This is a genomic window from Methylicorpusculum oleiharenae, assembly GCF_009828925.2.
Classification (GTDB): domain Bacteria; phylum Pseudomonadota; class Gammaproteobacteria; order Methylococcales; family Methylomonadaceae; genus Methylicorpusculum; species Methylicorpusculum oleiharenae.
This window is the reverse complement of record NZ_WUTY02000001.1, coordinates 805,922-921,264: the sequence shown is the minus strand read 5'-3', so window position 1 is coordinate 921,264 and position 115,343 is coordinate 805,922. Positions and strand designations below refer to the sequence as shown.

106 protein-coding genes (2 of these 106 running past the window's edge) are annotated in these 115,343 nt (G+C 46.4%); 58 read left to right on the top strand and 48 right to left on the bottom strand.

Features of this window, described 5'->3' with window-relative positions:
* The 3 genes in view from GO003_RS04345 to mnmG are tightly spaced (each overlapping or abutting the next) and all read right to left on the bottom strand, a layout consistent with a single transcriptional unit that may run on beyond the window.
* A protein-coding gene (locus GO003_RS04345) for a ParA family protein (protein WP_159659133.1) crosses the window boundary here: on the bottom strand, nucleotides 1–300 show its 5' portion. It extends 468 nt beyond the left edge of the window; 300 of the gene's 768 nt are visible here — the first part of the coding sequence; the start codon lies at nucleotides 298–300; its stop codon lies beyond the left edge, outside the window.
* Complete coding sequence (rsmG, locus tag GO003_RS04340; protein WP_159659134.1) at nucleotides 300–935, bottom strand: 16S rRNA (guanine(527)-N(7))-methyltransferase RsmG; 636 nt, start codon at nucleotides 933–935, stop codon at nucleotides 300–302. The genes GO003_RS04345 and rsmG overlap by 1 nt, the downstream gene beginning before the upstream one ends.
* Nucleotides 935–2,803 (bottom strand): tRNA uridine-5-carboxymethylaminomethyl(34) synthesis enzyme MnmG, encoded by a 1,869-nt coding sequence (mnmG, locus tag GO003_RS04335; RefSeq protein ID WP_159659135.1) that lies wholly within the window; start codon nucleotides 2,801–2,803, stop codon nucleotides 935–937. The genes rsmG and mnmG overlap by 1 nt, the downstream gene beginning before the upstream one ends.
* 86 nt (nucleotides 2,804–2,889) lie before the next feature.
* Here mnmG and GO003_RS04330 point away from each other — a divergent pair, with 86 nt between their 5' ends.
* Nucleotides 2,890–3,093, top strand: coding sequence for a DUF7230 family protein (locus GO003_RS04330; protein WP_159659136.1), 204 nt, complete (start codon nucleotides 2,890–2,892; stop codon nucleotides 3,091–3,093).
* Nucleotides 3,094–3,103: 10 nt separating this feature from the next.
* Here the strand turns inward: GO003_RS04330 and GO003_RS04325 are convergent, their stop codons facing one another.
* Nucleotides 3,104–3,442, bottom strand: coding sequence for a TraR/DksA family transcriptional regulator (locus GO003_RS04325; protein WP_159659137.1), 339 nt, complete (start codon nucleotides 3,440–3,442; stop codon nucleotides 3,104–3,106).
* A gap of 497 nt (nucleotides 3,443–3,939) precedes the next feature.
* On the opposite strand from GO003_RS04325, the gene GO003_RS04320 reads away from it, so the two are divergent.
* Genes GO003_RS04320 through GO003_RS04300 form a run of 5 tightly spaced genes read left to right on the top strand, consistent with a single transcriptional unit; the run spans nucleotide 3,940 to nucleotide 9,187 of the window.
* Nucleotides 3,940–4,845, top strand: a complete 906-nt coding sequence (locus GO003_RS04320; protein WP_159659138.1) for an AAA family ATPase — start codon at nucleotides 3,940–3,942, stop codon at nucleotides 4,843–4,845.
* Entirely contained in the window at nucleotides 4,842–5,783 is a 942-nt protein-coding gene (locus GO003_RS04315; protein WP_159659139.1) for a DUF58 domain-containing protein, read from the top strand. Before GO003_RS04320 ends, GO003_RS04315 begins: the two co-directional genes overlap by 4 nt.
* A 12-nt stretch (nucleotides 5,784–5,795) precedes the next feature.
* Nucleotides 5,796–7,790, top strand: a complete 1,995-nt coding sequence (locus tag GO003_RS04310) for a transglutaminase TgpA family protein (RefSeq protein ID WP_159659140.1) — start codon at nucleotides 5,796–5,798, stop codon at nucleotides 7,788–7,790.
* Nucleotides 7,791–7,835: 45 nt separating this feature from the next.
* Nucleotides 7,836–8,321 (top strand): NfeD family protein, encoded by a 486-nt coding sequence (locus tag GO003_RS04305; RefSeq protein WP_159659141.1) that lies wholly within the window; start codon nucleotides 7,836–7,838, stop codon nucleotides 8,319–8,321.
* 14 nt (nucleotides 8,322–8,335) lie between these two features.
* Nucleotides 8,336–9,187: an SPFH domain-containing protein gene (locus tag GO003_RS04300; protein ID WP_159659142.1), complete on the top strand. Its 852-nt coding sequence runs from the start codon at nucleotides 8,336–8,338 to the stop codon at nucleotides 9,185–9,187.
* 175 nt (nucleotides 9,188–9,362) lie between these two features.
* On the opposite strand, the gene GO003_RS04295 is transcribed toward GO003_RS04300, so the two are convergent.
* The 6 genes from GO003_RS04295 to GO003_RS04270 all read right to left on the bottom strand — a co-directional run bounded on the left by GO003_RS04295 (nucleotide 9,363) and on the right by GO003_RS04270 (nucleotide 13,857).
* Complete coding sequence (locus GO003_RS04295; protein ID WP_159659143.1) at nucleotides 9,363–9,980, bottom strand: protein-methionine-sulfoxide reductase heme-binding subunit MsrQ; 618 nt, start codon at nucleotides 9,978–9,980, stop codon at nucleotides 9,363–9,365.
* A gap of 2 nt (nucleotides 9,981–9,982) precedes the next feature.
* Entirely contained in the window at nucleotides 9,983–10,933 is a 951-nt protein-coding gene (gene msrP, locus GO003_RS04290; protein ID WP_159659144.1) for a protein-methionine-sulfoxide reductase catalytic subunit MsrP, read from the bottom strand.
* Between the two features lie 223 nt (nucleotides 10,934–11,156).
* Complete coding sequence (locus tag GO003_RS04285; RefSeq protein WP_159659145.1) at nucleotides 11,157–11,987, bottom strand: sterol desaturase family protein; 831 nt, start codon at nucleotides 11,985–11,987, stop codon at nucleotides 11,157–11,159.
* Nucleotides 11,988–12,033: 46 nt separating this feature from the next.
* Entirely contained in the window at nucleotides 12,034–12,489 is a 456-nt protein-coding gene (locus GO003_RS04280) for a PAS domain-containing protein (protein ID WP_159659146.1), read from the bottom strand.
* 36 nt (nucleotides 12,490–12,525) lie between these two features.
* Entirely contained in the window at nucleotides 12,526–13,008 is a 483-nt protein-coding gene (locus GO003_RS04275; RefSeq protein WP_159659147.1) for an SRPBCC family protein, read from the bottom strand.
* A gap of 411 nt (nucleotides 13,009–13,419) precedes the next feature.
* Nucleotides 13,420–13,857 (bottom strand): hypothetical protein, encoded by a 438-nt coding sequence (locus GO003_RS04270; RefSeq protein ID WP_159659148.1) that lies wholly within the window; start codon nucleotides 13,855–13,857, stop codon nucleotides 13,420–13,422.
* A 186-nt stretch (nucleotides 13,858–14,043) separates the two neighbouring features.
* Here GO003_RS04270 and GO003_RS04265 point away from each other — a divergent pair, with 186 nt between their 5' ends.
* A complete protein-coding gene (locus tag GO003_RS04265; RefSeq protein ID WP_231088813.1) occupies nucleotides 14,044–14,532 on the top strand; it encodes a hypothetical protein in 489 nt (162 codons plus the stop codon).
* 99 nt (nucleotides 14,533–14,631) lie between these two features.
* Here GO003_RS04265 and GO003_RS04260 read toward each other — a convergent pair whose 3' ends face one another.
* Entirely contained in the window at nucleotides 14,632–15,048 is a 417-nt protein-coding gene (locus GO003_RS04260) for a GlcG/HbpS family heme-binding protein (RefSeq protein ID WP_159659150.1), read from the bottom strand.
* 83 nt (nucleotides 15,049–15,131) lie between these two features.
* A complete protein-coding gene (locus GO003_RS04255) occupies nucleotides 15,132–15,734 on the bottom strand; it encodes an arylesterase (RefSeq protein ID WP_159659151.1) in 603 nt (200 codons plus the stop codon).
* Between the two features lies 1 nt (nucleotide 15,735).
* Here GO003_RS04255 and GO003_RS04250 point away from each other — a divergent pair, with 1 nt between their 5' ends.
* The 9 genes from GO003_RS04250 to GO003_RS04210 all read left to right on the top strand — a co-directional run bounded on the left by GO003_RS04250 (nucleotide 15,736) and on the right by GO003_RS04210 (nucleotide 25,256).
* Nucleotides 15,736–16,425 (top strand): ABC transporter ATP-binding protein, encoded by a 690-nt coding sequence (locus tag GO003_RS04250; protein ID WP_206444811.1) that lies wholly within the window; start codon nucleotides 15,736–15,738, stop codon nucleotides 16,423–16,425.
* Nucleotides 16,422–18,905, top strand: a complete 2,484-nt coding sequence (locus GO003_RS04245) for an ABC transporter permease (RefSeq protein WP_159659153.1) — start codon at nucleotides 16,422–16,424, stop codon at nucleotides 18,903–18,905. Before GO003_RS04250 ends, GO003_RS04245 begins: the two co-directional genes overlap by 4 nt.
* 144 nt (nucleotides 18,906–19,049) lie before the next feature.
* Complete coding sequence (locus GO003_RS04240) at nucleotides 19,050–19,445, top strand: glycine zipper family protein (RefSeq protein ID WP_159659154.1); 396 nt, start codon at nucleotides 19,050–19,052, stop codon at nucleotides 19,443–19,445.
* Nucleotides 19,446–19,673: 228 nt separating this feature from the next.
* Entirely contained in the window at nucleotides 19,674–20,213 is a 540-nt protein-coding gene (locus tag GO003_RS04235; RefSeq protein WP_159659155.1) for a PAS domain-containing protein, read from the top strand.
* 1 nt (nucleotide 20,214) lies between these two features.
* Nucleotides 20,215–21,702 carry a methyl-accepting chemotaxis protein gene (locus GO003_RS04230; protein WP_231088812.1) on the top strand — a complete coding sequence of 496 codons (1,488 nt, stop codon included), beginning with the start codon at nucleotides 20,215–20,217 and terminating at the stop codon, nucleotides 21,700–21,702.
* Between the two features lie 370 nt (nucleotides 21,703–22,072).
* Nucleotides 22,073–23,509: an ATP-binding protein gene (locus tag GO003_RS04225; protein ID WP_159659156.1), complete on the top strand. Its 1,437-nt coding sequence runs from the start codon at nucleotides 22,073–22,075 to the stop codon at nucleotides 23,507–23,509.
* Nucleotides 23,506–24,186: a response regulator gene (locus tag GO003_RS04220; RefSeq protein WP_159659157.1), complete on the top strand. Its 681-nt coding sequence runs from the start codon at nucleotides 23,506–23,508 to the stop codon at nucleotides 24,184–24,186. Before GO003_RS04225 ends, GO003_RS04220 begins: the two co-directional genes overlap by 4 nt.
* 119 nt (nucleotides 24,187–24,305) lie before the next feature.
* Nucleotides 24,306–24,650: a hypothetical protein gene (locus GO003_RS04215; protein ID WP_231088811.1), complete on the top strand. Its 345-nt coding sequence runs from the start codon at nucleotides 24,306–24,308 to the stop codon at nucleotides 24,648–24,650.
* Between the two features lie 123 nt (nucleotides 24,651–24,773).
* A complete protein-coding gene (locus GO003_RS04210; protein WP_159659158.1) occupies nucleotides 24,774–25,256 on the top strand; it encodes a DUF6515 family protein in 483 nt (160 codons plus the stop codon).
* Nucleotides 25,257–25,292: 36 nt separating this feature from the next.
* Here GO003_RS04210 and GO003_RS04205 read toward each other — a convergent pair whose 3' ends face one another.
* The 4 genes from GO003_RS04205 to speE all read right to left on the bottom strand — a co-directional run bounded on the left by GO003_RS04205 (nucleotide 25,293) and on the right by speE (nucleotide 28,653).
* Nucleotides 25,293–26,804: a YifB family Mg chelatase-like AAA ATPase gene (locus GO003_RS04205; RefSeq protein WP_159659159.1), complete on the bottom strand. Its 1,512-nt coding sequence runs from the start codon at nucleotides 26,802–26,804 to the stop codon at nucleotides 25,293–25,295.
* 96 nt (nucleotides 26,805–26,900) lie between these two features.
* Nucleotides 26,901–27,158: a ubiquinone biosynthesis accessory factor UbiK gene (ubiK, locus tag GO003_RS04200; protein ID WP_159659160.1), complete on the bottom strand. Its 258-nt coding sequence runs from the start codon at nucleotides 27,156–27,158 to the stop codon at nucleotides 26,901–26,903.
* Nucleotides 27,159–27,204: 46 nt separating this feature from the next.
* Nucleotides 27,205–27,777 (bottom strand): MarR family winged helix-turn-helix transcriptional regulator, encoded by a 573-nt coding sequence (locus GO003_RS04195; protein ID WP_159659161.1) that lies wholly within the window; start codon nucleotides 27,775–27,777, stop codon nucleotides 27,205–27,207.
* Nucleotides 27,778–27,807: 30 nt separating this feature from the next.
* Nucleotides 27,808–28,653 carry a polyamine aminopropyltransferase gene (gene speE / locus GO003_RS04190; RefSeq protein WP_159659162.1) on the bottom strand — a complete coding sequence of 282 codons (846 nt, stop codon included), beginning with the start codon at nucleotides 28,651–28,653 and terminating at the stop codon, nucleotides 27,808–27,810.
* 164 nt (nucleotides 28,654–28,817) lie between these two features.
* On the opposite strand from speE, the gene speA reads away from it, so the two are divergent.
* The 7 genes from speA (at nucleotide 28,818) to gor (ending at nucleotide 38,764) form a co-directional block, all read left to right on the top strand.
* Nucleotides 28,818–30,653 (top strand): biosynthetic arginine decarboxylase, encoded by a 1,836-nt coding sequence (gene speA / locus GO003_RS04185; RefSeq protein ID WP_159659163.1) that lies wholly within the window; start codon nucleotides 28,818–28,820, stop codon nucleotides 30,651–30,653.
* A 1-nt stretch (nucleotide 30,654) separates the two neighbouring features.
* Entirely contained in the window at nucleotides 30,655–31,515 is an 861-nt protein-coding gene (locus GO003_RS04180) for an NAD(P)-dependent oxidoreductase (RefSeq protein WP_159659164.1), read from the top strand.
* Between the two features lie 287 nt (nucleotides 31,516–31,802).
* Nucleotides 31,803–33,374: a methyl-accepting chemotaxis protein gene (locus tag GO003_RS04175; protein ID WP_159659165.1), complete on the top strand. Its 1,572-nt coding sequence runs from the start codon at nucleotides 31,803–31,805 to the stop codon at nucleotides 33,372–33,374.
* A 230-nt stretch (nucleotides 33,375–33,604) separates the two neighbouring features.
* Nucleotides 33,605–35,992, top strand: a complete 2,388-nt coding sequence (locus tag GO003_RS04170; protein ID WP_159659166.1) for a Lon protease family protein — start codon at nucleotides 33,605–33,607, stop codon at nucleotides 35,990–35,992.
* A 363-nt stretch (nucleotides 35,993–36,355) separates the two neighbouring features.
* Complete coding sequence (locus GO003_RS04165; RefSeq protein WP_159659167.1) at nucleotides 36,356–36,643, top strand: encapsulin-associated ferritin-like protein; 288 nt, start codon at nucleotides 36,356–36,358, stop codon at nucleotides 36,641–36,643.
* Nucleotides 36,644–36,672: 29 nt separating this feature from the next.
* Nucleotides 36,673–37,197 (top strand): peroxiredoxin, encoded by a 525-nt coding sequence (locus tag GO003_RS04160; protein WP_159659168.1) that lies wholly within the window; start codon nucleotides 36,673–36,675, stop codon nucleotides 37,195–37,197.
* A gap of 214 nt (nucleotides 37,198–37,411) precedes the next feature.
* Nucleotides 37,412–38,764: a glutathione-disulfide reductase gene (gene gor / locus GO003_RS04155; RefSeq protein ID WP_159659169.1), complete on the top strand. Its 1,353-nt coding sequence runs from the start codon at nucleotides 37,412–37,414 to the stop codon at nucleotides 38,762–38,764.
* Nucleotides 38,765–38,992: 228 nt separating this feature from the next.
* Here gor and GO003_RS04150 read toward each other — a convergent pair whose 3' ends face one another.
* Both GO003_RS04150 and GO003_RS04145 read right to left on the bottom strand, forming a co-directional pair.
* Complete coding sequence (locus GO003_RS04150) at nucleotides 38,993–39,757, bottom strand: complement resistance protein TraT (RefSeq protein WP_159659170.1); 765 nt, start codon at nucleotides 39,755–39,757, stop codon at nucleotides 38,993–38,995.
* 93 nt (nucleotides 39,758–39,850) lie between these two features.
* Entirely contained in the window at nucleotides 39,851–40,180 is a 330-nt protein-coding gene (locus tag GO003_RS04145) for a hypothetical protein (RefSeq protein ID WP_206444812.1), read from the bottom strand.
* 440 nt (nucleotides 40,181–40,620) lie between these two features.
* Here GO003_RS04145 and GO003_RS04140 point away from each other — a divergent pair, with 440 nt between their 5' ends.
* Both GO003_RS04140 and GO003_RS04135 read left to right on the top strand, forming a co-directional pair.
* Entirely contained in the window at nucleotides 40,621–41,097 is a 477-nt protein-coding gene (locus GO003_RS04140; protein ID WP_159659171.1) for a septal ring lytic transglycosylase RlpA family protein, read from the top strand.
* 539 nt (nucleotides 41,098–41,636) lie between these two features.
* The gene (locus tag GO003_RS04135) at nucleotides 41,637–42,017 is read left to right on the top strand and encodes a hypothetical protein (protein WP_159659172.1); all 381 of its coding nucleotides are present in this window, start codon (nucleotides 41,637–41,639) and stop codon (nucleotides 42,015–42,017) included.
* An 18-nt stretch (nucleotides 42,018–42,035) separates the two neighbouring features.
* Here GO003_RS04135 and ppnN read toward each other — a convergent pair whose 3' ends face one another.
* Nucleotides 42,036–43,406 carry a nucleotide 5'-monophosphate nucleosidase PpnN gene (gene ppnN, locus GO003_RS04130; RefSeq protein ID WP_159659173.1) on the bottom strand — a complete coding sequence of 457 codons (1,371 nt, stop codon included), beginning with the start codon at nucleotides 43,404–43,406 and terminating at the stop codon, nucleotides 42,036–42,038.
* 335 nt (nucleotides 43,407–43,741) lie between these two features.
* Between ppnN and GO003_RS04125 the strand changes: the two genes are divergently transcribed.
* Genes GO003_RS04125 through GO003_RS04115 form a run of 3 tightly spaced genes read left to right on the top strand, consistent with a single transcriptional unit; the run spans nucleotide 43,742 to nucleotide 51,426 of the window.
* A complete protein-coding gene (locus GO003_RS04125; protein WP_159659174.1) occupies nucleotides 43,742–45,754 on the top strand; it encodes a TonB-dependent receptor plug domain-containing protein in 2,013 nt (670 codons plus the stop codon).
* A 41-nt stretch (nucleotides 45,755–45,795) separates the two neighbouring features.
* On the top strand, nucleotides 45,796–46,398 hold the full coding sequence (locus tag GO003_RS04120) for a YfiR family protein (RefSeq protein WP_159659175.1): 603 nt from the start codon (nucleotides 45,796–45,798) through the stop codon (nucleotides 46,396–46,398).
* A gap of 12 nt (nucleotides 46,399–46,410) precedes the next feature.
* Nucleotides 46,411–51,426, top strand: a complete 5,016-nt coding sequence (locus GO003_RS04115; RefSeq protein ID WP_159659176.1) for an EAL domain-containing protein — start codon at nucleotides 46,411–46,413, stop codon at nucleotides 51,424–51,426.
* Between the two features lie 50 nt (nucleotides 51,427–51,476).
* Here GO003_RS04115 and GO003_RS04110 read toward each other — a convergent pair whose 3' ends face one another.
* The 4 genes from GO003_RS04110 to hemW all read right to left on the bottom strand — a co-directional run bounded on the left by GO003_RS04110 (nucleotide 51,477) and on the right by hemW (nucleotide 56,518).
* Nucleotides 51,477–52,268 carry a DUF3014 domain-containing protein gene (locus GO003_RS04110; RefSeq protein WP_159659177.1) on the bottom strand — a complete coding sequence of 264 codons (792 nt, stop codon included), beginning with the start codon at nucleotides 52,266–52,268 and terminating at the stop codon, nucleotides 51,477–51,479.
* A 338-nt stretch (nucleotides 52,269–52,606) separates the two neighbouring features.
* On the bottom strand, nucleotides 52,607–54,553 hold the full coding sequence (locus tag GO003_RS04105; protein WP_159659178.1) for a dynamin family protein: 1,947 nt from the start codon (nucleotides 54,551–54,553) through the stop codon (nucleotides 52,607–52,609).
* A gap of 107 nt (nucleotides 54,554–54,660) precedes the next feature.
* Nucleotides 54,661–55,320, bottom strand: a complete 660-nt coding sequence (gene pyrE, locus GO003_RS04100; RefSeq protein WP_159659179.1) for an orotate phosphoribosyltransferase — start codon at nucleotides 55,318–55,320, stop codon at nucleotides 54,661–54,663.
* 67 nt (nucleotides 55,321–55,387) lie between these two features.
* Entirely contained in the window at nucleotides 55,388–56,518 is a 1,131-nt protein-coding gene (gene hemW / locus GO003_RS04095; RefSeq protein WP_159659180.1) for a radical SAM family heme chaperone HemW, read from the bottom strand.
* Nucleotides 56,519–56,646: 128 nt separating this feature from the next.
* Here hemW and zigA point away from each other — a divergent pair, with 128 nt between their 5' ends.
* From zigA to folE2, 6 genes are all read left to right on the top strand, one after another.
* Nucleotides 56,647–57,873 carry a zinc metallochaperone GTPase ZigA gene (zigA, locus tag GO003_RS04090; protein WP_159659181.1) on the top strand — a complete coding sequence of 409 codons (1,227 nt, stop codon included), beginning with the start codon at nucleotides 56,647–56,649 and terminating at the stop codon, nucleotides 57,871–57,873.
* 28 nt (nucleotides 57,874–57,901) lie between these two features.
* On the top strand, nucleotides 57,902–58,570 hold the full coding sequence (locus GO003_RS04085) for a DUF1826 domain-containing protein (protein WP_159659182.1): 669 nt from the start codon (nucleotides 57,902–57,904) through the stop codon (nucleotides 58,568–58,570).
* A 104-nt stretch (nucleotides 58,571–58,674) separates the two neighbouring features.
* Complete coding sequence (locus GO003_RS04080) at nucleotides 58,675–59,661, top strand: CobW family GTP-binding protein (RefSeq protein WP_159659183.1); 987 nt, start codon at nucleotides 58,675–58,677, stop codon at nucleotides 59,659–59,661.
* 30 nt (nucleotides 59,662–59,691) lie between these two features.
* Nucleotides 59,692–61,362, top strand: a complete 1,671-nt coding sequence (locus tag GO003_RS04075) for a formylmethanofuran dehydrogenase subunit A (protein WP_159659184.1) — start codon at nucleotides 59,692–59,694, stop codon at nucleotides 61,360–61,362.
* Nucleotides 61,359–62,330 carry a CobW family GTP-binding protein gene (locus GO003_RS04070; protein WP_159659185.1) on the top strand — a complete coding sequence of 324 codons (972 nt, stop codon included), beginning with the start codon at nucleotides 61,359–61,361 and terminating at the stop codon, nucleotides 62,328–62,330. Before GO003_RS04075 ends, GO003_RS04070 begins: the two co-directional genes overlap by 4 nt.
* A 23-nt stretch (nucleotides 62,331–62,353) precedes the next feature.
* A complete protein-coding gene (folE2, locus tag GO003_RS04065) occupies nucleotides 62,354–63,160 on the top strand; it encodes a GTP cyclohydrolase FolE2 (RefSeq protein ID WP_159659186.1) in 807 nt (268 codons plus the stop codon).
* 71 nt (nucleotides 63,161–63,231) lie between these two features.
* On the opposite strand, the gene rfbD is transcribed toward folE2, so the two are convergent.
* From rfbD to GO003_RS04010, 11 genes are all read right to left on the bottom strand, one after another.
* Entirely contained in the window at nucleotides 63,232–64,107 is an 876-nt protein-coding gene (rfbD, locus tag GO003_RS04060) for a dTDP-4-dehydrorhamnose reductase (protein WP_159659187.1), read from the bottom strand.
* Nucleotides 64,100–64,672 carry a dTDP-4-dehydrorhamnose 3,5-epimerase gene (gene rfbC, locus GO003_RS04055; protein ID WP_159659188.1) on the bottom strand — a complete coding sequence of 191 codons (573 nt, stop codon included), beginning with the start codon at nucleotides 64,670–64,672 and terminating at the stop codon, nucleotides 64,100–64,102. The genes rfbD and rfbC overlap by 8 nt, the downstream gene beginning before the upstream one ends.
* Nucleotides 64,669–65,559 carry a glucose-1-phosphate thymidylyltransferase RfbA gene (gene rfbA, locus GO003_RS04050; RefSeq protein ID WP_159659189.1) on the bottom strand — a complete coding sequence of 297 codons (891 nt, stop codon included), beginning with the start codon at nucleotides 65,557–65,559 and terminating at the stop codon, nucleotides 64,669–64,671. Before rfbA ends, rfbC begins: the two co-directional genes overlap by 4 nt.
* A 192-nt stretch (nucleotides 65,560–65,751) precedes the next feature.
* Complete coding sequence (locus GO003_RS04045) at nucleotides 65,752–66,066, bottom strand: (2Fe-2S) ferredoxin domain-containing protein (protein WP_159659190.1); 315 nt, start codon at nucleotides 66,064–66,066, stop codon at nucleotides 65,752–65,754.
* A 24-nt stretch (nucleotides 66,067–66,090) separates the two neighbouring features.
* On the bottom strand, nucleotides 66,091–66,693 hold the full coding sequence (locus GO003_RS04040; RefSeq protein ID WP_159659191.1) for an SPOR domain-containing protein: 603 nt from the start codon (nucleotides 66,691–66,693) through the stop codon (nucleotides 66,091–66,093).
* Nucleotides 66,693–68,453: an arginine--tRNA ligase gene (gene argS, locus GO003_RS04035; protein WP_159659192.1), complete on the bottom strand. Its 1,761-nt coding sequence runs from the start codon at nucleotides 68,451–68,453 to the stop codon at nucleotides 66,693–66,695. Before argS ends, GO003_RS04040 begins: the two co-directional genes overlap by 1 nt.
* A 142-nt stretch (nucleotides 68,454–68,595) precedes the next feature.
* A complete protein-coding gene (locus tag GO003_RS04030) occupies nucleotides 68,596–70,821 on the bottom strand; it encodes a primosomal protein N' (protein ID WP_159659193.1) in 2,226 nt (741 codons plus the stop codon).
* Between the two features lie 657 nt (nucleotides 70,822–71,478).
* A complete protein-coding gene (locus GO003_RS04025) occupies nucleotides 71,479–72,285 on the bottom strand; it encodes a class I SAM-dependent methyltransferase (protein WP_159659194.1) in 807 nt (268 codons plus the stop codon).
* Between the two features lie 11 nt (nucleotides 72,286–72,296).
* Nucleotides 72,297–72,806 (bottom strand): disulfide bond formation protein B, encoded by a 510-nt coding sequence (locus GO003_RS04020; RefSeq protein ID WP_159659195.1) that lies wholly within the window; start codon nucleotides 72,804–72,806, stop codon nucleotides 72,297–72,299.
* 229 nt (nucleotides 72,807–73,035) lie between these two features.
* Entirely contained in the window at nucleotides 73,036–73,761 is a 726-nt protein-coding gene (locus tag GO003_RS04015) for an SDR family oxidoreductase (RefSeq protein ID WP_159659196.1), read from the bottom strand.
* The gene (locus tag GO003_RS04010; protein WP_159659197.1) at nucleotides 73,749–74,741 is read right to left on the bottom strand and encodes an SPL family radical SAM protein; all 993 of its coding nucleotides are present in this window, start codon (nucleotides 74,739–74,741) and stop codon (nucleotides 73,749–73,751) included. The genes GO003_RS04015 and GO003_RS04010 overlap by 13 nt, the downstream gene beginning before the upstream one ends.
* A gap of 90 nt (nucleotides 74,742–74,831) precedes the next feature.
* Here GO003_RS04010 and proC point away from each other — a divergent pair, with 90 nt between their 5' ends.
* From proC to GO003_RS03995, 3 genes are all read left to right on the top strand, one after another.
* Nucleotides 74,832–75,656 (top strand): pyrroline-5-carboxylate reductase, encoded by an 825-nt coding sequence (proC, locus tag GO003_RS04005; protein WP_159659198.1) that lies wholly within the window; start codon nucleotides 74,832–74,834, stop codon nucleotides 75,654–75,656.
* Nucleotides 75,656–76,231: a YggT family protein gene (locus tag GO003_RS04000; RefSeq protein WP_159659199.1), complete on the top strand. Its 576-nt coding sequence runs from the start codon at nucleotides 75,656–75,658 to the stop codon at nucleotides 76,229–76,231. The genes proC and GO003_RS04000 overlap by 1 nt, the downstream gene beginning before the upstream one ends.
* A gap of 336 nt (nucleotides 76,232–76,567) precedes the next feature.
* Complete coding sequence (locus GO003_RS03995) at nucleotides 76,568–77,539, top strand: DUF4124 domain-containing protein (protein WP_159659200.1); 972 nt, start codon at nucleotides 76,568–76,570, stop codon at nucleotides 77,537–77,539.
* Here GO003_RS03995 and argB read toward each other — a convergent pair.
* From argB to coaBC, 4 genes are read right to left on the bottom strand one after another with little or no spacing between them, the layout of a single operon-like run.
* Complete coding sequence (argB, locus tag GO003_RS03990) at nucleotides 77,516–78,412, bottom strand: acetylglutamate kinase (RefSeq protein ID WP_159659201.1); 897 nt, start codon at nucleotides 78,410–78,412, stop codon at nucleotides 77,516–77,518. The two genes, GO003_RS03995 and argB, sit on opposite strands and share 24 nt — an antisense overlap.
* A 19-nt stretch (nucleotides 78,413–78,431) precedes the next feature.
* The gene (locus tag GO003_RS03985; protein ID WP_159659202.1) at nucleotides 78,432–80,939 is read right to left on the bottom strand and encodes a phosphomannomutase/phosphoglucomutase; all 2,508 of its coding nucleotides are present in this window, start codon (nucleotides 80,937–80,939) and stop codon (nucleotides 78,432–78,434) included.
* A gap of 18 nt (nucleotides 80,940–80,957) precedes the next feature.
* Nucleotides 80,958–81,413, bottom strand: a complete 456-nt coding sequence (dut, locus tag GO003_RS03980) for a dUTP diphosphatase (RefSeq protein ID WP_159659203.1) — start codon at nucleotides 81,411–81,413, stop codon at nucleotides 80,958–80,960.
* The gene (coaBC, locus tag GO003_RS03975) at nucleotides 81,394–82,602 is read right to left on the bottom strand and encodes a bifunctional phosphopantothenoylcysteine decarboxylase/phosphopantothenate--cysteine ligase CoaBC (protein WP_407942110.1); all 1,209 of its coding nucleotides are present in this window, start codon (nucleotides 82,600–82,602) and stop codon (nucleotides 81,394–81,396) included. The genes dut and coaBC overlap by 20 nt, the downstream gene beginning before the upstream one ends.
* A gap of 271 nt (nucleotides 82,603–82,873) precedes the next feature.
* Between coaBC and radC the strand changes: the two genes are divergently transcribed.
* The gene (gene radC, locus GO003_RS03970) at nucleotides 82,874–83,548 is read left to right on the top strand and encodes a RadC family protein (RefSeq protein ID WP_159659204.1); all 675 of its coding nucleotides are present in this window, start codon (nucleotides 82,874–82,876) and stop codon (nucleotides 83,546–83,548) included.
* A gap of 21 nt (nucleotides 83,549–83,569) precedes the next feature.
* Here radC and GO003_RS03965 read toward each other — a convergent pair whose 3' ends face one another.
* Nucleotides 83,570–84,463 carry a phosphoribosylaminoimidazolesuccinocarboxamide synthase gene (locus tag GO003_RS03965; protein ID WP_159659205.1) on the bottom strand — a complete coding sequence of 298 codons (894 nt, stop codon included), beginning with the start codon at nucleotides 84,461–84,463 and terminating at the stop codon, nucleotides 83,570–83,572.
* 69 nt (nucleotides 84,464–84,532) lie between these two features.
* Between GO003_RS03965 and djlA the strand changes: the two genes are divergently transcribed.
* Entirely contained in the window at nucleotides 84,533–85,345 is an 813-nt protein-coding gene (djlA, locus tag GO003_RS03960) for a co-chaperone DjlA (protein WP_159659206.1), read from the top strand.
* Nucleotides 85,346–85,627: 282 nt separating this feature from the next.
* On the opposite strand, the gene GO003_RS03955 is transcribed toward djlA, so the two are convergent.
* Complete coding sequence (locus GO003_RS03955; protein ID WP_159659207.1) at nucleotides 85,628–86,752, bottom strand: PilT/PilU family type 4a pilus ATPase; 1,125 nt, start codon at nucleotides 86,750–86,752, stop codon at nucleotides 85,628–85,630.
* Between the two features lie 10 nt (nucleotides 86,753–86,762).
* The gene (locus tag GO003_RS03950) at nucleotides 86,763–87,800 is read right to left on the bottom strand and encodes a type IV pilus twitching motility protein PilT (RefSeq protein ID WP_159659208.1); all 1,038 of its coding nucleotides are present in this window, start codon (nucleotides 87,798–87,800) and stop codon (nucleotides 86,763–86,765) included.
* A gap of 118 nt (nucleotides 87,801–87,918) precedes the next feature.
* Between GO003_RS03950 and GO003_RS03945 the strand changes: the two genes are divergently transcribed.
* The gene (locus GO003_RS03945; protein ID WP_159659209.1) at nucleotides 87,919–88,596 is read left to right on the top strand and encodes a YggS family pyridoxal phosphate-dependent enzyme; all 678 of its coding nucleotides are present in this window, start codon (nucleotides 87,919–87,921) and stop codon (nucleotides 88,594–88,596) included.
* 32 nt (nucleotides 88,597–88,628) lie between these two features.
* Here the strand turns inward: GO003_RS03945 and GO003_RS03940 are convergent, their stop codons facing one another.
* Nucleotides 88,629–88,898 (bottom strand): hypothetical protein, encoded by a 270-nt coding sequence (locus GO003_RS03940; RefSeq protein ID WP_159659210.1) that lies wholly within the window; start codon nucleotides 88,896–88,898, stop codon nucleotides 88,629–88,631.
* Nucleotides 88,899–89,022: 124 nt separating this feature from the next.
* On the opposite strand from GO003_RS03940, the gene GO003_RS03935 reads away from it, so the two are divergent.
* From GO003_RS03935 to GO003_RS03920, 4 genes are all read left to right on the top strand, one after another.
* Nucleotides 89,023–89,619, top strand: coding sequence for a TetR/AcrR family transcriptional regulator (locus GO003_RS03935; protein WP_159659211.1), 597 nt, complete (start codon nucleotides 89,023–89,025; stop codon nucleotides 89,617–89,619).
* Nucleotides 89,620–89,670: 51 nt separating this feature from the next.
* The gene (locus GO003_RS03930; protein ID WP_159659212.1) at nucleotides 89,671–89,943 is read left to right on the top strand and encodes a DUF4242 domain-containing protein; all 273 of its coding nucleotides are present in this window, start codon (nucleotides 89,671–89,673) and stop codon (nucleotides 89,941–89,943) included.
* Nucleotides 89,944–90,051: 108 nt separating this feature from the next.
* Complete coding sequence (gene mtoX / locus GO003_RS03925; RefSeq protein ID WP_231088810.1) at nucleotides 90,052–91,440, top strand: methanethiol oxidase; 1,389 nt, start codon at nucleotides 90,052–90,054, stop codon at nucleotides 91,438–91,440.
* A 177-nt stretch (nucleotides 91,441–91,617) separates the two neighbouring features.
* Nucleotides 91,618–93,501: a cytochrome c peroxidase gene (locus GO003_RS03920; protein WP_159659213.1), complete on the top strand. Its 1,884-nt coding sequence runs from the start codon at nucleotides 91,618–91,620 to the stop codon at nucleotides 93,499–93,501.
* Nucleotides 93,502–93,514: 13 nt separating this feature from the next.
* Here the strand turns inward: GO003_RS03920 and GO003_RS03915 are convergent, their stop codons facing one another.
* Both GO003_RS03915 and GO003_RS03910 read right to left on the bottom strand, forming a co-directional pair.
* On the bottom strand, nucleotides 93,515–94,132 hold the full coding sequence (locus tag GO003_RS03915; protein WP_159659214.1) for a hypothetical protein: 618 nt from the start codon (nucleotides 94,130–94,132) through the stop codon (nucleotides 93,515–93,517).
* Between the two features lie 716 nt (nucleotides 94,133–94,848).
* A complete protein-coding gene (locus GO003_RS03910) occupies nucleotides 94,849–95,085 on the bottom strand; it encodes a hypothetical protein (RefSeq protein WP_159659215.1) in 237 nt (78 codons plus the stop codon).
* Nucleotides 95,086–95,462: 377 nt separating this feature from the next.
* Here GO003_RS03910 and GO003_RS03905 point away from each other — a divergent pair, with 377 nt between their 5' ends.
* From GO003_RS03905 to GO003_RS03890, 4 genes are all read left to right on the top strand, one after another.
* A complete protein-coding gene (locus GO003_RS03905; RefSeq protein ID WP_159659216.1) occupies nucleotides 95,463–95,738 on the top strand; it encodes a late competence development ComFB family protein in 276 nt (91 codons plus the stop codon).
* A gap of 334 nt (nucleotides 95,739–96,072) precedes the next feature.
* Nucleotides 96,073–99,477: a PAS domain S-box protein gene (locus tag GO003_RS03900; protein ID WP_159659217.1), complete on the top strand. Its 3,405-nt coding sequence runs from the start codon at nucleotides 96,073–96,075 to the stop codon at nucleotides 99,475–99,477.
* A 258-nt stretch (nucleotides 99,478–99,735) separates the two neighbouring features.
* Complete coding sequence (locus tag GO003_RS03895; RefSeq protein WP_231088809.1) at nucleotides 99,736–99,939, top strand: sensor histidine kinase; 204 nt, start codon at nucleotides 99,736–99,738, stop codon at nucleotides 99,937–99,939.
* Nucleotides 99,940–100,068: 129 nt separating this feature from the next.
* A complete protein-coding gene (locus GO003_RS03890; RefSeq protein WP_159659219.1) occupies nucleotides 100,069–100,752 on the top strand; it encodes a DUF1294 domain-containing protein in 684 nt (227 codons plus the stop codon).
* A 44-nt stretch (nucleotides 100,753–100,796) separates the two neighbouring features.
* Here the strand turns inward: GO003_RS03890 and GO003_RS03885 are convergent, their stop codons facing one another.
* A complete protein-coding gene (locus GO003_RS03885; protein WP_159659220.1) occupies nucleotides 100,797–102,263 on the bottom strand; it encodes a porin in 1,467 nt (488 codons plus the stop codon).
* A gap of 209 nt (nucleotides 102,264–102,472) precedes the next feature.
* On the opposite strand from GO003_RS03885, the gene GO003_RS03880 reads away from it, so the two are divergent.
* A complete protein-coding gene (locus GO003_RS03880; RefSeq protein ID WP_159659221.1) occupies nucleotides 102,473–103,132 on the top strand; it encodes a thiopurine S-methyltransferase in 660 nt (219 codons plus the stop codon).
* A 57-nt stretch (nucleotides 103,133–103,189) separates the two neighbouring features.
* On the opposite strand, the gene GO003_RS03875 is transcribed toward GO003_RS03880, so the two are convergent.
* Both GO003_RS03875 and mgtE read right to left on the bottom strand, forming a co-directional pair.
* The gene (locus tag GO003_RS03875; RefSeq protein ID WP_159659222.1) at nucleotides 103,190–104,239 is read right to left on the bottom strand and encodes a threonine aldolase family protein; all 1,050 of its coding nucleotides are present in this window, start codon (nucleotides 104,237–104,239) and stop codon (nucleotides 103,190–103,192) included.
* Between the two features lie 22 nt (nucleotides 104,240–104,261).
* Nucleotides 104,262–105,602, bottom strand: coding sequence for a magnesium transporter (mgtE, locus tag GO003_RS03870; RefSeq protein WP_159659223.1), 1,341 nt, complete (start codon nucleotides 105,600–105,602; stop codon nucleotides 104,262–104,264).
* 131 nt (nucleotides 105,603–105,733) lie between these two features.
* On the opposite strand from mgtE, the gene GO003_RS03865 reads away from it, so the two are divergent.
* A complete protein-coding gene (locus GO003_RS03865) occupies nucleotides 105,734–106,105 on the top strand; it encodes a hypothetical protein (protein ID WP_159659224.1) in 372 nt (123 codons plus the stop codon).
* A gap of 202 nt (nucleotides 106,106–106,307) precedes the next feature.
* On the opposite strand, the gene GO003_RS03860 is transcribed toward GO003_RS03865, so the two are convergent.
* A complete protein-coding gene (locus GO003_RS03860; RefSeq protein WP_159659225.1) occupies nucleotides 106,308–107,231 on the bottom strand; it encodes a MerR family transcriptional regulator in 924 nt (307 codons plus the stop codon).
* 140 nt (nucleotides 107,232–107,371) lie between these two features.
* Here GO003_RS03860 and GO003_RS03855 point away from each other — a divergent pair, with 140 nt between their 5' ends.
* From GO003_RS03855 to GO003_RS03825, 8 genes are all read left to right on the top strand, one after another.
* Complete coding sequence (locus GO003_RS03855; protein ID WP_159659226.1) at nucleotides 107,372–108,829, top strand: sigma-70 family RNA polymerase sigma factor; 1,458 nt, start codon at nucleotides 107,372–107,374, stop codon at nucleotides 108,827–108,829.
* 126 nt (nucleotides 108,830–108,955) lie between these two features.
* The gene (gene hflK, locus GO003_RS03850; protein WP_159659227.1) at nucleotides 108,956–110,122 is read left to right on the top strand and encodes an FtsH protease activity modulator HflK; all 1,167 of its coding nucleotides are present in this window, start codon (nucleotides 108,956–108,958) and stop codon (nucleotides 110,120–110,122) included.
* Entirely contained in the window at nucleotides 110,119–110,979 is an 861-nt protein-coding gene (hflC, locus tag GO003_RS03845; protein ID WP_159659228.1) for a protease modulator HflC, read from the top strand. The genes hflK and hflC overlap by 4 nt, the downstream gene beginning before the upstream one ends.
* 31 nt (nucleotides 110,980–111,010) lie before the next feature.
* Nucleotides 111,011–112,906, top strand: a complete 1,896-nt coding sequence (ftsH, locus tag GO003_RS03840; protein ID WP_159659229.1) for an ATP-dependent zinc metalloprotease FtsH — start codon at nucleotides 111,011–111,013, stop codon at nucleotides 112,904–112,906.
* Nucleotides 112,907–113,342: 436 nt separating this feature from the next.
* Nucleotides 113,343–113,780 carry a hypothetical protein gene (locus GO003_RS03835; protein ID WP_159659230.1) on the top strand — a complete coding sequence of 146 codons (438 nt, stop codon included), beginning with the start codon at nucleotides 113,343–113,345 and terminating at the stop codon, nucleotides 113,778–113,780.
* A gap of 213 nt (nucleotides 113,781–113,993) precedes the next feature.
* On the top strand, nucleotides 113,994–114,128 hold the full coding sequence (locus GO003_RS26115) for a hypothetical protein (protein WP_269144330.1): 135 nt from the start codon (nucleotides 113,994–113,996) through the stop codon (nucleotides 114,126–114,128).
* Between the two features lie 84 nt (nucleotides 114,129–114,212).
* The gene (locus tag GO003_RS03830) at nucleotides 114,213–115,109 is read left to right on the top strand and encodes a TIGR01777 family oxidoreductase (protein WP_159659231.1); all 897 of its coding nucleotides are present in this window, start codon (nucleotides 114,213–114,215) and stop codon (nucleotides 115,107–115,109) included.
* 154 nt (nucleotides 115,110–115,263) lie between these two features.
* Nucleotides 115,264–115,343 carry the beginning of a type I restriction-modification system subunit M gene (locus GO003_RS03825; RefSeq protein ID WP_159659232.1) on the top strand. The gene runs 2,320 nt beyond the window's last position, so only the first 80 of its 2,400 coding nucleotides appear in the window; it begins with the start codon at nucleotides 115,264–115,266; the stop codon falls past the right edge of the window.

Sequence of the window (115,343 nt, the reverse complement as noted above, 5' to 3'; positions counted from 1 at the left end):
ACTCATTAACTGAACTTCGGCAGCCGTCAGATCGGAATTGCCTGGGATGATTGAAAAACCGCATTGCTTTTGTTCAATGATGGTTTCGCTTGCGGGTATTTTGTCCAATAACAAATTGCAGCTGGAATATGCCACATGTTCTTTATCGACACCGCAGCCCATAGCGGCATTGCCTTGCGGATCTATATCAACCAGCAGGACTTTTCGTTGTGCCATGGCCAGCGCGGCAGCCAAATTGACGCTGGTGGTTGTTTTTCCGACCCCGCCTTTTTGATTAGTGATAGCAATTATTTTTCCCACTAGAGGACCTCTGCAAGTGTGGCCGTTTCAATTTGAACCAGGCACCGTTCGGCCGCAAGCCCCGGTACTACCAGCGGTATTACCTTTGTCTTGGCTTTGACGGCGGCCAGTTCCTGTTCAGGATGCTGGCCTTTCATGGCCAACAAGACCCCATCATCAGCCAATAAATGAGCAGTCAATGAAATCATTTCGGATAAGTGTGTAAACGCGCGTGTAATGACGCAATCAAACCTTTCTTCAGGCTGATAGTCTTCGACCCGGCTATGGTGGATAGAAACATTTTTTAGCTTAAGCTCCAGTATCGCCTGTTGCACGAAACGGGTTTTCTTGGCGTTGCTATCCAATAACGTAAAATGGTATTCAGGCAAACAAATGGCCAAGGGCAGTCCCGGTAACCCTGCCCCTGTCCCGCAATCTATGATGCGAGTGCCTTTGACGTAAGGAAGAATGGACAGGCTATCGAGCAGATGCACGGTGACCATTTCATCCTTGTTTCTGATGGAGGTCAGATTATAGGCCTTATTCCATTTTTCTATCAGTCGAATAAATGCTAACAACAGATCAATTTGCTGTTCGCTGATTGACAAACCCAGTTGATCCAGGCCTGAAACAAGGTTTTTTCGACAAGACTCCATCAGGCGCTTTTCTTTTTAAGATGGACTAACAATAACGAGATCGCTGCCGGGGTGATGCCGGGAATGCGAGAAGCCTGGCCTAGCGTTTCCGGTTGCTGCCGGATCAGTTTTTCGCTCACTTCGTTGGACAGTCCGGAGACGTCTTTGTAATCCAGGCTTTTGGGTAGCTGTAAATGATCGTAACGCCGAGCCCGGTTGATTTCTGTTTGTTGCCTGTCTATATACCCGGCATATTTGGCTTTAATGGCAACCTGTTCCGAGACTTGCTCGTCAATGTCACCCAGATTCAGGAAGCTCAGTAATTGCTGAATTTCAACTTCAGGCCGCCGCAGTAAGTCCATCAGATTGGCTTCGCGCAGTAACGGCTTATTCCAGAAAGCTTCCGCTTGCCGACCTGCTTCCGTGTCCGGTCTAATCCATTTTTTGGACAATTCAACCTGCAGCGTGTCAATAGCTTGCCGTTTGGTTTCGAATGCAATCCAGCGTTCATCATCTACCAAACCTAATTCGCGGCCTTTATCCGTCAGCCTGAGGTCAGCATTGTCTTCTCTCAGTAACAGGCGGTATTCGGCGCGGCTGGTAAACATTCGGTAGGGCTCTTGCGTGCCGCGCGTAATCAGATCATCGATCATTACGCCCATGTAAGCTTCATCGCGTCCGGGGCACCAGGCTTCCAGATCTTTGGTTAAGCGTGCCGCGTTCAAGCCTGCGATCAAGCCTTGAGCCGCCGCCTCTTCGTAGCCGGTGGTGCCATTGATTTGGCCGGCAAAAAACAAACCATCCAGATGTTTGGTTTCGAGTGAGCTTTTCAGGTCTCTTGGATCAAAAAAGTCATATTCAATGGCATAACCCGGACGAATGATTTCGGCATTTTCGAAACCGATCATGGAGCGAACCAGCGCATATTGAACATCAAAAGGCAGGCTTGTCGATATGCCATTCGGATAGACTTCGTTGGTATTAAGCCCTTCCGGTTCGACGAAAATCTGATGCGAATCACGATCGGCAAAACGGACGACCTTGTCTTCTATGGAAGGACAATAACGGGGACCTATGCCTTCGATAATGCCGCTGTACATGGGCGAACGATCCAGGCCCGAGCGGATGATGTCGTGTGTCTGGTTATTTGTCCGGGTGATGTAGCAGGGAATTTGAGCGGGGTGTTGATCGCGTCTGCCCAGGAAAGAAAACACCGGGACTGGATCGTCGCCGTGTTGCTTTTCGAGTTTGCTGTAATCAATGGTTAGTCCGTCGATGCGCGGAGGCGTGCCTGTTTTCAGGCGATCAACACGAAACGGCAGTTCCCGTAGGCGTTCTGAGAGCGCAATGGATGCAGCATCACCGGCACGGCCGCCAGCATAGTTTTGCAAGCCGATATGAATTTTTCCGCCTAAAAACGTACCGGCTGTCAACACGACGGCACCGGCATGAAAACTGAGCCCCATTTGGGTGATAACGCCGACCACGCGGTTGTTTTCGACAATCAGATCAGCAACGGTTTGCTGAAACAACGCCAGATTAGGTTGATTTTCCAGTGCTTTCCGTATCGCAAGTCGGTAAAGGTTTCGGTCTGCCTGCGCTCGCGTGGCTCTGACAGCAGGGCCCTTGCTGGCATTGAGGATACGGAATTGAATGCCCGACTCATCAATGGCGCGGGCCATAATGCCGCCTAACGCATCGATTTCCTTGACCAAATGCCCCTTACCTATACCGCCTATGGCTGGATTACAACTCATTTGTCCCAAAGTTTCGAGATTTTGAGTCAGCAATAACGTTTGGGCGCCGGTACGCGCAGCAGCCAGAGCGGCTTCTGTTCCGGCATGTCCGCCACCTACCACAATTACATCGAATTTTTTATTGAATTTCACAAGCGTCTTACGGTCAGATAAAATGTTATTTTAATTTGTAACGACTGGTTATCCAAGAAATCCTTTATCTATCAGGAGTATCCCCGATGAAAAAATGCAAGAAAATCCCGCCAACCGGCAATGAGGTGGTTTTGAACTTAGTCGCCAAACATGCGCGAACTTTTAATAAAGCCCATGTTTTTCAGGATAAAACCAAATACAGCCGCAAAGCCAAATATAAAAATCAGGAGCCTTTACCCATAGCTAACAATGTTATCGGTAAAGGCTTCTTGCATTGGGTGCAATCATAATTACACAGGATTATTCTTCGGATTTTTCAGCACAACGAACGCATAAACGGGCAAATGGCACTATTTCCAGGCGCTCTTTAGCGATGTGTTCTCCACACGCCTCGCAATTTTCATAATGTCCCTGTTCAAGCTTTGCTATTGCGCGATTGACCTGATCAGTTTCAGTGCGGGTTGAATTGCCCAGATAATCTAAAACTTCATCGTTTTCAACGGGTATCGCTTGTTCTTCTGAATCTTTGGCTAACGGTTCCTGGGTATGTTTAACGTCATCGGTAATTCTTGCCAAACGATCATCAAGTTCTTCCAGCATATCGATTAATGTTGAACGAATATCGTCGGATTCTGTCACTGGGCACCTTTTAACTCTTGTTATTTCCTGATTAGCAAGATGTTTTCAGCTAAATTCATAAGCCCGTCATGCCCGTCTTGAAACGGGCATCCAGTGCCATGGAGGGTAAGCTTCGAGCTATCCCTGTAGTCTGGATTTCGGCAATCCCCCGGCATTCCCTGACCGGGGCAGGCTCTGCCGAAATGACGCAGCCGACTACGAATGGAGAGTTAAAGCTGAAACATTTTTATAATCAGGTGTCTTTTAAATCCATCTTTCTGGCAGCCCCTATAACGGCTGCCGATTTAAGTTCCTGACCAAAGAGGATACCACAGGCTTAACGAGTAAGTGAGTTTCGATTTTAAAATTAATCCGGCAGAAAAAAGACAAACAGGGCCCAGGAATAAGCGGTTTTTCTTCATCCTGCTATAGTCAATAATTAAAATTAAATCCTATCTGAGCGGTGGCGCTGTGACCTGTTTTGCAGCATAGAATCGTTATCGTGGACCCGTGAATTTATGCATACACTCATTAATCAATTACTATCCCGTGCCGATCAGATCATCCTCGGCAAGTCTCTTCAGGTTCGTTTGGCTGTTTGCTGTCTGTTCTGCAAAGGGCATTTACTGATTGAAGATATTCCGGGAGTAGGCAAAACCACTTTGGCTCATACGCTGGCAATTTTGATGGGTATGAATTATCAACGCATACAATTTACCAGTGATTTGCTGCCTTCCGATATTATTGGCGCGTCTATTTTTGACGTTGATAATCACACGTTCAAGTTTCATCCGGGCCCCATTTTTAACCAGATGGTGCTGGCCGATGAAATCAATCGCTCAACGCCCAAATCGCAAAGTGCACTGTTAGAGGCGATGGAAGAGCAGCAAGTGACCGTCGAAGGCAAAACTTACCCGCTGCCCACGCCTTTTTTTGTTATTGCAACGCAAAATCCTTCTCATCAATTAGGCACATTTCCATTGCCTGAATCTCAACTGGACCGTTTTTTGATGAGGATAGAACTGGGTTATCCGGATCATCAGGCCGAACGTGAATTACTGAAGGGGCGTTCCCGGCGAAGTCTGATTGAAAAGCTGACCGCGCATATGTCGGCTGAACAGCTTTCCGTCATTCAGCAAAAGGTCATTGAAGTGCATGTGTCCGACGCTTTGCTGGATTATCTGCAAGGCATCATCGCATACACGCGCATCAGCTCGGATTATGCTGCCGGTCTCTCGCCCAGAGCCGGAATTGCCTTGCTTCATGCCGCCAAAGCCTGGGCGTATATGGCCAACCGTGATGCCGTTCTGCCTGAAGATGTACAAGCTGTATTGCCGTCTGTGGCGGGACATAGACTTAAAGCTGGCAGTCACGATTCACAGGCTATCGTTGCGCCCATTCTTGAAAATGTCCCCGTGTTTTGAATACGCTCAGTTTAAAAGACCGTTTTCGTTTCAGCCGGTTCTTTCGTGGCGAGAAATCGGTTGATGGGCCGATTGAGCTCAATCAACGGCGAATCTTTATTTTGCCGTCAGCTCCCGGATTCGGTTTTGTCATTATTATTTTGCTGTTGTTGTTGATCTCATTTGTTTACAACAATAACTTGGTCTATTTGCTGACCTTTTTACTGGCCAGCATTTTTTTTGTCACCATATTACATAGCTATCAATCACTGTCCGGGCTAGTATTGCAACAAGGACAGAGCGCACCGGTATTTGCAGGAGAAGACGCCGCCTTTGACGTGCTGATTTACAATCAAACTGCAACGGCCAGAACGCAGGTGCAATTGTCGCTGGAAAGTACCCTAAGCCTTGATATGGCGCCCTTCAGCAACAGTCAGGTAAGACTTCAATCCCGGACATCGCAGCGTGGATGGCATTATGCGAACACAATTACCTGTTTCAGTTATTACCCGCTGGGCTTATTCAGAGCCTGGTCACCGCTAAGATTTAATTTCAAAACGCTGGTTTATCCCAAGCCCTGGCAATATCCACTGCCTTTACCTCAAACACTGAGCGGAGCAGCCATTTCAGGTATCACCAAACGTGGTGTTGATGACTTTGCAGGTGTTCAGACCTATTACCCGGGCGCCTCGATTAAAAGTATTCACTGGAAGGCGTTTGCCAAACAACAAGGTTTATTGGTCAAGCAATACAGCGGCACACAAGGTTCTGAGTTATGGCTGGATTACGAAGCAACGTCAGGATCAGTGGAAGAAAGACTCAGTCAACTTTGCCGGTGGGTTCTGGATGCCGAACAGCAGGGATTGATTTATGGTTTGACCGTCCCTGGAATTCACCTACCGCCCGATCACGGCAAAACCCATCAGTTAAATTGTCTGGAAGCGCTTGCGCTCTTTTAAAATAAGCCGACTATGGATGTTCTAGCCAACCGTACCCTCTTTGTCTTCTTGCTGACTGCCATCGGTTTGATTGCTTTGCCGCACAGCAACCATCTCCCCGGCCCTTTGGTGATTTTTTTCTTTATCATGCTGTTCTGGCGGTTTATAGGGATTTGGTATCAACGCTGGCTACCTGGGAAAATTTTACTGTATGCGCTTACTTTTACCGGTCTTGCCCTGCTTTATCAGCAACATTTAGGTTGGTTGGGGCGAGACCCCGGCACGAGTCTTTTCATGACGGCGCTGTCGTTAAAACTGATGGAAGTCAAACGCCAGCGCGATATCTATTTAATCGCTTATCTCGCCTTCATTGTTGCCGCTTCGCAGTTTCTTTATGAACAAAGCATCTTCATGGCGGTTTACATCGTTTTTGTCTGCAGTGTGTTGTTGGCTGCAATGGTCATGATCAACAGTCGTCAAGCCGATATTAAGACGTCACTCAAAAAGGCGATGACGATTTTGATGCAGGCCTTGCCGTTGACATTGATCATCTTTGTCTTTTTCCCACGGGTAGAAGCTCCCCGGTGGCTGTTGTTTGAAGACCCGAACAGAGCGATGACTGGTTTGAAAGACAGCATGGAACCAGGCTCTATCAGTGACCTGGGGCTTTCTGATGAACTGGCATTCCGGGTCAAATTTACAGGCAATATTCCGCCGGTTGCCTCGCTTTACTGGCGGGGGCCGGTCTTTTCTTATACGGACGGCAAACGCTGGACGCAAGGACGTCATCAGGGCTCGGGTATGACGCCATCAGTTCCTGAATTTAAAGGCGATGTCTACCGTTACACGCTGTTAATGGAACCGCAAGACAAGCCCTGGATTTATGCTTTGGACATGCCCACGGGGTTTTCGGACGAGCTTTTTCAAAATGCTGATTATCAAATGTTGACGCGCAAAGCGCCAGATAAACGCAGTGAATATCAGCTGACATCCTCGCTTTACTATAATACGGGATTATTGCAGGAAGATGAGTGGGTAAGAAATACCCAGATTCCGGGTGCTGCATCACCCAAAATCAGACGCTTGATTGCAGATTTACAATCCGGCACGCAGTTAACGGAACAGTTTGTCGGCAACATAATGCGGCATTTTAGAGAAGAGCGATTCAGCTACACATTGAGACCGCCGTTGATGGAGAATAATCCGGTAGAGACCTTCCTTTTCGAAACACGCACCGGTTTTTGCAGCCATTATGCGGCCGCCTTTGTCTACTTGATGCGTGCGGCTAATGTTCCTGCTCGCGTGGTGACCGGTTATCAAGGCGGCACGTTAAATGAAGTTGGAGGATTTTTGGAAATCAGGCAGGCCGATGCGCATGCCTGGGCTGAAGTCTGGATTAAAAGCCGAGGTTGGGTGAGGTATGACCCGACCGCAGCCGTTGCCCCGGAGAGAATCGATCAAACCAGTTATTTTCAGCAACAGTTTGGGGATGAACTGGCTCATTTGGTACCGCGCCGCAATTTGCAAGGATCTTTCGAGTGGTTAAAAACAACGCGCGAGCTTTGGCGTAGTCTCGATTATTCTTGGCAGCGCTGGGTCATCAACTACCATTCGGCTAATCAATTGAAGTTTTTGGCTTCTTTGGGCATTTCCGGTCTGAACAAAATGATGTACTGGCTGATCGCCGGGATAGTGGTTTTTACGGCGGTATTGAGTGGGTATTTGTTCTTGCAAAGGCAAAAGCCCAAGGATAAAGCGCTGCAACTATACGCTCAATTCTGTAAAAAAATGGCAGCAACAGGTTTGGTTATTAGAGCCGGTGAGGGACCTCAGGATTTTGCCGGACGGATCAAGTCAGTTTCTCCGGAACTTGCCGGGCCTGTGGATAGGATTACCGGTTTGTTTATCCGGCATCGCTACGGAAAAAAACCCTCCGCTAGGGATATTAGCTTGTTGAGATCGGCTATTTCCGAATTACGGATTAAAAAGGGCTGCAGTGCAAAGGCGAAAAGCCAGTCTCATTTTTAGTCTATAATTCAAGCCGTTACCTAACCTCATCATAAAGGCATACAAATGTTTGAATGGTTAAATGCTCACATCGCTTACTGGCATTGGATTGTGCTGGGATTCGTTCTTGCTTGCGGTGAAATTCTGTTACCCAGCTTTATTCTGCTGTGGTTCGGGCTCAGTGCGGTCGTAGTGGGCGCACTCTTGTTTTTCGTGCCCATGCCGTTATCGGGTCAGTTGCTGCTGTGGGTCATCCTGGCTTTGATCAATGTTTGGGTCTGGTTTAAATGGATATCGCCTAGTTTTAAAACAAAATCATTGTCGGGCATGGCCAAAGAATCAATGATTGGTCAGACCGGCCTGGTTATCGAGTGTAACGGCGCTCATGCGGGCCGCGGAACCTTACGGTTTACTATCCCTATTCTTGGGAATGACGAGTGGCAATTCATTTGCGAAGACGCTGTGGAGCCAGGTAGCCGGGTGGTTGTTCGCGATATTTCAGGTAATACGCTGATTGTCAGCGCATCCAAATCCAATTCAAACACTGTTTAATTGAGGAGCATCAAATGGAAGGTTTATATATTGCTGCAGCATTTGTCGGCTTGGTCGTTATCACTGTTTTCAAGGGTGTCCGTGTCGTTCCCCAGGGATACAAGCACATTGTTCAGCGGCTGGGAAAATACTACTGCACATTGACGCCGGGATTGAATTTTATTGTGCCTTATATCGATTCAGTAACGCACAGGATAACGACCAAAGATATCGTGATGGATATTCCAGCTCAGGAAGTTATCACACAGGATAATGCGGTCATTGTGGCTAACGCGATTGCCTATATCAATATCGTTTCGCCGGAAAAAGCGGTCTACGGTGTTGAAGATTATGAATTGGCCATACAAAAGCTGATACAGACTGCACTGCGGGCTATTATCGGAGAAATGGCTCTGGATTCCGCGCTTTCTTCCCGGGACATGATCAAGGAGAAGTTGAAAGCCGGAATTTCAGATGACATTTCCGACTGGGGTATTACGCTGAAAACCGTAGAAATTCAGGACATCAATCCTTCAAAAACCATGCAGGCTTCTATGGAAGAACAAAGTGCCGCAGAAAGGCAGCGCCGGGCTGCTGTAACACGAGCTGAAGGCGCGAAACAGGCCGCCATTCTGGAAGCAGAAGGCCGTCTTGAAGCGTCGCTGCGAGATGCAAAAGCCAAGGTGGTATTGGCCGAAGCCAGTGCCCGATCAATTGAAAGCGTTACTGCTGCCGTTAAAGACAACGAATTGCCGGTTACCTTTTTATTGGGTGAAAAATACATTGAAGCGATGCGCCAGCTGTCTGAATCGGATAATGCGAAGACCATCGTGCTGCCTGCCGATTTGTTGCAAGCAGTCAAAGGCATGATGGATAAAGTCAAATAATGGCCCTTTCAAAAATGGGTTTACCTCAAAGGTCAAATGCCCTTTGAGGTAAATACGATCTTCTGCTTAAAATATTGAAGCGACTTTGACGCTGTTGTTGGTGGGGTTTTGCAAACGGACACAGAACTGGTTTTGAACATAAACAGCAACTGTTGAGTCTGGCGCTCAACAGAAGTTATCTTCGGCCCTTAGGCAGCATCAAGCGGTTAATGACCCGGTTTTTAAATGACAGGAGCAGACGAAAGCCAAGCAACAAGATGATGATCGACAAATAGAACAGCGGTTCAGCGAGATTGCCTTTGAGTTGCCAGAAATAATGCATAATCGCTGCACCGGCAGCAAAATAGATAAATCGGTGAAGTTTTTTCCAGTCTTTCCCCATCAGTTTGACGACCCATTTTGGCGTGGTGACCGCTAGCGCCAGGATGATCAAATAGGCGGCAATACCAAACCAGATGTAGGAGCTTTCGAGAATGTCGGTAGCAATAATAGGCCACACCAGGTAATGATCCAGGACTAAATAGGCCAGCAAATGCAGTGTTGCGTAAATAAATGTAAACAAGCCAAACATCCGCCGGTATTCGGACATGCCTCGCCAGTTCGTCATGGTTTGTAAAGGTGTTATCGCCAGAACAATACACAGAAAACGCAGAGACCAATCTCCAAGCCGGATGTGCACTGCCTGAACGGCATTGCCCCCCAGATTATCCAGAATGATATCCAGCAGTAGCCAGAGTAAAGGTATCCAGCAGGCAATCAAGATACCCGGCTTCAATTGGTTGAATTTTATCATTTTCAGAAAAAATGCTGCAAATTCATGTCTTTATAAAGTCCCGCGACTTGCTCGCCGTAACCGTTAAACAATTCGGTTTCACGGCGCGGGGTAAAAAAGCCGCTTCCTAATAGCCGCTCGCTGTTTTGACTCCAGCGAGGGTGTGGAACGTTTGGATTGACATTGGCATAAAACCCGTATTCCCCGGGTGCAAATCGATTCCAGCTTGTAGTGGGCGCTTTTTTTGACAATTCGATTTTGACAATGGCTTTTATACTTTTAAAACCATATTTCCAGGGCACCACCAAACGTAAGGGCGCACCATTTTGTTTGGGCATCGTATCGCCGTACATGCCGACCGCCAGCAGCGTGAGCGGATGCATTGCTTCATCGATGCGCAAACCTTCAGAATAAGGCCATTCCAGCAGGGTGTCTTTCTTTTGTCTGGGCATGATTTCCGGTTGGTAAACCGACGTAAATTTCACAAATTTGGCGGTCGATAAAGGCTGGGCCTTTCTCAATAAATCTCCCAGCGCAAAGCCAACCCAGGGAATGACCATTGACCAGGCTTCCACACAGCGAAACCGGTATATATGCTCCTGTAATGTCTGCTGTCTAAGAATATCTTCCAGATAATAGGTGCCCGACTTTTCCACTTCACCGCTTATTTCTACCGACCAAGGATCGGTAGGCAATTGTTGCGCTAACTTAGTTGAATCATGCTTGTTATAAGAAAACTCATAATAATTGGTGTAGTTTTCTATGATTTCTGAGGGCGTTGTGATCAGTTTCGCCGATAAATTGCTTTCCGGTACGTTGGCCCAGCGGGGTTTGTTGCCCGCCACAACCGGACCGATACCTGACCCCATGGCCGTTAACGCGACCAAGGCTTTAATTATTTTGCGTCTTTCCTTAAATACATGCGGATCGGTAATTTCGGAGGCAGGAATTGTTTTTTTAGTTTTTATTATCATGAATGTGTACCTGGAATTCGGCACTAGCAATTAACCCAATAAGAACAGAAGTAATCCATTGCAAATCGTTCGCGCTGAGCAAAGTCAAAGGATGCGCTGCCTGCTGCAGATTGATCAGTCTTTCTGAATACAAAGCTGCCGTTAGTCCTTGAAAGGATCTCAGGAATAAAGGATGTTCAGAAGAATCTACTTCTCTCTTTTGTGGATTAAGCCTGTCCGTTAATTATTTTTTTCCTTTAGGAATCCAGCCCAGCAATTTTAAAATTTTTCTTTCCGTTATGAAGGCCAGTGAAAACAGCTGGATGAAATTTTCAGCTTCGATGATATCCAGGCCTATATTGGCTGGAACCATTTCTTTTCGGGTTCCAAAAATTCTATCCCAAATTGAAAAAACGATGCCGTAGTTACTGTCGTGTTCAGACCTGAGTGTCGAATGATGCGTTCTGTGTAACGAAGGGGTGATAATGACTTGCGAGAGTTTTTCTTCATTCGGTACTGCAATATTGGCGTGATGAAAGAAGATAAAAAACATTTCAAAAATTTCAATGGATAATATCAGGAAGGCGTCCACACCAAACAGGATGACAAACAAACATTTGTAGCCAATTTCGAGTAATAAATCGAAAACGTGAAAGCGGAATCCGGTGGAAACATTAAAGCTTTTATCGGAATGATGAATTTTATGAAAGCGCCATAAAAATTCGTTTTTATGACTTAACCAATGCCACAGATAAATGGCCAAATCATAAAAGGCAAACGCCAGCAGCCATTTCAAAGGGCCTTTATCCAGATCGCTCAAAAGGCCATGCGATGCAAATTGCTGGGCGACAATAAATAATGAGGATGCTTTCAATACCGTCAATATGAGATTATTGACCAGAAAGGCTGTTGTATTGGTAACGAAAGATTCTTTATTTACCTTCATCGGGAAGTGGCGGAAGGGCTTGCGTTTCTCAACAATTAATAACACAAGAAAAGCGAGCATTGCGAGACCAAACAAAGTTTGATTAATTAGCATACCGGAATCAGCCGCGGCACTTGTACCATCATTCATGAACTAACACCTTCTCAATATCTCGTTGAGGTCATTGCTGGGCACCTTACTTACCCGGCATTGCGTTTATCAAATCATTCAGTTCTTTAATCTCATTAGTGGCATTGACTTGCTCGGTTATATCGTATTGCACCCCCAGGTAATAGATAACCCGGTTTTTTTTATCAAATAGCGGTGTGATCTTTAATCGGTTATGAAACAACGTTCCGTCTTTTTTATAATTTCTCAATGTTACTTCAATTGCTTCATGCTTATTCATCGCTTCGGCAATTTGAAAACGTGCCTCTTGATCCCTATCTTTACCTTGTAGAAAACGGCAGTTATGACCAATGATATCTTCTTGTGTGTAGCCTGTTAAACGCTCAAAAGCTTTGTTCGCATACACAATGGGAGCGTCTTCTAAATCCGGATCTGCCAATGTGACGCCGTTAACACACTCATCTAATATGGCAGAAAGTACTTGTGGAATTAATCCATTATCTTTTTCAACAATGAAGGGCATAACTAAAACTCCGGTCTTATAATTATTTTTTTAAAATCAATGGGATTGGTTTATCAGTAGATTTTTTATATTTTCAACGGTGTTTTCAGCTCCATCTTCAATGGCGATGCGTATCAATTTTTGAAATGGCCGCATAAAAAACTCCAGCTCCAACAATTCAAAACGAAAATTTAAGCGGGTATGCTTATTTTCGGTATTGTTTGTCAATAGATAATTATGTTTGTAAGGAGCATTTAATCCTTTGAAAATAAGTTTGAAGACAGGCGTAAAATCTAAAATCTCGAATATGGATTCGACTCTTTCACCGTTCTCATCCCGCACCTGTTTGGCTCTTGCACCTTTAAAAACCTGTTTACCATCCAAGGGTTCAAAGTCAACCAATTCAACCGCCCATTTCGGATAATTGTCAAAAAAATGCTCACCAATGAACTCGAAAACCTCATCTATCGGTTTATCAATTTCTATGCTTGCCTCGCCAACAATAGGCTTAGTGGTATCAAAAGGTAATTTGGTTTGCATCTCGCTTCCTAGGATTTTGAATAACTGACTTTAATAATTAAGGGTAATTGTGTTTTGAATAGTTCAGCTTTCTAAAGCTTCATCGAAACCTTGGCCTAGATGTTTTTATTGGCTCGTATGATAATTTTTTTTAATTTGTGGCCGGGAGTGTTTGAGATCCACTTGCTTTTTAAGGAATATATCCGCTTCAAGGTTAATCAATGAATCTCAAAATGTACCAACGTGTGTAAGAATCGAACCATCGCCGGTTTATCGTTTTAACGATTAATAACATTCAAAATGCTACTTTCCATTTTGAAGCTTTTCAGTATTAATTTTCCAAGTCAAACGCTTTCTTGGGTTGATGATTATCTCATTTCAACGCGGATATAGCCCGAACAAACAGTCGGGCTATCTTCAGTTTTATGTCAACTATTCAACCTTGTTATCATGGCCTCGCTGACAAAACAAAATTGCATCTCGCCAATCTTGGCCTTTACTTGTGGCACCATTGAAACAATCAACTGTCTTCTTGGCATCATCGGTTCCTGAGCATAAATTGATGACGTTTTTCCATTCCCACTCACCGGCCTTGCTTCCCTTTCCCCACTTGACTTGACCGGAATTAACTGCAAGAAAGCATTCACCGGGCTGGGTGGGTTTGGAAGTGCCTTTGCAGAGTTGTTTCACATTTTCCGGCTCCCAATTCATGTTTTTGTCTTCATTCCACGGAATTTTTCCCTGAATTTCATTAAAACACTGAGTTTCATGCTCAGTATCACCGGCCATCGCAACAGGACTGATAAAAAAAGATGTCAAACCCGCAATTAAAATGCCCGCTAAGAAACGAGACGAAATATATCTTTTCATGGATAACCTCTAGTTGAAAATAAATTGTTACTTTTGCGGAAACATATTGTATCTCGAAAACTAACAATTCAAAATTTATTGAGTTTATTTAAAGTGGTGATGTTTGTGATTCAAGCAATGAGTTATCCTGCTGTTCTGTAGGACTGGTCAAAAGCTTCCGCTTGAAAAAATATCTGATTTTTTTCGGTGAAAACAGGTAAAACATTGCTGAATGGCTGTATTTCAATGGTAAAGGGGCAAACGCTGATTTCTGTTAAATCACCAAATTATTTTTTTGGTGGAATCACCATAGCCTTTGCAAAAAAACTTGATACTATCGATAATTCGTTCTTTATCAGAAAGGAGGGTATAAAACTTGAATCCACAATTGATTGCAGCCGCCAATCTTGGCATTTTGACGGTTATTTTTTTTATTACCGGGATGATCAAGCCGCAATGGCCCATGTTTTTTTTGGAGAAACCGACGCGGTTCCTGGTTTCTTCTATTACATTGATTATGGTTATGGTAGTGGGTACGCTGTTCGGCGAAGGAATGCGGCTCACAAAAATAGAGCAGGCTGCAAAGTTACCTGCGCCGGTATCTTCAACAGACGCAGTTCCTACACCGACAGATCTACCATCGGCAAACGAGAAAGTTCCCGCATCACAGCCATTACCTGCAAAGTAAGCGTGTGACTAAGGAGTTTGAATTTATTGAGTTTGGCGATTAATCACCGACGGCAGATCATTTGCTGTCGGTGATTGCTGTCAATTTGGGTTAATTCGAATTGACTATCAAAATCCGGCCGCTTTAACGCCGGCAATTGCGCAACGTTCGTCCTCGTCAGATACATCTCCGCTAATGCCTACTGCTCCGATGATTCTGTTATCATGATCACGAATGAGTATTCCGCCAGGAACCGGCATTACCTTACCATCGGCAATATTGACAAGTGCAGTCATAAAGTTGGGGCGCTGCTCTGCAACATCGGCAAGACTTCGGGATGACATGCCCATGCTGACTGAACCCCATGCCTTTGCTGTGGCTACTTGCTGCCGGATCATTGTTGATCCATCTTCCCGCTGCATTGCTTTCAAATGTCCGGCATCATCCAGAACGACGACTGTGAGCGGAGCTAAATTTAGTGTTCTGGCTGTTGCGAGCGCTATGTTAATAATGGTATTGGCTTTTTCCAATGTCAGGCTGGTCATGGAAGCTCTCTCGATGTAGTTTCAAAATCGTTTTGCGGTTACAAAAGGCATGAAAGTTAAAAATTAAAAGGCAAGGCGGGTTTTTATTTTAACAAGGGTCTTAGATAACCCCATATTTTCTCGGCGATGATCGGTTGGGCGGCGGTATTCGGGTGAAGTCTGTCAGACTGCATTAAGGCCTTGTCTAAAGCCACATCTTCAAGAATGAAAGGCACAAAGCTAAGGTTAAACTCTTTAGCCAAAGCGGGATAAATGTTGTAAAACATATCGATATAGCGTTTCCCGTAATTCGGAGGCAGTCGCATGCCCAATAAGAGAACCTGAGCCCCCGCTTTTTGACTGCGAAGCACAATTTCAGTTAGATTAGCCTTCATTTGCTGCGGTGTTAGCCCTCTTAAACCATCGTTAGCGCCTAATTCCAGCAAAAGCCATTGGGGTTTATGACGAGCCAGAGCGCTGTCAATTCTAGCCAGTCCTCCGGCGCTGGTGTCACCGCTGATACTTTCGTTAAATACCCGGTGCGGGAACTTTTCCGCCTCGAGTTTTTTCTCAATCAGGTTAACCCAGTTTTTACCGGCTTCAATTCCGTACCCAGCGCTAATACTATCGCCCAAAACGACGATGACTTCGGCTGAAGCAGTCGCTGAAACGATGGACAACCATACGGCAAACAAATATTTGGACATTATGCTGACTCAAACTAAACAAACATTAAGCGATATTATTTACACCAAAAATCTTGGCAAAACAGTAACAACAGGCGACGGTGAGTTGCATATCTTGTCATCTGTCGATTTACAAATCAAACCGGGAGAGAGTTTGGCGATTATTGGTGAATCAGGATCAGGTAAATCAACCTTGCTGGGCTTACTTGCCGGACTGGACACACCGACGCAGGGAAACGTGGTTGTCGACGGTCATGACCTGACGGCAATGAATGAAGACGGAAGAGCGGCGGTCCGTAATGAGCTGATAGGCTTTGTTTTTCAATCGTTTCAATTACTTCCCGGCCTGACTGCCGTCGAAAATGTCATGCTGCCCCTGGAACTGAGGGGAATTAAAAATTCCCAAGCGCAAGCTGAACATCTGCTTGAGCGGGTAGGACTTAAACATCGGTTTTCACATACGCCTAGGCAATTATCCGGCGGCGAGCAACAACGCGTGGCTTTGGCCAGGGCTTTCGTCACAGGCCCTGCTATTTTATTGGCGGATGAGCCTACCGGGAACCTGGATCGAAAGACGGGAGAACAAATCATCGATTTATTATTCGAAATGAACCGTGAGAATGCGACGACCTTGATTTTGGTGACACATGATCGGGGACTGGCCAAGCGTTGTCAACGCACAATCAGGTTGGAATCAGGGTGTATGGTATGAGCCGATTCAGCCTGGCGCTTCGATTATTGTTCAGAGATGGGCGTTCCGGTGAGTTAACGATACTCGTTGCGGCATTGGTGATCGCTGTAACGTGTTCAACCGCAATCACCTTGTTTGCTGATCGTTTGCAGAAAACCATGGTCTTGCAGTCAGCCGATTTTTTAGCTGCCGATCTGGTCATCGCAACACCTACGCCTATTGATGAAAATTGGCGGAACCAGGCTGGCTTACTTGGGTTAAATACATCCAGTACCGTCGAATTTTCCAGCGTACTGATCGAAAATGACGAAATGCTGTTAGCAGGGGTCAAAGCAGTCAGTTCCGCTTATCCGTTACGCGGTTTTTTGAGAAATACCCAAGGTGATTTGACCCAGGAGGAAACGGTCACCAAAGGTCCCGAGCCGGGTCAGGTATGGGTGGAAAAGCGCATCCTGGCCGCACTTAAAATAAATGTGGGTGATCCGTTGACGGTAGGCGAAAAACAATTGACAGTTACCCGCATCATTACTCATGAGCCGGATAAAAGAGGTGATTTCTACAGTTTGTCACCCCGTGTCATGATGGCCGAGGACGATTTAGCGGCCACGCAAGTGATTCAGCCCGGTAGTCACATTCATTATTTCTTCCAATTCAGCGGTGATGTTCAGGCCATTAATCAATTCAAGACGACCATCAAGCCTCAACTCAACCCCTCTCAAAGGATAATGGATATTCATGAGGACAGACCTGAATTGGGCGATGCGCTGAGAAGGGCTGAGCGCTATCTGGGATTGTCGAGCATTGTTGTTGTTTTAATTGCCGGAGTGGCGATTGCCATTTCAACGCGCAGGTACAGTGAACGCCATTTTGATACCACTGCGTTACTTCGCTGTTTAGGTTGTAAACAAAATGAAGTGTTGTACTTATACGGTGTTCAGTTTTTAATTTTAGGATTATTGGCCAGTTCGATTGGATGTCTTCTGGGGTTTATCGCTCAGTACGGTCTGTTTTACCTGCTGAAAGGTTTGATACCTGATGAAATTGCTGCTCCCGGATACTTTTCGGTTTTTTTGGGTTTAAGTACCGGAATGGCGATTCTGTTGGGGTTTGCATTTCCGCCATTGCTGCGTCTGAAGCAAGTGTCACCTTTGCGAGTGTTGAGACGAGATCTTGCGCCGTTACCGAACAGTGCCTGGCTGATTTATGGCATGGCATTGCTGCTGGTGGCCGTTTTGATTTGGCGATATACCGAAGATTTCAGAATGACATCAACGATTCTGGGCGCAGGTGTCGTTTTAACGCTGTTACTCAGTTTATTGATTCATGCGTTGTTGATGATTTGCCAGAAACAATTGCCCAAACTCAGCGGGGTTTGGAGATTCGGCGTGCAAGGTCTGGTGCGCAACCGGCAAACCAGCGTCAGTCAAATTCTGGCATTCAGTATTACGCTGATGGCGATGGTGTTAAGTTTTTCGGTTAGAAACGACTTGTTAAGCGATTGGCAAAAACAATTGCCCGAAAACGCGCCGAATCATTTTGTACTGAACATCTTTCCTGATCAGGAGGCAAGCTTCAAGCAGGAATTGGCCGATCAAAAAATTTCCGGCAGCCAGTTTTTTCCGGTGGTGCGCGGCCGTTTGGTAGCGATCAACGAAATGCCGGTTCAGAAAATTGTCAGTAAAGAGTCTCAAGGGGAGCGGGCCATTCATAGAGATTTGAGTTTAACCTGGTCTGCCAACCTGCCGGAGGAAAATAAAATTACCGAAGGGCAATGGTGGACGGATAACCGGACCGGGCTTGTGTCTGTTGAACGAAAACTGGCTGAAAGCCTGGATGTGAAGCTAGGTGATAAATTGACATTTACAGTTGGCAGCGAACAGTTTAAAGCAACAATCGCCAGTATCCGTGATTTGCGCTGGGATTCGATGAGACCCAATTTCTACATGGTTTTTTCGCCCGGTACATTGGACTCGTTTTCAAGCACCTTTATTACCAGTTTTTACATTCCGCAGACTCAGAAAAATTGGCTCAATACCCTGGCCAAAACATACCCCAGCATCACGATACTGGAAGTGGATGCGATACTTAAACAGTTCAATATGCTGCTGGCGCAATTGACTCAGGCAATCAATTATTTGTTGTATTTTGCGTTAATGGCGGGATTTACCGTACTTTTTGCCGCTGTATACACCAGCATTGATCTTAGAGTTCATGAAAGCGCCATCATGCGGACTCTGGGTGCGCATCGTTCGTTTTTACGCAAAACACACATGTTTGAGTTTTCCTTGCTGGGGCTGAGTTCGGGGCTTTTGGCTGCGATGCTTTCAGAAACGCTACTTTACCTGCTGTATACCTTTGTTTTGAATTTGGATTACCAGCCCAATTTCTATTTATGGCTAATACTGCCTGTTATCAGTGGCTTATTCATTGGTCTTACCGGTTACTGGAGTTTAAAAGATGTCGTTAACAAAGCGCCTCTAGCCGTTTTAAGTGAGCTTTAAGTAGGATTCTATACCTTCAACGAGTGTTTTTAGCGGAATCGGGTGCCCCCGTATGCTATCTATAAATTAATTGATAAAGGTTATTCACTGACTATTCAGGTCTTTGAATGTACTTTGATAAAGTCTAAAAATGAGGTAACAACCATGAAAACTTCCAACACAATAATCGCCCTTACCACTGGTTTATTGCTTTCGGCCTGTGCAACCCAGACGGGATGGACACCGACAGTCGACACCTACAACAATCCCAACTCATTCCGCCTTAGCCAGGATATGGCCGAATGTGATCAGCTCGCTCGTCAGGCTTCAGGAGGAACAGGCATGGAGACAGCCAAAGGCACAGGCGTAGGCGCATTGCTGGGCGGCGCAACCGGCGCAGCGATTGGTGCAATTGCCGGAAGCCCAGGCACAGGTGCCGCGATTGGCGCGACTGCCGGAGCTATGGGCGGTGGATCGAAGATGGGCATAGAATCAGAAGATCGGTTCAAACGTGCGTATAAAAATTGTCTGAGAAACCGTGGACATAACGTCATCGATTGATTCACTTGTCGTAATGCTGCTGGAAACACAGGCGTTTCCAGCGGCTTTCAGTTCGTATCCAATTTCTCCGCAAATCAAATCCTGTTCACTCATTGAGTGAAGTTATCATCGTCCATACTTAACCCTGACTTCCAGGACTGGGCGCTACTTTAAAATCCCCTTTTTTTAACTACCTGATTAAAGAATTTCGCCTAGACTTAATCCAGAAATTTAAAGGTAGGTTGTGATATGAAAGTAAAAATAGTGCCCAATAACCATGAAAAAAAACTAGGCGATCAGGATTTTATTGTTTCCAAAACTGATTTAACAGGCCGTATAACGTATGCGAACCGGATTTTTATGGAAATTGCCGGTTACCCTGAATCCAGTTTATTAGGTGTTCAACACAATATTATTCGTCACCCTGAAATGCCCAGAGGTGTATTCAGATTTATGTGGAATACCCTAAAAGCGGGCGAGGAGTTTTTTGGGTTTGCCAAAAATTTGTGCGCCGATGGCGGTTATTATTGGGTCTTTGCCAATATCACTCCGGATTATGACCGGGACGGAAAGTTGCAAGGTTATTATTCGGTAAGACGTAAACCACCGCAATCGGCTCTTGACGTTATCATACCTATTTATAAAGAAATGCTGGCAATCGAAAATCGTTCTTCAATAAAAGAAGCTCCGGATGCTTCTTTGGAATATTTATTCGATGTAGTAAAGCAAGTCGGAGCAAAAAATTACAATAGCCTTGTGTTAGGTTTATACAAACCCAAAGGAGTTTAAGGTGAGTGCAAATTCAGACCATTCCAGCGCAAATATCCCTTACCTTAAAACAATTGTATTTTATTTGACCGTCAGCGTTTCTTTGTTGGCTCTGGCAAACATGGCCTTCACTATCTATGCCTACGAATTTTCATGGATCAATTTATTGATCAATTTAGCCTTGATCACCATTGCACTCATTGCCCGAAATTCAGCTAACAAGTATTTCAGAGTCATAATTGCAATACAAAATGTGCTGTTAAAAACGAATGAAGGCGAACTTTATCATCGCATAACCGGTACCAAAGGTATGGGGGAACTGGGCAAGATTGCCTGGGAATTAAATGAAACGCTGGATATCATGGAATCCTATTTTAAGGAAATTACGACGTGTTTCGATCAAGTCTCCAAAGGCAATCATGACCGTTATACCTTGGCTGATGGTTTTCCCGGCTTGATTAAAACGTCAGCTAAATCAGTCAATATTGCTTTAAAACTGATGGCGAAAAACGAAATTATGATTAAAAAGAACCGCCTCTCAGCTGGATTACATGGTCTTAATACATCCAATTTGTTGAATAACCTGAAATCCAATCAACAAGATTTAATCAGCATCAGCGATCAAATGCAGAAAGTGGAAGATATTGCCGCTAACACAGGCAATAACGCTGAAAACAGCCTTTCTTCCGTTGACACGATCAGTAAATCGCTGAGCAATATCAATCACAATATTCATTCGGTGACTGACGTAATCAGTGCGTTGATCGATGACAGTAAAAAAGTGACCGAGTCGCTGTCCATGATTACCGGTATTGCTGACCAAACCAATTTGCTTGCCTTAAATGCTTCCATAGAAGCGGCCAGGGCGGGTGAGCATGGCCGCGGCTTTGCCGTAGTAGCAGAAGAAGTAAAAAATCTGTCGGAACATACCAAGAATGCAGCTCTTGAAGTGACTAAAACGCTGGACTCATTCAATAAACGTGTAAGACAAATGCGTGACGAAGCGGAAACCTCAGCTGAGATATCTCAAAACATCATGGATCATGTCAACGAATTCAGAGGTCAATTTGCTGAATTATCGCAATCAGCAAAAAACTCTGTTGATTACATTGCTTACGCCAAAGACAAAAGCTTTGCATTGTTGACTAAAGTGGATCATATCGTTTACAAGCAAAACGGCTATATTGCCATTGAAAATCAGGTAAATTGTTCACAAGCAGATGCGATCAATGTGTCGCATAAAAATTGTAGACTCGGCAAATGGTATTTCGAAGGATTGGGTTACGAAAAATTCAGAACAACCAATGCTTATGCAAAAATTAATCTTCCTCATTCGGATGTTCATAAATACACACAACAAGCCTATAGTGGATCGAGAGAAGATTGGCAGGTTAATCAATCCTTACTCGATAATATTATTGCTTCCATGCGGCGTTCGGAGGAAGCCAGCGCCGATGTCATGGCTTTAATAGATGAGATGGTCGAAGAAAAACACAGCAGAGGGTATTAGAGAGACGCCAAAACAATTCAGGGATGGGATTACCTTTAAATAGAGGATGTAAGCAAAACCCTCCTTATAGCCGTCAGTCTTCAGCAATTCCCAGTTTGATGATAAAAAAGGGTAGGCGTAAGCTTTGCGGGGATGTCAGCAGCAGGGATGCTGCTGTCAAGCCCCCGTGGATGGATCTACGGCGTTCCTCGCAAGGCTTATGCCTACCCTCAAAGCCACATAAAAGTTCAAACTTGGAATGCTGGTCAGTCCTTAAAACAGCACTGTTTCTTCGTTAGATGCTGTATTCCCTATTTTTTGCACAATTTCGCATGACAATTGCCGTAACATAACGTCAGCTTATCGTCCGCAAATCCATCGCGAGCCATTCATGTCAATCAGAGTCAAATTATTCTTAACCTTTTTACTGACGACTTTAGTGGTGGTCGTGGGAATGCATCTTTTTACCCGGTGGTCCCTGGAAAAAGGGTTCACGGAATTTGTCGAAAAAAGAGAAAAAGAACGGGTGAGTACACTGATTGAAGAGTTGGAAGAGCATTATGCTGAAAATAAAGGCTGGGATAAACTGGCGGCAAGCAAGCAGAGCTGGATTTTATTGCTCTGGCGCGCTGACCCACATCGGCATCGTCCACCCAGACATATCATCAGACAGGCGCAACTGGAACCGGAAAACCTGTGGCCTCCCGCATTAACAGACAAAATTAAACAAAGACGGATCACACCTTTTGAACTGCGTGTCATGCTGTTAAATACCGAAAAATCGATTATTTTTGGCCGCAAAGAGTCATTGCCCCAGTTAACATTGCATTCAATTCAACATAATCAACAAACGGTAGGTTACCTGGGGCTTATGCCGGGCAGTGCGGTGAATCAACCCAGTGATATTTTTTTCATGAAAAGGCAAACCCAATTGTTGATCGGGATTGCTTTGGTGATGGTAGTCCTTTCCGCCTTAATCGCCTGGTTTCTGGCGTACCTGTTGGGACGGCCTCTCAAGCGCATTATTTCGGCGGCCAAAGAGTTGGCTGTCGGCAATTACAAGACCCGCTTGCCTGTTGAGTCAACAGATGAAATGGGTCAGTTGGCGCGCAATTTTAACGATATGGCGGCCGCATTGGAGCAGGCAGAGCAAAGTCGAAGGCGTTGGGTGGCGGATATTTCCCATGAGCTGCGAACGCCTCTGGCCGTTTTACGTGGGGAACTGGAAGCATTGATGGACGGTATTCGCCCGTTGACTCCGCAAGCAATTGAATCATTATCAGGCGATGTGATGCGTCTCAATCGTTTGACGGATGACCTGTATCAACTGGCTTTGTCCGACCAGGGCGCCCTGAGTTACCGGAAAAAACTGCTGGATCCTGTGTTGCTTTTACAAGAAGACCTGACTGCCTTTACACCTGATTTCACCCATAAGGAAATCAGTATCCGTTTTACCAATCGCTTCAGCAAACCGGTAAAGATCAATGCGGATCCGGATAGAATGGCCCAATTATTCCGGAATTTATTGACTAACAGTCTTAACTACACCGATCACGGTGGGCAAATACACATCATGGTAAAGCGCTTAGAAGACAATCTGGTCATTGAATTGGCCGACAGCAGTCCGGGCGTTGCTGAACAGGATTTAAATCACCTGTTTGATCGTTTCTACCGGGTCGACAGCTCGCGAAACCGGCACCTGGGCGGCGCCGGTTTAGGTCTTGCCATTTGCAGCAATATTGTTCATGCCCATGAAGGATCCCTAATAGCGGCACCCTCTTCTTTGGGCGGTCTGGCGATTCAAATTATCTTACCGGTGACTTCATGAGCCGTATCCTGATCGTTGAAGATGAGCTCAAACTGGCTCAGCTGGAAGTTGATTACCTGCAAAACGCCGGTTTTCAAACGCATTGTTTAAGTCAGGGGCCGGAAGTTGTGCCCTGGTTAAAAGACAACAGCGCTGATCTTGTGTTGCTGGATTTAATGGTGCCGGGGCGGGACGGTCTGGAAATATGCCGAGATATTCGGAGCTTCAGTCAAGTGCCGATCATCATGGTTACCGCGCGTATCGAAGAGATCGACAGGTTGCTGGGTTTGGAAATGGGCGCCGATGATTACATTTGTAAACCTTTCAGTCTCAGGGAAATGGTGGCTCGCGTCAAAGCCGTATTGCGCAGGCTGCAAACACCGGTGACAACCCCGCCCGATGAGTCACTGACGCTCTATCCGGAAAGTTACAAAGTCGAGTATGACGGCAGGGGGGTCGAACTGACCTCAGTGGAATTTCAGCTGTTTTATGCGCTCTATCAGCAACCGGGACGCATCTTCTCACGTTCCAAGCTAATGGACTTGATCTATCAGGATCAACGCATTGTGTCTGACAGAACCATTGACAGTCATATTAAGAAGCTGAGAAAAAAATTGACCGGCTTGATTCCAGGGCAAGAGATCATTCACTCGGTCTACGGTGCCGGGTATCGTTATGAGCCGCAAAAAAGCGAGTAAAAAACTTCCACATTTATTTCACAATCGCTGCAAACTGTTTACGCATTTGCTGCGTATAGTTTGTCTCAAGGGCGGCAATAAGACGCTCTCTTTTCAATCATTAACCGAGAGACATTATTATGAAAACCAAACAAATAGCGATCATGATGGCACTGATATTTCCTTTGGCGGTAGCTGCATATCCAGGTGGTAAAGGCAACGATGAAGGTCATCAGGTAAAACGGATGGAAAGGATGAGCAAGGAATTAAGTTTGACCGAAGAGCAGCAAACCAAAGTAGGGGCTGTATTCAAAGAACAAGGTGAAAAATACAAAGCTATTCATGACGAAACCCAGTCACAGTTGAAAACCATACTGACTCCCGAGCAGTTTACAAAACTGGAAGAAATGAAGCAGCGCCGTCATGACAAATGGCGTGAAAAAGCTCAAACAAGACGGTCTGAAAAACCGGAAGTGACAAAATAATCAATCTGAATTAAAACGACTGGGCGCAAAGGCCACTTGATTTGGCCTTTGTCCATCAACGGAAACTTATCCCCATTGAATGTGTCATGGCAATTTATGACATGGCACATAAAAGGAGGTGTTATGTTTGATCACCTTACAAAACAGGCCCTGTTTTTAGGGCTTAGTCTGGTGTTTACAGCTGAAGTCGGAGCGGATGACGGGCAAAATTCAATGCGGCATAGTTATACGAAACCGCGTCCAGCATCTGCGGAAAGGCAGCAAACACGCAGGCACAGCACACAGCCGCAACAGCGCTCTTATTCACAGCCTTATTGGAATGATTATCGCCCGGGCCGGGTTATTAATCCCCTGCCCTATGGCGCTTCTCGACTCAATCACGGCCGAAATGAGTACTACTATTACGAGGGCTATTTTTATCAGCCGAATCAAAACGGTTACAGGCTCATTGATGCGCCTGTCGGTGCTATTGTCATATCGCTGCCAAGGCTGCATCATCGTGTCAAGCAGCGGGGCGTCGACTATTATGTCGCAGGCGACACTTACTATACCCGGCATCAAAAAGGTTACAGGGTCGTTGATAACCCTTATCGATACCGCCGCTAAAGGGTCCAGTCAAATTAGATTTGTTGTCCCGTTTGATTATTTTAACGCTCGGTCCAGTTTGCGATAACTGATGGCTTCGCTGAGGTGGGTTATCTCGATAGTCGGTGACCCTGCCAGATCGGCAATGGTCCGGGCCACTTTTAAAATGCGGTGATAGGCTCTGTGCGATAAACCGAATTTTTCCATGGCCTGTTCCAGCAATTGATGACCTTGCTCAGAGAGCGGGCAATGTAGTTTGACTTCCTTGGCGGACAGCGCATCATTGGCTTTGCCTTGCCGGAGAACGGCTCTATCGCGGGCCTTCATGACGCGGGTTCTGATTTTCGCGCTGCTTTCTTCGCCCTGAAGCGAGCCTTTCCTTAATACTTCAAGAGAAACGCGTGGCACTTCCAGGTGCATGTCGATTCGATCGAGCAACGGACCGGAAATGCGGGAGCGGTATCGCGCCACTTGTTCTGAGCTGCAATGACAGCGGCCTGAAGGATCGCCCAGATAGCCGCACGGACAGGGATTCATGGCCGCAATAAGCTGGAATCGGGCGGGAAAATCAGCTTGTCGTGCAGCACGGGAAATAGTGATATGTCCGGTTTCCAGTGGCTCACGCAGGACCTCCAGAACTCTCCTGTCAAATTCAGGCAATTCGTCCAAAAATAAAGCGCCATTATGGGCCAAAGAGATTTCGCCGGGCTTTGGATTGCTGCCTCCTCCGACTAACGCGGCTGCTGAGGCGGTATGATGCGGTGCACGGAAAGGCGGTTTTCGCCAATTGGCAACATTCAATCCCTGATCGCTGACCGATGCAATCGCAGCCGTTTCCTGGGCCTGCTCTTCAGACAACAAGGGCAGGATAGTCGGCAATCTGGATGCCAGCATCGATTTGCCGGTGCCTGGCGGGCCAAGCAGCAGTATATTGTGATTGCCCGCAGCCGCTATTTCGAAGGCGCGTTTGACATGGTATTGGCCATGCACATCGGCAAAATCGGGTTCATCATCCGAGGGTTCCGGTACGGCACTTTCAATCTCGGTTTGAATAATCTGCTGACCGCTTAAATGCGCGCAAACCTGCAGCAAATGTTCGGCCGGTATCAGTTGAATGCCTTGCACCAGGGCGGCCTCAGCGCTGTTTTCGCGGGGCAGTATCAACGCTCTGCCCTGGTTTCTGGCTTGTATGGCGACCGGCAAGACGCCGGAAATGGGGCGTAATTCACCGCCTAGCGATAGCTCACCCACGCATTCAAATTCAGCCAGCCGATTTTTTGCAATTTGACCTGAAGCGGCGAGAATACCCAACGCAATCGCCAAATCAAAACGTCCGCCTTCTTTGGGTAAATCAGCCGGAGCCAGATTGACGGTCAGGCGTTCCATTGGAAAGTCAAAATGTGAATTGATGATGGCGCCCCGCACGCGGTCCTTGCTTTCTTTAACGGCCGTTTCGGGAAGGCCAACAATACTCAAGGCAGGAAGCCCGTTGGCAATATGAACTTCGACAGTAACCTGTGGTGCGGAAATACCTGACCGGCCACGGCTGTATACGATTGCCAGCGACATAGAGTGCGATATAAGGAGGGTTAATTACCCTGGAGGCTGAGAAAATTCAACTTCCAGGGGTATCTGTTATCAAGCGGATCAGACCTGCGAAATAACTCAGTTGCTTTGTTGCGGACTCGGATTTTCCAGGGCGGCTACGCGGCTTTCCAGGTCTTCCAATTTGGCGCGGGTTTTAGCCAGCACGGCTTTTTGAACTTCAAATTCTTCCCGTGTCACCAAATCCAGTTTACCCAGCGCACCTTGAAGGATCGCATGGAAGTTTTTTTCCAGATCTTCTTTAAGGTTGTTCAGGCCGGGTGGAACCGCGTTGGCAAGACGGCTGGCAATTTCATCAAGTGCTTTTGGATCAAACATAAAAAACTCGCTCAAATAATTTAAAAGGTAATGGTAACAGTTTACGCTAATCCGCTGATTCCGTCAGAACATGTTCCCGGCAAATTTTCATCGTATCATCCTGGCTCAGAGGCTCTTGTGTTAGTTCACACAGATAGTGATTGTCAACCTCGGACATTTTTTTACAGGTATAGCAGACACCGAAACTTCTCAGGTTATTAGCGGCTTGCAATGCGATCAGCGCCGTATTCAGGGCCTTGTTGATCTCCTCGAATTGATCGTCATTCAGGGTTTTGCAGGCATGGGGGAGCATATTAATCCCCAGTATTTCGTCCAACAGGTCTTGGCCTTCCTGCGATAAGTTCAAATGCAGAATCCGTCTATCCAGCGGATTAGCTGTTTTTTCTATATAGCCCTTGCGTTCCAGGACTTGTAAAGACTGCGATACGGTCCCTTTGGTCAGACCGAAATACTCGGTTACTGCTGCCGGGGTATCGCTCAGTCTATTGCATTGCGCGAGATATTCCAGAATTTGCACATGGATAGGCTGTAATCCCATCGCCAGATATCTCTTACGCTCTTCAGAACGTAAGAGCGTAGTGATTCTGTCGATCAGTTTGAACGTGCTTAATTCGCGCATTCCAACCTGTCGCCGAACAGCGCGCAGTTATTATGCAAAAGCACGCTTAAAAAATTCCGGCTGCGCAAGCGCTGCGCGATGAATATCGATATTGTAGTAAACGGTTTCAAAGCCCTTTTTAGCGGCATCCATTTCTCTGAAATGACCCAGATCGGCTTTGGATGCCATCGTCGCGCTCCACCAGCCGGAAGGATAAATACATTGCGGGAAAAACACGGTTTGCAGATGATCAAAACCCGCGCCTTGCATGGCTGAACGCATTTCGCCCATTAATTTTAGATGGTATAAAGCGGACTCGCTTTGTTGAATGACGATGCCGGTATCCGACAAACAATTGAAACAATCACGGTAAAATTCGGCACCGAACAAACCTTCCGCCGGACCGATGGGGTCGGTGCTGTCGACGATAATAATGTCAACGGAACCGGGTGCGGCGTCTTTTACCCATTTGATGCCGTCGATAAATTTCAATTCGGCTCGGGGATCATCATTCGATTCACACAATTCAGGAAAATAAATTTCAGCCAGCCGGGTGACGCGTTCATCAATATCGATCTGAACGACATGCTCAACGCCTGGATGTTTCAATACTTCTTTTAGGGTTCCGCAATCGCCGCCGCCGATAATCCAGACATTTTTGGGATTGGGATGGGTGAACAACACCGGATGGCTCATCATTTCATGATAGAAAAAGTTATCCCGGGTCGAGACCATGGTACAGCCGTCTATCACCATCAGATTGCCGAAGGTTTCGGTTTCGTATATTTCGATAAATTGAAACGGGGATTGTTCTTCGTGCAATTTACGTTTGATTTTTAATGAAAAAGCCGATTCGGCACCGGGGACTTGCTCGGTAAACCATTCAGAGGGATTCATGTGCGATAATTCCTGAAATTAAAATGAAACAATAATACGGGCATTATATTAGAATTTTGTGACATAAGGGGAAGTGCTGAACAAATCAGCCTCTCCAAATTTAAGATCTTCCGCCATTCACAACAACGTGATAAGTAACCGAAATTTAGGAACAGAGGCAAGACGTGCAACCTAACCCATCAAAACCATGGACCATCGAAGAATCAGCGGAAATTTACTCAATCGACAATTGGGGAGACGGCTTTTTCTCCATCAATAAAGCCGGACGGGTGTCAGTCAAGCCCGATCCCGATCTGCCGGTAGAGCTGGATTTGTTTGAAATAGCCCAAACGTTGAAAGAAAAAAACCTGTCGTTGCCGGTACTGGTTCGTTTTACCGATATTTTAAAAAACAGGGTGAGACAATTGCAGCAAGCATTTGATAAAGCCTGCCGTAATAATCACTATCAGGGCCATTACACGCCGGTTTATCCGATCAAGGTCAATCAGCAGCGTAAAGTCATAGAAGGCATTTTGGCAAGTGACAATGTCGGCCTGGAAGCCGGAAGCAAACCGGAATTGCTGGCGATACTGGCTTTATCCAAACACGGTTTGATCGTTTGCAACGGATACAAAGACCGCGCGTATATCCGTTTGGCCCTGATCGGTTTAAAGATGGGGATGAATGTCTATATCGTCATCGAAAAGCCGTCTGAACTGGAAATGATTTTGCAGGAAGCTGCGCAACTCAACATAAAGCCGCAGCTGGGCGTTCGCGTGCGTTTATCGAGCATCAGCGCCGGTAAATGGCAGAACAGCGGCGGCGAAAAATCCAAATTCGGTTTTCATGCCGCCGATCTTCTGCATCTGATCACTCGGCTCAAGCAAGAAAATTTGTTGGATTGCTTGAAGTTGATGCACTTTCACATGGGATCGCAAATCGCCAACATCCGTGATATTAAAGTCGCGCTTAAAGAAGCCGGTCAGTTTTATGTGGAGTTGCACAAACTGGGTGCCCCCATTGATACCGTTGACGCCGGCGGTGGATTGGGCGTCGATTATGACGGTAGTCGCTCGCGGCGGGAATGCTCCATTAACTACAGCATGGAAGAGTATGCGCAAAATATCGTTCGCAGTTTTGCCGATAGCTGCAGTGAACACGGTATCGCGCACCCCAACATTATTACCGAATCCGGCCGCGCACTGACCGCGCATCATGCGGTGCTGATCACTAATGTTACCGACCTTGAAGTCTATATCGGTCAATCGGGTGAACCCGCCGTGCAGCCGCTACACAATATCGCCGAGCTTTATCATGATGCGCAATTCGTCCTGGCCGAGGCGCGTCAGGCATTCGCTCAAGGCAAACTTGGCTTGACTGAACTGGCAACCGCCGAGCAACAACAGATCCAGGTTTTTCAGCAAATAAAAAGTCAGCTCAATCCGAATATTCACAGCGAATCATCCATTCTTGCCGAGCTTAACGAGAAACTGGCCGATAAAGTGTTTTGTAATTTCTCGCTATTTCAATCATTGCCCGATATTTGGGGTATAGATCAGGTTTTCCCCATCATGCCTATTCACCGGCTTAACGAGCAACCTGATCGGCGCGCCGTATTACAAGATCTGACCTGCGATTCCGATGGCGTGATAGACCTTTATGTGGACGGACAGAACATTGAAAAAACCTTGCCTGTGCATGCTATCGATTTAAATGAGCCCTATTTGATCGGTTTTTTTATGGTCGGGGCTTACCAGGAAATCCTGGGCGATATGCATAATCTGTTCGGCGATACCCATTCGATCAACATTGAGCTGGATCCTAACGGTTACCATTTTTCCGACTTGCAGATCGGCGAAAATGTCGGTGACTTGCTGGATTATGTGCACATCAATCCGGAAGAATTAAGAGCGGCGTACCGGCAAAAACTGGCACTCAGCGATATCAACGAAACACTGCGCCAAATGTACCTGAAAGAACTGGACGCCGGTTTGGTTTCTTACACGTACCTGGAGAAATAATATGAAAGCAGGTTTGATTGGCTTAGGTGCCATGGGTTTGGGCATGGCAAGGAATCTGGCCAAAGCCGGTTTGCTGGCCGCCGTTTACAACCGCACGGAAAGTAAAGCGCATGATTTGGCCGATGAACTTAGGGTCAGCGCTCACACTGATCCTGCCGAATTGGCACAAGTGGTGGATGTGGTGCTGATCTGTATTTCAGCCGATCAGGATGTGCTGGCGGTGGTTAACGCGATTGCGGACTCAATCAAACCCGGGACTGTCGTTATCGATATGTCCACCGTGAGCAGCGACACTGCGCTTCAAGCGGCAGCCATGATGGCCGAAAAGCAGGTTGACTTTCTGGATGCGCCGGTATCAGGCGGTGTTGAAGGCGCCAATAACGGGACACTGGTCACGATGGTTGGCGGGGATGCCGACGCGTTGGAGCGTGTTCGTCCGGTATTGGCCGCGATGACCAAACGCATCGTCCACATGGGTCCGGTAGGCATGGGTCAGGCGACTAAAGCCGTCAATCAAATCATGTGTGCAGGCATCAGCCAGGCTGTCACCGAAGCGTTGGCATTTGGCCAGGCACAAGGCTTGCCCATGGATAAAGTCGTCGACGTCATCTCCGGCGGTGCCTCAGGCAACTGGTTTCTGGAACACCGGGGCCTCACAATGACCCAGGGCACTTTTGCCCCCGGCTTCAAGCTGGCGCTGCATCACAAAGACCTGAACATTTGCCGGCACATGGCTCAAAAATCAGGGTCAGCAATACCGCTGTCGGATAAGACGGTGAAAGATTATGAACAACTGATGGCTCAAGGTTTTGGTGACGAGGATATTTCGGCGCTTTACCGTTTGAAGCGGGACAAAAAGTAGCCTGGATGAAGCTTAAGCGAAATAAGGACGCATGAAGATATCCCTGTTGCAGAGCCTTTTCAATCAATCACCTACACATTCAATTCCAAGAGGGCGAGTAGTTACAAAGATCATTGTCATTGAATTCCCGTATTGCGCGAAGCTTCTTACCAGGAAACGCCCCAGCATGTTATCCAAATCTTATTCTGCGTGGAATCCATTATCAGCTAAGCTTTTGGTATGAGGATTAAGCAACACCTGTTTGCCGCTTCACTCTTTGGAAACATGAAACTACCTATAGGGCTATCATGAGAAACAACCTTCCTGTTACCCAAAACGCTATTGATTACCCCGGTGCGCTGGTCCTGACTTCGGCTACCGACCCTAATGGCGTTATAAGTTACGTTAATCCTGACTTCATCAAATTAAGCGGATTTAGTGAAGAGGAATTGCTAAATCATAACCACAATATTGTCCGGCATCCCGATATGCCCAGTGAAGCATTTGCGGATATGTGGGGAACGATCAGTGCGGGAAAACCCTGGATGGGAATCGTTAAAAATCGCTGCAAAAACGGTGACCATTACTGGGTTGATGCTTTTGTCACGCCTCGTATCGAAAAAGGCCGGGTTATCGGTTTTGAATCGGTTCGCGTTAAACCCGATAGTGAACTTCTGGATCGTGCCGAACAACTTTATAAAAACATACAATCAGGGAAATCGGCCGATCTTAACTCCCGACGTCTGGGTATTCTTGGCCGGATTATGTTTGGTAACGCATCCCTGTTCGCTGTTTTGTTTTCCGCCTTGTACCTAATGGGAGAAATCGGCCCAGTATCGGCAGGCATTTCTTTTTCACTGGCGACACTGGTTTCTTCATTGCTCATCAGGATAATTCTGTCTCCACTCCAAGATGTCGTGGAGACTGCCAGGAAAGAAGTCAACAATCCATTAATGCAGCACATCTATACCCGCGATAAAACGGAGGCAGGCCAATTACTCCTGACGTTTAAACTGCTTAAGGCAAAATCAAGAACTATTATTCTGCGCCTGACCCAGTCAACTGAGACACTTTTACAAAAAGCCGAAGAGACCAATTCTGCCGTCAACGAGGTGACGGTGGCCATGCACCATCAGTTACAAGAAACTCATAGCATCGCCAGTGCTGTCCAGCAATTGACCGGTACTATCGATGAAGTTGCCCGAAGCGCCAGTAATGCCGCTAAAGCAGCGACGGATGCCAATCAGCAATCGAAGCAAACCTTGTCGCGTGTCAGTGAAACACTTGATTTGATAAGCTCTTTGTCCCAAGAAATCGATGGCGCCGAAACAGCCATTCAGCATTTGGCCAAAAACAGCCTGGATATCAGCGGTGTGCTTGATGTGATTAAAAGCATTGCCGAGCAAACGAATTTGCTGGCTTTAAACGCAGCAATTGAAGCTGCCCGGGCAGGAGAACAGGGACGCGGGTTTGCAGTGGTTGCCGATGAAGTGAGGACTTTGGCAGGACGTACCCAAAAGTCAACTGAGGAAATCAATTCGATGATTCAGGCCTTGCAACAGGGGACAAGCAGGACAGTAGAAGAAATGGCGAAAGTTCGAAGAAAAGCTTCTGAAAGTGCGGAACAAGGCCAAATATCGACCCAATTATTGATTGAGACCAATAATTCGGTGAACACCATCAGTGACATGACCTTACAAATTGCAACTGCGGCGGAGCAACAGCACGCTGTCTCCGCAGAAATAGCCCGAAATATAGTCGCTATTGACAGGCTATCTCAGGAAACATCCAGTCACGCAGCTAAAGCCGGCCGATCTTGCGAAGACTTGTCAGAGCTCAGTAGAACGCTGGACATCATGGTCGAACAATTCAATGATTGAAAAACCTGATTATCTGCTGCTTCCAGCATCAAGATATCTCAGCCGGAATCAAGCCCTATAAAGGCTGCCGGGCTTTGTTTGGGCTTCATACCTGCCACTAAAATCAAAACTTGTTGTACTTTTATGCGAGTCAACGGCTCTTTTAGCTGATGACGAGGCGACAGGTTAAACATAATTCCCGGCTTAAATGGTAGAATCGTCGGTTTGTTTGCTGTCGAGTCCCTTTATCCATGTCCGAACATTTTCCCCTTGCTCCGGAAGTCCTGAGATTAACCATAGATCTCCAGGAAATTGATTATTCGCTGACCACCAAATCACAACCACCCATTCTGGGACAGACCCGGGCGCAATCCGCGTTGGAATTTGGCGTCAGCATGCAGAATTCCGGTTATAACATTTATGTCATGGGTGAGCCTGGTACGGGGCGTTTGTCGATGATTACCAGCCATCTGGACAGTCTGGCACAACATCATGCTGCTCCGCCCAGTTTTGCTTATGTCGATAATTTTGAAAATCTTCGTGAACCCGTTGCCATCGAATTACCGGCGGGCGTCGGTGCAAAATTCAGTAAAGACATTGACAAATTAATCGATAATTTATTGGCGACATTTCCCGCTGTTTTTGAAAGCCCGACCTATCAGCAAAAAAAGAGTGCCATAGAGCGGGCGTTCAATCAGAAATATAATGCTGCATTGAGTCAGGTTGAAAACCGGGCGCAGGAGGCAGGAATTGCTGTTTATCGAGAGAGCGAAACGATCACCTTTCTCCCTGTCCGGGATAATAAATCCCTGGACGAAGATCAGTTTACCCAGCTTCCTCAGGAAGAGCGCGAGGCTTTTAAAGCCCAGGTGGAAATACTGGAAAATTTTCTGAGCGATGTGTTGCTGGAATTACCACAATGGCGCCGGGCGATGGTTAAAGACATCCGGGAGCTGGATGATTTAACGATTACACAAGCGATTACACCGCTGTTTAAAGAATTGAAGAAACAGTATCAGAATATTGATGATGTCATCACTTATCTGGCTGAAATTAAAAAAGATTTGCGCAACAGCATTGCCATTGAACTGGCGAATCTGCCATTCATGGATTCCCGGGATAATCAAACCAAACGCCAGTTGCTTGTCGAGCGCTACGCGCCCAACATTCTCATCGATTACAAGCAGGGCAGCGGCGCACCGGTCATTTACGAACCCCATCCTATCTATCAGAACCTGTTTGGCCGCATCGAATATCAGAATGAGCAAGGCACCTTGGTCACCAATTACCGGCGCATCTGCCCCGGTTCCCTGCATAAGGCCAATGGCGGTTATCTGATTCTTGATGCCGATAAACTATTGAACTACCCGTTTGTTTGGGAAGGCTTAAAACGGGCGTTGAAATCCGGCAAAATTGAAATCGAGTCGCCTTATTCGGAATTGGGCATCACTACCATGACGCTGAAGCCGGAAGTTATTCCGCTTAATATAAAAGTGATCCTGGTCGGTTCCCGGGACATCTATTACTTGTTGCAAGAACTGGATAATGAATTTAACGAAATGTTCAGGATATTGGCCGACTTTGATGATCATATCAAGATTACGCCGTTATCCATTCAGCAGTTTGCGACATTGATGGTTAAGCAAGCTGCCGATTCCGGAGCAAAACCCCTGACGCGATGCGCGATTGAAAGACTTATCGAGCACAGTTGCCGTCAGGCCGAGCATCAGCGCCGCTTGTCTGCGCATATCAACGATTCGCTGGAAATCATAGGCGAGGCCAACTTATTAAGCACGCAGGCGGCTGTTGATGTCATCGATAAACAGTTTGTAGAAAAAGCGCTGGCGGCGCGTGAACATCGCAATGGGCGAATTTCGGAAGCGATACTCGAAGAAATGCTGGACGGCACTATTCTGATTGATACCGAAGGTGGTGCCATCGGCAAAGTGAACGGTCTTACGGTGCTTGAAATCGGTGGCAGCAGTTTCGGTGCCCCTGCCCGTATAACCACAACGGTTTATCCGGGCTCCCGCGGTATAGTCGATATTGAGCGGGAAGTGGAACTGGGACAGGCCTTGCATTCCAAAGGGGTGATGATTCTGACCGGCTATTTAGGACATTGTTACGCGCAGCAATTTCCCCTGGCCATTTCCGCCAGCATCGCGATAGAGCAATCCTACGGTTATATTGACGGCGACAGCGCCTCTCTGGCTGAGCTGTGCAGTTTGATTTCGGCTTTGACATTAACGCCTATCAAACAAACATTTGCTGTGACCGGCTCCATCAATCAATACGGTGAGGTGCAGGCAATTGGCGGGGTCAATGAAAAAATCGAAGGGTTTTTCAGGCTTTGTCAGGCACGCGGGCTAAACGGTGAGCAGGGCGTCATTGTTCCTAAAGCGAATCAACGTAATCTAATGCTCATGAAGGAAGTGGTCGACGCAGTCGCCCAGGGATTATTCAGTGTCTATACGGTTTCAAATGTCGATGAAACTCTGGAAATACTGATGGGTCAGCCTGCCGGGGCAACCGATGAAGAAGGCAACTATCCGGAGAATAGCGTTAACTACAAAGCTATTTTGCGCTTGAAAGCCATATCGGATATGACGAATGAAGAAGATAAAGAGGAAGGCGCCTGATCTAAAAGCCATCAATCACCTTGTCACATTAAGGAATCACCGATCAAGTTGATTCCTTACGTTCTAAATTTAAGAGCCGTTGTTTTTCCTAAAATGCCGTTTCTGAACGGACTTTGCGCGCTCGTCCCTCCTTTGTACAACGTGGCTTATTCATCTGCGTCTGATTTAATCCTGAATCCCAAAGCATTGCATGGCTTTTTATTGATGAAATCAATTGTTCTGATAGTAACAATCAATTTCTAATTAAGGCAAATGATCGATAAACTGGTCTTGCTTGAAAAATGAGTTGGCTGTGACGATAAAACTATTGCACATGAACTCACTAAGGCAGACTTTTTTAACTCTTTTAACGAGGATTCAACCATGTCAAATGAAGGTTATCACGAATCTATTAGCGAGCTTTCTGATGAAACGCGGGACATGCATAGAGCCATTACCTCTTTGATGGAGGAACTTGAAGCGGTCGACTGGTATAACCAAAGAGTCGACGCCTGCAAGAATAATGAGCTGAAAGGCATACTCGCACATAACCGCGATGAAGAGAAAGAGCACGCGGCAATGCTGCTGGAATGGATACGCAGACAGGATCCTAAATTTAACAGTGAATTACGTGATTATCTGTTTACGGATAAGCCACTTGCTCATCATTAACAGCTTGAACCGACTTCCGGAGAATTCAAATGACTTATACCGTGCCAAATGTAGTTTTTAAAACCCGCGTCCGTGATGAAAGTATCGGAGGCGAAAATCCTTTTCGCTGGCAGGATGTCGGCACCGATGATATTTTCAAAGGTAAAAAAATAGTTCTATTCGCATTGCCGGGGGCATTTACGCCCACATGTTCAAGCACGCATCTGCCGGGTTATGAGGCAAAATACCAGGAACTTATCGATCAAGGCGTTGATGAAGTCTATTGCTTAAGTGTTAACGATGCTTTCACGATGTTTCAGTGGGGGAAACATCAGGGTATTCAGCATGTGAAAATGCTGCCCGACGGAAATGGGGATTTTTCGCGGGGCATGGGTATGCTAGTCAAAAAGGAAAACCTGGGCTTCGGCTACCGTTCCTGGCGTTATTCAATGCTGGTTGACGATAAAGCAATCTTCAAGGTGTTCAGTGAACCGGGTCTTTCCGACAATTGCCCCGACGATCCTTTCACGGTTAGCGATGCAGACACCATGCTGGCTTATCTGAAAGACCGTTAACTATTCAGTACGTGTGAAGTCATCCTTGTAAGGCATGAATGCAAAGTCCTGTTGTAGATGGCTTGATAAATCAATGGTTTGCGGCCATTGAGTGATTCGCTGAACAGTAACGAAGATCGCGGGTTTTAGAATCCGGACACAGCTTAAGCCGGGGTCAGTCAACGCATCGACCTTTTCTTTTTCATCCTTTCAAAATCGATCCGAGAGGTTTCAAATGACTCACTATGATTATGACCTGTTTGTGATCGGTGCCGGTTCGGGCGGCGTTCGCGCGGCCCGAACCGCTTCCGGAATGGGCGTTCGTGTCGCAATTGCCGAAAACCAGTATCTTGGCGGCACGTGTGTAAATGTTGGTTGCGTTCCCAAAAAACTGTTCGTCTACGCCTCCCGCTTCAGAGAAGACTTTAAAGCGTCGCAAGGTTTTGGCTGGTCGGTCGGCGAGCCGCAATTCGATTGGTCGTGTTTGTTGGCTCAAAAAAACCGGGAGATTGAGCGCTTACAAGGCATATACGGTGGTTTGCTGGATAATTCAGGTGTCACCCTGATTGATGGTAAAGCCAAGCTACTGGACACTCATACGGTCCGAGTGGGCGAGCAGCAATTTTCTTACGAACGAATTCTGATTGCCACCGGCGGTCGCCCTTTTGTTCCTGACATTCCTGGCAAAGAAAACGTTGTCACTTCAAATGAAATGTTCGCCTTAGCCACACTTCCCAAACGAATTTTGATTGTCGGAGGCGGCTACATTGCGGTGGAATTTGCTGGGATCATGCACGGTCTGGGCGTTAAAACGACGCTTTGTCACAGGGGCGATAAACTGCTGAGAGGTTTTGATGACGATGTCAGAACATTTTGCGTAGAAGAAATGCGCAAAAAAGGGATAGAGATCCTGTTCAATACTGAAATCAAATCCGTAGAAAAAAATGAAAACGGTTTTACCGTGCAAACCGGACAGGCTGCTCCACTTGAAGCCGATCTTGTTTTATATGCAACCGGCCGGATACCGAATATTGCCGGGTTAGGTCTGGAGGGGCTGGGTGTGGAACTCAGCAGCAAGGGCGCAATCAAGGTTGACGAAAATTATCAAACCAATATTCCTTCGATTTATGCGCTGGGTGATATTACCGATAGAGTCAACCTGACGCCGGTTGCTATTGCTGAGGCAATGGCTTTGGTTAATGCGCTCTATTCCGATCGTCCTGCGCCCGTTGACTATGACAATATTCCTACGGCCGTTTTCAGTCAACCTAATATAAGTACTGTCGGTTTGACTGAAGCCGAAGCAAGAAAGCGTTACCAGGATATCGATATTTATAAGTCCGTTTTTAAGCCGATGAAACATACTCTTTCCGGATTGGATGAAAAGACGCTTATGAAAATGATTGTCAGGCAAAGTACCGGAAAAGTGCTGGGTATTCATATGGTTGGTGAGAATGCGGCTGAAATCATTCAAGGGATGGCGATTGCAATCCGGGCCGGAGCAACTAAAGCCGTTTTTGACTCGACGATAGGCATTCACCCTACGGCCGCTGAAGAGTTCGTTACGATGCGCAAACCTGAAGATTGATGCACGGGTTTAATTTTCTGTGAAAGTCTTATAGCAGCGGCTAGAGGCTTTTCTCCGCGGAAAGATACGGGGTAGAAAAAGTTTCTAAGGTGATATTGGGTTTTTTAGTTACCGGACTGGCTTTGGGCCGCTTGTTGTAGCCATTTTTGAGTCACTCACCATGAAAAAGCAATGGGTCTTGTTCATGATGAGTTTGCTGCAGATAACAATCAGCGTGTTTATAGCGTATTAAAAAACGCCTGCAATAGAGCGAACGAGACCATTGGTTAACTCTGGCACAGCCTCTTCGTACTCCAGATTGACCTGATTTGCTGAGCTAACGACCCGGGTGCGGTATTTTTTTCTATCGCTGACTTCTGATGAAGTTTGTGTTCTTGAACCGCCAATCCCTTGTTTAGCATCCTGTTGACTGTCCTGTCTGATCATCACGCCTTGTTTGGCTTTTTCAGCGATTTCAAGATCAGTCACAACCATGAAGGTGGTGTCATGAACAGCGGCATCCGCAATAGTCTCAACCAAACCGCCCACAGCAACGCCGGCAAGTCCGCCAATTCCGGCACCCGACCAGCCGCCTAAACCACCGCCGATCGCTGCTCCTGCTGCTGCCCCGCCCAGCGCACCGCCAAAACCGGAACCCAATGCCGTTTCTGCCGCTGTCGGGTTGGCTTTTCCAACACTCAAAATATTTGCTCTCAACCAGTAATGAGCACGTTCCGGATCATTCGTAACCACGTAGCCTCGCGACTGTAATGATTGGCGAATGGGATCCATGATATCAAAATTGGATTTGTCAGACGTATTGCGAATCTCCAGATACACCACTTTCTTATCAGGGCCTACCGGATCAAGAAAAATGGTATCGCTCATTTTGGTCTGAACGTCCAGATCTTTTTTTGCAATAGAGGTATGGACTGCTGAACATCCATTTAAGAGCACAGCTGCCACTACTGCGCTCCCAAACAGAGAAAGTGTTTTTCTTTTAAAATTAACCATTAACATCCCCTTAAAGTGTTTACGCCAGATAAAAAGTTAAAAATTGTTTGAAATTCAGGAAAATTGAAAATAAAAGATTTCAAATGGATTCAATTAATAAGGCCAATAATAGCCGTTATATCGATGGAAATAGCTGCAATCCCTATAATCATTCCAGGAATAACGGCGAAGGTCCGCGCAAGTATAGCCCCTTCGCCAGTATTTACTGGGAGTGGATACGGGCGGCGTACCCTTTTTTGTTGCTTCTTCGATGTATGCTTCTAATTTTGCATTGTCTGCGACATTAAACGGCTGTGACATCACCATTTCATTCAAGCGATTTTGCATATCCTCTTGCTCGTCCGCTAAGGCAATATCACTGCAAAGCAGGGAAACCGCCATTAACGTGATACTTCTAAAAGAGTTACTTGTTTGTATTGCCATAATTTCCCCCTGATTTGACGATCCCAATAAATTTCAGGAACCCATAAAAGTGCTTATCGATTGTAGTTTCCAGGTTAAATATTGACAACCGAAAAGCCGGACAAGCGCTTTTTTTGATGGCTGGATCACGTGACAAGCAAACAATTTGCATTGCTATTCTTTACAGAAAATTGCCCGTTCGCTAAAAAAGGGCAGGCATTGACCGAAGTCAGCATAACCAAAAGGCTAAAAAATAACGGTCCGTATTTTTAGAAAAATAAAGATTATCTAAGTGTCATCCCTTATCCCTCTTACGCTTACAAGACGGCGTAATTTTATAAGTATCTCTATTAATTCACATTTTTAAAATTCAAATAGACTGTTTTTAGTCCTGTTTAAGAAAAGCTTAAGACTTGCCCGGTTAGAATCGAAGCGTAGATAATGAGAAAAGGTGTTAATTTATGAGTAAAATCATGTTGGCAACGTGTGCGTTTGTAATCGGAACCTATGTCGGAAGCCCCATTAAAACGGCTTACGGAGAGGGTCTTTATTTTGATGAACACTCAACCAAAAAAATTGCTAAAAGAAATCTGATTCAGAGACTTCGTAATAAACCATTAAGCAAAGTATCTTGGTACGGCGCTAAGTTTCACGGAAAAAAAACGGCCAGTGGTCAAAAGTTTAATATGAATGCTATGACAGCGGCTCATAAAACTTTACCGCTGATGTCTTATGTAAAAGTTACAAATCCTAAAAACGACCAAAGTGTAGTTGTTCAAATCAATGACCGAGGGCCTTATGTAGGGCACAGAGAAATGGATTTATCATATGCTGCTGCCAAGGAGTTGGGCATCGTAAAAAAAGGTGTGGATACGGTAAAAATAGAACCGCTGACACACGCTCAAGCAATACTTGAATTAGGCAGGGACGAGTCTTAGTTTAGTTTGAGGATCTTCCGAATGTTACATTACATTCGGAAGCCCCTCCATTTTTCGATAAGAACGTTATAAGCCGCCAGACGACTTGTTAATTAAGTCAGTTCAATCTCCGCTATTCATTCCGCATTACCCAATCAATCCACAGATCATAAAATTAAGCATTTTTTAAAAACCTGATAAGTTACCGGTAAGGGACTTTCGATGGATCTGCTTCAGCAGCGATCTTAAAAACGGGTTGAGCTGTTCTTGCTTTGGATCAGAACGGATTAACAACTTTACAAAATCCAGCGCTGATAGTCAGATCTTAGCGTCTGTAAATTCAGAAAGTTATACCTTTCGCACTTCAAATTTCGGCAGTGCCTAAGGAGGCAACGGGTTGTTCGGCAAAGGCTTTGCCAGCATGGATGCTGGCATAGAGCCTACAGGGATGGTTTTACGGCGTCCTTTGACGGGCACCCCGGTGCCGAATTTGGATCTACGATGGGTATAGCTTATTTTTTACAATCATAATAATAAACATCATAAAAAGGTGGAGATCTATGAAAGCAAGTTTAATCTTAAATGCACTCATTATACTCACGCTGCCTACCCAGTTATGGGCCTATGGCAGTAGCAGCAGCAGTAAAAAAGCCTGCGAAAAGCCTTATTTTTCGGAGTTTGTTCCGCCCGAAAAGGCTGAAGTTGCAGTTGGTTCGGAATTCTCTTTTACAGCGGCCACTGTCAGTAATCCGGAAAGTATTAAAGTGACCATCAAAAATCAACCGGTTGACATCAAAGTGACGTCCAAAGGCGGTAAATATAATGTAACCGGTAAACTTCCCAACTCTTTAGCCGGTAGCTTCGCAAGGATCAATATTGCAGCGAACGGCCCCAATCAATGCAAAGGAACCGGCGGCTGGCTGATTAAAGTCAATGAGTAAATTTTCAAGCGCCTTGAATTATTTAACGATCTGATAACAAGGTACATAGGTTTTTCCCGGCAGCTTCATGCGCTGCTGGGATATAAACGCCTTCAATAATTGATCCACAGGATCCATGATTTCGGCATCTCCTTTTATTTCAAAGTGGCCAAATTGTTCGATGGCTCTTATGCCATCGGCTTTGACATTGCCCGCAACAATACCGGAAAAAACCCGCCGCAGATTGGCTGCCAAATGATGACGTGGTTGATTGCCGTGCAGCTTTAAATTGCTCATGTTCTCATGATGCGGTTCGAAGGGCTGCTGAAACTCAGGACTGATTGTGATTGACCAATTAAAATAATAAGCATCATCCCTGTGTTTTCGATATTCTCTGACTGATTTGAGCCCCTCTCTCATTTCACGGGCAACCCGGGCAGGATCATTAATTACGATTTTATAACGTTGCTGGGCTTCAAGGCCCAAGGTGTCGCCTATAAATTGGTGGATCTGCTTAAAATAACTTTCAGAGGCTTTAGGGCCGGTAAAAATCAATGGGAAAGGTATTTCGACATTGTCCGGATGTAACAAGATGCCCAGCAAATAAAGAATCTCTTCGGCAGTGCCGGCACCACCGGGAAAGACGACTATCCCGTGCCCGACTCTGACAAACGCTTCTAGACGTTTTTCAATATCAGGCAGAATCACTAATTCATTAACGATGGGATTAGGTGCCTCGGCAGCAATGATGCCGGGTTCAGTAATGCCGACATAACGGCCCATAGAGATCCGCTGTTTGGCGTGGCCTATGGTCGCACCTTTCATCGGGCCTTTCATTGCACCGGGACCGCAACCGGTGCAAATATCCATACCCCTTAATCCCAGTTCATAACCGACCTGCTTGGTATAGTTGTATTCCTCGCGAGAGATGGAATGCCCCCCCCAACAAACGACCAATTTCGGGTCGGTTTGAGCTCGCAATACCCCGGCATTACGCAAAATATGAAAAACGGCACTCGTTGCGCCATCTGTTGTTTGTAAATCAAATTTTGGATTCTCATTGATTTCGTCACTGACATAAATGATGTCACGTAACACACTAAACAGATGCTCTTTAATCCCTTTGATCATATGTCCATCGACAAAGGCATTGGCTGGAGCATTTTTCAATTCCAGCTTGATACCTCTTTGCTCCTGAATCACGGCAATTTCAAATGATTGATACTGCTCCAGTAATTCTTTCCCGTCATCCATAGCACTACCGCAATTGAGAACGGCTAAAGAACAACTTCTGAGCAGCTTATACAAGCCGCCCTGGCTGGTATCAAGTAATTTATGAACTTCAGCTTTGGACAATACCGACAAATGACTTTCAGGGGAAATGCGTGCATCGACGACATTACTTTTCATAGAGTTGTAATTAATCCGAATTTAAAAAAAATAGTAATAGGCAAGACTCAATTTAGCTTCCATTGATCTTTATGGTTTTGACCGCGCGAAGTATATAACAACTGAAGTGTTTCATATGCGGCATTCACACATTTTTTAACCCCAATGCCTGTCCTGTTCGCCGGATAATCGTATTCCATTTAATTAATGCAGGGCGCCGAATTGTTACTTTCTAACGGGATAAATGGATAAACCACTTCGTCCCTTCTCATTTTAGGGACGTCAAAAAAGGATTAATGGATTTAGTCTAAACTTAACCGTTCAACACCTTTTTGTTTCCCCTTACCCGAAATGCCATGAACAACACTGTTATCCTTATATGTGGTTTGATAGGTTGGGTGCTTGTCTCACAGGCCATTCACGCGGAGGACGCAAGTGATGTTTACGCACTTGATCTGGAAGAACTGTTAGATATCAAGGTAACCTCCGTTTCAAAAAAAGCTGAGTCTCTTTCTGACGCTCCGGCCGCTATTTTTGTCATCAGTAATGAAGACATCAATCGGTCCGGTGTTACCACTATCCCTGATGCATTACGCATAGCTCCCGGTATAGATGTTGCGCGTATTGATTCCAATAAGTGGGCTGTTTCATCCCGTGGTTTTAACGGCCGCTTCGCCAATAAACTGCTGGTGTTGATTGATGGGCGTAATATTTATACCCCGGCATTCTCGGGTGTTTATTGGGAAATGCAAGATGTCATGATGGAAGATGTCGATCGCATTGAGGTCATCAGAGGTCCCGGCGCCGCGCTATGGGGCGCTAATGCAGTCAACGGCGTGATCAACATTATTACCAAACACTCAGCCGACACTCAAGGCGGTTTAGTTACGGGCGGTGGCGGAACCGAAGAGCTTGGATTCGGTTCTGCACGTTACGGGACCCAGTTAGGCAAAGATACCACCGGACGGGTCTATATGAAAGGTTTCGAAAGAGATGAATTGATCAATCAAGACCAATCCAGGTCAAGCGATGATTGGGACAAAGTACAAGGCGGTTTCAGAGTCGATTCATTAGTAACCAATATGGATGCGTTTACCGTTCAAGGCGACGCATACCATAGCAATTTTAACCAAAAGCTTTACTACCCCGCTTTTGATACGCCGAATGGCGCCGCTTTTGTTAACGATAATGCCCAAGTTTATGGTGCTAACGTGGTAGGACGCTTGCAGCATACCTTTTCATCCACCTCAAGTTATACCATGCAACTTTACTACGACCGGTATGACCGGGAAGATATCTATATTCACGAATTACGCAACACCTACGATATTGATTTTCAGCATCGCTTTGCCCTGAACGACTGGAATGACATTATTTGGGGGGGAGGTTACCGTTATACTGAAACGGAAACGCGGTTCGATATGACACCGGCAATTTCTTTTGATCCACAGAACCGCGGCGATCAGTATTTTAGTGCTTTTTTACAGGACGAAATTAGTTTGGTTGACGAGACTTTGTGGCTTACGCTGGGCTCAAAATTTGAACATAACGATTATACCGGTTTTGAATATCAGCCCACCGCACGGCTTATGTGGACGCCGCATCCCTCCCACAAGGCCTGGGCGGCCGTTTCCAGAGCAGTAAGAATCCCCTCCCGTATTGATTCGGATATGACTTTGCGAGGAAGCATCATTCCTGCCGGGCAATCACCTTACCCTCCTTATCCGGTTGAAGCGACCGTTAATGGATCTAAAAGCTTTGATTCCGAAGAACTGCTCGCTTATGAAGTGGGTTACCGCTTTACTTTTGCCAAATTATTTTCTTTGGATGTATCGGCATTTTTTAACGATTATAAAAGTTTGCGATCATTTAATCCCGGGCAGCCAATCCTGCCGATGATAAATCCATATATTACTCAACCCTTCATCGTTGACAATGGCAATTCGGGAGAAACCTACGGGGTTGAAACCGCGGTAGTCTGGCAAATGCGGGACAACTGGCGATGGGATTTGAGCTACAGCTTTATTGAAACCCATCTACACAACACTGAGTATTATCAAGAGGCTGTTTCCCCACAGCACAAGGTCTCATTGCGCTCTTCAATTAACCCATGGAAGGATATCAGCTGGGATATTTGGCTGCGTTATACCGATGATGCCAGCGCCTTCACCGTGGTCGGCGCTACACCTGTTGAAAGCTATATCACGATGGATATGCGCCTGGGTTGGCGTATCCACAAAGATGTCGAAATATCGTTGGTCGGTCAAAATTTACTGAATGACAGCCAACTGGAATATACCAGTGAAAATTTTATCCAACCCACAGAAAACCAGAGAGGTTTCTATGGCAAGCTGGCTTGGCAATTTTAGCCAAAAGCATTCGTCTTGAATGGGTTTATAGCGCCTCTTAAATGATGATTGTCATTTCAAAGTTTATTCGAAAGTCCGGTGGGGTAAATAACCAAACCCCCTCAAATTCGCGGTCTTTTGCATTTGTCGCCCTGTTATGGACAGGCGTATTATCTTGCGCGAGCGTTAATGCTGAAACACTGGAAGAGTTTGCGGTTAAAACCGCAGTGACACTTAATCTTGCGATATTCACAGAATGGCCTGAGCATACATTTAAAAGCGAAGATGAAGATTTACGGCTCTGCGTGATAGGTGACAATATAGTGCAACAAGCCTTTGAACAGCTTTCAGACAAGAAAATTGGGGCGCATTCGGTCGTCATTTTCAATATCAACCGTAACCGGAACATTGATGACTGTCACATTGTTTTTATCAGCGGCCAGGATAGGCTTCAACTCGCTCAACTTCACGCCGCGGCATTAGGCAAGCCTATTCTTACTGTCGATGACACCGAGGGATTAACTTCCTTCAATGGCATCGTGAACCTGCAAAAAAATAACGATAAATTAACCTTAAATATCAACCTTGATTTAGCTAGGCAAGCGGGGTTCATAATGAGCGCCCGTTTGCTCAAAGTGGCTAATGTCATCACTGATAATCCCTAAAGGACATGGAAAATGCTTAGAATAGGCAACGTTTCAATTCGCACTAAGCTCATTTTGATAATGGCTTTTACAGCCATTTTTGCCATGCTGCTAGTCACGGTCGCAATGGTGACCTTTCAATATCAAAGCATCAAGCGGGCTGTTGAAGGTGAATTGATCTCTTTGGCCAGCGTTCTCTCCTGGAACAGTTCGGCAGCATTGGCTTTTAACGACCCTAAAACGGCGGAAGAGTCATTAGCCGGATTTTCTTCGCGTAAGGATATTGTTGCGGTTTATATTTATACACTTAAAGGGCAGCACTTCGCGTCATTCCAGCAGCATCCGGATTTTCACAAGTCATGGCCTGAAGCCAAAGTAATCGCTCAACTCTCTAGACCCCTTACTACGGTATCAGAACACAACGGATCCGGCTGGCTGGCCCAATTGAAATCGGACTATTGGCGAGGGACAAGTTCCGCAGAGGCTATCGATGATTTTGAATATGATGACCAGGGCTTTTTGCACTTGCTCTATCCCATCACGCTGAATGGGCAAATCATCGGCTCTGTTCACCTCATTAATGATCTGTCAAAGTTAAACAAGGATCTGAGTACTTTTTATTTCATCGTGGGATTGGCTAGTTTCGGCAGTCTATTGCTGATATTGCTTTTGTCTGCGCGGCTTCAGAAAATATTTTCCATGCCCTTGATGAATTTAATGAAGGTCATGGATACGGTCTCTTCTAAAAAAGATTACACCGCCCGTGTGGTTCAATCCGGAACGGATGAGTTTGGCCAGCTTTCCAGTGTATTCAACAAAATGCTGGCCGAAATTGAGCGCCGCGATAAACAATTGGACGAATATCGGCTTCATCTTGAAAGGCAGGTAGCCGATCGCACGGCCGAATTATTTGATAAAAATATTCAGCTACAACTTACCACCGAAGAAGCTTTAAAAGGAAAAGAGGGCGCGGAAGCAGCCAGCAAAGCTAAAAGCGAATTTCTGGCCACAATGAGTCATGAAATCAGAACACCTATGAATGGCGTACTGGGCATGACCGAACTGTTGCTGAACACGGAGCTTGATCCTCGCCAAAAGCGGCTGGCGGAAACTGCTTTTCGTTCGGCAGAGTCTTTATTGAGCATCATCAACAATATTCTTGATTTTTCCAAAATCGAAGCCGGTAAATTCAAGCTCAACGAAACAGAATTCTGTTTAAGCCGTTTGCTGGAAGAAACCACGGAAATTCTGACTGACCAGGCCTATAGAAAAAATCTGGAACTTCTGCTTAATTTGCCCTACGACTTACATATTCAAGTTATAGGCGATGCTGAGCGACTACGGCAGGTTCTCATTAATTTAATGGGCAATGCGATCAAATTTACCGAACAGGGTCAGGTAGAGCTTAAAGTCCGGCCGTTGGAGCCTATTGAAACATCTGAAAGCATACAACTCAAATTTGAGATTGCCGATACCGGTCCGGGTATTCCTCTTGAGCAACAAAAAGCCATATTCGATAGTTTTACTCAAATTGACGGCTCTATCACAAGGCGTCATGGCGGGACGGGCCTAGGGCTGACTATCTCCCGCAAACTGGTTCAATTGATGGGCGGTGATCTGCAATTAATCAGCACGCCCGGCACAGGTGCCTGTTTCTACTTTTGTTTGACATTGCAAAAAGGCAACCTTGCAGAGGCGCGGGTTCCTGAGCTTTCGGTTCTCAAAAATCTGAAAATACTGGTCGTCGATGATAATGTAACGAATCGCGATATTTTGTTCGACCTGTTGAGTTACTGGGAGGTACAGGTTCAAACGGTCGATAACGGACAAAAAGCCCTGCAAGACCTTCGTCAGGCAACAGCGCTTGGGCAGCCTTACCAGATTGCTTTACTGGACTGGCATATGCCTTATATGGATGGGCTGACCCTTGCCAAAAGCATTAAAAACGACCCCATGATCAAACCCTTACAGCAGATCATGCTAAGTTCTGATGCCTTGGGAATGGATTTCGAAAAATACTCCGAATACGGCATTTATCGAACCCTGAACAAGCCGATCTTTCAAAAGCAACTTTTGCAATGCTTACTTGAGCTGTCCGGCAACACCCAGTTAAATAACGGCGGTATGGAGAATGCTCTCCTCAGTCCGGTGAAGTCATTTCAGGGTCTCGTTTTATTGGCTGAGGATAACATCATCAATCAGGAAGTCGGATTAGGATTGCTCAAAGCGGTCGGTTGCGACGTGGAAATTGCTAATAACGGACTAGAGGCCGTCGAGGCGGTTAAAAGTAAACACTACGATTTGGTATTAATGGATTGCCACATGCCCACTATGGACGGCTTTGAAGCGACTCGCACGATACGTCAGCAGTTAGGCATAAATAATGAGGCATTGCCTATTATTGCTCTGACTGCAGATGTACAGAAAGGCATCCCGGAACAATGCCTTGCCGCAGGCATGAATGGATATATCTGCAAGCCATTTAATAAAAAGCAAATAATGGCGGAGTTGGAAAAATGGTTGAAGCCCAGTGATAAACCTCAAATTGGCTCTCTTCTTAACCGATTGAATAGTGATCAATCACGTTTGGACATTTTAAACCTCGATACGCTGAACCAATTACGGGAAATCAGGACTGAAGACGGCTCTTCTTTACTGAACAAGACTGTCGAACTTTATTTGAACAGTGCAGCATCAGAAATCGAAAAAATCCGGGAGGCCCTGTACGATAGAAATGCACCGTTGTTAGCGTCATTGGCTCACGCATTTAAATCGGCATCGGCTAACATAGGCGCTGATTCAATTGCTAAACTGGCGGACGAAATAGAAACAAAAGCCAAGAAAAATTTATTGGATGTTTTGCCCCTTAGAGTTGAAGCGCTGACTGGCGAACTGCCCACCGTCATAGCCGCTTTACATGAGACGATAAACCCGTTTGAAATGCGTTTAACTCAACCTGTCCAGGTCGAAAAGTCATCGCAACGCATCTTGCTGGTTGACGATGACGCCAGTTTCCGGCTGGTGATCAGTGAAGTGCTGCGCTCGTCCGGATTTCAAATCGAAATGGCAACGAACGGTAAAGAAGCCCTAGTCAAGGCTCAAGAAACTATCCCTGACCTTATTCTGTTGGATGCGATGATGGATGAGCTGGATGGTTTTGAAACGTGCAAACAACTTAAAGCTTTTCCAGATTTGGCGGATGTCCCTATTATTATGACGACCGGTCTAGGTGACACCGAATCGATTAATAAGGCCTTTGCCGCCGGCGCTACGGATTTTGTTGTCAAGCCGTTAAACTACACCATTTTGACTCATCGCCTGCAATTTATATTACGGACCGGGCAAATCACTTCTGAACTTAGAAGCAGCAAGCTCCAGCTGGATGCCGCACAGCGTATCGCGCGCTTGGGTTACTGGACCTGGGACAGCAAGAACAATTACTTTAAGTTATCATCTCATTTGGCAAAACTTTGCGAGATAAATCCAAATCAGTTCGATAACACCTTGGAAGGTTTTCTCGAACTTATTCATCCTGAGGACCGGAGTTTCGTCAGCAATATCATTCGTAATTCAATACTTAACCCCTCCATTCAGCATACCGAATATCGCCTGCAAATTACGCCTTACGATATTGTTTTTGTGCATCAGGAAATTGAGGCGATTACCGATTTAAGCAATCCCATTATCACCGGAACAGTTCAGGACATAACCCATAAAAAAGAATCCGAAAAACAAATACACCGCCTGGCCTATTTCGATAGTCTGACCGGACTGGCCAGCCGTACTTATTATCACGAACGCATGGATGGCATTATCAAGAGCGCCGCCCGGCGAAACGAGCAATTTGCCTTTCTGTATCTTGATCTGGACGGATTCAAAGACATTAACGACGGACTTGGCCACAATGTCGGCGACCAGTATTTGAAAGCCATTGCGCAACGCATCAAGTTGGTTATCCGAGACATTGATTTTGCTGCACGTCTGGGCGGTGACGAATTTTGTATCATCGTTGATAACATCATCGATGAAGAGAGTGTGGCGGAAGTTGCGACACGCTGTTTAAACCAGATTAATCTCCCATTGAATTTGGATGGCAACTTGCTTAGACCGCGCGTTAGTATCGGTGTTGCCATCTATCCGCGAGACGGACGTGATGAAATAGAAATTATGAAGGCCGCTGATGCTGCGATGTATTCGGCCAAACAAGCCGGTAAACAACGCTATGCTTTTTATACGCCGGAAATGACCTTGCAAGTCAAACAGCGTATGAAAAAAGAACAGCAACTGCGAGACGCGTTTGAAATGAAGCAATTTATCCTGTATTACCAGCCGCAAATTACACTGCAAACCGGCAAAATGGTCAGCGTTGAAGCCTTGATCCGATGGCAGCATCCGGATGGACGTTTAGTGACTCCTTTTGAGTTTATCGCGCTGGCTGAAAATCTGGGTCTTATTATCGAGTTGGGAAAATGGGTGCTGACAACCGCCTGTTCACAGTTGGCCGTATGGCATGCAGCAGGCTGGAGTTCGCTATCCGTATCGGTCAATATTTCTCCTTTTCATTTTCGTGATCCTGAGTTATTAGCCACGGTTCGCGAAATTTTGCATAAAACCGGTATTTCAGGACGGTTTCTGGAACTTGAAGTGACTGAAAATGCGATGCAACAGGAAAGTTATCTGACTGTATTCAGGCAACTGAGGGAAATTGGCGTAAGGATCGCGATAGATGATTTTGGTAGCGGTTTTTCATCACTGGCCTCGCTTAAAGAGCTACCGATTGACACTCTCAAAGTGGATAAGGTTTTTGTTCAGGATGTTCTTTCCAGCCATCAGACTCCGCTTATGCTGGGCGCCATTATCGGTCTTGCTAATGCGCTCAACTACACGCTCGTTGCCGAAGGCGTGGAAACCATCGAACAGGCACTCGTCATGAGGGGTTTGGGTTGTCACCAGGTTCAGGGCTATTATTTTAGTCCGCCGGTATCGGAAGATAAAATTCCGGCGTTGGCTGATCAGGATTTCAGGCTTAAGTTTCATCCAAGCAGTTAAACCAAGCAGGGGTAATCATTTTATCTCCCTGCTTGGTTCAGTTTATAAAGCTAGGGCGACATGTTGGCGATGCCTTCGGTCAACAGGCGCAGTTTATTTTGAATGATTCGGGTATTCTGAGGCCCCATCCTGATCATTTGTTTATGGACAGGATTAAGCGTCTCAAGTTTTTGGTCTGCAAACTTGTAGCCTAGCGTGGCCTTGACCAGAGCAATACGGGTGTCTATGACCGGAGCGGTCAATATTTCGGCAGCGGCTTTTTGAAAAAGATCATCCACTCTGTAACTTTCCGGATAGCTGAATTCTTTGAAAATCTGTTGAAAAAGCGCATTCAAAGTTCGATAGGTTTGCAATCCATCTTTAACATTAATGTCGTCAATCGCTGAAGCCAGATGATTGTAGCGTTGATAACTTTTAGCCGAGAGGTATAGCCCTTGTTTATCTTTTTCTGCAATGAAAGATTCCGTTAAAGTAAACGGTTTCATATGCTTGTAAACTCGAAGCCCTTGAGAAAAATCGTTGACGATGATCACAAACTTTCTAATGAGTTCGTCCTCTTTTAGCCACTGGCTAAAACCCGGTGATAATCGGGTTGCCTGTTCGCGAAAAAAATCATCGCTATTTTCCAATGCAGGCAACGCCTGGTCACTGCCTGTTGAAGGTTCTTCCGTACTGATTTTCGGCAATGTTTCTGACGATAGATTAAGTGTATCGGCTGGCGTGCTTTGTTCCTGGTTCGTTGTAACAGGCAAGGCCAACTCCTGAGTCGTCAATCCCGAACTACCGGTCTCAACCACTTGAGGAGTGATATAAAACCAGGCACCTGCTGCGAGTGCAGCCATTAAAATGATCAATAGGGTTATGATTAAACCTATTGGCTTTTTTCGTTCATATAAATCATATCTTCCCACAAATCTCTCCCCTGAATGAATGTGGCTGGGTAAAGCCAAGTCATAGTGATGCCTCGTTCGGCAAAGAATAGACTATTACGGCTCATTAATCTCATAGGCGATTTTACCTTGTATTGTCATGAGGTGCGGGTAGAAGTTTATTCAATTTATTCTGAAAGGGCTTAAAGTGAGGAATACCTTCGAGCTTAGTTGTGGTATCAACAGAGGAATGTGTGCAGTTGCCGTTTGGTTTTGAAAAGGTGAAATTAATCACCTTTTCAACAGGGCTATCAATTATTTTCGATCATAGCGGGAGGCAGTTCCATTTGCATTGCTTTGATAATTGTACTCAGCTCATTCCTTTGTCGTTTCAACGGTTCCAGTTCTTGTTCCAGCTGTGCAATGTTTTCCGCTACGCTGCCTTTTGAGTCGTTGATTTTTCTCAGCATTTGCAACCGGCTTTCAATTTGCTTTTTATGATCTTTGATCTGATGCATCAGTGGTGTCAGAACGCTATTGCACCATGTTGTAGCGTCTTTGTTGGCCGTTTTCAAAATTGCTCTTGCTCTATTAATCAGAGTTGAATAGAGCTTATTGATTACGATGCTTTGCTCGGTCATGGTGGTGCGAGCGCTATTTCTGAACGCCTCACCTTCTTCAAAAATTTGTTCCAGTTCGAATTGGTACTGCTTGATCGAAAACAGCTGAGGTTCTATTTCCTTAAAACCGTATTCATCCTGGAATTTTTTATGAATGGCTTTGACCAGTCGCCGGGTTTCATTCGTGGTATCGACGCAGTCCTGCAAAACTTCGCGCAATTCGTCGAATAATTTACGCATGCTCTGTTTCATTCCATAAGTTGTCAGGCTTTTAGACATCTCAATACGCATATTCTTGATTATTTCATCAATGCGTTCGCTAGACAGGGAATCGACCAAAATTTTGGCCTGAACACTAAACACTTTTCTGCTGGCTTGAAAATTCTCAATATTCAACATGTAATGTTGCTGACGATCTCGGGTTTCCGCCATCAGCTTGTCAGTCATTTCATGATTTTCAAAATCTATCTTCTTGAACTCTTCCAGTTGTTTGGAGGCATTACTCAGCTTCGTATCGGTCAAATTGGAGGATTCGGTGACCAGGAAGCCGATATCCCGCTTGATAGTACTAAGAATAATATTGCGTCTTTGTTTGAGAATGTCGTTCGCAAGGTAATTTTCCAGTGCGAACAAACGGCTTTTTTTCAATAAGGCATCATCCGATTTTACTTTAGCCAATAAGGCTTGTTTGGCGGATGCAGGAAAAACCAGGGATTCATCAATATTCAAAATGGATGCGCAGGTTTTGATTTGAGATTTTATCGATGCTTCATAACCTGAATCACCGGCCAGATCATCCCACATGGCGTCAATTTTGTTCATGACGACGGCCAGGCCCTGTTTTCGTTCGCCTCGCGTATTACTGACGTGGTTACGCCACATTTCCAGATCGCTCTTGGTTACACCGGTATCGGCAGCCAAGACAAAAATAATCGCTTGTGCACTGGGTAGCATATTCAACGTGAGCTCGGGCTCGGTGCCGAGCGCATTTAGCCCCGGGGTATCGAGTATGCACAAGCCTTCCTTGAGTAATGGATGAGGAAAACTTATCAACGCATGGCGCCAGCAAGGAATTTCTACGGTTTCCGGGTTGACGATACCTTGCTCAGCAGCCTCTTTTTCATTCCAAAGACCCAGTTTATCAGCGACTTCGCGAGGCACTCGTTTGGTGGCGACTAACTCCTTGAATGCTTCCTGCATTTGAGTGGGGGAATCAAAATCCAGATCAATCTGGTTCCAGCGCTCCGGCTTTTTTTTGTACTCGCTGAGAGAAATGTCTTCAAGACGGCTCTCAATATTGAGTAAGCGAATATAATGCCCGCCTTTTTCATCATAAAAAAGTTCGGTAGGCGACATGGTGGTGCGGCCGGGCGATGAGGGCAGTAAACGGACGCCTGTTTCAGCAAAAAACAGAGCATTAATGAGTTCTGTTTTTCCACGCGAAAACTCTGCAACAAACGCCAGGGTAATCCGATCAGATTCAAGACCATGTAGTATATTGAGCAGCATTTCAGTGCTGTGAATATCGTTCATGGCATAACGTTGTCGCCATTCTTGATACATTTCTATGGCTTGTATCAATTGGGTGCGCCACTGCGAATATTCGTGCAGTTGTTCTTTAAATTCCAAGTTCCTCATGGCAAGCCTTTTGCTGTCACTGGTCTGCAGGGGTCAAGTCGGTAATACCTGTTTCGGGGTAATTGTAGACTATATCTTGATTACTGTTAGTCCGGCGCTGCTGTAAATCACTCGGCATGAGAATTTGTGACACCGTACTTTTCCCTGTAGGCATTAATGTTGAGTAAATAGGGGTTGGCTTCAGGCTTTTCAGTCAGATATTCGATAATGTGCTCAAGACTGATAATAGAAAATACAGGCATTTCGTAAGCGGTACTGACTTCTTGAGTTGCCGATAATTGGTTTTCGCCTTTTTCCTGGCGATCCAGCGCTATCAGCACACCGGCTGGTTTGGCATTCGCCGATCTGATGATAGCGACAGACTCTCTGACAGAGGTTCCTGCGGTGATCACATCATCCAGTATCAGAATATTACCTGCCAATTCCGCACCTACGAGAGTGCCGCCTTCTCCATGGTCTTTCGCTTCTTTCCGGTTAAACGCAAACGGAATATCTTGTCCAGTCAGCCGCGCATAAGCGATTGCCGTGGCGCAAACCAGCGGGATGCCCTTGTAAGCGGGGCCGAACAGGACGTCGACAGGCAATTTGGATTCAATGAGCGCATACGCATAAAATTCGCCCAATTTGCCCAATTGCGCGCCGGTTTTAAATAAACCGGTATTGAAAAAAAAGGGGCTGGTACGGCCGGACTTGAGCTGGAATTCACCAAACTTCAGTACGCCGCAGTCCAATGTGTAGTGAATAAAGTCTTTTTGAAAAGCTAGCATAGTTTCAGTGGCTTCCGAATAAGGGCTTAAAGATTGTCAGTGCAGCGATTAGTATAACCCGCGGGCGCTAACGAATGAACCTTTCGAGCACCGAGTCCAGAAAATTCCAGCCTTTTTCGCTGCATTTGAAAACCCACTCTTCCTGACGGATCAAACCCAGATTGATGCACTCGCCTAATGCAGGTTGCAACGATTCGGCGCTTAATCCTGTCATGCGTTCATATTGGCTCAGCGTAAATCCTTTTTTAAGCCGGAGCTGGTTCATCAAAAATTCCAATGCCAATGCATCGGTTTCAATCGCGATGCCTGGTTGACGATGCGTTTGGGCTTGATAAATTTCAGGACTTTTGGGCTTGGTGGTGCGGAATATGCCCTTTGGTAGATGAGTGCTTAGTTTTCCATGCGCACCCGCGCCGATACCCAGATAATCGCCAAATTGCCAATAATTAAGATTATGGCGGCACTCGAAATCAGGCTTACTGTAAGCCGAAATTTCATATTGGCCGTATTGGTGGTCCGCCAATAGCCGTTGACAGGCCTGCTGTTCCTTATAGATATGTTCATCATCAGGCAATTGCGGTGGAAACTTGTGAAACAATGTATTGGGTTCCAGCGTAAGCTGGTAAAACGAAATATGTGTTGGGTTCAGTTTGATCGCCATTTCAACGTCTGTCCGGCTGCTGTGATTGTCCGTAGCGGGCAGTCCAAACATCAAGTCCAGGTTAAAATTGTCAAATCCTACCCGATGCGCGGTTTCAGCCGCACGAATCGCCTCTTTCGACGAATGTACCCGGCCGAGTTTTTGCAACAAAGTGTCATTAAAACTCTGAACACCGATTGACAAGCGGTTGATCCCCAGTGCTCTAAACTCTGCAAACTTATCCAGCTCAAATGTGCCGGGATTGGCTTCCAGCGTAATTTCCAGATTATCCGAAAAGCCAACTTTCTGTTTAATGCCTTCCAGCAAACTATTGAGCGCTTCCGGCGAAAACAGACTCGGTGTGCCACCGCCAATAAAAATACTGTTGATCGGCCGGGTTATCGCAAAATGCTGAAGATCATGTTCCAGATCGCTTAATAACAAGGCGACATAGTGCTGTTCCGGAAGTTCGCCCTTGACTGCATGGGAATTAAAATCGCAGTAAGGACATTTTCTGATGCACCAGGGAATATGGATATAAAGGCTAAGCGGGATCAAATCGGTTAACTGTCGTTGTTGAATAAAGGGCTAGTGTAACACTCACGCGGGCGGTATTAAGAACGGAAGAGTTGTGTGCTTCATAATCGTTATGTTATAACATTTGTAAAATTCATTGAGGTTTTAAGATGCTTAAAGATTTTCCACGCAAACTCCCCGTCACAGTTCTGTCCGGCTTTTTAGGCGCGGGAAAAACCACGCTGCTGAACAGCATCCTGAACAACCGGGAAAACTTGAAGATTGCCGTAATAGTTAATGATATGAGTGAAGTCAATATCGATGCGGCTCTTGTTAAAAACGAATTATCGCTGAGCCGCTCCGAAGAAAAACTGATTGAGATGAGCAACGGTTGTATCTGCTGCACATTGCGCGAAGACTTACTGGTAGAAGTCGGAAAATTGGCTAAAGAAGGCCGTTTTGATTATTTACTCATCGAGTCTACCGGGATCGCTGAGCCAATGCCGATCGCTGAAACGTTTACTTTCAGAGACGAACATGGCGTTAGTTTATCGGATATTGCTCAATTGGACACAATGGTGACGGTCGTTGATGCCGTCAATTTCATGCGTGATTACATGGAAGCGCAATCGCTAAAAGAAATCAATGCAGAATTAGGCGAAGATGACGAGCGCAATATTGCCGATCTTCTGGTCGATCAAATCGAATTCAGCAACGTTATTTTGATTTCCAAAATCGATTTGGTCAGTACCGATGAGATAGCCAATATGACAGCAATACTGCGGCAGCTAAACCGGGATGCAGAGATCATTCCCATGGTCATGGGACAGGCGCCGCTCGCTAAACTGTTAAACACAGAAAAATTCGACTTTGACAAAGCCGCGCAAGCGCCGGGCTGGTTACAAGAAATGCGTGGCGAGCATCAGCCCGAAACCGAAGAGTACGGCATTGCCAGTTTTGTTTATAGTGCTCGCCGCCCTTTTCATCCGGGCCGGTTTTATGACTATTTGCATGAGGGCGATTGGGATAACGGCACCTTGCTGCGCTCCAAAGGGTTTTTCTGGCTGGCATCCCGGCCCGAATGGGTAGGCACCTGGTCACAAGCCGGCGGCATGATGCAGCATGGCTGTGCCGGACGCTGGTGGGCTTCAGTGCCTGAGTCCGAATGGCCGGAAGAACATATTGCCGATATCAAAGCCAACTGGCAGACGCAGTTTGGTGATTGTCGCCAGGAACTGGTTTTTATTGGTCAAAATGTCAATGCCGATCAAACCCGTCAAGAGCTGGATAGGTGTCTTTTGTCCGATGAAGAATTAGATCTGGGGCCTGAAGCCTGGCGGCATTTCCAGGATGATTTTCCACAGTGGCTTGAACCGGCTTCGGCTGAGATGGAATAAAGCATTTTGAGCGAACGAGGAAGAAATAATGTCCGCAAATCCCCAAACTATTTTTAAACCGGCCTATTCCGAAGCGATAATTTCGGATGATTTAGCCGATCTGACGCTCATTTATCAAGACAGTGTCAATATTTGCCAGATCAATCGAGCAATAGATTCCGGTATCGAAGCCTTTATTGGCGAGTTGCTGCAAAGCGCTGTCGATATCGGCGTTATCGAGAATTTACCGGTCAATACGTTTGATTTTTCCAGGCTTATACCAGCGGCGAGACACATCGAAGGCTATGCCGCTTTTTGTCATGACATTGCTCACCTGACCACCTTGTTTTGCGATTTGTTTGACCTTAAACGGGTAGGGTTACGACTGCGTACCCTGGATCGCCCGATGTGCCCCAAGTTTCATGTCGATGCGGTCCCGTGCCGCCTGGTTTCGACTTACGGTGGCATTGGCACAGAATGGCTTGAAGATAAAGAAGTTAAGCGCATAAAACCGGTTCTTGTCAGGCATGATTCCAAGGATGACCCGTCAGGAACTGTTCGCGATTCAAGCTTTATTCATACCATGCCGGCCTTTTCGGTCGGTCTTCTGAAAGGCAGCAATTGGACAGGTAACGAACTGCACGGTGCCGTGCATCGTTCGCCAAAACTCAGTGCCGATCTGCCAAGGCGGTTATTGCTCACCCTGGATTTTGCCTAAAGGTTCTAACTGAAAAATGCCTGCTCAGTCGTTATTGAGGGCCAGTTAAAACGCAACAATCATTCCTCTTTTCCTATCGTTAAGCAATACACCGGAGATACCGCATGGCCCAGTCAAAACAACTCAATCCAGTGCCCGTGACCATTCTGACCGGATTTCTGGGAGCCGGTAAAACCACCTTGTTGAATCGCATCTTATCCGAAGCGCATGGTCAACGGATCGCGGTTATTGAAAACGAATTTGGCGAGGAAGGTATCGATAATGATCTCTTGATTCAAGGGGATGAACAAATTGTCGAAATGAATAATGGTTGCATTTGTTGCACCGTACGCGGCGATTTGGTGCGCATTCTGGGCGAGCTGAGCGAAAAGCATAAAACCGGGCAAATTCATTTCGACCGGGTCATTATCGAAACAACCGGTTTAGCGGATCCTGCGCCCGTCGCCCAGACATTTTTTGTAGAAGAAGCGATTGCTGAATTTTATTCGCTGGATGCGATTATCACTGTTGTCGATGCCATACACGCGCAGCAACAACTGGATGAACATCATGAAGCCCAGGAGCAAGTTGCGTTTGCCGACCGTTTGCTGCTGACAAAGAGTGATTTGTCAGAGCCAGAGCACTTGAATAAGTTGGAAAAGCGATTGCGAGCGATGAATCCCCGAGCGCCGATTCAACAGGCTAATTTCGGTGAGTGCAATCTGAGTGACATCCTCGACATTCGCGGCTTTAATTTACAAACGATTTTAGAAATTGAGCCTGATTTTCTTGAAGACGTCAGTCATGAACATGACGATGAGGTCACATCCTTCGTCTATCAAAGCGATCAAGCATTTGATCCTGCCCGCATTCTTGCGTTCCTTGATGCGATGATTCGTATTTATGGGCAGGACATGCTTCGCTACAAAGGCATCATGAATATCAAAGGCCAGGAATCCAGCGTAATTTATCAAGGTGTCCATATGTTGATGAATTACGATTTCGGCAAGCCCTGGGCAATAGACGAAAATCGCAAAAGCGTTATGGTGTTCATCGGCCGTAATTTGCCCTGTGAAGCGTTTTTTAGTGCCTTGGATGAATGCAGAGTTTGATGATTATTCTAAGTTAAGGGAATCCAAAAGATGTTGATTCGGTTAAAAGGCGGAAAAATATACGATCCTGCCCAAAAGCAAGAGGGTGTTGTCAGCGATATTTATATTCGCGACGGTGTCATTGTCAATCCTCCAGAAACTCTCAGCCTTGCCGATGTGGAATATGACATAACCGGGAAAGTTGTTATGGCCGGTGCCATTGATATCCACAGTCATATTGCCGGAGGCAACGTCAATACCGCGCGTTTGTTATTGCCCGAACAACACCGCAATTTTCTGGCCCGCAAGCTCAACCATCCTTTCAGTACGGCCCGATGGTCGGCCACTGAAACAGGTTATCGCTATGCTCTCATGGGTTATACAACAGTTGTAGAACCTGCTGTGCTGCCGATTAATGCTCTGGATGCGCATCTGCAAATGGCGGATATTCCTATCATCGATACAGCGGGGCTTGCGATATTAGGTAATGATGATTATTTATTGCGCTTATTACGGACCGGAGTTTCGCAAAATCAGATTAACGATTACGTAGCCTGGACGTTGCATGCCACCCGCTGTCTGGGTTTAAAAGTGATTAACGCTGGCGGCGCAAATGCGTTTAAGTCAAATGCTCGCAGCTTTGATCTGGATGATCAGGTTCCAGAATACGGTGTCAGTTCGCGGCATATTCTGCAAACCTTGCAACGCGCCGCTTGCGAAATCCAGCTTCCGCATCCGGTTCATGTGCATTGCAATAATTTGGGCATTCCCGGCAATGTCGATACGGCGCTGGCAACCATGGAGGCCGCTCAAGGCTTGCCTATGCATTTGGCGCATATCCAGTTTTACGGTTATGGTAACGAAGGCGAGCGTGGGTTTTCGACCGCTGCGGCCAAGCTGATTGATGGATTCAAAAAACATCCGAATATCACGATGGACGTGGGGCAGGTTCTATTTGCGCAAACAGTGACGATTTCGGGAGACGTGATCGCCCAATACAGCCGCAGACATGACGCCTCGCCCAACAAATGGGTGGCCTGGGATGCAGAATGCGAGGGTAGCGGCGGCGTTGTCCCTTATCGCTATAAAGAATCCAGTTTCGTCAACAGTTTGCAGTGGTTAATCGGTCTGGAGATATTCCTGCTGGCCGAAGACCCCTGGCGGCTTTTTTTTACAACCGATCATCCTAATGGCGGACCTTTTACCATGTACCCTTTTCTGATCCGTTTATTAATGGATAAAGACTATCGTCTGGAGTGTATGGCACAGTTGAATCAGGAAGCGGTCGCAATGTCGCTGCTTAAAGATCTGCATAAAGAGTTTACCTTGTATGATATTGCGATCATGACGCGGACCGCGGCGGCTCGATTGTTAGGCTTGGCGGATCGGGGGCATTTAATGCCGGGTGCCGTTGCCGATATTGCAGTTTACTCTGAACAAGAGGACAAAGCCGCAATGTTCGGTCATGCCGCTCTCGTGTTTAAAAACGGGCATTTGGTGGTCAAAGATGGCGAGGTTGTTGGGCGGCGCAACGGCACGGCTCAAATTGTGCAGCCAGAGTTCGATAAGCAAATCGAACGGCGGGTGCAACTCTATTACGATCAGTTTTACAATCTTAAGTTGGATAGTTTTGCCGTAGCCGATGTCAGTTTTAATCAATCCGATAACGAGCGATTTCTCAGGCATTCGTGCGGAACTCCTTATCTGGCAAGCCATTCATGATCAAGTCAAAAACCGTCGAACGAATACCCGTAGTGGTACTCAGCGGCTTCTTGGGTAGCGGCAAAACGACGCTATTGAACCGCTTGCTGCAATTTCAGCCGCATTCTGCTGTCATTATCAACGAGTTTGGTGCGACACCTATCGATCAACAACTCATCAAGGAACGCAATATCCCGTTGACCACTTTATCGGGCGGTTGCTTATGCTGTCAGGTTCGCGGTTCGCTGGCGCCATTGCTCAAAAACCTGCGTATGGCCTGGGATGACAAATCCGATAAACCGTTCAGCCGGATTTTTATCGAAACCAGCGGTGTTGCCAGCCCTGAACCTATTCTCGATACCTTGTTGAATGAACGCTGGTTATCAACCAAATACCAATATCAAGGCATGATCGCGACTGTTTCGGCCACTGCTGCCGATGATTATCTGAACCGGTTTCCCGAGGCCCAGGCTCAGATAGCCTGGGCGGATAAACTGGTCATCACGCAAACTGATCTTGCTGATTCAGTACAGATCCGGCGCTTACACGACAGACTCAATCAATTGGCGCCTGCAACGCCTCGCCTGGACGTTGTAAAAGGTGAATTTGACCCGAAAGCACTGCTCAATTTTGGCAGCAAATTTCGGGCGGTCGGCTCAATTTCTGCAATCGATGGCCTCAATCACGGCTTTAGCAGTATCTCCCTGCATTTTGATCAACCGATCGCCTGGTCACGCTTGCAAACCGTGCTGGAAAATTTGCTAAACGAGCATCGCGAACACATTGTCAGGCTTAAAGGCGTTGTGTTTACTCAGGAACACCATCAGCCTTTGGTCGTGCATGGCATCACCGGAAGACTTTTTCCACCTGTTCCGCTGCCAAACCGCGCTGAAACCGGTAACCGGGGGCGTTTGGTACTCATTACGACCGGCGAAATTAAAGGTCTGGCCGAAGACATCATGACTCGGCTGCGAGAACAAAACGCCTAAGACTTAAACCCGAGATGATAAAGATGAACAAGATTCTGCCTAAATCCCTGTTAAAAGATGTACAGGGCATTCCCGATGCAAGACGCATTGCCATTGATAAAGTCGGTATCAAGGCTATTCGCCATCCGGTTCGGGTTAAAGACCGTGCAGAGGGCGAGCAGCACACGATTGCTGAATTCGACATGTATGTCAATTTACCGCATGATTTTAAAGGCACTCATATGTCGCGTTTTGTTGAGATACTCAATCAGCACGACCGGGAAATCAGCGTAGCCTCGTTCCGGCAGATGTTGACGGAAATGACGGAACGGCTGGATGCCGAATCAGGCTATATCGAAATGCGCTTCCCGTTTTTTATCGACAAAGCCGCACCGGTCAGTGGAGTGCGCAGTTTGCTCGATTATCAGGTCAGTCTGATCGGTGAAATTACCGGCACTCAAATTCAGACAAGGATCAAAGTGATCGTGCCTGTAACCAGTCTTTGTCCTTGTTCCAAAACCATTTCGGACCGGGGCGCTCACAATCAGCGTTCACATGTCACCCTGACCGTGCTGATTGAAGATTTTATCTGGCTGGAGGAATTGATAGAGCTAGTTGAACAAGAAGCTTCTTGTCAGATCTATGGATTGTTAAAAAGGCCTGATGAAAAATATGTCACCGAGTATGCCTACGATAATCCCAAATTTGTCGAAGACATGGTGCGGGACGTGGCAAGCCGCCTGGATGCAGAACCTCGCATCAGCGCTTATATCGTCGAATCGGAAAATTTCGAGTCTATCCACAATCACTCAGCCTATGCGCTGATTGAGCGCGATAAAAGGCAGGCTTAAATAATTGTGACCACTCGGCAACTTACTTACTTATTTTCCTGGCTGATCAAAAAGCATCTTCATGAACGTCATTACGGTTTTAGAAGGCTCAAACATTCAGCCAGACTCTCTTTCCAATAAGGGATTGAAATGCCAAATTGCTGCTTTATCTTGGTTTTATTGAGCAAGCTGTAATTGGGCCGCGTGGCGGGGGTGGGATAGTCTTTGGTTTCGATAGGATTGACTTGGCAAGTCAGGCCGGAAAGTTCAAATATGGTTTTGGCAAAATCATACCAACTGCACACACCTTCATTGCTGTAATGGACAATTTCGGTGGCAGATAGCGCGTAAAGTTGCGGATTTTCGACGAGGGTCAAAATCGTGCGGGCCAAATCGCGGGCATACGTGGGTGTTCCAACCTGATCGAAAATAACACCCAGCGATTCCCTTTCTTTACCCAGGCGCAGCATGGTCTTGACAAAATTAGCGCCAAAACTGGAATAAACCCAGGAAGTTCTAATGATGAGGGATTTGGGCGGATTACTGTTCAGCAAGGCCCGTTCGCCGTCCAGCTTGGTTTGTCCGTAAACGCTTTGAGGTTGAGTTTTATCGGTCTCGAGGTAAGGCCGGTAATTTTTCCCATCAAAAACATAATCGGTTGAAATATGGATGATGGCGCTATTTTTTTCTTTGGCGATGCTTGCCAGGACTTCGACAGCATCTGCATTGATCGATTGTGCCAGAGCCGGTTCTGATTCGGCTTTATCCACAGCCGTGTAGGCGGCACAATTGATGATGACATCAAAGGTTTTGTCTTTGAAATAGGCCTGAATACCTTCAGGCTGACTCAAATCAATATCGTCTCTGCCGATAAACGTAAACGATAAGTCAGGGTGTTGAGGGCTTAACAATCGAAGTTCACTGCCCAGTTGACCCTGTGCGCCGGTTACCAGTAACGTTTTACGCATACAAGGAACCGCCGTATTCAAAAACTTCAGCATCTTTGAGCAGCGGTTGCCGGGTGTCTTTGGCTGAGAGCTGGAGCCGGTCTTTATCAATCTGCCAGTTGATGCCTAAGGCTTGGTCGTCAAAAGCTATGCCTCTATCATTTTCCGGCGAATAGTAGTTATCGACTTTGTAAGCAAAGACCGTATTTTCCTCCAGTACTACAAAACCGTGGGCAAACCCGCGGGGTACCAGCATCTGGCGCTTATTGTCACCGGATAACTCGACGGCTACATGCTGCCCAAATGTAGGGCTGCCTTTTCTGATGTCGACGGCCACATCCAGCACTTTTCCTTTGATAACTCTGACCAGTTTGGTTTGCGCCGCAGGTGGAAGCTGGTAATGCAGGCCTCTCAGAACGCCTACCCCTGATTTGGATTCATTATCCTGCACGAAGTTAATTTTATAACCCAGAAAGTCATCCAGTCTGTCCTGACGGAAGGTCTCAATAAAGTAGCCTCTGTGATCGCCGAAAATTTGCGGCTCAATGATAACCACGTCAGGTAATTCCGTTACGCTAAACTTCATTTCACAATCCTCCCTTGACTGGCTCGATGAATCAAATATTGACCGTATTGGTTCTTTTTAAGCGGTTGCGCCAATTCGAGCAATTGTTCTTTGGAAATATAACCTTGTTCGTAGGCAATTTCCTCTATACAGGCGACTTTCAAACCTTGTCGGTTTTCTATGGTTTGTATGAAATTGGAAGCTTCCATCAAGGATTCATGCGTGCCGGTATCGAGCCAGGCAAAACCTCGGCCCATCAGTTCCACTTTCAGATTGCCTTGGTCAAGGTAAAGCTGATTTAAACCGGTAATTTCCAGCTCACCTCGGGCGGAAGGTTTAAGCGTTTTGACGACATCGACGACATTATTGGGATAAAAATAAAGCCCGACTACGGCATAGTTGCTTTTCGGTTGCGCGGGTTTCTCTTCGATGCTTTGTACGTCACCTTCGCTATCAAACTCGGCAACGCCATAACGTTCGGGGTCTTTTACATAGTAGCCGAATACCGTAGCTTTCTGCCGTTCTTCAACATGGGAAATCGCTCTAGCCAGCATTTTGCTCAAGCCGTGACCGTAAAAAATATTGTCTCCCAGAACCATGCACACGCTATCGGAACCAATAAATTCCTCGCCCAGTATAAATGCCTGAGCAAGCCCGTCGGGTGAGGGCTGAACTTTATAACTGAAGGTCATGCCGATTTCAGAGCCACTTCCCAATAAGGCTTCAAAAAGCGGCAAATCATGTGGCGTAGAGATGATCAGCACTTCGGTGATGCCCGCCAGCATCAGCACAGAAAGCGGATAATAGATCATCGGCTTGTCGTAAATAGGCATTAACTGTTTACTAACGCCTTTCGTGATCGGATAGAGCCTTGTGCCGGTTCCACCTGCCAGAATAATACCTTTCATGGTGCTAATCTCTTTAAATTATGAGTTCGTATTTGAATCCGATCAACAACTTAACGTTTGATTCAAGCGTTAAGCGTGATGGGTTGTAATAGGAGAAAAGTGTAGCCGTTTCTTGGTTCTTTACCGGGATCGTTAACTAGATAAACAGCCGATTTGAAACGGACTCAAACGGTAAGTCTCTTTTCGCAACACTTATCGATCAATTAAAAGCCTTTCAACAATGCGGCCGTTTTGCAAATGTTCGGCAATAATTTCGTCGATATCGGTCTTGCTGCTGTATTTGTACCAAACGCCTTCCGGGTAAACCACAAGCACAGGACCTTGAGCGCAACGGTCCAAACAACCGGCATTATTGACCCGGCATTTTTTGGGCCCGCTCAGTTTTAATGCCTTGACTTGCTCTTTGGCATAGTCGCGTAGCGCTTGCGCGTTAAAGTCGGCACAGCATGCGGCTCCGTTTTCCCGTTGATTGGTACAAAAAAACAGATGATGTTTATAAAAGCTCATTGTTTACCTCATGGAGCATCAAATCTAGCGTCCGCCTTCTGTTACCATGGCATCAATGCCATTTTTCTTGAGACGGTCCTTGATGGTTGTGACACTGGTCATTTGTTCGTAAGGACCGAGTTTTACGCGGTTCCAAATTACATCGCCAACTTTGGCTTTTTCAACCCGGGCGACCAGTCCCATCAGAGCCAGTTTAGCCCGTAACCGGTCAGCATCGCCAAAATCCCGGAAAGATCCTGCCTGTAAGGTGTATTTGGACTCTTTTGCTTTGCCTACGCGTTCTTCTCTAACCCGCGTTTTGATTTCATATTCGGGGATAACCACCTCTTTTGCCGGCAAAATAGTATAAAAATCAAAATGCGGCTCTTCGGCTTTTTTCTCTTCAACCGGCTTTGGTTTCTGGGCTGCCGGTTTGGCTTGTGTCGTCTGGATATTGGGCGTTGTAGTGTTAAGCACCGGTTGTGGTACCGCGGCTTGATCCGTTTTATTGTCTTTAAGAGAAAATAAGAAAACGCCAAACGCGACTATGATTCCAGCGATAGCCACCCATTTCCAACCGGCAATCGCAGAGGGAGGCTTTTTGACGACTCTGCTGCCCCGTCCCCGGTTTTTATAATCTCTGGACATTACATGGCCTCTGGCGTATTAATTTTTAATAGTAGCAAACCATTTGACAGCACCTGCTTGACAGCGCAGATTAAATTGAGTCTGGCGTTACGAATAATCGGGTCTTCAACCAAAAATTGGTGGGCATTGTAGTAAGTATGGAATTCAGTCGCCAAATCCCGCAAATAATGGATCAGCTGATGCGGTTCGTACATCAGCGCCGAGCGTTCCAGTACCTCAGGATATCGCGCCAGCGTGGTTAATAGCGCCGTTTCGTGCTCTTCCCGCAGACAATTCAGATTGTCCATGCCCAGTGTTATGTCTCGCTCCCAGTTTTTTTCATCCAGCTGCCTTAGCACACTGCAAACCCGCGCGTAGGCATATTGAACATAGTAAACGGGGTTTTCATTGGATTTGGATGTGGCCAGTTTAAGGTCAAAATCCATATGCTGTTCTGAGCGGCGCATGACATAGAAAAAGCGGGCGGCATCCTGGCCGACTTCGTTACGCAACTGTCTTAATGTGACAAACTCACCGGAGCGAGTGGACATTTGTACTTTTTCTTCACCCCGGTACAGCACGGCAAATTGAACCAGCAACACCGTCAATTTTGACGCGTCCGCGCCTAAAGCTTCAATTGATGCTTTAACTCTGGGTATGTAACCATGGTGATCGGCGCCCCAGATGTTGACGATTCTATCGTAACCTCTATCCAGTTTGTTCATGTGATAAGCAATGTCGGACGCAAAATATGTCATCTGACCATTATCACGCACCACGACACGGTCTTTTTCATCGCCTAAACGGCTGGACGCAAACCAGGTTGCTCCGTCCTGTTCGTAAAGGTAACCGGCTTGCCGCAAACGTTCCAAAGCTTCTTCAACCGCACCGCTTTCCATCAAAGATCGTTCGGAAAACCATTCCTGATAATTCACGCCAAATTCTGCCAAATCCTGGCGAATATCCTGCAATATGGTTTTGAGCCCAATCTGGAAAAAATCCTGATAAAGGCTGGCGCCTAACAAGGTTTTAGCCCGGGCGATCAGGGCGTCAATATGCGTTTCCTTATCACCGCCTTGGGGTTCATCGGGAGGAATATCCTCTACTATCAGTTCAGCCGGTCTGCGATAGTCATTGCCCGCCGATTTGTGAATATCCCAGGCGATTTCGCGCACATATTCACCCCGGTAACCGTTTGTCGGAAAGGTCACCACTTCGCCGCATTCGGCCAGATAACGCAACCAGATGCTGGTTGCCAGAATATCCATCTGTCTTCCCGCATCATTCACATAGTATTCCCTGTGAACGGTAAATCCCGCCGCTTCAAGCAAATCGGCGACCACCGATCCATAAGCGGCGCCACGTCCATGGCCGACGTGTAAAGGACCCGTGGGATTGGCGGAGACAAACTCAACTTGCACTTTTTGCCCGGCACCCGCCTGGCTCAGTCCGAACTTGGCGCCCTGATCCAGGATTTGACTGACAATTTGAAATTGGGCATCGGGATTAATGAAAAAATTGATAAATCCAGGCCCCGCTATTTCAATGCGTGACACCAGTTCATCTTTGGGTAAAGCGGCAACGATTTTTTCGGCTAATGCCTTGGGGTTTGATTTGGCGGGTTTTGCAAGAACCAGGGCGACATTGGTTGCGAAATCCCCATGTTGCAAATCTCGAGAGTTTTCTATCGTTATTTTGGGAGTTATTCCCACGTCAATTACGCCTTCATTTTTTAACGTATCAACAGCAGTGAGTATCAGCGCCTCTAATTTTTGTTTCATTACGGCTTTGTTGCTCTAAGTCAAAAATAACGAATTATTATCCACTAAAGCCCGTTGATTATCCATTCAAACATCAGCAACCCTCTTGCCGGTATCATCGATATAAGGCTGACTGGCCAGACTGAGTTTAATGCCCGCATTTTCAATAAAGGTCAATCGGGTCAACATCAATTGACCAGCGAACTTTTCTGGCACTGGCAAGCTTTTCCAGTGCGGGCAAAAAAGTGTCCAAAAACCGGTGCAAAGGTTTTCGCTGGACGCTTTGAAATAATAATTGATAACGGTAGCGTCCCGCCTTTCTCGCCAACGGCGCAGGGACCGGCCCCAGCACTAGCAGGCTTTTATCTGTCGTTTGATGAATGATTTTGGCGACTGACTCAAAAAACAGTGTTGCCTGCTCAGGTTGATTGGACTCGACTCTTAAAATGGCCTGAAAACTATAAGGGGGAAGACCCGCCTCCCGGCGTTCGTTGAGGGTTGCCGCGACAAAATTACCGTATTGCTCGTTCAGCAAAGTAAGCAAGAGAGGATGTTCGGGGTGTCGGGTCTGCAAAATGACTTTACCCGGTTTTTCTGCACGTCCTGCGCGTCCGGCAACCTGGACTATCAATTGCGCCAGGCGCTCGGTGGCTCGAAAATCAATACTGAATAAGCCGCTATCCGCATCCAGCAACACGACCAGCGTGACATTTGGGAAGTGATGGCCTTTTGCGAGCATTTGTGTGCCGATAATGATATCGACCTGATTCCGGTTGATCCTGTCAATATACTGTTCCCAAACGCCTTTTCGCTGTGTCGTGTCCCTATCCAGCCGGATAATCGATTTGCCCGGAAACAAATCAGGCAGGACATGCTCCACGCGTTCAGTTCCCAAGCCTAAAGGCATCACATCGACGGCTTTGCAGGCAGGACACTGATGGTGTAACGGCTGTTCATGACCGCAATGGTGACAGCGCAACACGCGCTGATCCAGATGCACGACCAAGTTTGCCTCACAGCGTTTACATCGCGCAACCCAGCCACACGCGTGACAAATTAAAGTCGGAGCAAAGCCCCGGCGGTTTAGAAAAATCAGCACTTGTTCCTGTCTGGCCAGCGTCGCACTGATTTCATTGATCAGCGGCTCTGACAGGCCTCCATTCAGTTTTTTATTACGTATATCCAGCAGATGGCAGGTAGGAGCAACCGCGACTCCGGCTCTTTGCGATAAATGCAGCAGCGTATAACGCTGTTGAGCAACATTGAAAAAACTCTCCAGCGAAGGCGTTGCCGAGCCCAATACGACTGGCACATGTAAAAGTTTTGCTCGCATGACAGCTATATCACGCGCTGAAAAACGAAAACCCTCCTGTTGTTTGAAAGAGGCATCATGCTCTTCATCCAGAATGATCAAGCCGGGTGATTTAAGCGGTGTCAGTAAGGCCGAGCGCGTACCCAGCAGGATAGAGGCGCGGCCTGTCTGCATGGATAACCAGGCTGTCTGACGCTGCTGGTTAGTCAGTTTCGAATGAGTGACGGCAACCGGGCAGGCAAAGCGTTGTCTGAAACGTTGTTCCAATTGCGGTGTCAAGCTGATTTCAGGAAGCAGAATCAGCACCTGGCGGCCTGATTCAAGCACTGATCGAATGATCTGCATGTACACTTCGGTCTTTCCGCTGCCGGTCACCCCTTCCAGCAAAAACACCCGGAATTCCCCCAAAGCATCTCTGATCGTATCAATTGCCGATTGTTGGGCTGGATTTGGCAGCAATTCCGGAGTTTGAAGTAACGCAGAGCGGTCAACAGGCGCGCTGTTTTCGTCAATAAATACCAGCTGTTTTTCCAGTAAACTCTTCAATAAAAGGCGCCAGTGACCTTCAGATTCAGACAAATCCGACTCGGATAAACTGTTGGGTGATGCCTGGAATTTTTCCAGTAATAAACGTTGTTTATGAGCGCGTTTAAGAGTAGAGGGTTCCAGATTCCGGCCGGCTGCAGTCAAGCCATAGCGCTTTTCCTGGCCTGATTTTGCAGGCTTACCGTTCCTTAATCCCACAGGAAAAGCCGCCGCAATGACCTCGCCGATGGGGTGATGATAATAATTGCCGGCCCATTGCAGCAACTGTAAGTCGAGGCTGGACAATAGCGGAACGTCATCTATGATCCGGGCAATTCGTTTGAGTTTTTCTACCGGTCTTTCGGAGTGCCAAACGATTTCAACCAGAACTCCTACTTTTAACACTTTTCCAAACGGGACCTCGAGTCTGATGCCTGGCTTCAAGTCAATAGATTCCAGGTCTTCCGGCGCTCGGTAATCAAAGAGGCGATACAGAGGGACTGAAACAGCAATTTTGAAAATAGGCTCTTCAGTAGTGTATAAGTCAGACATGCACCTCTTGACTTGCGGTAATTGTTTGGACTGGGTTCATTGAGATAATTATTGACGCAGGCTGTGGATAACTCTGTGGATGGGTAGTCAGGCAAATTATTTTTTACAGTTTTCGAATATTAGGTTATTTATAGATAGCTTATTTATCAATGGTCTATTTAATTAAGCGCTATAAAAAAATTTTTCAACCCATTAAATAGCAATCTTTAATTGTGTATAACTTTGTGAGCTACATCACAAAATTAAAATTTTCTTTACGTATATTCAATTTTAAGTTCTCTCAAGGTATCTGCTCACTCCCCTCCCATTTTATTGGGTGTGTAGGTGATGGATTTCAAACGACGCGTGTATAAGTGCTTGTAGTTCACTGCAACATCCCTGTTGCAGAAGGCTTTTCAATCAATCACCTAAACCCTCTATTCCAAGCGGGAAAGTAGTCATTCTTCGCTCGGCCACATTTGCGGTTTTCTGACGCGCTCTTTTGTCCGATAACGGCCTTACCTCCATGGATGTGATGTGGGTAAGGGGCGTGAGCAGGGAGCGGAAGCTTTGCGAAAACAGTTACGTAGCTTTTTATGCGCCTGTTTTCGCGCCTTCCTCTCGAACAAAATAGCCTTGCCATAAAAGCCGCAAACATGACCGCGCGAAGTATATCTCTCAAGGTTTAATGAATTTTAAAGTCATGCGATCGCTCTCGCCGATCTCCAGATAATGCGCTCTGTTTTGCTGACCTAGCCTTAATGCGGGCGGCAAGGTCCAGACGCCCATAGGGTGGTCTTTGGTGTCTTTGGGGTTGGCATTGATTTCAGCTTTTTCCAGTAATTTAAATCCTGCCTTTTCAGCGAAGGTGATGACCTGGTTTTCGCTGACATAACCGGAGGTGATTTGCTGATCCAATGTTGAATCAGGTAAGCTGCGATGCTCTACTACCCCAAAAATACCACCGGGTTTAAGGGCTTTGTATGCTGCAGCGAAGACCGCTTCGGCCTGGCCGTCTTTCATCCAGTTGTGCACGTTACGGAATGTCAACGCCCTGTCGCAGGAGCCTTCGGGAGCAATTTTTGTAAATTCCGGCGGTTGCAGAACAGTTAATTGTACCGCTCCGTAGATTTCTGGATTCCCCGATAACTTGGATTTAAAGTCGTTCAGGCTTTTTATAAAGTAAGGTACTTTTGACGTGTCTGAAAAGTGCGCGGTATAAAGCTTGCCCTTGTCTTTTAGATAAGGGGCCAAAATCTCGGTATACCATCCGGCTCCGGGGGAAAGCTCGACGACGGTCATGGTGTTTTGAACATCAAAAAAACGGAGGGTCTCTTCCGGATGCCGGTAGCGGTCACGGGCTTTATTTTCAGCAGAACGATGCGTCCCCTCAATGGCTTGGGATAAGTTTATTTCTGATTGGGCTTGTGCGCTGCATATCAATAACAGCAACAATGCCGGCACTTTATTTAAAATCAATTTCATAGCTTTTATCCTTATTTTTGACCGTTAGAATTCCAAAATTGCAACAAGCTGAGTCCGGCCAGCATTAAAAACGCGACTAATGTCCAGGCCGGCATGCTGAAACCCAGCAGGGTCCAGTCGACTTTAGCGCAATCGCCTGTGCCGCTCAGCATTTGTTTGATGACTTCAGCCAGTGGGAAGTTTTCCATCATGTATTCTATGCCTGGGCCGCATTCGGGTACTTCATCGGGTGGAAGATGCTGAATCCAAATGTGCCTGACCGAGACTGCTCCGCCGGATAAAGCGACCAGGGTTCCTAAAATCGAATAGATTTTCCGGCCTTTTTCCTCCGGATTATGGAGTCCTGCTATTAAAAACACCAGGCCCGTTAACATGATGCCTATGCGCTGGGAAATGCACAGCGGGCAGGGCTCAAGGCCTCCGACAAACTGAAAGTAGGCTCCCATGGACATAAGAAGGACACAGCCGGCAAAACCCAGCAAAAACCAGATCCTGGCTTTCATTTTTATGAGATTTAACATTTTTCGATCTCTAGTTTAAACGCTTTTATTCCCAACGAAGGGCCCGGAAAATCAGGTCTATCAGATTGATTGCCCTCAAGACATGCGAACAACCCAGCCAAATTAACGGGATATTTTACCCTCCCGATAAAAGCCCTGCATTAAGTTGATTTTCGCAAAGAGTAAATCATGCTGCCAGAAAAGGTTTTGGCTTCACTTTATAAGTGAGATAGCGATTTTTAACATGGACCTAAATTTTCGTTTCCTTTTTAAAGCTGATCACTTTATTAAGCGGGCTCAGATTGATTTCATCGATCACGATAGCCGTGTTTGATGCCAATACATATAAAACCGCATCGGCAACGTCTTCAGGTCTTATAAATTGACCTTCAGCAGTTCCCGGCTGAAACGATAGCGCATCAAAAAAAGGCGTTTTGACCATTCCGGGATTAATCAATGCGACTCTTAAATGACTTTTTGAGCATTCTTCCCGTAGCGCCTGAGTAAAGCCGCGTATTGCGAATTTACTGGCGCAGTAGATGCTGCCTTTTTGTGTGCCGCGCAAGCCCGCTTCCGAGCCGATGAATATGATATCGCTTTTTGACCGGCGCTTGAAATGAGGCAGCAGAGCGCGCGTCAGGAAAGCCTGGCTGGTAAAATTGATGGTCATCAACGCCTCTATCTGAGCATAGGAAAACTCCTCCAACGAGCCAAACTGCCCCATGCCTGCACAAAAAACTGCGGCGTCAATGGCGGGGTAAGTTTTGAGTAAGCACTGAGCTGCCTGAGGTAGAGAAGATAAATGACTTAAATTCATTTCAAAGGGATAAAAATGAGGCAGCGCTTTGTTGAATTGCTTGCAATCTCTCGATGCGCCGATGACAGTATGTCCCTGGTCGAGTAGTTTTCTGGCTATCGCGCGGCCTATTCCCGAACTTGCGCCGGTTACCAAAACGGTTCTGGCTAAATCTGACATGGAAAGTATTTTTCCTCAGGTATGAATTTGAGCAACTCGTCGCGGCAGTAATCAATCATGTCCAGCTCAAGATCGGCAGGATAAGACACCTTGCCTTCAGCGCTAATCAACGGTCCGGAAAATAATTTTTCCTCGGGATAGAGCTTGTGCATCTTTTTGAAGTAGTGTTCCGGTAATCTGAAAACACCGAGACTGACCGAATGCAATTGATTTAATTCGATAATCGAAAAAACCCGTTCAAAAAACTGCCGGTAATCGGATTTAAAATCCCGATAGTAAATCAAAGGATCAAATCGCAAACCGATAGGCCATCCTGCTGTCTGCAGTTTGGATAAGGCAATCAAACGTCTGTCCAGAGAAGGTGCCTTGTCCTCAATTGCCTTGGCGACGGAGTCAGGCGACAGACTGAAGGCGACCACACAGCGAGGATGAGGCCTGCGCTCCAGCAATGTTCTGACCTGGGTGCTCTTGGTTCTTAACTCCAGCCAGGCATTAGGCAATGTTTCAAATACCGGTAAAAACGATTCGGCAAAACCGGTGACCGGCTCCAAGGCCAAACTGTCGCAATCGTAACCTGAAAAAAAATGCGTCATTTCATTGCCAGCGCTTTGGCTGATACGCAAAATTTCCTGTTGATAGTCTTCATAGTTTACGAATAACACGAAGTGTGCCGACTGGTACATGCCTTGTAAAAAGCAATACCGGCAGTCGTACAGGCAATTGAGCATATGGGAAAAATAATAGTTTTTTTGAGCGCCTATCCCATAGCCGCCGGGTGCCTCAAGCACAAATCGCTGATACTTTTCCGCCAGGATCAGTGCTGGTTTCAGTTTTTGCAGCCGGAAATTTTGAGCGCGGGGATTAAACACTTCCCCATAACGCTGACAGCCGATTTTGCGCGCATTAGGAAATCGCGCGCAGATTTCATCAACCCTGGGATGGTTTGCGATACTTTCTTCAATATAAATAGTGTCAATCATGGTAAGGAAAAAAAGGAGAGGGCTTGTGATTTATCGCATCAACCTTATATAGGGTAGAATACCATTAACTCATTATTAAACCGTCTTACTATGAAAACGAAAAAAATTGGTTTTATCGGTGGTGGCAACATGGCCTCCAGTCTTATTGCTGGCCTCATAGCCAGCGGCCATTCTTCCGGCGATCTCTGGGTTCATGATGTCAACCATCAGGCGGCCGATGCTTTGGCGGCCGGACATCAGATTAACACAGCCGACAGTAGCAGAGGGCTTATCGAAAAAGTTGAAATTATTGTCCTGGCGGTTAAGCCACAAGTTATCAAAGAAGTATCACAGGCCATTGCGCCTTATTTGAACCCGCAACAACTCGTCGTTTCTATCGCGGCAGGAATACCGCAACGATCCTTGAGTCATTGGCTGGGAGAAAAAGTAGCGATTGTCCGCTGTATGCCCAATACACCCGCATTGGTATTAACCGGAGCAACAGGCTTGCATGCCAATGCCAATGTCAGTGCTGAGCAGCGTGACCTGGCAGAAAATATAATGCGTTCTGTGGGTGTTTCTTTATGGTTTGATGAAGAAAGTCAGCTCGATACAGTTACCGCAATTTCGGGCAGTGGGCCGGCCTACTTTTTTCTGTTGATGGAAGCGATGGAAAAAACGGCATTGGAACTGGGTATGGATGAACAAACGGCCAGGTTGCTGGTCCAGCAAACTGCTTTAGGCGCTGCAAAAATTGCGCTGGAGGCTAGCGAATCGCCTGAGCAATTACGCAAACGGGTCACCTCACCCGGCGGCACGACGCAGGCGGCGATAGAAACTTTCGAGCACGCCGGTTTTTCGAGTCTTGTTGAAAAAGCGATAAAAGCGGCCAAAGACCGTTCAATTGAAATGTCCAAACAACTGGGAGAATGCTGATGGATACTTCTTATATGTCAAATCCGGCAATATTTTTGATTGACACGTTATTTTCGCTGTACATTTTAGCGGTCATGCTACGTTTTCTCCTGCAATGGAGTAACGCCGACTTTTACAATCCCATCTCTCAGTTTTTGGTAAAAGCGACCCATCCTCCCATCAAATTATTGCGCCGGTTCATTCCATCAGTGGGAAAAATTGACACATCCTCGCTGGTTTTGGTGATGGTTTTACAAATGACGGCCGATTTTTCCATTCTTTTGTTAAAAGGCGTGTCAATAGGCTTTGCTGCTTTGTTGATCCTCTCTTTTACACAAGTGATTTCGCTGCTTTTAAATATTTTTATTTTTGCGATATTTGCACGAGCCCTGTTGAGCTGGCTCAATCCAGGGGCTTTTGACGCTGCATCTTCATTACTTTACAGCCTTAGCGAGCCATTACTCAGATTGTGCCGCAGTTTCATACCGAATTTTGGCGGCGTTGATTTAACACCATTAGCGGCCCTCATTTTACTGCAACTGGCTAAAATGGTGCTGCTGCCGCCGCTTCACCAATTGGCAGGGTTAATTGGATAAATGTATACAGGGAAGTAAATTTTCTTCTACAATCGCAAACAATTAAAAAGATATCTGCTCACCCCTTCAATTTTATCGGGTGCAGGAGGTTCATTGAAAAGGCTTCTGCAACAGGGACTTATTTACGCATCCTTTGAAATTAATCACCAGCACCCTCAATACAAAGCAGGCGAGAAGTTACTAAAAAAGTTTACCCGGCCAGTAATGGGTAATTTATAACAAAGTGACTAGTTCAAGTCACACATAAAAATTATGCTGCTGTTCTTTATGCCTAACAATTTGAATCGCGCTTAACTATCTATGCCTTACAATTCGGCCCAATCAAGGTTTATTGTAGTGATCATTTTAATTGCGCTTTGCAATGTGCCCGCCTATGCAAAAAAAATGTATCGCTGGGAAGATGATCAGGGGAATGTCTTTTTTTCTGATCAGATCCCTCCCGAACATTCAAAATTCCGGCGTGATACTCTCAGCAAGAAAGGGCGTGTACTGGAAACCACGGACAAAGCCAAAACAAAAGAAGAGCAGGAACTGGACAAACGGTTGCAGGAATTGAGAAGCGCCCAGGAAAAAATCATAGAAAAACAAAAATCTTATGACCGCGTTCTAATCAGCACGTTTAGAAGCATTGATGACTTATTGCTGATGATCAAGGGCAAAACCGAATCTATGGAATCACAGATAAAAGCAACCGATAGCAATCTTAACCGGCTTCAATTTCAACTGGATGGTCAGCAAAAAAAGGCAGCTGCCTTTGAGCGTAACGCTCAAAAAGTGCCAAATGAATTGTTAAAAGATATCGCGTCAACTCAACAGCAAATTCAGGAAACCCAAATTTCTATCAATAGACTGATAGAAAAGCAGAGCCAGATGAAAAAAGCCGATAATGCTGACATCGAGCGGTATCTGTTTCTGACGCAATTGCGCACTGAAAATCAGCCCAAAACCAATCTTACTGCAAGCATAAAAGACGCAAACGAATTGGGTTTGTTTTATTGTGAAAATGATCATCAATGTAACAAGGCCTGGGAAATCGGCCGCAACTTCGTGCACTTCCATTCGACAACCGGTGCGGATATTGATAGCGATAAACTCATAATGAGCCGTCAGCCGTCCAAGGACACTGATTTAAGTTTGTCGCTATCCAAAATCGCAGTTAACGAGTCCGAATACCAGCTGTTTCTTGATATACGCTGCCGCGATTCTTCGCTAGGAAAAGAGCTGTGTAACAGTGGGAGAGTCAACGAAATAAGATCGGCTTTCAGGCCTTATATCAACGATGCTTTATCGAGAATGACCGACCAGTAAAGTCCCTACGCCCTGGTCGGTAAGCAGTTCCAGTAAAACCGCATGTTCCACCCTGCCGTCAATGATATGAACGCTGGAAACGCCTCCTTTTAACGCGTCAGTTGCACATCGCGTTTTTGGGATCATACCGGCTGAAATTGTGCCGTCTGCAATCAGGTCGTTAACATCATTGAGTGACAGTCCGGTCAGCAGATTGCCCTCCTTGTCCAAAATACCGGCGGTATTGGTAAGCAATATCAGCTTTTCTGCTTGTAATACTTCAGCCACCTTGCCGGCAACCAGATCGGCATTAATGTTATAAGAGAAACCGTCGTCTCCGACACCAATCGGTGCAATAACCGGGATAAAATCACTGCCGTTAAGCATGGATAAAACGGAAGGATCGATGCTGCTAACTTCTCCTACATGGCCTAAATCGATAATCTCGGGCTCTAAAACCTCAGGCGTTAATTTTTTCATCGTGATTTTTTTTGCATGAATAAAATCGCCATCTTTTCCAGTCAGGCCAATCGCTTTACCACCGTGACGATTGATTAGATTCACAATTTCTTTATTGACCAAACCGCCCAGAACCATTTCGACCACATCCATGGTCTCGCTGTCTGTGACGCGCATGCCGTCGACAAATTCGCTGGTTTTACCCAGGCGTTTAAGCAAATCACCGATTTGAGGGCCGCCTCCGTGAACAACAATGGGATTTAAGCCCACCAGCTTCATTAAGACAATATCCCGGGCAAAACTGTTTTTCAATTCGTCATCGATCATGGCATTACCACCGAATTTGACAACAATGGTTTTGTCTTTAAAACGTCTGATATAAGGCAGAGCCTCGATTAATACGTGGGCGATTTGATGTGCTGTCTTTGATTTCATATTTTTTGCGAGTGCTAACTTAAAAAGGCAATACTATATCGGGTTTAATCCGGGTCATCAGCATTTTGAATTCATTTTGAATACGCTTTAAAGCATGCTGAGAGTCTGCCTCAAACCTCAAAATCAGTGAAGGCGTGGTATTGGATGCTCTAACCAATCCCCAGCCGTCAGTAAAATCAGCTCTGAAACCATCCACTTGCGTGATCTTGCAGCCTTTTAAATCGGCTTTGGCAATAAGCGCATTCATGAAGTTGATATTTTCGCCTTCAACCATGTGGACCATTAATTCCGGTGTGTTGATACTGTTGGGAAATTCAGCAAAAATTTGGGCGCTGGAACGCTTATCAGCAGCGATAATCTCCAGCATTCTGGCCGCGGAATACAAGGCATCGTCAAAGCCGAACCAGCGGTCGTTAAAGAAGATATGTCCGCTCATTTCTCCTGCCAGCTTGGCGCCTGTTTCTTTAAGCTTGGCTTTCATAAAAGAATGTCCAGTTTTCCACATCAGTGGGCGGCCGCCGTATTTTACAATCTGATCTGCCAAATGCTTCGAACATTTGACATCGAAGATGATTTCAGAGCCCGGTTTTTTGGATAGAACATCTTTTGCAAAAACCATCATTTGCCGGTCCGGCCAAATGATATTGCCATCCGAATCGACGATACCCAGACGGTCGCCGTCTCCATCGAAGGCAATACCCAAATCAGCCTCATGCTTTTTTACCGCTTTAATCAGGTCACGCAGGTTTTCAGGTTTGCTGGGATCCGGATGATGATTGGGAAAGTTACCGTCAATATCACAAAATAACTCTATAACTTCACAGCCCAACGTTTTCAGTAGAACCGGGCCGATGTCACCGGCGACGCCGTTGCCGCAATCTAGTACAACCTTTAAGGCTCTTTCCAAATTAATATCTTCTGAAATAATGCCGATATATTCAGAGACAAACATGCTGTTTTGGTCAATTTCCCCGCGAGTATCCGTCTTGTAATCTTCCTCTTCCATGCGTTTCTTCAAGTCCTGAATTCGCTCTGCGGCCAAGGTGTCACCCTTAATGACCATTTTCAAGCCATTATAGTCCGCTGGATTGTGACTGCCGGTGACCATCACGCCTGAGCGACCTTCGGTATGCTGAACCACAAAATATAAAAGAGGTGTAGGAGCCATGCCCAAATCAAGGACATCACAGCCGGTAGAGGCAAGACCTTTGGCTAGCTCTTCGGCAAATACAGGGCTGGAGTTACGCCCGTCTCTTGCTATAACGGCGGTTTTACAGTCGTTATTTCTTATTTCTGTTCCCAGCGCCCGGCCAAGGTCATAAACGATGCTTTTAGTCAGTGTCTTGTCAACAATCCCACGTATGTCATAGGCCCGGAAAATTTCATCCGGTACGCCGCGTTTAACAGGCGCAGGCGCAACAGTCTGTGGAATGGAAAATTCGTGGGACATTGCTATGGTTTTTTCTTTAGGTTTTGTTGCCAGTTTCTCTATTTCAGGCTCGCTCACATCATCAAATGAGATTTCTTCAATGGCAAAGCTGGACTGCTCAAAAAAACCATCAATATCCAAATTGTCATCTTGCACCAAAGGTTCATCATGGTGATCCATAACCCGTTTAAATTGAACCAGCGTTGAAATGATGATGCTCATTTCCGTCAGATAAACAGGGTAATTGCCATGAGCATTACCCGTCATCAAATCTTTAACAGCCAACAGTACGCTACTTTGGTCATGCGAAAGCATTTCCGACGTTTTTCTGTAACTGACAAAAAATGCCAATAAAACGAGCAAGCAGCAGGCAATCACGATACCAAAAATCAGTCCGGCTTCGCCCATTGACGCGCCGCCTTCATACCAAACTTCTATCATCCAGGCGGTATTGGCAACGTTAACGGTGTTTTTGTCTGCGTTACCTTTTAGAGATTTATCGCCCGTACTCGCCAGTTCAAAGTCCGCTTGTTTTAATAAAATTAACTGATCTTTGATGGGCGCAACCTTTAAGCTCTCATTCAAAAAGTCATAGCTCAAACTGGCCAGAATAATACCGATGACGCGTCCGTCGTTAACCACTTTTGCGGTCAAGGCCAGATGCCGATTAGGTCCCGCATCACCTTGAATGGTGGGCATTTGCCGGGCATTAATGGTCTCTCTGACCATGTCAAGGTCAGCAAAACCCATATGGGGAATTCGGCTGGCGTCCAATTCATCAACGCCAGGTCTTAACAGCCTGATAGCCAGAGCGCTTGGCAGTAAATTGGTCAGTCTGTTTTCAACCGCATGGACCAGGTCCGGATTTTTGCTGTCGATTGCGCTGATCACATCAGGATCTTGTGCCATCTTGATAAGCACGCTGTTCAACTGGTCAATTTGCGCAGATATACCAAACGCAGCGCCGGTGGCAATAGAAGCGGAAGAAGCTTCTTTTGCCTGATTGATAAAAACGGATGTAGTCCAAAATACGCCTCCGCCGGCCAATATGACCAAAATCACTGCGATTGCCGATAATGTCAAAAAGATGCGTTCCATCAATGTGCTCCCGAGTAATTATTCTCTTCCTGTATGACCAAATCCGCCGGTGCCGCGCATACTTTGATCAAACGATTCAACGCACTCAAATTCAGCTTGTACCACGGGAACAAATATCATCTGCGCTATTCTCTCGCCGATTTCTATTTTAAAAATGGTTTGTCCCCGGTTCCAGCAAGACACATAAATTTGACCTTGATAATCTGAATCAATCAGTCCGACCAAATTACCCAATACGATGCCATGTTTATGGCCTAGTCCAGACCTCGGTAAAATCATTGCCGCCAGTTGTTTATCCTCAATATGAATGGCGATGCCGGTAGGAATAAGGCTTGTTTCACCAGGATTTAAGGTAAGCGGTTCCGTAAGACACGCTCTTAAATCGAATCCTGCCGATCCTGAAGTGGCATAATCCGGTAATGGAATTTGCTTGCCTAGCCGGTCATCCAGAACTTTAAGTTGTATTTTTTTCATTCATTTTCTCTGCGATTAACTTTATTAATTGTCTGGCCAGCTGGGATTTATCCGTCATTTCCAAGTGTTTTTCCCCTCCCTTCCAGTAGACCTGCAGCGCATTTTGATCTCTATCAAAACCGCCCTGGTCTTTGCCCACCCAATTTGCCGCAATCATATCAAGATTTTTTTTCGCTAATTTATCCTTTGCATACCGCTCCAGATCGTGTGTCTCGGCGGCAAATCCGACGGTAAAAGGCCTTTGTTCTTGGAATGCAGCCACGTCGGCAAGAATATCCCGGGTCTTGAATAACTCAAGAATCAGCGTGGTTTCGTTTTTTTTAATTTTTTCCGGCTGATTAGCATTCGGGCTGTAATCAGCCACTGCGGCTGCACCTATATAAACATCGCTGCCGGGCGCTACGGCAATAACGGCCTCATGCATTTGTGCAGCAGATTCGACATTAATGATCCGGCAATTGAGAGGCGGCGCTAAAGCAACAGGGCCGCTGACCAATGTAACGATTGCGCCGGCTTCGATCGCGGCCTCTGCAAGTGCAAAGCCCATTTTGCCTGAGCTTCGATTGGTGATGAATCGGACCGGATCAATAGGCTCGCGAGTCGGACCCGCGCTGATCAACACTTTTTTACCCGATAGTTCGCCTTCTTCGCGGCTGAAAAACTGTGAAAGCGTCTCGCAGATGACGGGCGGCTCGGCCATGCGGCCGTATCCGATTTCCCCGCAGGCTTGTTCACCGGTCGCCGGGCCAATGAATCTGAAGCCATCCCGGTTAAGACGCGTCACATTCTCTTGAGTCACGGCTTTGTTCCACATCGCCTGATTCATTGCCGGCGCAACAAAGACAGGGCAAGTCGCGGCTAAAACAAGGGTTGATACCAAGTCATCAGACAAGCCATGGCTGAATTTGGCAATGCAATTGGCCGTAGCAGGGGCAACGAGCACACTGTCCGCCCAACGTGCCAGATTGATATGCCCCATTACATGTTCCTGGTTTTCATCCAGCAATTGAGTGCCGACAGGATGGCCTGATAAGGCTTGAAAAGTAAGCGGGCTGATAAATGCTTGAGCGGACTTAGTCATAACGACACGCACGTCAAAGGCCTGTTTCCGTAACAACCGGACCAGTTCCGCAGCTTTATAGGCCGCAATGCCGCCTGATACGGCGAGTAAAATATGCTTGCTAATAATTTTCGCTCAACTTTTAAATATCAAAGAGTTTTCGTTACTACCCGTCCGTTTGGAATTGAGGGTGTAGATGATTGATTGAAAAAGCTTCTGCAACAGGGACGGTTTCATGCGTCCTTTGAAATCAAGCACCTACACCCAATGAAATGGGAGCGGGTGAGCCGCTACGCGTTTTCAATTAACCCCTTTTCACCGTCAAAAAACCAACTGGTCATTATGGCAAGTATAGCTAATTTCTCCTATCCTTAAATTTTAGGTCTGATGGAGTGGCTCCATGACAATCAAGGACTGGCCTGCAGATGAGCGGCCAAGAGAAAAGTTACTGCAAAAAGGCGCCGGTTCTTTGACCGATGCTGAGTTACTGGCAATTTTTCTGCGTACAGGCACGCCCGGTCAAACCGCTGTTGATCTGGCTCGCACCTTGCTGATCGAATTCGGCTCGCTACGCACGTTGTTAGACGCCAGTCAGCAGCGCTTTTGTCAAAGTAATGGGCTGGGTCCGGCAAAATATGCACAAATGCAAGCCGTCCTGGAAATGGCCCGACGCCATTTTCACGAGATCCTTCAGCGAGGTGACGCCTTGACCAGTCCGGAGATCACTCGGGCTTACCTTAGCGCCCAATTAAGAGGATACAGCTATGAAGTTTTTGCCTGTTTATTTCTAGATAACCAACACCGGGTGATCAAGTTTGAAGAATTGTTCCGGGGCACGATTGACAGCGCGGCCGTTTATCCCCGGGAAGTCGTCAAGCGAACGTTGCATCATAATGCGGCCGCAGTGATTTTTGCGCATAACCATCCGTCCGGAATTAACGAACCGAGTCAGGCTGATAAACAAATCACCGACAAACTCAAGCAAGCCTTGTCGCTGTTTGATATCCGCCTGCTGGATCATTTTATTGTCGGTGACGGCCAGCCTTATTCATTTGCCGAGCACGGATTGCTGTAAATCCCAGAAAAAAATCTAACATCAAGCGCGCGTCAACTGAGCCTCAGCTTCATGATATTTTTCAGCAGTCCGCTGAATCACGTCCTCGGGCAAATGAGGTGCGGGAGGTTTTTTATCCCATGCCAGCGTTTCAAGATAATCCCGTACATATTGCTTGTCAAAACTGGGCGGGCTGATGCCTACCCGGTATTGATCGGCCGGCCAGAACCTTGAAGAGTCGGGCGTTAAAACCTCATCAATCAGATGCAGCGCGCCTTGCTCATCCAAGCCAAACTCAAATTTGGTATCGGCAATAATAATGCCTCTCTCTAGGGCATAAGCGGCCGCTTCTTGATATAGGGTTAAACTGGCCTTACGAACCTGCTCCGCCATTGCCCCGCCGAGTAACGCGACGGTTTGGGCAAACGAAATATTTTCATCATGATCGCCCACGGCAGCTTTTGACGAGGGTGTAAAAATGGGCTCAGGTAATTGCTGGGCCTGCTGCAGTCCTTCCGGTAACTGAATGCCGCAAATAGCTCCGGAGGCCTGATAATCTTTCCAGCCTGAACCTATGATGTAGCCGCGGACAATGGCTTCAACCGGTAACGGTTTCAGTTTTTTGACGACAATGGCGCGTCCTTCAATTTGTTCTCTCTCGGCCGCATCAGGAACCGCCTCGGCCAAAGTCATGCCGGACAGGTGATTGGGTAAGACGTGCGCCATTTTTTCGAACCAAAAATTGGACACATGCGATAACACCAGACCTTTACCAGGGATAGGGTCAGGGAGTATCACATCAAAAGCCGATAAGCGGTCCGTTGTGACAATCAGCATGTGCTTGTCATCAATATCGTAAATATCACGCACCTTGCCGCGAGCGAGCAGCTTAAGATTTGATAGAGATGATTCGAATAGAACCGACGGCGCGCTCATAATGCCTCACTTGAAATAAAAATTAATGGCATAATTCTAACATCGTTTTGTTCCTTGAGTTTCATATCCATGAGTTGGTTAGGTAAAATCTTTGGCGGTGCATTTGGCTTTCTGATGGGCGGCCCGCTGGGTGCGATTCTAGGTGCCTCTTTAGGTCATCAATTCGATGTTGGCATGGATCACTCGGTGACTGACGAATCCTTTGGGCCGGGTGATGCGCATCGGGTGCAAATGGCGTTTTTTACCGCCACATTTTCTGTCATGGGGCATATCGCCAAAGCCGATGGCCGGGTTTCCGAAGCAGAAATCAACATGGCCAAGCAAATCATGACACAACTGTCTTTATCAGAGGCCATGAGGACGACGGCGATTAATTTGTTTCAGCAAGGGAAAAATAATGATTTTCCTTTGGATGACGTGCTGGATCAGTTTCGCAGGGAATGCCACCGTCGCACGAATTTGATCAGGATGTTTTTGGAAATTCAATTACAGTCAGCGTTGGCCGACGGACAATTGCATGCCATAGAGGACCATCTTCTGTTGCATATTTGTCATCGGTTGGGCATTTCTCGTTTTGAATACGAGCGCATCAAATTGCAAGTCAATGCACAGCAACGGTTTTATTCTCATCATCAGCAAAGTCAGCATCCGGTCAAAAAACAAGACAATCTCAGTGATGCTTATGCCATTTTAGGTTTGACTTCTGACGCTTCGGACAGCGATATCAAAAAAGCCTATCGCCGCTTAATCAGTCAGCATCACCCGGATAAGCTCGTTGCTAAAGGATTGCCTGAAGAAATGATGACCTTGGCCAAAGAAAAAACCCAGCGTATCCGAAAAGCTTATGAAACCATCACTGAAACTCGAAAATCAGGACGATAAAGCTTTCGTAAACCATGCCATCCGGACAACAGTAAAATACATGAGACAAAAATAGCGGAGGATAGAGGCGGCGAAACGTTGCAATACGCCAGCAATTTCCAATTTGAACTTTTAATCTGGCTTTGAGGGACGGCGTAAGCCTTGCGAGGAACGCCGTAGACCCATCCATGGGGGCTTGACGGCAGCATCCCTGCTGCCAACATCCCCGCAAAGCTTACGCTGCCGCCTCTTATTTGTCATCAAACTGGGAATTGCCGGAAATACGCGGCTGATTTATCAGAATCAGTAAAGCCGGTTAAGATCATCTTCTTCTTGTAAATTCATTTCTGAACCACCCGCCAGACTTTCTGCTCCCAGCTTGATCATCAGTCTTACTTCATTTCTTGAATCTGCAGAATTGAGAGCATCTTCATAACTGATCTTGCCTGCCACATACAGATCGTAGAGGGCTTGGTCGAAAGTTTGCATCCCTTGCTCTCGCGATGTTTTCATCAACTCTTTAAGCTTGTGTACTTCACCTTTCCGGATATAGTCGGATACCAGCGGTGTGTTGATCAGTATTTCAATCGCAGGATAACGGCCCTTGCCATCCGCGCGGGCAATCAATTGCTGTGCAACAATGCCGCGAAGATTCATAGACAAGTCCATAAATAACTGCCCATGCATTTCATCGGGGAAAAAATGCAGAATTCGGTCAATGGCCTGATTGGCATTGTTCGCATGCAGAGTGGTTAAACACAGATGCCCTGTTTCGGCAAAAGTAATAGCCTGCTGCATGGTTTCGCGGGTTCTGACCTCACCGATCAAAATGACATCCGGCGCCTGCCGCAGCGTATTTTTTAAAGCGACTTCATATGATTCGGTATCCATGCCCACCTCGCGCTGAGTCACAATGCAGCCAAGATGCGGGTGCATGAACTCAAGCGGATCTTCAATAGTGATAATGTGCCCCGAGGTGTTTTGATTGCGGTATTTGATCAGTGACGCAAGGGAGCTTGATTTACCGGTGCCTGTTCCGCCAACAAAAAGAACTAGTCCCCGTTTATTCATCACCAATGTTTTAAGTACCGGCGGTAAATTCAAGTCTTCGGCGTCAGGAATATTCGTTTCTATGCGTCTTAATACCATGCCCGGCGTATCGCGCTGAGTATAAGCGCTGACCCTGAAGCGGCCTAAATCAGTGTAACTGATCGCAAACTGGCATTCCTTGGTATTTTCAAATTCATCTTTTTGCCGCTGATTCATGATGCCGGTGACAATGGCTTCAGCTTGCTGGGTATTCAATTTGGATTTTGACAGCTCAATTAATTTGCCATCGACTTTTATGGTCGGCGGCCGACCGGTTGTAATAAACAAGTCGGACGCTTTTTGCTGAACCATGATTTCCAGTAACGGCTTAAAATCCATGTCGATTGCCTCAGCGGAACATATCTTTGTTGACCGATTTAGACATCGCAGCTTTCGCAGTCACCAGTCCTTTGTCGACCATTTCTTTTAAATTTTGATCCAGGGTTTGCATGCCTTCTTTCCTGCCGGTCTGAATGGCTGAATACATTTGAGCCACTTTGGCTTCACGAATCAGGTTACGGATTGCCGGTGTTCCGACCATGATCTCATGTGCAGCGATACGTCCGCCGCCCACTTTTTTGAGCAGTGTTTGAGAGATGACCGCCTGCAAGGACTCAGACAACATAGACCGGATCATGTCCTTTTCTGCCGCAGGAAAAACATCGATAATCCGGTCAATGGTTTTCGCCGCCGATGTCGTATGTAATGTGCCAAAAACCAAGTGGCCTGTTTCCGCAGCAGTCAGTGCCAGCCGGATTGTTTCAAGGTCGCGCATTTCGCCTACCAGAATAATATCCGGATCTTCCCGCAAGGCAGAACGCAAGGCTTCCGTAAAGCCAAGGGTGTCTCTATGAACTTCCCGCTGGTTAATCAAGCATTTCTGGCTTTCATGAACAAACTCGATAGGGTCCTCTACCGTCAAGATATGGGCGTAATCATTGGTGTTGATATGGTTGATCATCGCCGCCAGCGTTGTCGATTTGCCGGAGCCTGTCGGCCCCGTAACCAATACCAGCCCTCTGGGCTTTTTGGTCACTTCTTCAAAGAATTTGGGGGCATTGAGATCTTCCAAAGACAATACTTTGGAGGGAATCGTTCTGAATACAGCGGCAGCGCCCCGGTCCTGATTAAACGCGTTAACACGAAAACGCGCGACGCCCGGTAATGCAAAAGAGAAATCGGTTTCCAGAAATTCTTCATAATCCCGCCGCTGCTTATCATTCATGATGTCATAAATGAGCGCGTGGACCTCCTTGTGATCCAGTGCGGGAATGTTGATGCGCCTGATATCGCCATCAACCCGTATCATAGGCGGCAACCCGGCCGACAAATGTAAATCCGATGCGTTATTTTTAACCGAAAAAGCCAAAAGTTCAGCAATATCCATAAAATCCTCTGGAACTAGCCTTGTGTTGAAAATTAAACAGGTTTAAGCCTAGACTAAGTCTTTGATTTTTTGAAGCGGTATTGTGTAATACCCCTCCCTTTCATAAAACCAGTCCACAATGATAGTGATTGCCGATCAATTAAGTCAGATAAAATCCCGGATAAGCGCGGCCGAATCAAAATATCATAGGCTACCGGGCGCCGTGCAACTGCTGGCCGTCAGTAAAACCAAAAGTGCATCCACCATCGCACAGGCTTACAAAGCCGGACAGCGGCAATTTGGCGAAAGCTATCTTCAGGAGGCACTGGCAAAGCAACACGCCTTGAGCGCTTTCAATATAATCTGGCATTTTATCGGGCCGATTCAATCGAATAAAACCAAACAAATTGCCAGTCATTTTCATTGGGTGCACAGCGTTGATCGATTAAAAATCGCGCACCGCTTGAGCGAGCAGCGTCCGTCTGATTTACCGCCTTTAAATATTTGCCTGCAAGTTAACATCAGCCATGAAAACACCAAGTCAGGCATTGATTTACAGGAACTTCCCGGGTTTATTGATGAGGCCTTAAGCCTGCCGAATATTGTCGTCAGAGGCGTGATGGCGATACCCGCGCCGGAAACTGAGTTTGCTCGTCAATGTCTCCCCTATCGCGCACTTTATGAAGCAGTTAAGGCGTTAAATTTACCCCAGCTGGATACCTTTTCTTTTGGCATGAGCGATGATTTGGAAGCGGCTATAAAAGAAGGCTCAACCATCGTGAGAATCGGAACGGCGTTGTTCGGCGAGCGCAATTAACAGGCAGGTTCGGTTTATAGCCCGACTGAAGTTCAATTCTCATCCTTTTTTTTACCAATAGACACGGTGTATTGTTTGACGTCCTCAACAGCCGCAATAATCTCTTTTCTGTTTTTGTTGATGTAATAGCCGCTGACAATACCCATGCCGAACAGCAAAATAGGGTATTTGGCCATTTTCAAAATAACGGTCGCGCCAATTTTTGTCCCTACGGCGACGACGCTTAACTTAGCTAAAGGATGGATATCTTTGCCTGATTCAGCATTATCATCATCGTCTTTCTCCAAACTTTGATCGTTCATGCTCTTCAATCTCCTGAAAATTAATGATTGCTGATAGTAGTGTAAGTTTTATTATCCGGCAATTTTTCTTGTTAAATGAAATCAGTGTTTGACAGATTGAGACAACCGGTCGTATTATTTGTCCATGGCAGAAAAAAATCAAAAGCAGATCAATCGTGAAAACTTGTTGAGCCAAGGCGTTGCCTTGCTCATGGCTCAAGGTTATCACGGTACGGGATTGAAGGAGATTTTGGACGCCGTCAATATTCCGAAAGGATCCTTTTATAATTATTTCGGCAGTAAGGAAAACTTTGGTGCTGAAGTTATTCAGCATTATATCGAACCTTTCATCCAGGAGCTTTCCGGTCATTTGAAGAACAATGACGGAAACGCGCTAGGTGCGCTCAAACGCTATTATGCCGAACTCATTGAGGGTGCTGAAAAAGCGGAATTTAAAGGCGGGTGTCTGTTAGGTAATTTAATGGGCGAAATCAGCGATACCAGTCCACTCTGCCAGACATCATTACAGGTTGCGGTCAAACGCTACCGTGATCTTTTAAGGACAGCTCTGCAGCAGGCTCAAGAGCAAGGGACCATCAGAGCTGATAAATCAGCGGAAGAGATGGCCAACTTGCTGGTTGACAGCTGGCAAGGCGCTTTACTGAGGATGAAAATTGAAAAATCATCCAGCCCTTTAAAATATTGCATAGACAATTTACTCAACGACTTATTTATGCCCTGATTTTTTTAACCAAAAATAAGACGACCAGTCATTTAAAATGAGGACAACACCATGCCCAAATACATCATCGAAAGAGACATACCCAATGCAGGTGCTTTATCAGTCGAACAGTTGCAACAGATTTCTCAAAAATCATGCTCTGTTCTCAAGAACATGGGGCCGCATATCCAATGGCTTGAGAGTTATGTGACGGACAATAAAATTTACTGTATTTATATCGCGCCCGATGAAACAGCCATCCGCGAGCACGCTGAACAGGGCGAATTTCCTGTTAACCGAATTTCCCAAATCAAAACCATCATCGATCCCACCACCAGCGAATAATTCAGTTAACACTGAGAGGAGCCTTCAACGTTTAAGCAACTACTGGATGCCAAACGGGCCCAGGGTCTTTGGCGCCGCATGAACAATTACAAGAAGAGTGAATACACCATGAAAACAGAAATGATTAAACCCGCACAACCGCTACGAAACTTTTTAAAAGTCAGTTTTTTTGCCGTATCGACAATAGCACTATCCGGCCTGGGCTCATTGTCGGTGCAAGCCGATGAAACCTGTATGTCGCCTTATATGGCCAAAATTGTAGGCCAGGAAGATTTCGTTTATGTCTGGACATTAGGTATGGAAGGGGTTGGCGATGAACAGGACAAATTGGTCACAGTTGACGTCAACCCCAAATCGGCCAGCTACGGAAAAGTCATCAATAGCTTGTCGGTCGGTGGACGCAATGAAGCGCATCACTCCGGCTTTACCGATGACCGCCACTATTTATGGGCAGGCGGCCTGGATACCAACAAGATTTTCATTTTCGATGTGCATACCAATCCAGCCAAACCCAAGCTGACTAAAGTCATTACCGACTTTGTCGCCAAGAGCGGTGGTGTCGTGGGTCCTCACACAACCTATGCGTTGCCGGGCCGGATGATGATTACCGGGTTATCCAACAACAAAGATCATGGCGGCCGCACCGCATTGGTTGAATACACTAATGAAGGTGAATATGTGTCGACTTACTGGACGCCTACCGACAGTAACCTGCAAGGCGCGGTTAAAACCGGAAATTATGCCGACGGTTACGGCTACGATGTGCGTGTTTTGCCCCGGCGTAACCTGATGCTGACGTCTTCGTTTACCGGTTGGTCGAATTACATGATGGATTTCGGCAAAATGCTCAATGATCAGGAAGCCATGAAGCGCTTCGGAAATACGGTTGTGCAGTGGGATCTTCATGCCCGTAAACCTAAAAAAGTGCTTGATGTGCCAGGAGCGCCGTTGGAGATACGGTGTGCATGGGGAGCCAATAATAATTATTGCTTCACCAGCACCGCACTCACTTCAAAAATCTGGCTGATATACGAAGATAAAGAAGGCGCATGGCAAACTAAAGCAGTTGCCGATATCGGTGAGCCCAGCAAGATTCCGTTGCCTGTCGACATTTCCATCTCCAGTGATGACAAAATGCTGTGGGTCAACACGTTCATGGACGGCAAAACCCGCGGTTTCGATATTTCCGACCCGTTTAATCCCAAACAAATATACGAACAAAAAATCGGCGCACAGGTCAATATGGTTTCCTCCAGCTGGGATGGCAAACGGCTTTATTACACCTCTTCGTTACTGGCCAATTGGGACAAAAAAGGCACTGACAATGAGCAGTTCTTCAAACTGTACCATTGGGACGGCAAGGAATTGAAACAGCAATTTGCTATTGATTTCATCAAGGAAAAACTGGGCCGGGCGCATCAAATGCGGTTTGGCGCATACTCTTTGTATGCCGCAAATTTACCTGCCCAACAATCGGTCCTGGCTAAAAATCCATGAGGTAATTCCTCACTTGCCCTGATTAAGAACCTGTTGGTAAAACAGGTTCTTAACAGCAATTCCCAGTTTGAACTCTTATGTGGCTTTGAGGGTTGGCGTAACCCCCTTTTTTTATCGTCAAACTGGGAATTACTGGGTTCTTAAATCACCGTTTGCAATAAATTCCGGAATTTACCTATGAAAACGTCAAGATTGATGGTGATAGTGTTGCTGATAGCGGGTGTGTCAGTAGTGTATGCCGATAACAATCAGCAAACCCTGGCGCCCGGCTACGGCGCCCTGGAGTTTTCCCCGCCCTCCGTTGGCAGTTACAGTCTTCCGGCAATCGGCACTGCAGACGATGGCAACGTTCTGACCAGCCAAGGCAAGCCCGTAACACTGCATAGTTTGATGGGCGATAAGCCGGTGCTGCTAAGTTTCATTTATTCAACCTGCAGCGATGTTAACGGCTGTCCATTGGCGACGGCGGTATTTCATAAAATCAAAAACCGGCTGCAAAAAGACCCGGAACTGGCTGCGAGTGTCCGGCTTGTAACTCTCAGTTTCGATCCCGGCCATGACACGCCCGATAAAATGAAGCAATACAGTGAGGGGCTTAGCGGTAACGGTGTGGACTGGCATTTTTTGACGACGGCATCCGAGCAAGAATTGCAACCCATATTGTCCAGCTATAAACAAAACATTCAGAAAGTCTATGATGAAAAAGGCCGATTCACGGGTACTTATTCGCATATTCTGCGTGTTTATCTGATCGATACCGATAAACACATTCGCAATATTTACAGTACTTCTTTTCTTCATCCTGACACCTTGATCAATGACATCAAAACCCTGATAAATAAAGGCGAATCATCCCCCAGTGCCGAGGTTTCCAATCCGCTTAATCCCTATAGACCGGGTGACTCTAAAACAAGTTATGAAAAAACCGGTTACGTCACGCAAAGTATTGCTCTCAGCCACAGAACAGGTAAATCAGCGGATTTGATGAAGCTGATTCACAAGCCTCCGCTGGGATTGCCTGCTATGCCGCAACCGGCTGAAAATAAAGTAACCCATGAAAAAATTCAATTAGGCAGGAAACTATTTTATGACCGCCGCTTGTCGCTCAATAATACGTTTTCGTGCGCGATGTGCCATATACCTGAACAAGGATTTACCAGCAACGAAATGGCTACAGCGGTAGGTATCGAAGGCCGCAGCGTTAAACGCAATAGTCCGGCGCTCTATAACGCAGGCTATTCCACCGTATTATTTCATGATGGCCGCGAGTCAACGCTTGAACAGCAAGTGTGGGGGCCGTTGTTAGCTCACAATGAAATGGCCAACCCCTCCGTCGGCTATGTCATCGACAAGCTTAAAGTCACCGATGATTACCCGGAACAATTTGCCAAAATTTTTGGCAAAGGACCCAGCATGGAAACATTAGGCATGGCTTTGGCCAGTTATGAGCGAGCCCTCATTTCCGGCAATTCGCCTTTCGATCGATGGCATTACGGCAAGGAAAAGCGCGCCTTGACTGAGGCCGAACAACGGGGATTTACGTTGTTCACCGGTAAAGCCCAATGTTCAGCCTGCCACACTATTGGCCCGCATGACGCCTTATTAACCGATAATACCTTTCATAATACCGGTATTGGTTACCTCGAAGCGATGGGCACACCTGATGCGAAAAGAAAAATCCAGGTGGCACCCGGCATTTTCATTGACGTGGATACGGATCTGATTGCACAGGTTTCTGAGGTAAAAGCCCATGACCTGGGTCGCTACGAAGTGACACAAAATCCGGAAGACCGCTGGAAATACAAAACACCGACCTTGCGCAATGTCAGTTTGACGGCGCCTTATATGCATAACGGTTCATTGGCCACCCTTAAAGAAGTTGTAGAGTTTTACAATCGCGGTGGCATCGCTAATGAAAATCTGGATCGATTGATACAGCCATTAAAATTAAGTGATAAGGAAATCAATGATTTGGTTTCATTTTTAACATCACTGACCGGTGACAATGTCGATGAATTGGTCGCCGACGCATTTGATGCGCCGGTCAGTGATGCTGATTAACGGTTTGGCGTGATCAAGCCAGGGTCAACAGCGACGAAATGAGGTGAGCATAGATATCAAGCAATGCAGCTAGCGAGTTTTGATAAACAGCGTTGAGAGTATTCACCGGTTGCTGCATCAATAATTCAGATACCTGTAACAGGTTGGAATAAGTGTTGATCAGGTAGGTTTCGACTTGCCCCGTCAATAAACTTAAATGGCTTTGACTTTGAGCCATTAGACCATTGAGTTGTGCCAATAAGGGTTCGATCAAGCTGACTGAAAACGCCTCCGGATCGGCATAGAAGGCGGTCCAAAAAGCTTTGGATTGAGCATTCAAGTCAATTAACCCGCTCTCAACCTGCTGATAGGATGCCGCTAATTTGGGCACTACTTCCTGATACGTGGCTGTCCCGTTTTCTACGGCGAGTTGATACCATTCATTAAGTGTTTCGCCAGGGTGCTCATAAACCTGATTGGCCTCGACTGAAATAAAGCGGTGTGTCTCTAGCAACACGTCCTTGAGCTCTTGGTAAGCGGTTGTGGTCTGGTGTTTAACATGGTCGAATAACTGGGCGGTAGGTTTATAAAGCTTGTTTTCTAAATCAAGCGGTTGAATTGATAAAAAATCAGGATTATCAAAAATAGACACGGTGTACCCCCATCCAGGACATAACGGGCTGTTTGAAAAAAGATGCGGCCGGAGAGGCCGCATTGAGAGGAAGGATTTCAACTCTGTTCTCGTGAAGAGTGCATACAAGAGTCGAAGCGCAGTCTAACGGCAACGTTGATAACTGAAAATGTGGCATTTTGCCGCGCGACATTTAGCCGCCTCCAACGGTATGGATTTTGCCCTAATAAATTATTTTGTCAAAAAATACTGGCGCGATTTTGTATTGAATTGACGCTATCTGTTTGAAATCAAGCGCTAAATAAATCGAAATACTGCTGCGAATGCACGTTCGCTTCAAAATTGAAACTAGTGCAATTGACACACTTTATAGTGAAATGCCCCGTTTTTGCGTTGCCGAAGATTTAAGCGTTTTGAAACGAATACGCATAATGAGCCGTATGAAATAGCGTCTGTTTTGCAGCAATTTCCAGTTTGATGATAAAAAGGCTTACGCCAACTCTCAAAGCCCTATTAAAAGTGCAAACTTGGAATTGCTGGCTTTGCAGGGTCGGTTTATCAGGCCATCGCTCAGAATAAATCTACCACTGAAGTTTCAACTTCATTTTTTATTGCAGATTGGCTGTGTATGTTGGCTTGTCTTTCAGACAGTAGCAGTGTCAATCGTTCGATACGAATTTTAAAACGCTGCAAACCGTCGTGTTGATTTCGATCATGGTGTAACTGCAGAAAATTGTCTAAGTATTTTCCAACATCCAACATCCAACATCCAGCATCTTTTGACTGATTTTGCCCATCATTTGCGTAACAATATCTTCGAACTGCATTGCCATGACGCTGTCTTGGGTCAGGTTCTGAATTTGTTCGGTCACTTCGGTAATAATGCTGGAATGCTGATGAGCTTTAGCCGTTAGCTCTAAAAGCTCGGCACCCAGATTATCCGGATTTTCTCCTGATCGCTCGGCTAAGCTCATATCGGTCTATGTGGCTTGGGTGACATGTAAACCGACCTCTTTTTTGCCTTGCGGGTTGAAGAGGAATCAAAGAATGTAGCCCGGATTATTTTTGTCAATCCGTTGCGTGCAGGGTTGGTGCAACGAATAAGCGATTTTCCCTTTTGGAATGCGGTTTGGGTTTAACAATAATTAGTAGGAGCCGGTCCATGTCCGCGATATGAGCGACGCCGTAACCTATTCGCGTGCATGGCCCGCTCCAACACTTTAAATAAAACTCTTAAACCCGTGTTTGTCTTACATTTTTATAAAGATACGCTGATTGTTTTTCAGAGCCCATCAAGTCGCATATTTATGCTTATACTTCAGAGTCACCCATCAGATTCACAGGAGATTACATGCTGGATATTAGTAATTATTACGAGCAGTTGGTCATCGACCAGCTATGGAAGGTTAATGAGGGTTCTTCAGAGCCTTTGACCCGCGCATTTCTGGAAGATGTGGCTTGTTTGGTTCTCAATCAACTGCCACCCAGTTACGTTCGAAATGCTGCCGATAAATCAGCCAATCTTACAGAAACCCAATACACGGAAATGATGGAGGCCGTCTCAAAAGCAATCAGGCAGGCGATTGAATTGGTTCACCGGCGGCCTCATGATGGCAGAGAGACATAAGCTTTAAAATAAATTGGCCGGATTTTATATAACGTAGTTCTTGCTCTATCACTTTCCCCCTGATTGCTCATAATGTTCGCATTGATGGCTGAATGCAGACCGGCAAAGCACTTTGAGTTTACCCGGCGTGCGCGCGGTCAGTCATGTATTCTGATAATGTAGTTTCGAATCACTACTTTGTGCCAAAGAATTTGCTTTAACTATACTCTAAGCATTAAGGCGTTGGGGAAATCAAGATATTGAGATTTTGTAACTATTCAGCGGGGCCACAAAACGCATGCGATACATTGAATAATTACACTATTTTTTCATTAACCTTATCAGGGCCGGTTTTTTGAAACAATCATCCATCTATACACGTAAGGAACGCCTGACTATTGCCGGTCTGGCTGTTGCTTGCGCCTTGGTTGGAAAACTGGTGTGGGTGTTTTTTTTCGCCAAAAATCTGGTTGCTATGATGCCTTGGTGGATAAGTGATTTATTGGGTATTACGATCGCCACGCCCTTGTTTCTCGCTTTGCATCATATCCCACTCTTACGCTTTCTCTCGCCCTCCGGAGACCGGGGTGATTTTAACCGGCAAATCCTGCAATCAGTCCAGGAAGGCGTTTTGGTTTACGACAAGGAAGGCCGGATCACTTTTTTGAATCGCTTTATGGAAAATCTTTGCGGAAAAGTGGCTGACGCCTGTCTAGGCAGGCAGGCTGTGGAGGTATTTCCTTTTCTAAAAGAAACCGCCATACCCGGAGCTTTTCATCGTGCATTGGCCGGTGAAACCGTCTATCACGCACCTTTTGCCTGGCAGGATTTAAATCATGGGACAGTGCATCGAGTGATAGTGCTTCAGGCTCCGTTGTTTGATGATACTGGGCAGATTGACGGCGTGATTGAACGGGTCAGTAATGTTTCTCAGCGTATCGCGGCAGATCAGTCGCTTATGACAAGTGAAACATGGTTTCAAAGCATTGTAGAAAATTCACCGGCTGTTATCTATAGCAAAGATCTGGACGGTAACTATTTATTTATTAACCGGTGTTACGAGAATCTGTTTGCCGTAAACAACGAGGCCATCAAAGGCAAATCCGATTTCGACGTGTTTTCTGTTGAACAGGCCGATGCCCTGCGGGAAAACGATAGACAGGTTGTGCTCAGTGGACAGCCACAACTATATGAGGAAAAAATGCCGCATCCGGACGGAAGCATCCATACCTATCTATCTCATAAATTCCCATTAAGCGATGCGCATGGAAACATAAATGCTGTTTGCGGCATATTGGCTGATATTACCGATCGCAAGCAATATGAACAGTTGTTATTGGAGAGCGAATTACGCTGGAAATTTGCCCTGGAAAGCGGCGGTGACGGGGTCTGGGATTGGGAATTATCAACCGGAAAAGTCTTTTTGTCGCCACGCTGTATCGAAATTCTTGGCTTTTCAGAGCTGGATAAAGCAGATTACTACCGCAACTGGGAAGCCACTATTCATCCGGAAGATCTTGAACGGATGAATGCAGATTTAAACGCCCATCTCAACCAGCAAAGCAAGCGCTTCAGCAACGAACATCGCGCCAGACACGTCGATGGTGAATACCGCTGGATTTTGACACGCGGACTGGTCGTCAGTCGTGACCCTGCCGGTAAAGCCTTGCGCATGATAGGCACTCAAACCGATATAACCGGCCGCAAGCAATTGCAATGGGCACAATTGTCAAAAATTCTCGATGGCTCTCCTGAAGCCATCTTGCTGGTGACTGAAAACGGTATGATCCGGCTTGCCAATGACCCCGCATCCAGAATTTTTGCCTATTCTCCGGGCGATTTGATCGGCCGGAGCGTTGATGAACTGGTACCTATGGGCGCCCGTCATGGACATGACCATAAGCGAGCACAGTTTATGGGTGAAAACAAAGCCCGGCCGATGAGTGTGAACCGTACTTTAAATGCCTTGCGCAAAGATGGTTCGGAGTTTCCGGTGGAGATCAGTCTGACGCCTATAGAATTGGATAATCAGAGGTCGCTGATTGTTTCGATTCTGGACATCAGCGAACGCAAGCATATTGAACACGAAATGCAGCTTATGGCCATGGTGTATAAGGCGATCGGCGAAGCAGTGATCGTAGCCGACGCCAAAAATAAAATTATAGCGGCTAACGAAGCCTTTACCCGTTTAACCGGCTACAGTGAGCAGGAGGTATTAGGTAAATCAACGGATTTGCTGAAGTCAGGCCGCCACGATTCAGATTTTTACCAGGCGATGTGGCATTCCTTGACATTGACCGGGCACTGGCAGGGCGAAATTTGGAACCAGCGCAAAAATGGAGAAATTTATCACGAGTGGCTCGTTATCAATAGTATCTACGGGAGTAATGGCGCGGTCGAGAGAAGGGTGGCGATGTTCTCTGAAATCACCGAGCAAAAAAAGGTCGAGCAAACTATTTGGCGGCAGGCCAATTACGATCCTTTAACCGACTTGGCTAACCGGCGCATGTTTCAGGACCGGCTGGATCAGGAAATTAAAAAAGCCCAACGTGGGGGAGGTTGCCTGGGGGTTATCCTGTTAGACCTGGATCATTTCAAGGAGATCAACGATACCTTGGGACACGGTATGGGTGATATTTTGTTACAGGAGGCTGCCAACCGATTGCTTGGTTGTGTAAGGCAAGCCGATACCGTTGCGCGGTTGGGAGGTGATGAATTTACCATCATTCTCAGCGCTCTCGATTCAGAGTTCAGTGCCGACCGGGTTGCCCAGGCCATTTTACAAAAACTCTCCGAGCCTTTTAGTCTGGGTGATGAACGGGTCTATATCTCGGTCAGTATTGGCATTACTTTTTACCCGCAGGATGCAACCGAATCCGAACAATTGATAAAAAATGCCGATCAGGCCATGTACAGCGCCAAACAACAAGGCCGCAACCGTTACAATTACTTTACCTCAGATATGGAACACTTCGCGCAGAACCGGATGCGGCTGACCAATGATTTGCGGCATGCCTTGGCAAATGACGAGTTCTTATTGTTCTATCAGCCGATTGTTGAAATGAGCAGCGGCAAGATTCACAAGGCAGAAGCCTTGATTCGCTGGCAACATCCGGAACGCGGCATGGTGAGTCCGACTGAATTTATCCCGTTAGCGGAAGAAACCGGAATGATCAACGACATTGGTGATTGGGTTTTTCGTGTTGCAGCCAAACAGGCAGGGGAGTGGAGAAATCAGTATTTTCCTCATTTTAAAATAGGGGTCAATAAATCGCCGGTACAGTTTGGCAAACGTAATCAATCCTCAGACGACTGGTTTGTTTACCTCAATGAACTGGGCCTATCCGGTGAAAGCATTGTGATTGAAATTACTGAGGGCTTGCTTCTGGATGCCAGCAACAGTATTCGCGAGCATTTGCTTGCCTACCGAGATGCGGGCATTCAGGTGGCTTTGGATGATTTTGGCACCGGTTATTCAGCGCTTTCGTACCTGAAAAAATTCGATATTGATTATCTCAAGATTGACCAAATGTTTACCCGGAATATGGCCACTGATGAGGGTGACAGGGCTTTGTGTGAAGCGATAATAGTGTTGGCCCATAAATTGGGGCTCAAAGTGATAGCCGAAGGCATCGAAACCGAACAGCAATTTCAATTATTACTCGAGGCCGGTTGCGATTACGGACAAGGTTATTTGATCTCCAAACCTGCACCCGCTGAAGAAATTGCGCTGATATTGGCCAGACAAGCAGGTTCTTAGTGCTCAGTCATGCTTGTTTTGCCGGGTAATCAATCATGATCCGTTCGCCCTGAGCCTGTAGAAGGGCATGCGGTTCATGGTTCGATAAACTCACCACGAACTGCTTTTTTGCATCATCCTGTTGTCCTCTGTCGCTTCGGAAAAAGCCCCGCACATTCAGTTTACCAATCTGCTGCGAAATTCGTTCAGCTATACCCGAGAAGGCACAGCAGCATCGCCGACGAAAACCGCGTCACCGTCTCCGATACCGGAATCGGAATGGAACAAGGTCAGCTGCAACAAGTCTTCGAACCGTTTTACCGGGGCCACAGCTTAGACTTGACGATAGTCAACCGGCTCTGCAACCGCTTAGGCGGGCATTTAAAAATCAGCAGCAAACCTGGAGAAGGCTCACGCGTGCGTGTCGGTCTTTTTTTTCCCAAAACCAAACGGGTGGGCGGAAGGCGTTTGTTAATCCAGTAGAATGCGGTGAGGCACGAACCGCATTGATGGGCTTGCGAACGCCGCCTAAATAAAGGCTTTGTTGATTTTGGAGCCAAAAATCGGGAAGATATTTGTAAACACTATAACCACTCGTAAGCGCTGGAAAATATGGATACAAGAATCAAGGGAAAAATAATATCCTGGAATGATGACAAAGGTTTTGGATTCCTTGAACCAAATGAGGGTGGGAAACAAATCTTTGTCCATTTCAAAGCTTTTAATAACCGGAAAAAAATGCCTGCGATAAATCAGGCCGTTACCTATTCCATATCAGCTGATAAAAGTGGCAGACCTTGTGCTGAAAGAGTGACAAGAGTCGGTGAACTTCTAACGAATAACAAAAAAACTGATAGGGCCTATGTCGCTATTTTTATCCCAGTATTATTTGTTGCGATTGTTGGCATATCAGCACTAACAAACAAGGTTCCCTTTTTAGTCTTGCCATTTTATTTGGTTATTAGTTTATTGACTTTTATCTTGTATAAAGTTGATAAATCAGCGGCTCGAAATGGAGATTGGAGAACGAAGGAAAGCACTCTGCATTTGTTTTCATTAGCAGGTGGTTGGCCTGGTGGAATGATTGCCCAAAAAACATTACGACACAAGTCTAAAAAACAATCTTTTAGAGCTGTGTTTTGGGTGACGGTTTTACTGAATTTCAGTGCTTTTATTTGGCTGCATACACCCGGTGGAGCATCAGCGCTTTCCTTTATTGAAGAACGAACCGCTCTGAACGTTTCGTATGGGATTATTTTTGACAAAAAAGGGCACATTTTGAAGCATAAGTTTTAACAATGAGCATGATATAAATCCTACCTGACCATTCTCACACACAGTTAAAATGAAAGATCCCATTGCAGCCAAAACCGCTGTTCTGATTGACTCATGGATAAAATAGGATCTTCGATGATTAAATGACTGACCTGGAAATTCACTTTATTGGAATGGCCACTGAAGAAATACGTCATGACACCGCTGACTTCCTGTTGCAGATCGTTGTCGACACCGGTGTCCGGATCAACAAACGCATAGCGGCCGGCAAATTCCAGATTTTTAGGTACGATCGCAAATAAGTAGTGAGGGAAGTAACCCGCTTGTATTAAGCCACCTCTTAGATTGGTTTCTCTTGATGAATCAGATCCTGCTTTAAGCGTGTCTTCGATTTCTTTCCAGTGCATTTCGTGCTGTATCGATAAGCCTTGCCATTTGAAACGGACTTCCTCCATCATCTGATTGATTTTGTATTGTCCATCTTCCCCCTCATCAAATCCCCGCAAATTCCTGCAGCTGTCGCTGTCGGTTTCAAACGCAGTACACTTGCTTTGGTTGGTCGCTGCGGCGAAAGCAAAGTTGAGCGCCGGTTTTTGATGGAATTCGATATCGGATTGGGAGAAGGGCATTTCCCCGCCCAAGGCGTTCCATTGCAAGCGGCCTGCATACATCATATTGTCATCGTCATTATTGCGTTCGCCCACTCCTAAACCTGAAAAGACGCCGGCTGCATAGCTCATGTCATACCAGGTGCCGGGAAAAAGATTGCCCAGGACTTGAACGCCTTGTTGCCGGTCCACGGTAAAAATATCGTTGACGATTGAGCGATTGACAAACTGCTGGTTGCCCGAGGATGTAACGCGTTCGTCGTTATAGACTACCTTGCCTCGGCCTACCCATAATTTGGCCCAATTGAACTTGTCCAAACTCAGATTTAAATCGCGCAACACCGGTTGAGACCAGTCATACTGCAAATAGTATTTTAGCCAGGGCCAATAAGCATGGCCTTTAAGCTTGGTCCGGGCCCTGCGTATCATGAATGAACTTTGATCGCGTTCGAGTTGGCTGATTGATCGGGGGTCACTGTCAAAAGGGTTGGCATACCGGACTTGTATGCGATTTTGGATGGCCAGGGCGAATTTGCCGTCGTCGGTTTTGACTTCAAAGCCGTTCTTGCCGTAACTGGCACTGACCGGAAAACCATCCTGTTTTTTTGACGGCACTTTGTCAGCTACCCTGGTTTCCACCGTCTGCGTTGGAACGGGCGGTTTTGCTGCAACGGGAGCCGGTATTGCGATGGCTGGCTCTGCGGTAACGACGGACGATTTGTTTTCCAAAACTTCCAATCGGTTCAGCTTTTCATCCAACAGCTTTAATTTGGCATCGAGACGTTTTTCAATAGCCAACAACTCTTCTTTATACTGTTCGGGATTTTGTGGTTCTGCCGAAAATGCCGTTCCGTTTAGCGACAGGCCTAGCAAAGCGCATTTACCGGCGTTGGAAAGCGGCCTCAAATTTAATGGGGTGTTCATGATGAAGTTTTGTCAGCTAACAAAAACGCCAATTATGACAAAAATATGACAGAATTATGACAACGGATGATGAAAAAAATGTTATAGCTTTATGACTGCCATGTCTGCTGGTTTTTCACCTACTCCAAGGTGTTTGAGCTGCATTGAATTTATGAAGTGGTAAACGGTCAATCGCCTTGACGTTATTCTTTTTAAATCAGGACAAAAAAGTGCAATTAGATTTTTGGTTAAACAAATGGCAAAACAAGGACATTGGCTTTCACCAGGAAGCGGTCAATCAGTCCTTGATGGATTTTTGGCCCCGGCTTGATTTGGGAAATCAGGGGCGTGTTTTAGTACCCCTGTGTGGTAAAACACAGGACATGCTGTGGTTGGCAGGACAAGGTCATGATGTCGTGGGGGTGGAAATCAGCCCCATTGCAGTACAGGAATTTTTTGCCGAAAACCGGATGGATGCGGCCCATGTTCAAATGGAAGGTCTTGATCATTGGTCGGCTGGAACCTTGCGGCTGATTTGCGGTGATTTTTTTGCGACAACGAATGCGGTTGTTGAAGGCGTCACCGCGGTATTTGACAGGGCCGCGTTAATTGCCCTGCCTCCGGAACTTCGCCGCCGCTATGCCGCTCATCTCAGTTCTTTGTTGCCTTATGGTACGGACATGCTTTTGATCGCCATTGATTATCCGCCGGCAGAAATGGATGGACCGCCTTTTTCGGTCAATGATCATGAGGTCAACGCCTTGTATGGCGAGAATTATAGAATCAGCTCGCTGGCAGAGCGCGATGTGCTCGATGAAAATCCCCGGTTCAGGGAGCGAGGCTTAACCCGGATGATCGAGCGGGTTTACCGGCTGACAAAATTATCCTGATGACCGTTTGAGGGGCTTATGGATTTAGCTGAAACAACTTGCTAATCAGGTCTTCTTTTACCCCAGCAATTCAATGAATCTATCCACATGCGCTTTTTCTGTTGCAAAACTGGTGACCAGGCGGGTCAATACTTCATTTTCTGCCAACAAACCGGTTTTGGCTCTGGGCGGGTTCCATTCATGAAATAATGCACCTTGTTGTTTAAGGTAAGCGGCAAAATCTTTACTCATGATACAAAAGACTTCATTTGTCTGAGTGCGCCAGCCCAGCCTTGCGTTTTGCCCTTGTTCTATGCCTTTTTGTAAATAATCAGCCATCGCATTCGCGTGCCGGGCAGATTTTAGCCAGAGATCGTCGTCGAGATAAGCGTCAAACTGGCTGGCAATAAAGCGTGTTTTGGAAAAAAGTTGTGCTGCCCGTTTGCGAATGAACGGCAAATCCCTAGCCATGCCGGGTTCCATAAAAACCAGCGCTTCAGCGCACCAGCAACCGTTTTTTGTAGCGCCAAAAGAAACGATGTCGACGCCGCATTGCCAGGTCATTTCAGCCGGAGTCAGGTTTAACGCCGTCAGTGCGTTGGCAAAACGAGCCCCGTCCATGTGCAAGGGGAGCTGTTTGGCTTTGGCGATCGCCGCAATTGCCTTGATTTCATGCGGCATGTACAGCGTGCCGATTTCAGTCGCCTGGGTGATCGATACCGCCATGGGTTGACCGGCATGGATAAAATTTGGCGGAAAGCGGGCGATTTCGGCTTTCAGATTGCCGGGATCTATTTTGCCGTTTTCACCATCAACCGGAGCGAGCCGGGCGCCGTGCGTAAAAAATTCAGGCGCGCCACATTCATCTTCAATCATGTGCGCTTCACGGTGACAGAACGAAACGCCGCCCGGGCGATTGACGGCGGCCAGTGCCAGAGCATTTGCAGCGGTACCGGTACCGACAAAAAAAATCGCAACTTCGCGCTCAAACAACATATTGAAGCGCTGTTCTACCCGCTTATCCAGTTCGCTGGCGCCATAAGCCGCCGAGAAACCGCTGGATTCTTCAGACAGTCGTCTCGCGATGGCGGGATGGACGCCCGCCCAGTTATCGGATGCGAAAAACATTCTGGTACCTCTGTTTGCCGGATCAATTGATTAAAAAAGCCGAACCTAACGCTAAAAATGCGACAAAGCCGACCACATCGGTCACTGTTGTCAGGATCACCGACCCGGATAGTGCCGGATCAATCTCGAATTTATCCAGCACGATCGGAATGATAACGCCCGAGAAAGCAGCGGCGATGATATTGATGACGATGGCCGTAGCGATCACAAAGCCGATACCAAAACTGCTAAACCAGATCGCGGCGATGATGCCGATAACCAATGCCCAGAGCACACCATTGACCGCGCCAACCCGCACTTCCTTGATCAGCAGCGGTATCATGTTGCCTTTGGCTATTTGACCCAGCGCGATACCCCTGATGATCAGCGTCAAGGTTTGGCTGCCGGCAATGCCGCCCATAGAAGCGACGATGGGCATCAGCACGGCTAGGGCCACGACTTCCTGCAAGGTGCCCTCGTAAAGACCGATAGTCCAGGATGCCAGGAAAGCGGTCAGCAGGTTGATGCCCAGCCAGGTTGCCCGGCGTTTTGAGCTGCGGAAAACAGGGGCAAATAAATCTTCATCTTCATTTAAACCGGCGGTAGCCATCAATTGGCTTTCATATTCTTCGCGGGTGATTTCCAGCGCCAGTCTTAACGTCAAGCGGCCTAAAAGCAGGTTATTGCTATCGACCACCGGTAATGCGCTCAAGCCGGAATGCTCCATTTTTTCCGTGGCATCGCTGAGATAGCTTTCAGCAGACAACGTGACCGGGTCTTTTATAGATAGGCTGACCAGAGTCGCTTGAGGAGGCGCCAAGTAAATTTTATGCAAGGGAACGGTGCCGACATAGCTGCCGTTGCGCTGAATCAGATAAATACAGTCGGTATAATCCGGTAATTCATTCTGAATTCGCCTTAACGCATCCCTGACTCGGGCCGAGCGCGGCAGAATGATCAATTCATGATCCACGTAACGGCCTATCTGGTCTTCGTCATACTGCGAAGATAATTGGTAATGCTTACGCTGGTCGGCATCCATACCGCTCAAAGCGTTGTCCACGACGTATTCCGGCAGCGATTCAGCCAGCTCGATCAAATCTTCAGCATGAAGGCCGCTTAACAGCGCTTGTAACTCGGTTTCTTCCAGGCTTTCAATGATGGTTGCGCGTGGTTGCGAACGCATGGCCACCAGTACATCGACCCGGTCTTCCTGCGGCACCTGTTCCCAGCGCTGCAAGCGTTCCTGCAAGGGCAATGACTCCAGCAGCAAAGCCAGTTCGGTGCTTTCCAGTTCTTCTATAGCCTCTTCAAAAACAGCTTTTTGATCATCTTTCTCGGCGATATTGAGGCGTTCGACCAGATGACTCATTTCTTCATTCATGCTGTTTCTCCATTGAGGTTGTCTAATGTTGTTCGGAATTAACATGCCAAAAAAAAGCCTGTAAGGCTTTTATTTGGCACTGTTCACATTAAAAGTTGGCGTCGGCCCTTTGTTGCCGGGGCCCAGAAGCCATGGATGGCGTTGATGTCCTTTCAACTACTAACGCTCATGAAGTCTTGGCTACAACTCTGCAAATGAAAGACCGTTGTAGGGCAGATAAGGCGATAGCCGCATCCGCCAAAGCCGTTAAAGGTGGACGCGCTGTCGCTTATCCATCCTACCCATATGCCGCCCAGACCTTCACGGGAACGCGAACAGTGCCTTTTATTTTGGCCGCTGCCTGCCAAGCCGGTCAAGGGCAAACCGTTCGATTGATCTCCGGGTTGTCCGGAAAGCGACAGTGTACGTCATCTGATCCTGCCGTGAGACTAAATTCAGGAAACAATGCGACTCCCGGATCTCGCCTTGACCTCAGTAAGAAACCCTTCTTTGCATTGCGTTAATCAGCGATTCGTGACGTTAAAAAATCCTGGACAAAACGTGTGCATCTCGTCCGGCAGATGTCTTTTTTAATTCCAGGAGTAAATTAGTCAAGAACTTTTTGAAAAGACTAATGTCCGAATAATCATTACGTTAATCCGGTCGATGAGGCGACTGGTTTATATCTCATGAATATTCGATTTTCGGATATGAAAACGGCTGTTTTCAGGGGTTTTGTGGCACGTTACGGGCTCTTTGGACATTAAGAAGACGTAACAGGCGGTCATTAAAGGCATCCAGAGATGCGGTATAAATGAATTTTTTATCCAATTCGTTTCTATCGCAAAGAAACTGGGCACCTGCACCGCCTATCCATAATTGCGTGTCATCGGATGTTGATTTAGCAAGTTGATTTAACTCGAGCACCGTTTCATTCAGGGGTGGAAAAGTCACGCAGCTAAGGACAATAACAGCGGGTTTGAGCTGAATACTGGCTTTTAACAGTTCATCGCCGGGAATATCCGGGCCTATGTAAAAGCACGGACAGCGCTGAGAGACAGCCAGCATACAGGTCAGCAATATGCCGAATTCATGGTCTTCACCGCTTAGCGTCGCAAACATGATACCGGGATTAGGCCCGGTAAAAGGGTGCATGGAATTGACCAGGCTTAAAACTATACGTTTTACGCAGGCGGACAACATATGTTCCTGTGCAATGCTAAGTTTGCCTTCATGCCATAGATTGCCGACATTCTGCAGTGTGGGTAACAAAACATCGCGGGCATAAGCGAGCGGCTCCATTGCCACCAGTGCGCGGCGCAAAAGTTCCTCGCACTGATCCATGCGGTAATTGAGCAGCGCATCGATTATTTGAGTGAAGAAAAGATCATTGTGATTACTGCGTGTTTCCTGATGGGAAGAAACCAGTTCCTGCAATTCAGCATTGCTCAATTCGGCAATTTTGCTGATTGTGAAGCCTTGCTGGGTCGCGTTGGAGAGTAAGGTTAACCGTTCGATGTCCTGTTGGGTATAAAGACGGCGCCCCTTGTCGTCGCGAACAGGGATTACCGTGCCGTAACGCCTTTCCCAGGCGCGCAAGGTTTCTGTGTTAATGCCTGTGAGAGAGGTAACTGTTTTGATGGTATACATAATTTGCACAGGGTTTGTTTAACAAAAAGTTTGACAAGCATTGTACTTTGGCGTAACTTTGATTCCAAGCTTTAATTTAGCTTCAAATAAACTTCTACGGCTTACCTGATCGGTAGTCCAATTAAAGGGGTAAAATAACCATGACCCAGCTTCAAAATGTTCAACTTGCAACCAGCTTCATTCATGATGGATTAACGTCCGCCACCAATGAAGAACACCGCTCTTCACTACTGCACCGCACCAACTCAAAATTTAAAACGCCAAGTAACAAACAAGACAATGACATTGGCTTGAAAACACTATTCGAACAGGAAGCAACTCCACTTGATCAGGCCGATGGTGATGATTATGAAGACACCTTATCGGCTTCCACCGAATCTTTGGAACTTAAAATTCATACCCAAAATGCAGTCGTGTTGACTGCTGAACAGTTCAACTGGCATGCCCGCAAAATGGGGAAGGCCAGACAAGAACTGACAGAGATCATTATCAATTCGCCCCAGGCACTGCTGATTATGGCGGCTGAATTTCTCGATTCGTTGGGCAAAGGTGTTGATATTTCTGAGTTGATTAACCGGAGCGGTTGTGAACAAAGCCAACCTGTACAAAATAGCGAGCTTGTACAGGATACAGCGAAGGGCCTTGAAATAAAACTGACCAATTGCTTTCAGAAAATCATTAATGCCGAAGAAAGTATCAATGTTGAATTGACGTTGCAAGAATGCCGGATGGCGCTGAGCGATATACAGTTTTTACCCAACTTTTTGCAGCAAGTGGTTTACAGCATCAAGTCGCAAAATCTGAACAAAGAAGCGGGTTTTCAGGATGACGTTTTAGTTAAAACCCTGCTGGCCAAGTTAAAAGGTATGGTGGATTCCCGCCAAGCCATGATTAAAGGGAATCTCAGACTGGTTACCTACATTGCTCGTCAATACAACAATCAGACCCTGTCATTTTCCGATTTGATTCAGGAAGGTACGGTCGGGTTGATTAAAGCGGTGGACCGTTTCGACTTTAGTCGTTCGGTTCGCTTTTCTACTTACGCGATATACTGGATCAAACAAACCATTTCCAGAGTCATGGTCCGGCAGGAAAAAACAGTCAGGCTGCCATACAACATAGCGGCCAAAGCATCGGCCGTTTATGAAGCGATGAACAGCTTGCACTTGCAGAATAATCGCTGGCCCAGCGTTACTGAACTAGCTGAAAAATGCAAACTGCCTGAAGACGAAATCAAGGCGATTATCGACAATTACCAGCCTACCGTGTCTTTGTTCAGCAACATTAACAACAATGAAGACATGCCTGAAGTGATAGACACTTTAGAGCAACATCACTATCCGCAACCCATCAATACCTTGGCTGCAAGCGCATTAAAAGCCTGCTTGAGAAAAGCAATAGGGACTTTGCCTGCTCGCGAGGCCGATATCATTACCTGCCGCTTCGGTCTGGATAATGATCATGAAATGACCTTGCAGGATATTGCGGAACATCTGTCATTAACCCGGGAACGTGTCAGACAGATTCAAAACAGCGCATTATTGAAACTGAAAAACAATTTCAGTCATGAACTGATCGACTTTCTTGAACCGGGTTAACTCATTTTTCCTGAGTCAAAACCTTTAAAAACTAAAAATCTTAAAAGAAACCGGCAAAAAAGCACTCAGTTTTAAGCTGAAGAGGATAAAGCTGGTCGAAAAACCTACATGCAGGAGACTACTACCATGCCTTGGAAAAATGAGAATAAAGAACACCATGATCTGGGTGAAAAGTCAAAATCGGATTGGGGCGAGCAGATAGATAATCATTGGAATCAATATTCCGAAAAATTTAATCAGTTTTTTTCCAAAAACACCAAAAAGTTGGCTTTGTACGCCGGCGCTGCGTTAGGTGTCAGCTGGCTGGCCAGTGGTATTTATATAGTAGACCAAGGCAGTCGGGGGGTTGTCACCCGTTTTGGCGCTTATGTCTCTACCTCGATGCCCGGGCCTCACTGGCACTTGCCCATGCCTTTGGAAGACGTGCAGATCGTCAATGTGGAAAACCAAAGGTTCATAGAAATAGGTTACAACACGGGCAGCCGTAACAACGGTTCAGGTTCTGTTTTACCCGAATCCCTGATGTTGACCAAAGACGAAAACATAGTCAGTGTCAGACTGGCGGTGCAATATCAAATCAAGGATGCCAAAGATTACCTGTTCAACGTCAAACAGAGTGAAGCAACACTCAGGCAGGTCACCGAGAGCATTGAGCGAGAAGTGATCGGAAGAAACGATATGGGTTTTATCCTGACTGAAGGACGCAGTCAAATCGTCACCGAAATTAAAGATGAAGTCCAGAAAGCAATGGATGAGTATAAAACGGGGTTAAGAGTCGCGAGTGTCAACCTGCAGGATGCCCAGCCGCCTGAAGAGGTTCAAAATGCATTCGAAGATGCGATTCGAGCCCGTGAAGACAAGCAGCGGTTGATCAATGAAGCGGAGGCTTATGCGAACGAGGTCATACCGAAAGCAAGAGGTGCCGCAGCGCGGATGATACAAGAAGCAGAAGGTTACGAAGCTCAGGTGGTCGCCAAATCCAAAGGTGAAACCGAACGTTTTGACCAGTTACTCGTAGAATATGAAAAAGCGCCGAAGATAACCCGCAAACGGATGTACCTTGAGGCTCAGGAAAAACTGTACAGCAGCAGCAATAAGGTGATGGTAACGGTAGAAAACGGTAACAACATGTTTTATTTGCCGCTTAACCCCTCCGAATCAAAAAATAAAAGCGACTCAGCTTCAATCTCCGAAAAAATAAGTCAGGCTGCAGGGCAGGTCGCCCAAGCTGAAAAGCTTAAAAATATCCAAAAACAACAACCGGTAAGTCGCGTTAGCAGGAGCAGATTATGAACCCAGCACAAATATTAGTTCCAATAAGCTTGAGTGCCTTACTCCTCAGTTATATGACCGTGTTTTATGTAGGAGAAAGCGAAAAAGCGATCAAATTCAGACTGGGTGAAATTGTTGAATCCGATTACGATCCGGGTTTACACTTTAAACTGCCGTTAATCAATAACGTCAGCCATTACGATGCCAGAGTGCAGACGCTGGATGCGAAGTCAGAGCGGTTTCTGACATCCGAAAAGAAAAACGTAATCGTTGACTCATTTGTTAAATGGAAAATATCAGATGTCGGTCTTTTCTACACCACTATGGGTGGTGACGAATATCAGGCGAACCTGCGACTGGATCAAGTGATGAAAGACGCCATGCGGGGCGAGTTCGGCAGGCGGACAATTAAAGAGCTGGTTTCGGAAGACAGGGGCGATATGCGCCGTATGTTGATTTCACGGCTGGCACCCGTGGCTAAGGAGTATGGGATTGAACTTTTGGATATTCGTATCAAACGCATAGATTTGCCGGAAGAAGTCAGCAGTTCAGTATACAGACGGATGGAGGCCGAGCGTGAAAGAGTGGCAAGGGAGTTTCGCTCTCAGGGTTCAGAACAAGCGGAAGAAATCAGCGCACAAGCTGACAAAGAACGGGAAATAATATTAGCCAATGCGTATCGGGAGTCCGAGCAAATACGTGGTCGCGGTGACGCGAAGTCTTCAGAGATTTACGCGGCAAGTTACGGTAAAAATCAGGAATTTTATGCCTTCTATAGAAGTCTTAATGCTTATGCTACTTCTTTCGAAAAAACCCAGGATACGCTGGTTTTGGAGCCTAAATCTGATTTCTTCAAATATTTTTCGAAAGAAGAATGATATCCTCATACTTCCATAGAGGAGAAAAAGTATGAAAACAAATGCAATTAAATTTTTAATCTGGATTGCTGTAGGCGTTACGCTCTTTTCAGCATTCAGCCGGATGAATCCGTCGGGAGACAGTAACTATGCCTTGTCTTACTCTGATTTCATACAAGATGTAAGAGGAGGCGCTATCTCTGAAGTCATTATTAATGGTGATGAGATAGACGGTCGCAGAAGAAATGGCGAACGGTTTATTACCTACAACCCCAATGATGCTCGTTTAATAGACGAACTGTTGGAGTACGGTGTCAAAATCAAAGTCGCCAGTCCGCCAAGACAGTCAATGTTGATGCAGATCTTCATTTCCTGGGCGCCTATGTTGCTTCTGATTGCTGTCTGGGTTTACTTCTTCCGCAAGCAACAAGGCGGTGGCGGTATGGGTGGACAGATGAACTTCGGCAAAAGTAAAGCTAAATTGCTGGAAGAAAATCAGATCAAGGTCAAATTTGACGATGTTGCCGGCGTTGAAGAAGCGAAGGAAGATGTTGTTGAAGTGGTGGACTTTCTGAAAGATCCCTCCAAGTATGAATATCTGGGCGGCAAAATACCCAGAGGTTTGCTAATGGTAGGACCTCCCGGTACCGGTAAAACCTTGCTGGCCAGAGCCATAGCAGGAGAAGCCGGAGTGCCTTTCTTCTCGATATCGGGTTCTGATTTCGTTGAAATGTTCGTCGGTGTCGGTGCCTCAAGGGTGCGCGACATGTTTGAACAAGCCAAAAAACGCGCGCCTTGCATCATCTTCATCGATGAAATTGATGCGGTGGGAAGACATCGCGGTAACGGTATGAATGGCGGTAATGACGAACGCGAACAAACCTTAAACCAATTGCTGGTTGAGATGGACGGTTTTGCGGGCAACGAAGGCATTATCGTAATTGCGGCTACTAACCGCGCCGATGTACTGGATAAAGCGTTGTTGAGACCCGGCCGTTTTGACAGACAAGTCACTGTTGGCTTGCCTGACATAAGAGGCCGTGAACAAATCTTGAGAGTTCATTTGAAGAAAGTTCCGTTGGCTGATGATGTCAACATCATGGATTTGGCAAGAGGCACGCCTGGTTTCTCGGGTGCCGAATTAGCAAATCTGGTCAACGAAGGCGCTTTGTTTGCCGCAAGGACGAACAAAAAGGTAGTTGACATGAATCACCTCGATAAAGCGCGTGACAAGATGATCATGGGTGCTGAAAAGCGCAGCATGATGATGAGGGAAGAAGACAAGTTGATGACGGCTTATCATGAGGCCGGTCACGCGATCGTGGGCCGCACAGTACCTGAGCATGATCCAGTCTACAAAGTCAGCATCATGCCGCGCGGCGGAGCCCTGGGTATTACCATGTTCCTGCCGGAGCGCGATACCTACAGTGCCAGCCGTGACAAGCTTGAAAGCCAGATTGCCAGTTTGTACGGTGGCCGTGTCGCCGAAGAAATTATCTACGGTAAAAATAAAGTCACTACCGGCGCCTCAAACGATATTGAAAGAGCCACCCAGTTAGCCAGAAATATGGTGACTAAATGGGGTCTTTCAGACCGGTTGGGTGCAATGGATTACGGCGAAGACCAAGGTCGTGGATATATGGGGCCACAGGCAAAAGCCATGTCCGAAAAAATGGCCGAAATGATAGATGAAGAAATACGTAATCTGCTGGATTTGAACTACGAAAGAGCGCGCACCATCCTTACTGAGAATATGGACATTCTTCACAATATGGCCGATGCGTTGATGCAATGGGAAACCATTGATAAGTTCCAGATAGATGACCTGATGAACGGCAAAAAATTGGCGCCACCTGTCATTGAAGAGTCAAAACCTGACGAGCCGCCAACTGCGGAAACTGGTTCCGGAACAACTCCAACTGTAGGCCAGGGCGGATTGGCAACCTGATAATCAGTCAATTTGGTTTTGAAGGGACGTTGTAAAAAAACCGTTCGTTCTGAGGCCTTCAACAAGCTTAGGGCGGACGGACCAACTTTTTTACCCGGCAAAATAAGCATGGCTGAGTTACTAGAGATAAAAAACAATCAAAGCCGTTTGTTAGCAGTCATAAACTGGCTGCAACAAGCCCTTTGAACGATTGATCAAACCGCCCATCCGTTGTGGAGATGGGCAACCCAATAAGATATCCGCATGTATGTAGGGATTTATTAACGATTGCCATGGGCAGATCTCCTGCCTATGGCTGAAAAATCGATAGGTTCTTAATATTGATTTTGGCAGCGCTTCTGCGCTGCGGGAAGCGCGCTTCCAGTGTAATGTCCTCCTCTATAAGTCCTCCCCACGCGTCACTAGGGGGAGGACTCTTTTTTTTCGCGAGGTTCTCATGAATGCTTTAGCAACAAAAAGTTTAAACAGTGTCAAGTACGGTCTGGAAGCTAACTACTATGTTTCGCTGTTAGTCACTGTCGTGACTGCAATCATGTCTGTAACAGGGAAAGACAGTTTTTTCACGATGGGCGATGATCTATACGGGCCGCTGGGTAATAATCTCAAAATCATGCTGATCTATTTGGCTTTAGCTCAGTTGGTGGTGTTTATATACTGCTTGAGAAAACAAAATTATCGGGAATTGACGATCATGGGATTGTTCATCATTTTGTTGATCGGTGGCGTTGAGTTTTATGGCGCCATCAACGATGTTCCGATAGATGAAAAATATAATCCTTTTTTTCTGTATACCGGCTTGTCACATATTTTTTACGGTATATTGTCGTTCTTGCCTGACAAAAAAGATCAAATGGACGCAACAAACATAAACTAAGTCATGGTTAAAAGGGTGGTTGATTGATTTGTCAGTTTGTTATTCTTTATGAACATTGGCAAATCAATAGCCTACTTAATCTAATAACTCAAGACCTAATCACGATTAGAACATTACCTGATTAGCAAGATGTTTCAGCTAAATCCATGAGCGCCGTCATGCCCGTCGGGAAACGGGCATCCAGTGCCATGGATGGTAAGCTTCGAGCTATCCATGGCTCTGGATTCGCTGGGCGGTCTGACGGTTCGGGCAATCTCCCGGCATTCCCTGGCCGGGGCAGGCTATGCCGGAACGACGGCAACTACTCATGCAAACAAAGTTCTCTACCAGGCCTGGACAACCCTATAAAAACTGGGAAACATCAGATATAAAGCTCACAGTCTTATATCTTCAGATCATAAAATGCCATACCAACAAGGGAGGCAAGCAGTCATGAAAATACTTCTCACCGGCGGAACCGGTTTTATCGGCAAAGCCCTCATTCATTCGCTGTTACAAAGTGAACATCAAATTACTGTGCTGAGCCGAAATCCGCAACAGGTTACAGAACTTTGCGGGCAAAGCGTGTCAGCATTGGGGAGATTGGATGAATTAACGGCTGAAGATCATTTTGATGGAGTGATCAACCTGGCAGGTGCACCGATTTTTGACCAGCGCTGGACTGATGCCCGCAAACGAATAATATGGGACAGCCGTGTCAAATTGACTGAGCAGCTCATTGAAGCGATCAATAAAATGAAGGTTAAACCACAAGTACTGATCAGCGGTTCGGCCATAGGATATTACGGCAATCAGGGCGATACAGAATTGACCGAACAATCAACTTTCCGGGATGATTTTTCGCATCGTTTGTGCGAAGCTTGGGAAACTGAGGCAAAAAAAGCAGAAACCCTGGGCGTTCGTGTTTGCATTATCCGGACAGGGTTGGTCGTAGCTCCGGGTGGTGGAATTGTTGGTCGGATGCTGCTTCCGTTCAAACTGGGCCTGGGAGGCCGAATTGGCGATGGAAAACAATGGATGTCATGGATTCACCGGGATGACTGGATCAACATTGCATTGGCGATGATTGACAATCACAGCATGCAGGGCGTTTATAATGCGACGGCACCTGCACCTAGAACCAATGCAGAATTTAGTCAGGTGTTGGCAGCGTGTTTAAAAAGACCTGCCTTAATTCCTGTACCGGCCTTTTTGCTTAACTTATTGCTGGGTGAAATGGCCGAACTGGTTTTGGGTAGCCAGCGGGTCATACCAAAACGTTTACTGGATCAAGCTTTTCAATTTAAATACACAGAACTTGACGCTGCCTTGCTGGATGCCGTTAAGTGAAGGCCATCGCAAGGAATATATAAGCCGTACGGTAGGAGCGGGCCATGCCCGCGATAAGAATAAATAAGCAAGAACTGTTAGTTCAAAGTGGCATATTTGCCGGGCTCACTGTACATTAACGAGCTGCAAATCAGACAAAACTAACAACTCACTCATGGCCATCAAAAAATCCGAGCTCTATAGCTCGTTATGGAAAAGCTGCGACGAACTGCGTGGCGGAATGGATGCATCGCA

What these genes read in the sequence shown, in the direction of transcription:
- GO003_RS03895 (WP_231088809.1), top strand. Translation starts at nt 99,736, where the DNA reads ATGGAACAAGGTCAGCTGCAACAAGTCTTCGAACCGTTTTACCGGGGC.
- gor (WP_159659169.1), top strand. Translation starts at nt 37,412, where the DNA reads ATGACTCACTATGATTATGACCTGTTTGTGATCGGTGCCGGTTCGGGC.
- rfbD (WP_159659187.1), bottom strand. Translation starts at nt 64,107, where the DNA reads ATGCGTAAAACGTTACTGGTAACCGGCGCACAGGGTCAACTGGGCAGT.
- GO003_RS04310 (WP_159659140.1), top strand. Translation starts at nt 5,796, where the DNA reads ATGGATGTTCTAGCCAACCGTACCCTCTTTGTCTTCTTGCTGACTGCC.
- GO003_RS04145 (WP_206444812.1), bottom strand. Translation starts at nt 40,180, where the DNA reads ATGGCAATACAAACAAGTAACTCTTTTAGAAGTATCACGTTAATGGCG.
- GO003_RS04070 (WP_159659185.1), top strand. Translation starts at nt 61,359, where the DNA reads ATGATCAAGTCAAAAACCGTCGAACGAATACCCGTAGTGGTACTCAGC.
- GO003_RS03890 (WP_159659219.1), top strand. Translation starts at nt 100,069, where the DNA reads ATGGATACAAGAATCAAGGGAAAAATAATATCCTGGAATGATGACAAA.
- GO003_RS03935 (WP_159659211.1), top strand. Translation starts at nt 89,023, where the DNA reads ATGGCAGAAAAAAATCAAAAGCAGATCAATCGTGAAAACTTGTTGAGC.
- speE (WP_159659162.1), bottom strand. Translation starts at nt 28,653, where the DNA reads ATGAATCCCTCTGAATGGTTTACCGAGCAAGTCCCCGGTGCCGAATCG.
- GO003_RS04295 (WP_159659143.1), bottom strand. Translation starts at nt 9,980, where the DNA reads ATGATAAAATTCAACCAATTGAAGCCGGGTATCTTGATTGCCTGCTGG.
- GO003_RS04280 (WP_159659146.1), bottom strand. Translation starts at nt 12,489, where the DNA reads ATGCCCTTCATTGTTGAAAAAGATAATGGATTAATTCCACAAGTACTT.
- GO003_RS03885 (WP_159659220.1), bottom strand. Translation starts at nt 102,263, where the DNA reads ATGAACACCCCATTAAATTTGAGGCCGCTTTCCAACGCCGGTAAATGC.
- zigA (WP_159659181.1), top strand. Translation starts at nt 56,647, where the DNA reads ATGCTTAAAGATTTTCCACGCAAACTCCCCGTCACAGTTCTGTCCGGC.
- ftsH (WP_159659229.1), top strand. Translation starts at nt 111,011, where the DNA reads ATGAAAACAAATGCAATTAAATTTTTAATCTGGATTGCTGTAGGCGTT.
- GO003_RS04125 (WP_159659174.1), top strand. Translation starts at nt 43,742, where the DNA reads ATGAACAACACTGTTATCCTTATATGTGGTTTGATAGGTTGGGTGCTT.
- mtoX (WP_231088810.1), top strand. Translation starts at nt 90,052, where the DNA reads ATGAAAACAGAAATGATTAAACCCGCACAACCGCTACGAAACTTTTTA.
- GO003_RS26115 (WP_269144330.1), top strand. Translation starts at nt 113,994, where the DNA reads ATGGCTCTGGATTCGCTGGGCGGTCTGACGGTTCGGGCAATCTCCCGG.
- GO003_RS04165 (WP_159659167.1), top strand. Translation starts at nt 36,356, where the DNA reads ATGTCAAATGAAGGTTATCACGAATCTATTAGCGAGCTTTCTGATGAA.
- GO003_RS04075 (WP_159659184.1), top strand. Translation starts at nt 59,692, where the DNA reads ATGTTGATTCGGTTAAAAGGCGGAAAAATATACGATCCTGCCCAAAAG.
- GO003_RS04275 (WP_159659147.1), bottom strand. Translation starts at nt 13,008, where the DNA reads ATGCAAACCAAATTACCTTTTGATACCACTAAGCCTATTGTTGGCGAG.
- GO003_RS04025 (WP_159659194.1), bottom strand. Translation starts at nt 72,285, where the DNA reads ATGAAATTGATTTTAAATAAAGTGCCGGCATTGTTGCTGTTATTGATA.
- GO003_RS04000 (WP_159659199.1), top strand. Translation starts at nt 75,656, where the DNA reads ATGGATACTTCTTATATGTCAAATCCGGCAATATTTTTGATTGACACG.
- GO003_RS04085 (WP_159659182.1), top strand. Translation starts at nt 57,902, where the DNA reads ATGTCCGCAAATCCCCAAACTATTTTTAAACCGGCCTATTCCGAAGCG.
- GO003_RS04240 (WP_159659154.1), top strand. Translation starts at nt 19,050, where the DNA reads ATGAAAACTTCCAACACAATAATCGCCCTTACCACTGGTTTATTGCTT.
- msrP (WP_159659144.1), bottom strand. Translation starts at nt 10,933, where the DNA reads ATGATAATAAAAACTAAAAAAACAATTCCTGCCTCCGAAATTACCGAT.
- GO003_RS04140 (WP_159659171.1), top strand. Translation starts at nt 40,621, where the DNA reads ATGAGTAAAATCATGTTGGCAACGTGTGCGTTTGTAATCGGAACCTAT.
- GO003_RS03910 (WP_159659215.1), bottom strand. Translation starts at nt 95,085, where the DNA reads ATGAGCTTAGCCGAGCGATCAGGAGAAAATCCGGATAATCTGGGTGCC.
- proC (WP_159659198.1), top strand. Translation starts at nt 74,832, where the DNA reads ATGAAAACGAAAAAAATTGGTTTTATCGGTGGTGGCAACATGGCCTCC.
- GO003_RS04150 (WP_159659170.1), bottom strand. Translation starts at nt 39,757, where the DNA reads ATGGTTAATTTTAAAAGAAAAACACTTTCTCTGTTTGGGAGCGCAGTA.
- GO003_RS04080 (WP_159659183.1), top strand. Translation starts at nt 58,675, where the DNA reads ATGGCCCAGTCAAAACAACTCAATCCAGTGCCCGTGACCATTCTGACC.
- GO003_RS04300 (WP_159659142.1), top strand. Translation starts at nt 8,336, where the DNA reads ATGGAAGGTTTATATATTGCTGCAGCATTTGTCGGCTTGGTCGTTATC.
- GO003_RS04115 (WP_159659176.1), top strand. Translation starts at nt 46,411, where the DNA reads ATGCTTAGAATAGGCAACGTTTCAATTCGCACTAAGCTCATTTTGATA.
- GO003_RS03930 (WP_159659212.1), top strand. Translation starts at nt 89,671, where the DNA reads ATGCCCAAATACATCATCGAAAGAGACATACCCAATGCAGGTGCTTTA.
- GO003_RS04030 (WP_159659193.1), bottom strand. Translation starts at nt 70,821, where the DNA reads ATGTCTGACTTATACACTACTGAAGAGCCTATTTTCAAAATTGCTGTT.
- GO003_RS03965 (WP_159659205.1), bottom strand. Translation starts at nt 84,463, where the DNA reads ATGAGCGCGCCGTCGGTTCTATTCGAATCATCTCTATCAAATCTTAAG.
- hflK (WP_159659227.1), top strand. Translation starts at nt 108,956, where the DNA reads ATGCCTTGGAAAAATGAGAATAAAGAACACCATGATCTGGGTGAAAAG.
- GO003_RS04210 (WP_159659158.1), top strand. Translation starts at nt 24,774, where the DNA reads ATGTTTGATCACCTTACAAAACAGGCCCTGTTTTTAGGGCTTAGTCTG.
- GO003_RS03875 (WP_159659222.1), bottom strand. Translation starts at nt 104,239, where the DNA reads ATGTTTTTCGCATCCGATAACTGGGCGGGCGTCCATCCCGCCATCGCG.
- GO003_RS04045 (WP_159659190.1), bottom strand. Translation starts at nt 66,066, where the DNA reads ATGAGCTTTTATAAACATCATCTGTTTTTTTGTACCAATCAACGGGAA.
- GO003_RS04305 (WP_159659141.1), top strand. Translation starts at nt 7,836, where the DNA reads ATGTTTGAATGGTTAAATGCTCACATCGCTTACTGGCATTGGATTGTG.
- folE2 (WP_159659186.1), top strand. Translation starts at nt 62,354, where the DNA reads ATGAACAAGATTCTGCCTAAATCCCTGTTAAAAGATGTACAGGGCATT.
- GO003_RS04120 (WP_159659175.1), top strand. Translation starts at nt 45,796, where the DNA reads ATGATGATTGTCATTTCAAAGTTTATTCGAAAGTCCGGTGGGGTAAAT.
- ppnN (WP_159659173.1), bottom strand. Translation starts at nt 43,406, where the DNA reads ATGAAAAGTAATGTCGTCGATGCACGCATTTCCCCTGAAAGTCATTTG.
- GO003_RS03940 (WP_159659210.1), bottom strand. Translation starts at nt 88,898, where the DNA reads ATGAACGATCAAAGTTTGGAGAAAGACGATGATGATAATGCTGAATCA.
- djlA (WP_159659206.1), top strand. Translation starts at nt 84,533, where the DNA reads ATGAGTTGGTTAGGTAAAATCTTTGGCGGTGCATTTGGCTTTCTGATG.
- pyrE (WP_159659179.1), bottom strand. Translation starts at nt 55,320, where the DNA reads ATGCTAGCTTTTCAAAAAGACTTTATTCACTACACATTGGACTGCGGC.
- rfbA (WP_159659189.1), bottom strand. Translation starts at nt 65,559, where the DNA reads ATGAAAGGTATTATTCTGGCAGGTGGAACCGGCACAAGGCTCTATCCG.
- GO003_RS04320 (WP_159659138.1), top strand. Translation starts at nt 3,940, where the DNA reads ATGCATACACTCATTAATCAATTACTATCCCGTGCCGATCAGATCATC.
- argS (WP_159659192.1), bottom strand. Translation starts at nt 68,453, where the DNA reads ATGAAACAAAAATTAGAGGCGCTGATACTCACTGCTGTTGATACGTTA.
- GO003_RS03955 (WP_159659207.1), bottom strand. Translation starts at nt 86,752, where the DNA reads ATGGATTTTAAGCCGTTACTGGAAATCATGGTTCAGCAAAAAGCGTCC.
- GO003_RS04215 (WP_231088811.1), top strand. Translation starts at nt 24,306, where the DNA reads ATGAAAACCAAACAAATAGCGATCATGATGGCACTGATATTTCCTTTG.
- GO003_RS04195 (WP_159659161.1), bottom strand. Translation starts at nt 27,777, where the DNA reads ATGCGCGAATTAAGCACGTTCAAACTGATCGACAGAATCACTACGCTC.
- GO003_RS04110 (WP_159659177.1), bottom strand. Translation starts at nt 52,268, where the DNA reads ATGGCTGCACTCGCAGCAGGTGCCTGGTTTTATATCACTCCTCAAGTG.
- rfbC (WP_159659188.1), bottom strand. Translation starts at nt 64,672, where the DNA reads ATGAAGTTTAGCGTAACGGAATTACCTGACGTGGTTATCATTGAGCCG.
- GO003_RS04255 (WP_159659151.1), bottom strand. Translation starts at nt 15,734, where the DNA reads ATGTCCAAATATTTGTTTGCCGTATGGTTGTCCATCGTTTCAGCGACT.
- GO003_RS03905 (WP_159659216.1), top strand. Translation starts at nt 95,463, where the DNA reads ATGCTGGATATTAGTAATTATTACGAGCAGTTGGTCATCGACCAGCTA.
- GO003_RS04020 (WP_159659195.1), bottom strand. Translation starts at nt 72,806, where the DNA reads ATGTTAAATCTCATAAAAATGAAAGCCAGGATCTGGTTTTTGCTGGGT.
- GO003_RS04285 (WP_159659145.1), bottom strand. Translation starts at nt 11,987, where the DNA reads ATGAATGATGGTACAAGTGCCGCGGCTGATTCCGGTATGCTAATTAAT.
- GO003_RS03830 (WP_159659231.1), top strand. Translation starts at nt 114,213, where the DNA reads ATGAAAATACTTCTCACCGGCGGAACCGGTTTTATCGGCAAAGCCCTC.
- GO003_RS03865 (WP_159659224.1), top strand. Translation starts at nt 105,734, where the DNA reads ATGGATGGCGTTGATGTCCTTTCAACTACTAACGCTCATGAAGTCTTG.
- GO003_RS04135 (WP_159659172.1), top strand. Translation starts at nt 41,637, where the DNA reads ATGAAAGCAAGTTTAATCTTAAATGCACTCATTATACTCACGCTGCCT.
- GO003_RS04330 (WP_159659136.1), top strand. Translation starts at nt 2,890, where the DNA reads ATGAAAAAATGCAAGAAAATCCCGCCAACCGGCAATGAGGTGGTTTTG.
- GO003_RS04245 (WP_159659153.1), top strand. Translation starts at nt 16,422, where the DNA reads ATGAGCCGATTCAGCCTGGCGCTTCGATTATTGTTCAGAGATGGGCGT.
- GO003_RS04010 (WP_159659197.1), bottom strand. Translation starts at nt 74,741, where the DNA reads ATGATTGACACTATTTATATTGAAGAAAGTATCGCAAACCATCCCAGG.
- GO003_RS04235 (WP_159659155.1), top strand. Translation starts at nt 19,674, where the DNA reads ATGAAAGTAAAAATAGTGCCCAATAACCATGAAAAAAAACTAGGCGAT.
- GO003_RS03950 (WP_159659208.1), bottom strand. Translation starts at nt 87,800, where the DNA reads ATGGATATTGCTGAACTTTTGGCTTTTTCGGTTAAAAATAACGCATCG.
- GO003_RS03835 (WP_159659230.1), top strand. Translation starts at nt 113,343, where the DNA reads ATGAATGCTTTAGCAACAAAAAGTTTAAACAGTGTCAAGTACGGTCTG.
- ubiK (WP_159659160.1), bottom strand. Translation starts at nt 27,158, where the DNA reads ATGTTTGATCCAAAAGCACTTGATGAAATTGCCAGCCGTCTTGCCAAC.
- GO003_RS04270 (WP_159659148.1), bottom strand. Translation starts at nt 13,857, where the DNA reads ATGAAAAGATATATTTCGTCTCGTTTCTTAGCGGGCATTTTAATTGCG.
- GO003_RS04175 (WP_159659165.1), top strand. Translation starts at nt 31,803, where the DNA reads ATGAGAAACAACCTTCCTGTTACCCAAAACGCTATTGATTACCCCGGT.
- rsmG (WP_159659134.1), bottom strand. Translation starts at nt 935, where the DNA reads ATGGAGTCTTGTCGAAAAAACCTTGTTTCAGGCCTGGATCAACTGGGT.
- GO003_RS03985 (WP_159659202.1), bottom strand. Translation starts at nt 80,939, where the DNA reads ATGGAACGCATCTTTTTGACATTATCGGCAATCGCAGTGATTTTGGTC.
- GO003_RS04220 (WP_159659157.1), top strand. Translation starts at nt 23,506, where the DNA reads ATGAGCCGTATCCTGATCGTTGAAGATGAGCTCAAACTGGCTCAGCTG.
- GO003_RS03945 (WP_159659209.1), top strand. Translation starts at nt 87,919, where the DNA reads ATGATAGTGATTGCCGATCAATTAAGTCAGATAAAATCCCGGATAAGC.
- GO003_RS04160 (WP_159659168.1), top strand. Translation starts at nt 36,673, where the DNA reads ATGACTTATACCGTGCCAAATGTAGTTTTTAAAACCCGCGTCCGTGAT.
- radC (WP_159659204.1), top strand. Translation starts at nt 82,874, where the DNA reads ATGACAATCAAGGACTGGCCTGCAGATGAGCGGCCAAGAGAAAAGTTA.
- GO003_RS04205 (WP_159659159.1), bottom strand. Translation starts at nt 26,804, where the DNA reads ATGTCGCTGGCAATCGTATACAGCCGTGGCCGGTCAGGTATTTCCGCA.
- GO003_RS03920 (WP_159659213.1), top strand. Translation starts at nt 91,618, where the DNA reads ATGAAAACGTCAAGATTGATGGTGATAGTGTTGCTGATAGCGGGTGTG.
- GO003_RS04250 (WP_206444811.1), top strand. Translation starts at nt 15,736, where the DNA reads ATGCTGACTCAAACTAAACAAACATTAAGCGATATTATTTACACCAAA.
- argB (WP_159659201.1), bottom strand. Translation starts at nt 78,412, where the DNA reads ATGAAATCAAAGACAGCACATCAAATCGCCCACGTATTAATCGAGGCT.
- mgtE (WP_159659223.1), bottom strand. Translation starts at nt 105,602, where the DNA reads ATGAATGAAGAAATGAGTCATCTGGTCGAACGCCTCAATATCGCCGAG.
- hflC (WP_159659228.1), top strand. Translation starts at nt 110,119, where the DNA reads ATGAACCCAGCACAAATATTAGTTCCAATAAGCTTGAGTGCCTTACTC.
- GO003_RS04105 (WP_159659178.1), bottom strand. Translation starts at nt 54,553, where the DNA reads ATGAGGAACTTGGAATTTAAAGAACAACTGCACGAATATTCGCAGTGG.
- GO003_RS03860 (WP_159659225.1), bottom strand. Translation starts at nt 107,231, where the DNA reads ATGTATACCATCAAAACAGTTACCTCTCTCACAGGCATTAACACAGAA.
- GO003_RS04015 (WP_159659196.1), bottom strand. Translation starts at nt 73,761, where the DNA reads ATGTCAGATTTAGCCAGAACCGTTTTGGTAACCGGCGCAAGTTCGGGA.
- GO003_RS04225 (WP_159659156.1), top strand. Translation starts at nt 22,073, where the DNA reads ATGTCAATCAGAGTCAAATTATTCTTAACCTTTTTACTGACGACTTTA.
- GO003_RS04180 (WP_159659164.1), top strand. Translation starts at nt 30,655, where the DNA reads ATGAAAGCAGGTTTGATTGGCTTAGGTGCCATGGGTTTGGGCATGGCA.
- GO003_RS03855 (WP_159659226.1), top strand. Translation starts at nt 107,372, where the DNA reads ATGACCCAGCTTCAAAATGTTCAACTTGCAACCAGCTTCATTCATGAT.
- dut (WP_159659203.1), bottom strand. Translation starts at nt 81,413, where the DNA reads ATGAAAAAAATACAACTTAAAGTTCTGGATGACCGGCTAGGCAAGCAA.
- GO003_RS04170 (WP_159659166.1), top strand. Translation starts at nt 33,605, where the DNA reads ATGTCCGAACATTTTCCCCTTGCTCCGGAAGTCCTGAGATTAACCATA.
- GO003_RS04260 (WP_159659150.1), bottom strand. Translation starts at nt 15,048, where the DNA reads ATGACCAGCCTGACATTGGAAAAAGCCAATACCATTATTAACATAGCG.
- GO003_RS04040 (WP_159659191.1), bottom strand. Translation starts at nt 66,693, where the DNA reads ATGTCCAGAGATTATAAAAACCGGGGACGGGGCAGCAGAGTCGTCAAA.